This window comes from Kribbella speibonae, from assembly GCF_004331375.1.
Lineage (GTDB): Bacteria > Actinomycetota > Actinomycetes > Propionibacteriales > Kribbellaceae > Kribbella > Kribbella sindirgiensis.
The window spans coordinates 566,301-678,423 of sequence record NZ_SJKC01000003.1 but is presented as its reverse complement, the minus strand read 5'-3'; the positions used below and the strand labels follow the sequence as shown (position 1 = coordinate 678,423).

The 112,123-nt window shown below is 68.6% G+C and carries 111 protein-coding genes and 1 pseudogene (1 of these 112 running past the window's edge); 44 read left to right on the top strand and 68 right to left on the bottom strand.

The window, feature by feature from the left end:
- From smpB to E0H92_RS24525, 6 genes are all read right to left on the bottom strand, one after another.
- Nucleotides 1-452, bottom strand: partial view of an SsrA-binding protein SmpB gene (smpB, locus tag E0H92_RS24545; protein WP_131459981.1) — the 5' portion only. 22 nt of this gene lie to the left of the window's left edge; the window shows 452 of its 474 coding nt (coding positions 1-452); its start codon is at nt 450-452; its stop codon lies beyond the left edge, outside the window.
- 21 nt (nt 453-473) lie between these two features.
- Nucleotides 474-1,919, bottom strand: a complete 1,446-nt coding sequence (locus E0H92_RS24540) for a M23 family metallopeptidase (protein ID WP_131459982.1) — start codon at nt 1,917-1,919, stop codon at nt 474-476.
- A gap of 87 nt (nt 1,920-2,006) precedes the next feature.
- Nucleotides 2,007-2,918: a permease-like cell division protein FtsX gene (gene ftsX / locus E0H92_RS24535; RefSeq protein ID WP_131287179.1), complete on the bottom strand. Its 912-nt coding sequence runs from the start codon at nt 2,916-2,918 to the stop codon at nt 2,007-2,009.
- Nucleotides 2,919-2,937: 19 nt separating this feature from the next.
- Entirely contained in the window at nt 2,938-3,627 is a 690-nt protein-coding gene (ftsE, locus tag E0H92_RS24530) for a cell division ATP-binding protein FtsE (RefSeq protein WP_131287181.1), read from the bottom strand.
- A 188-nt stretch (nt 3,628-3,815) separates the two neighbouring features.
- Nucleotides 3,816-3,983, bottom strand: a complete 168-nt coding sequence (locus E0H92_RS44270; protein WP_165547081.1) for a hypothetical protein — start codon at nt 3,981-3,983, stop codon at nt 3,816-3,818.
- Entirely contained in the window at nt 3,976-4,356 is a 381-nt protein-coding gene (locus E0H92_RS24525; RefSeq protein ID WP_238152488.1) for a hypothetical protein, read from the bottom strand. Before E0H92_RS24525 ends, E0H92_RS44270 begins: the two co-directional genes overlap by 8 nt.
- Before the next feature lie 119 nt (nt 4,357-4,475).
- Between E0H92_RS24525 and E0H92_RS24520 the strand changes: the two genes are divergently transcribed.
- On the top strand, nt 4,476-5,525 hold the full coding sequence (locus tag E0H92_RS24520; protein ID WP_238152489.1) for a carbohydrate kinase family protein: 1,050 nt from the start codon (nt 4,476-4,478) through the stop codon (nt 5,523-5,525).
- A gap of 54 nt (nt 5,526-5,579) precedes the next feature.
- On the opposite strand, the pseudogene E0H92_RS45185 reads toward E0H92_RS24520, so the two are convergent.
- Nucleotides 5,580-6,014: pseudogene (locus E0H92_RS45185) on the bottom strand (MFS transporter); the annotation flags it as partial.
- Between the two features lie 829 nt (nt 6,015-6,843).
- On the opposite strand from E0H92_RS45185, the gene E0H92_RS24510 reads away from it, so the two are divergent.
- Complete coding sequence (locus E0H92_RS24510; RefSeq protein WP_131459985.1) at nt 6,844-8,112, top strand: ABC transporter substrate-binding protein; 1,269 nt, start codon at nt 6,844-6,846, stop codon at nt 8,110-8,112.
- A gap of 57 nt (nt 8,113-8,169) precedes the next feature.
- On the opposite strand, the gene E0H92_RS24505 is transcribed toward E0H92_RS24510, so the two are convergent.
- Complete coding sequence (locus E0H92_RS24505; RefSeq protein ID WP_130382162.1) at nt 8,170-8,373, bottom strand: cold-shock protein; 204 nt, start codon at nt 8,371-8,373, stop codon at nt 8,170-8,172.
- A gap of 195 nt (nt 8,374-8,568) precedes the next feature.
- Here E0H92_RS24505 and E0H92_RS24500 point away from each other — a divergent pair, with 195 nt between their 5' ends.
- Complete coding sequence (locus tag E0H92_RS24500) at nt 8,569-8,976, top strand: cytidine deaminase family protein (RefSeq protein ID WP_131497846.1); 408 nt, start codon at nt 8,569-8,571, stop codon at nt 8,974-8,976.
- On the opposite strand, the gene E0H92_RS24495 is transcribed toward E0H92_RS24500, so the two are convergent.
- Genes E0H92_RS24495 through E0H92_RS24485 form a run of 3 tightly spaced genes read right to left on the bottom strand, consistent with a single transcriptional unit; the run spans nt 8,973 to nt 12,270 of the window.
- Entirely contained in the window at nt 8,973-9,965 is a 993-nt protein-coding gene (locus E0H92_RS24495) for a TIGR03842 family LLM class F420-dependent oxidoreductase (protein WP_131497845.1), read from the bottom strand. The genes E0H92_RS24500 and E0H92_RS24495 overlap by 4 nt on opposite strands.
- A gap of 9 nt (nt 9,966-9,974) precedes the next feature.
- A complete protein-coding gene (hydA, locus tag E0H92_RS24490) occupies nt 9,975-11,381 on the bottom strand; it encodes a dihydropyrimidinase (RefSeq protein WP_131497844.1) in 1,407 nt (468 codons plus the stop codon).
- A gap of 13 nt (nt 11,382-11,394) precedes the next feature.
- Nucleotides 11,395-12,270 carry a nitrilase-related carbon-nitrogen hydrolase gene (locus E0H92_RS24485; protein WP_131497843.1) on the bottom strand — a complete coding sequence of 292 codons (876 nt, stop codon included), beginning with the start codon at nt 12,268-12,270 and terminating at the stop codon, nt 11,395-11,397.
- A gap of 50 nt (nt 12,271-12,320) precedes the next feature.
- On the opposite strand from E0H92_RS24485, the gene E0H92_RS24480 reads away from it, so the two are divergent.
- A complete protein-coding gene (locus tag E0H92_RS24480; protein ID WP_131497842.1) occupies nt 12,321-12,773 on the top strand; it encodes a hypothetical protein in 453 nt (150 codons plus the stop codon).
- Nucleotides 12,774-12,785: 12 nt separating this feature from the next.
- On the opposite strand, the gene E0H92_RS24475 is transcribed toward E0H92_RS24480, so the two are convergent.
- Together E0H92_RS24475 and E0H92_RS24470 are read right to left on the bottom strand one after the other, a co-directional pair.
- Nucleotides 12,786-13,460 carry a PhzF family phenazine biosynthesis protein gene (locus E0H92_RS24475; protein WP_131497841.1) on the bottom strand — a complete coding sequence of 225 codons (675 nt, stop codon included), beginning with the start codon at nt 13,458-13,460 and terminating at the stop codon, nt 12,786-12,788.
- Between the two features lies 1 nt (nt 13,461).
- Nucleotides 13,462-13,665: a hypothetical protein gene (locus E0H92_RS24470; RefSeq protein WP_131459991.1), complete on the bottom strand. Its 204-nt coding sequence runs from the start codon at nt 13,663-13,665 to the stop codon at nt 13,462-13,464.
- A gap of 84 nt (nt 13,666-13,749) precedes the next feature.
- On the opposite strand from E0H92_RS24470, the gene E0H92_RS24465 reads away from it, so the two are divergent.
- A complete protein-coding gene (locus E0H92_RS24465; protein WP_131497840.1) occupies nt 13,750-14,181 on the top strand; it encodes an SRPBCC family protein in 432 nt (143 codons plus the stop codon).
- Entirely contained in the window at nt 14,156-14,698 is a 543-nt protein-coding gene (locus tag E0H92_RS24460) for a TetR/AcrR family transcriptional regulator (RefSeq protein ID WP_131497839.1), read from the top strand. The genes E0H92_RS24465 and E0H92_RS24460 overlap by 26 nt, the downstream gene beginning before the upstream one ends.
- Here the strand turns inward: E0H92_RS24460 and E0H92_RS24455 are convergent.
- Nucleotides 14,679-15,818, bottom strand: coding sequence for a serpin family protein (locus E0H92_RS24455; RefSeq protein ID WP_131497838.1), 1,140 nt, complete (start codon nt 15,816-15,818; stop codon nt 14,679-14,681). The genes E0H92_RS24460 and E0H92_RS24455 overlap by 20 nt on opposite strands.
- A 110-nt stretch (nt 15,819-15,928) precedes the next feature.
- Here E0H92_RS24455 and E0H92_RS24450 point away from each other — a divergent pair, with 110 nt between their 5' ends.
- Complete coding sequence (locus E0H92_RS24450) at nt 15,929-16,939, top strand: permease (protein WP_238173572.1); 1,011 nt, start codon at nt 15,929-15,931, stop codon at nt 16,937-16,939.
- Nucleotides 16,936-17,610, top strand: coding sequence for a TIGR03943 family putative permease subunit (locus E0H92_RS24445; protein WP_238152492.1), 675 nt, complete (start codon nt 16,936-16,938; stop codon nt 17,608-17,610). Before E0H92_RS24450 ends, E0H92_RS24445 begins: the two co-directional genes overlap by 4 nt.
- Here the strand turns inward: E0H92_RS24445 and E0H92_RS24440 are convergent.
- On the bottom strand, nt 17,601-18,644 hold the full coding sequence (locus E0H92_RS24440) for a serpin family protein (RefSeq protein ID WP_202873792.1): 1,044 nt from the start codon (nt 18,642-18,644) through the stop codon (nt 17,601-17,603). The genes E0H92_RS24445 and E0H92_RS24440 overlap by 10 nt on opposite strands.
- A gap of 33 nt (nt 18,645-18,677) precedes the next feature.
- Between E0H92_RS24440 and E0H92_RS24435 the strand changes: the two genes are divergently transcribed.
- On the top strand, nt 18,678-19,352 hold the full coding sequence (locus tag E0H92_RS24435; RefSeq protein ID WP_131459996.1) for a flavin reductase family protein: 675 nt from the start codon (nt 18,678-18,680) through the stop codon (nt 19,350-19,352).
- Here E0H92_RS24435 and E0H92_RS24430 read toward each other — a convergent pair.
- The gene (locus E0H92_RS24430) at nt 19,294-20,193 is read right to left on the bottom strand and encodes an EamA family transporter (RefSeq protein WP_131497837.1); all 900 of its coding nucleotides are present in this window, start codon (nt 20,191-20,193) and stop codon (nt 19,294-19,296) included. The two genes, E0H92_RS24435 and E0H92_RS24430, sit on opposite strands and share 59 nt — an antisense overlap.
- Before the next feature lie 73 nt (nt 20,194-20,266).
- Between E0H92_RS24430 and E0H92_RS24425 the strand changes: the two genes are divergently transcribed.
- Both E0H92_RS24425 and E0H92_RS24420 read left to right on the top strand, forming a co-directional pair.
- Nucleotides 20,267-21,175 (top strand): LysR family transcriptional regulator, encoded by a 909-nt coding sequence (locus E0H92_RS24425; RefSeq protein WP_131497836.1) that lies wholly within the window; start codon nt 20,267-20,269, stop codon nt 21,173-21,175.
- Between the two features lie 116 nt (nt 21,176-21,291).
- The gene (locus E0H92_RS24420) at nt 21,292-23,169 is read left to right on the top strand and encodes a cellulase family glycosylhydrolase (RefSeq protein WP_131497835.1); all 1,878 of its coding nucleotides are present in this window, start codon (nt 21,292-21,294) and stop codon (nt 23,167-23,169) included.
- Here the strand turns inward: E0H92_RS24420 and E0H92_RS24415 are convergent.
- The gene (locus tag E0H92_RS24415; RefSeq protein ID WP_131497834.1) at nt 23,162-24,067 is read right to left on the bottom strand and encodes a helix-turn-helix transcriptional regulator; all 906 of its coding nucleotides are present in this window, start codon (nt 24,065-24,067) and stop codon (nt 23,162-23,164) included. The two genes, E0H92_RS24420 and E0H92_RS24415, sit on opposite strands and share 8 nt — an antisense overlap.
- Nucleotides 24,068-24,169: 102 nt before the next feature.
- Between E0H92_RS24415 and E0H92_RS24410 the strand changes: the two genes are divergently transcribed.
- Nucleotides 24,170-25,618, top strand: coding sequence for an MFS transporter (locus E0H92_RS24410; RefSeq protein ID WP_131497833.1), 1,449 nt, complete (start codon nt 24,170-24,172; stop codon nt 25,616-25,618).
- Here E0H92_RS24410 and E0H92_RS24405 read toward each other — a convergent pair.
- From E0H92_RS24405 to E0H92_RS24395, 3 genes are read right to left on the bottom strand one after another with little or no spacing between them, the layout of a single operon-like run.
- A complete protein-coding gene (locus E0H92_RS24405) occupies nt 25,581-26,333 on the bottom strand; it encodes a pentapeptide repeat-containing protein (RefSeq protein WP_131497832.1) in 753 nt (250 codons plus the stop codon). The genes E0H92_RS24410 and E0H92_RS24405 overlap by 38 nt on opposite strands.
- Nucleotides 26,317-27,438, bottom strand: a complete 1,122-nt coding sequence (gene prfB / locus E0H92_RS24400) for a peptide chain release factor 2 (RefSeq protein WP_131497831.1) — start codon at nt 27,436-27,438, stop codon at nt 26,317-26,319. The genes E0H92_RS24405 and prfB overlap by 17 nt, the downstream gene beginning before the upstream one ends.
- A 16-nt stretch (nt 27,439-27,454) precedes the next feature.
- Complete coding sequence (locus E0H92_RS24395) at nt 27,455-28,066, bottom strand: TetR/AcrR family transcriptional regulator (protein ID WP_131497830.1); 612 nt, start codon at nt 28,064-28,066, stop codon at nt 27,455-27,457.
- A gap of 70 nt (nt 28,067-28,136) precedes the next feature.
- Between E0H92_RS24395 and E0H92_RS24390 the strand changes: the two genes are divergently transcribed.
- Complete coding sequence (locus E0H92_RS24390; protein ID WP_131497829.1) at nt 28,137-28,937, top strand: Rossmann-fold NAD(P)-binding domain-containing protein; 801 nt, start codon at nt 28,137-28,139, stop codon at nt 28,935-28,937.
- Nucleotides 28,938-28,946: 9 nt separating this feature from the next.
- Here E0H92_RS24390 and E0H92_RS24385 read toward each other — a convergent pair whose 3' ends face one another.
- Genes E0H92_RS24385 through E0H92_RS24355 form a run of 7 tightly spaced genes read right to left on the bottom strand, consistent with a single transcriptional unit; the run spans nt 28,947 to nt 33,494 of the window.
- Nucleotides 28,947-29,345: a pilus assembly protein TadG-related protein gene (locus tag E0H92_RS24385; protein WP_131497828.1), complete on the bottom strand. Its 399-nt coding sequence runs from the start codon at nt 29,343-29,345 to the stop codon at nt 28,947-28,949.
- Between the two features lie 29 nt (nt 29,346-29,374).
- The gene (locus tag E0H92_RS24380; protein ID WP_131460007.1) at nt 29,375-29,824 is read right to left on the bottom strand and encodes a TadE/TadG family type IV pilus assembly protein; all 450 of its coding nucleotides are present in this window, start codon (nt 29,822-29,824) and stop codon (nt 29,375-29,377) included.
- A complete protein-coding gene (locus tag E0H92_RS24375; RefSeq protein ID WP_131497827.1) occupies nt 29,821-30,207 on the bottom strand; it encodes a TadE family protein in 387 nt (128 codons plus the stop codon). The genes E0H92_RS24380 and E0H92_RS24375 overlap by 4 nt, the downstream gene beginning before the upstream one ends.
- Nucleotides 30,207-30,404 carry a hypothetical protein gene (locus E0H92_RS24370; RefSeq protein ID WP_131497826.1) on the bottom strand — a complete coding sequence of 66 codons (198 nt, stop codon included), beginning with the start codon at nt 30,402-30,404 and terminating at the stop codon, nt 30,207-30,209. The genes E0H92_RS24375 and E0H92_RS24370 overlap by 1 nt, the downstream gene beginning before the upstream one ends.
- 14 nt (nt 30,405-30,418) lie before the next feature.
- Nucleotides 30,419-31,357: a type II secretion system F family protein gene (locus E0H92_RS24365; protein ID WP_131460010.1), complete on the bottom strand. Its 939-nt coding sequence runs from the start codon at nt 31,355-31,357 to the stop codon at nt 30,419-30,421.
- On the bottom strand, nt 31,354-32,214 hold the full coding sequence (locus E0H92_RS24360) for a type II secretion system F family protein (RefSeq protein WP_131460011.1): 861 nt from the start codon (nt 32,212-32,214) through the stop codon (nt 31,354-31,356). Before E0H92_RS24360 ends, E0H92_RS24365 begins: the two co-directional genes overlap by 4 nt.
- Nucleotides 32,214-33,494 carry a TadA family conjugal transfer-associated ATPase gene (locus tag E0H92_RS24355; RefSeq protein WP_131460012.1) on the bottom strand — a complete coding sequence of 427 codons (1,281 nt, stop codon included), beginning with the start codon at nt 33,492-33,494 and terminating at the stop codon, nt 32,214-32,216. Before E0H92_RS24355 ends, E0H92_RS24360 begins: the two co-directional genes overlap by 1 nt.
- A gap of 252 nt (nt 33,495-33,746) precedes the next feature.
- Between E0H92_RS24355 and E0H92_RS24350 the strand changes: the two genes are divergently transcribed.
- Together E0H92_RS24350 and E0H92_RS24345 are read left to right on the top strand one after the other, a co-directional pair.
- The gene (locus E0H92_RS24350; RefSeq protein WP_202873790.1) at nt 33,747-34,247 is read left to right on the top strand and encodes a SigE family RNA polymerase sigma factor; all 501 of its coding nucleotides are present in this window, start codon (nt 33,747-33,749) and stop codon (nt 34,245-34,247) included.
- Nucleotides 34,248-34,260: 13 nt separating this feature from the next.
- Nucleotides 34,261-35,007, top strand: a complete 747-nt coding sequence (locus tag E0H92_RS24345) for a hypothetical protein (protein ID WP_131497824.1) — start codon at nt 34,261-34,263, stop codon at nt 35,005-35,007.
- On the opposite strand, the gene E0H92_RS24340 is transcribed toward E0H92_RS24345, so the two are convergent.
- A complete protein-coding gene (locus E0H92_RS24340) occupies nt 35,004-35,747 on the bottom strand; it encodes a GntR family transcriptional regulator (RefSeq protein WP_131460015.1) in 744 nt (247 codons plus the stop codon). The genes E0H92_RS24345 and E0H92_RS24340 overlap by 4 nt on opposite strands.
- 285 nt (nt 35,748-36,032) lie before the next feature.
- Here E0H92_RS24340 and E0H92_RS24335 point away from each other — a divergent pair, with 285 nt between their 5' ends.
- Entirely contained in the window at nt 36,033-37,034 is a 1,002-nt protein-coding gene (locus tag E0H92_RS24335; RefSeq protein ID WP_131497823.1) for a Gfo/Idh/MocA family protein, read from the top strand.
- Here E0H92_RS24335 and E0H92_RS24330 read toward each other — a convergent pair.
- Nucleotides 36,989-37,732 carry a CTP synthase C-terminal region-related (seleno)protein gene (locus tag E0H92_RS24330; protein ID WP_131497822.1) on the bottom strand — a complete coding sequence of 248 codons (744 nt, stop codon included), beginning with the start codon at nt 37,730-37,732 and terminating at the stop codon, nt 36,989-36,991. The two genes, E0H92_RS24335 and E0H92_RS24330, sit on opposite strands and share 46 nt — an antisense overlap.
- Nucleotides 37,733-37,808: 76 nt before the next feature.
- Here E0H92_RS24330 and E0H92_RS24325 point away from each other — a divergent pair, with 76 nt between their 5' ends.
- Nucleotides 37,809-38,690 (top strand): LysR family transcriptional regulator, encoded by an 882-nt coding sequence (locus E0H92_RS24325; protein ID WP_131497821.1) that lies wholly within the window; start codon nt 37,809-37,811, stop codon nt 38,688-38,690.
- Here E0H92_RS24325 and E0H92_RS24320 read toward each other — a convergent pair.
- The 13 genes from E0H92_RS24320 to E0H92_RS24260 form a co-directional block, all read right to left on the bottom strand.
- Entirely contained in the window at nt 38,676-39,824 is a 1,149-nt protein-coding gene (locus E0H92_RS24320; protein WP_131497820.1) for an aminoglycoside phosphotransferase/kinase family protein, read from the bottom strand. The genes E0H92_RS24325 and E0H92_RS24320 overlap by 15 nt on opposite strands.
- A gap of 442 nt (nt 39,825-40,266) precedes the next feature.
- Nucleotides 40,267-41,769, bottom strand: coding sequence for a CoA-acylating methylmalonate-semialdehyde dehydrogenase (locus E0H92_RS24315; RefSeq protein WP_131497819.1), 1,503 nt, complete (start codon nt 41,767-41,769; stop codon nt 40,267-40,269).
- Between the two features lie 58 nt (nt 41,770-41,827).
- The gene (locus E0H92_RS24310; protein ID WP_131460021.1) at nt 41,828-42,901 is read right to left on the bottom strand and encodes a Gfo/Idh/MocA family protein; all 1,074 of its coding nucleotides are present in this window, start codon (nt 42,899-42,901) and stop codon (nt 41,828-41,830) included.
- A complete protein-coding gene (locus E0H92_RS24305) occupies nt 42,898-43,758 on the bottom strand; it encodes an ATP-binding cassette domain-containing protein (RefSeq protein WP_131460022.1) in 861 nt (286 codons plus the stop codon). Before E0H92_RS24305 ends, E0H92_RS24310 begins: the two co-directional genes overlap by 4 nt.
- Nucleotides 43,755-44,801, bottom strand: a complete 1,047-nt coding sequence (locus E0H92_RS24300) for an ABC transporter permease (protein WP_131460023.1) — start codon at nt 44,799-44,801, stop codon at nt 43,755-43,757. The genes E0H92_RS24305 and E0H92_RS24300 overlap by 4 nt, the downstream gene beginning before the upstream one ends.
- A gap of 9 nt (nt 44,802-44,810) precedes the next feature.
- Nucleotides 44,811-45,806 carry a sugar ABC transporter substrate-binding protein gene (locus E0H92_RS24295; protein ID WP_131460024.1) on the bottom strand — a complete coding sequence of 332 codons (996 nt, stop codon included), beginning with the start codon at nt 45,804-45,806 and terminating at the stop codon, nt 44,811-44,813.
- An 82-nt stretch (nt 45,807-45,888) separates the two neighbouring features.
- On the bottom strand, nt 45,889-46,782 hold the full coding sequence (locus tag E0H92_RS24290) for a TIM barrel protein (RefSeq protein WP_131460025.1): 894 nt from the start codon (nt 46,780-46,782) through the stop codon (nt 45,889-45,891).
- Nucleotides 46,782-48,695 (bottom strand): 3D-(3,5/4)-trihydroxycyclohexane-1,2-dione acylhydrolase (decyclizing), encoded by a 1,914-nt coding sequence (gene iolD, locus E0H92_RS24285; RefSeq protein ID WP_131497818.1) that lies wholly within the window; start codon nt 48,693-48,695, stop codon nt 46,782-46,784. Before iolD ends, E0H92_RS24290 begins: the two co-directional genes overlap by 1 nt.
- Entirely contained in the window at nt 48,692-49,591 is a 900-nt protein-coding gene (gene iolB / locus E0H92_RS24280) for a 5-deoxy-glucuronate isomerase (protein WP_131497817.1), read from the bottom strand. The genes iolD and iolB overlap by 4 nt, the downstream gene beginning before the upstream one ends.
- Before the next feature lie 36 nt (nt 49,592-49,627).
- Complete coding sequence (locus tag E0H92_RS24275; protein ID WP_131498357.1) at nt 49,628-50,506, bottom strand: Cgl0159 family (beta/alpha)8-fold protein; 879 nt, start codon at nt 50,504-50,506, stop codon at nt 49,628-49,630.
- A gap of 740 nt (nt 50,507-51,246) precedes the next feature.
- Nucleotides 51,247-52,188 (bottom strand): 5-dehydro-2-deoxygluconokinase, encoded by a 942-nt coding sequence (iolC, locus tag E0H92_RS24270; protein WP_131460029.1) that lies wholly within the window; start codon nt 52,186-52,188, stop codon nt 51,247-51,249.
- A gap of 34 nt (nt 52,189-52,222) precedes the next feature.
- Nucleotides 52,223-53,107, bottom strand: coding sequence for a sugar phosphate isomerase/epimerase family protein (locus E0H92_RS24265; protein ID WP_131497816.1), 885 nt, complete (start codon nt 53,105-53,107; stop codon nt 52,223-52,225).
- An 11-nt stretch (nt 53,108-53,118) separates the two neighbouring features.
- Complete coding sequence (locus E0H92_RS24260; RefSeq protein ID WP_131497815.1) at nt 53,119-54,105, bottom strand: Gfo/Idh/MocA family protein; 987 nt, start codon at nt 54,103-54,105, stop codon at nt 53,119-53,121.
- Nucleotides 54,106-54,248: 143 nt separating this feature from the next.
- Between E0H92_RS24260 and E0H92_RS24255 the strand changes: the two genes are divergently transcribed.
- Nucleotides 54,249-54,986 (top strand): GntR family transcriptional regulator, encoded by a 738-nt coding sequence (locus E0H92_RS24255; RefSeq protein ID WP_131497814.1) that lies wholly within the window; start codon nt 54,249-54,251, stop codon nt 54,984-54,986.
- Nucleotides 54,987-54,994: 8 nt separating this feature from the next.
- On the opposite strand, the gene E0H92_RS24250 is transcribed toward E0H92_RS24255, so the two are convergent.
- From E0H92_RS24250 to E0H92_RS24230, 5 genes are all read right to left on the bottom strand, one after another.
- A complete protein-coding gene (locus E0H92_RS24250) occupies nt 54,995-59,854 on the bottom strand; it encodes an NAD-glutamate dehydrogenase (protein WP_131497813.1) in 4,860 nt (1,619 codons plus the stop codon).
- Nucleotides 59,855-59,969: 115 nt separating this feature from the next.
- Nucleotides 59,970-60,167 (bottom strand): ferredoxin, encoded by a 198-nt coding sequence (locus E0H92_RS24245; RefSeq protein WP_131287291.1) that lies wholly within the window; start codon nt 60,165-60,167, stop codon nt 59,970-59,972.
- Entirely contained in the window at nt 60,164-61,354 is a 1,191-nt protein-coding gene (locus E0H92_RS24240) for an NADH-ubiquinone oxidoreductase-F iron-sulfur binding region domain-containing protein (RefSeq protein WP_131497812.1), read from the bottom strand. The genes E0H92_RS24245 and E0H92_RS24240 overlap by 4 nt, the downstream gene beginning before the upstream one ends.
- On the bottom strand, nt 61,351-61,896 hold the full coding sequence (locus E0H92_RS24235) for a hypothetical protein (protein WP_131497811.1): 546 nt from the start codon (nt 61,894-61,896) through the stop codon (nt 61,351-61,353). The genes E0H92_RS24240 and E0H92_RS24235 overlap by 4 nt, the downstream gene beginning before the upstream one ends.
- Nucleotides 61,896-62,804, bottom strand: coding sequence for an FAD:protein FMN transferase (locus tag E0H92_RS24230; RefSeq protein WP_131287297.1), 909 nt, complete (start codon nt 62,802-62,804; stop codon nt 61,896-61,898). The genes E0H92_RS24235 and E0H92_RS24230 overlap by 1 nt, the downstream gene beginning before the upstream one ends.
- A 6-nt stretch (nt 62,805-62,810) precedes the next feature.
- Here E0H92_RS24230 and E0H92_RS44265 point away from each other — a divergent pair, with 6 nt between their 5' ends.
- Complete coding sequence (locus E0H92_RS44265) at nt 62,811-63,089, top strand: hypothetical protein (protein ID WP_238173571.1); 279 nt, start codon at nt 62,811-62,813, stop codon at nt 63,087-63,089.
- 84 nt (nt 63,090-63,173) lie between these two features.
- Here E0H92_RS44265 and E0H92_RS24220 read toward each other — a convergent pair whose 3' ends face one another.
- A complete protein-coding gene (locus tag E0H92_RS24220) occupies nt 63,174-63,668 on the bottom strand; it encodes a MarR family winged helix-turn-helix transcriptional regulator (RefSeq protein WP_202873789.1) in 495 nt (164 codons plus the stop codon).
- Nucleotides 63,669-63,753: 85 nt separating this feature from the next.
- On the opposite strand from E0H92_RS24220, the gene E0H92_RS24215 reads away from it, so the two are divergent.
- A complete protein-coding gene (locus tag E0H92_RS24215; protein WP_131497810.1) occupies nt 63,754-64,725 on the top strand; it encodes an NmrA/HSCARG family protein in 972 nt (323 codons plus the stop codon).
- 69 nt (nt 64,726-64,794) lie between these two features.
- Here E0H92_RS24215 and E0H92_RS24210 read toward each other — a convergent pair whose 3' ends face one another.
- The gene (locus E0H92_RS24210; RefSeq protein WP_131497809.1) at nt 64,795-65,385 is read right to left on the bottom strand and encodes a DJ-1/PfpI family protein; all 591 of its coding nucleotides are present in this window, start codon (nt 65,383-65,385) and stop codon (nt 64,795-64,797) included.
- A gap of 170 nt (nt 65,386-65,555) precedes the next feature.
- Between E0H92_RS24210 and E0H92_RS24205 the strand changes: the two genes are divergently transcribed.
- Together E0H92_RS24205 and E0H92_RS24200 are read left to right on the top strand one after the other, a co-directional pair.
- Entirely contained in the window at nt 65,556-66,527 is a 972-nt protein-coding gene (locus E0H92_RS24205) for a GlxA family transcriptional regulator (RefSeq protein WP_131497808.1), read from the top strand.
- 69 nt (nt 66,528-66,596) lie between these two features.
- Nucleotides 66,597-67,505 (top strand): DMT family transporter, encoded by a 909-nt coding sequence (locus tag E0H92_RS24200; protein WP_131497807.1) that lies wholly within the window; start codon nt 66,597-66,599, stop codon nt 67,503-67,505.
- A gap of 76 nt (nt 67,506-67,581) precedes the next feature.
- Here E0H92_RS24200 and E0H92_RS44260 read toward each other — a convergent pair whose 3' ends face one another.
- Nucleotides 67,582-67,758, bottom strand: a complete 177-nt coding sequence (locus E0H92_RS44260) for a hypothetical protein (protein WP_165549947.1) — start codon at nt 67,756-67,758, stop codon at nt 67,582-67,584.
- Nucleotides 67,759-67,871: 113 nt separating this feature from the next.
- Here E0H92_RS44260 and E0H92_RS24195 point away from each other — a divergent pair, with 113 nt between their 5' ends.
- The 6 genes from E0H92_RS24195 (at nt 67,872) to E0H92_RS24170 (ending at nt 72,750) form a co-directional block, all read left to right on the top strand.
- Entirely contained in the window at nt 67,872-68,480 is a 609-nt protein-coding gene (locus E0H92_RS24195; protein WP_238173570.1) for a hypothetical protein, read from the top strand.
- Nucleotides 68,481-68,616: 136 nt separating this feature from the next.
- The gene (locus E0H92_RS24190; RefSeq protein ID WP_131460044.1) at nt 68,617-69,123 is read left to right on the top strand and encodes a DUF2975 domain-containing protein; all 507 of its coding nucleotides are present in this window, start codon (nt 68,617-68,619) and stop codon (nt 69,121-69,123) included.
- Nucleotides 69,123-69,368, top strand: coding sequence for a helix-turn-helix domain-containing protein (locus E0H92_RS24185; RefSeq protein WP_131460045.1), 246 nt, complete (start codon nt 69,123-69,125; stop codon nt 69,366-69,368). Before E0H92_RS24190 ends, E0H92_RS24185 begins: the two co-directional genes overlap by 1 nt.
- Nucleotides 69,365-70,282, top strand: coding sequence for an ABC transporter ATP-binding protein (locus tag E0H92_RS24180; protein WP_131497806.1), 918 nt, complete (start codon nt 69,365-69,367; stop codon nt 70,280-70,282). The genes E0H92_RS24185 and E0H92_RS24180 overlap by 4 nt, the downstream gene beginning before the upstream one ends.
- Entirely contained in the window at nt 70,279-71,043 is a 765-nt protein-coding gene (locus E0H92_RS24175; protein WP_131497805.1) for a hypothetical protein, read from the top strand. The genes E0H92_RS24180 and E0H92_RS24175 overlap by 4 nt, the downstream gene beginning before the upstream one ends.
- A gap of 138 nt (nt 71,044-71,181) precedes the next feature.
- Nucleotides 71,182-72,750 carry an FAD-dependent monooxygenase gene (locus E0H92_RS24170; protein ID WP_238173569.1) on the top strand — a complete coding sequence of 523 codons (1,569 nt, stop codon included), beginning with the start codon at nt 71,182-71,184 and terminating at the stop codon, nt 72,748-72,750.
- Here the strand turns inward: E0H92_RS24170 and E0H92_RS24165 are convergent.
- Nucleotides 72,707-73,690 (bottom strand): ArsR/SmtB family transcription factor, encoded by a 984-nt coding sequence (locus E0H92_RS24165; RefSeq protein ID WP_131497804.1) that lies wholly within the window; start codon nt 73,688-73,690, stop codon nt 72,707-72,709. The two genes, E0H92_RS24170 and E0H92_RS24165, sit on opposite strands and share 44 nt — an antisense overlap.
- Before the next feature lie 113 nt (nt 73,691-73,803).
- On the opposite strand from E0H92_RS24165, the gene E0H92_RS24160 reads away from it, so the two are divergent.
- Genes E0H92_RS24160 through E0H92_RS24150 form a run of 3 tightly spaced genes read left to right on the top strand, consistent with a single transcriptional unit; the run spans nt 73,804 to nt 77,957 of the window.
- Nucleotides 73,804-75,441 carry a type 2 periplasmic-binding domain-containing protein gene (locus E0H92_RS24160; RefSeq protein WP_165549945.1) on the top strand — a complete coding sequence of 546 codons (1,638 nt, stop codon included), beginning with the start codon at nt 73,804-73,806 and terminating at the stop codon, nt 75,439-75,441.
- 27 nt (nt 75,442-75,468) lie between these two features.
- Complete coding sequence (locus E0H92_RS24155) at nt 75,469-76,743, top strand: sulfatase family protein (protein WP_131497802.1); 1,275 nt, start codon at nt 75,469-75,471, stop codon at nt 76,741-76,743.
- A 26-nt stretch (nt 76,744-76,769) separates the two neighbouring features.
- The gene (locus tag E0H92_RS24150; protein WP_131497801.1) at nt 76,770-77,957 is read left to right on the top strand and encodes an ROK family protein; all 1,188 of its coding nucleotides are present in this window, start codon (nt 76,770-76,772) and stop codon (nt 77,955-77,957) included.
- A 3-nt stretch (nt 77,958-77,960) separates the two neighbouring features.
- Here E0H92_RS24150 and E0H92_RS24145 read toward each other — a convergent pair whose 3' ends face one another.
- The 3 genes from E0H92_RS24145 to E0H92_RS24140 all read right to left on the bottom strand — a co-directional run bounded on the left by E0H92_RS24145 (nt 77,961) and on the right by E0H92_RS24140 (nt 80,175).
- Entirely contained in the window at nt 77,961-78,728 is a 768-nt protein-coding gene (locus tag E0H92_RS24145) for a siderophore-interacting protein (RefSeq protein ID WP_131497800.1), read from the bottom strand.
- A gap of 71 nt (nt 78,729-78,799) precedes the next feature.
- The gene (locus E0H92_RS44255; RefSeq protein ID WP_165549943.1) at nt 78,800-79,684 is read right to left on the bottom strand and encodes a hypothetical protein; all 885 of its coding nucleotides are present in this window, start codon (nt 79,682-79,684) and stop codon (nt 78,800-78,802) included.
- Entirely contained in the window at nt 79,681-80,175 is a 495-nt protein-coding gene (locus E0H92_RS24140) for a SigE family RNA polymerase sigma factor (protein WP_131460050.1), read from the bottom strand. The genes E0H92_RS44255 and E0H92_RS24140 overlap by 4 nt, the downstream gene beginning before the upstream one ends.
- Nucleotides 80,176-80,286: 111 nt before the next feature.
- Here E0H92_RS24140 and E0H92_RS24135 point away from each other — a divergent pair, with 111 nt between their 5' ends.
- From E0H92_RS24135 to E0H92_RS24120, 4 genes are all read left to right on the top strand, one after another.
- Complete coding sequence (locus tag E0H92_RS24135) at nt 80,287-81,726, top strand: PASTA domain-containing protein (RefSeq protein WP_165549942.1); 1,440 nt, start codon at nt 80,287-80,289, stop codon at nt 81,724-81,726.
- Nucleotides 81,713-82,303, top strand: a complete 591-nt coding sequence (locus E0H92_RS24130; protein ID WP_131497798.1) for a hypothetical protein — start codon at nt 81,713-81,715, stop codon at nt 82,301-82,303. Before E0H92_RS24135 ends, E0H92_RS24130 begins: the two co-directional genes overlap by 14 nt.
- A 73-nt stretch (nt 82,304-82,376) precedes the next feature.
- Nucleotides 82,377-83,003: an RNA polymerase sigma factor gene (locus tag E0H92_RS24125; RefSeq protein WP_131460053.1), complete on the top strand. Its 627-nt coding sequence runs from the start codon at nt 82,377-82,379 to the stop codon at nt 83,001-83,003.
- Entirely contained in the window at nt 82,981-83,439 is a 459-nt protein-coding gene (locus tag E0H92_RS24120; RefSeq protein ID WP_131460054.1) for a hypothetical protein, read from the top strand. The genes E0H92_RS24125 and E0H92_RS24120 overlap by 23 nt, the downstream gene beginning before the upstream one ends.
- Nucleotide 83,440: 1 nt before the next feature.
- Here the strand turns inward: E0H92_RS24120 and E0H92_RS24115 are convergent, their stop codons facing one another.
- A complete protein-coding gene (locus E0H92_RS24115) occupies nt 83,441-86,023 on the bottom strand; it encodes a CHAT domain-containing protein (RefSeq protein ID WP_131497797.1) in 2,583 nt (860 codons plus the stop codon).
- Nucleotides 86,024-86,104: 81 nt separating this feature from the next.
- Between E0H92_RS24115 and E0H92_RS24110 the strand changes: the two genes are divergently transcribed.
- Together E0H92_RS24110 and E0H92_RS24105 are read left to right on the top strand one after the other, a co-directional pair.
- Nucleotides 86,105-87,568, top strand: a complete 1,464-nt coding sequence (locus tag E0H92_RS24110; RefSeq protein WP_131497796.1) for a S8 family peptidase — start codon at nt 86,105-86,107, stop codon at nt 87,566-87,568.
- A gap of 11 nt (nt 87,569-87,579) precedes the next feature.
- Nucleotides 87,580-88,368 carry an alpha/beta fold hydrolase gene (locus tag E0H92_RS24105; protein ID WP_131497795.1) on the top strand — a complete coding sequence of 263 codons (789 nt, stop codon included), beginning with the start codon at nt 87,580-87,582 and terminating at the stop codon, nt 88,366-88,368.
- Here E0H92_RS24105 and E0H92_RS24100 read toward each other — a convergent pair.
- Genes E0H92_RS24100 through E0H92_RS24090 form a run of 3 tightly spaced genes read right to left on the bottom strand, consistent with a single transcriptional unit; the run spans nt 88,365 to nt 90,199 of the window.
- Nucleotides 88,365-89,135 (bottom strand): SDR family NAD(P)-dependent oxidoreductase, encoded by a 771-nt coding sequence (locus E0H92_RS24100; protein WP_131460058.1) that lies wholly within the window; start codon nt 89,133-89,135, stop codon nt 88,365-88,367. The two genes, E0H92_RS24105 and E0H92_RS24100, sit on opposite strands and share 4 nt — an antisense overlap.
- A 33-nt stretch (nt 89,136-89,168) precedes the next feature.
- Nucleotides 89,169-89,675 (bottom strand): hypothetical protein, encoded by a 507-nt coding sequence (locus tag E0H92_RS24095; protein WP_131497794.1) that lies wholly within the window; start codon nt 89,673-89,675, stop codon nt 89,169-89,171.
- Complete coding sequence (locus E0H92_RS24090; RefSeq protein WP_165549940.1) at nt 89,672-90,199, bottom strand: superoxide dismutase family protein; 528 nt, start codon at nt 90,197-90,199, stop codon at nt 89,672-89,674. Before E0H92_RS24090 ends, E0H92_RS24095 begins: the two co-directional genes overlap by 4 nt.
- 143 nt (nt 90,200-90,342) lie before the next feature.
- Between E0H92_RS24090 and E0H92_RS24085 the strand changes: the two genes are divergently transcribed.
- Together E0H92_RS24085 and E0H92_RS24080 are read left to right on the top strand one after the other, a co-directional pair.
- The gene (locus E0H92_RS24085; RefSeq protein WP_131497792.1) at nt 90,343-90,873 is read left to right on the top strand and encodes an RNA polymerase sigma factor; all 531 of its coding nucleotides are present in this window, start codon (nt 90,343-90,345) and stop codon (nt 90,871-90,873) included.
- Complete coding sequence (locus E0H92_RS24080) at nt 90,870-91,499, top strand: hypothetical protein (protein ID WP_131497791.1); 630 nt, start codon at nt 90,870-90,872, stop codon at nt 91,497-91,499. The genes E0H92_RS24085 and E0H92_RS24080 overlap by 4 nt, the downstream gene beginning before the upstream one ends.
- A 13-nt stretch (nt 91,500-91,512) precedes the next feature.
- Here E0H92_RS24080 and E0H92_RS24075 read toward each other — a convergent pair whose 3' ends face one another.
- From E0H92_RS24075 to E0H92_RS24065, 3 genes are all read right to left on the bottom strand, one after another.
- Complete coding sequence (locus E0H92_RS24075) at nt 91,513-92,424, bottom strand: family 43 glycosylhydrolase (RefSeq protein ID WP_238173625.1); 912 nt, start codon at nt 92,422-92,424, stop codon at nt 91,513-91,515.
- Nucleotides 92,425-92,795: 371 nt separating this feature from the next.
- Entirely contained in the window at nt 92,796-94,208 is a 1,413-nt protein-coding gene (locus E0H92_RS24070; protein WP_131497789.1) for a glycoside hydrolase family 32 protein, read from the bottom strand.
- Entirely contained in the window at nt 94,205-95,263 is a 1,059-nt protein-coding gene (locus E0H92_RS24065; RefSeq protein ID WP_131497788.1) for a LacI family DNA-binding transcriptional regulator, read from the bottom strand. Before E0H92_RS24065 ends, E0H92_RS24070 begins: the two co-directional genes overlap by 4 nt.
- Before the next feature lie 128 nt (nt 95,264-95,391).
- On the opposite strand from E0H92_RS24065, the gene E0H92_RS24060 reads away from it, so the two are divergent.
- The 4 genes from E0H92_RS24060 to E0H92_RS24045 are packed head-to-tail and all read left to right on the top strand — an operon-like array spanning nt 95,392 to nt 99,885.
- On the top strand, nt 95,392-96,795 hold the full coding sequence (locus tag E0H92_RS24060) for an ABC transporter substrate-binding protein (protein WP_131497787.1): 1,404 nt from the start codon (nt 95,392-95,394) through the stop codon (nt 96,793-96,795).
- Nucleotides 96,795-97,730 carry a carbohydrate ABC transporter permease gene (locus E0H92_RS24055; protein WP_238173568.1) on the top strand — a complete coding sequence of 312 codons (936 nt, stop codon included), beginning with the start codon at nt 96,795-96,797 and terminating at the stop codon, nt 97,728-97,730. Before E0H92_RS24060 ends, E0H92_RS24055 begins: the two co-directional genes overlap by 1 nt.
- The gene (locus E0H92_RS24050) at nt 97,727-98,566 is read left to right on the top strand and encodes a carbohydrate ABC transporter permease (protein WP_131497786.1); all 840 of its coding nucleotides are present in this window, start codon (nt 97,727-97,729) and stop codon (nt 98,564-98,566) included. The genes E0H92_RS24055 and E0H92_RS24050 overlap by 4 nt, the downstream gene beginning before the upstream one ends.
- Nucleotides 98,563-99,885: a glycoside hydrolase family 32 protein gene (locus E0H92_RS24045; RefSeq protein ID WP_165549936.1), complete on the top strand. Its 1,323-nt coding sequence runs from the start codon at nt 98,563-98,565 to the stop codon at nt 99,883-99,885. Before E0H92_RS24050 ends, E0H92_RS24045 begins: the two co-directional genes overlap by 4 nt.
- 54 nt (nt 99,886-99,939) lie before the next feature.
- On the opposite strand, the gene E0H92_RS24035 is transcribed toward E0H92_RS24045, so the two are convergent.
- The 6 genes from E0H92_RS24035 to E0H92_RS24010 all read right to left on the bottom strand — a co-directional run bounded on the left by E0H92_RS24035 (nt 99,940) and on the right by E0H92_RS24010 (nt 110,297).
- A complete protein-coding gene (locus E0H92_RS24035) occupies nt 99,940-100,899 on the bottom strand; it encodes a hypothetical protein (protein WP_131497784.1) in 960 nt (319 codons plus the stop codon).
- A 109-nt stretch (nt 100,900-101,008) separates the two neighbouring features.
- Nucleotides 101,009-106,816 (bottom strand): DUF11 domain-containing protein, encoded by a 5,808-nt coding sequence (locus E0H92_RS24030; protein ID WP_131497783.1) that lies wholly within the window; start codon nt 106,814-106,816, stop codon nt 101,009-101,011.
- Between the two features lie 104 nt (nt 106,817-106,920).
- Nucleotides 106,921-107,550 carry a CoA transferase subunit B gene (locus E0H92_RS24025; protein WP_131460067.1) on the bottom strand — a complete coding sequence of 210 codons (630 nt, stop codon included), beginning with the start codon at nt 107,548-107,550 and terminating at the stop codon, nt 106,921-106,923.
- 1 nt (nt 107,551) lies between these two features.
- Nucleotides 107,552-108,340 carry a CoA transferase subunit A gene (locus E0H92_RS24020; protein WP_131497782.1) on the bottom strand — a complete coding sequence of 263 codons (789 nt, stop codon included), beginning with the start codon at nt 108,338-108,340 and terminating at the stop codon, nt 107,552-107,554.
- The gene (pcaD, locus tag E0H92_RS24015; protein ID WP_131497781.1) at nt 108,337-109,104 is read right to left on the bottom strand and encodes a 3-oxoadipate enol-lactonase; all 768 of its coding nucleotides are present in this window, start codon (nt 109,102-109,104) and stop codon (nt 108,337-108,339) included. The genes E0H92_RS24020 and pcaD overlap by 4 nt, the downstream gene beginning before the upstream one ends.
- Nucleotides 109,101-110,297: an acetyl-CoA C-acetyltransferase gene (locus tag E0H92_RS24010; RefSeq protein ID WP_131497780.1), complete on the bottom strand. Its 1,197-nt coding sequence runs from the start codon at nt 110,295-110,297 to the stop codon at nt 109,101-109,103. Before E0H92_RS24010 ends, pcaD begins: the two co-directional genes overlap by 4 nt.
- An 80-nt stretch (nt 110,298-110,377) precedes the next feature.
- Between E0H92_RS24010 and E0H92_RS24005 the strand changes: the two genes are divergently transcribed.
- On the top strand, nt 110,378-111,259 hold the full coding sequence (locus E0H92_RS24005; protein WP_131497779.1) for a LysR family transcriptional regulator: 882 nt from the start codon (nt 110,378-110,380) through the stop codon (nt 111,257-111,259).
- On the opposite strand, the gene E0H92_RS24000 is transcribed toward E0H92_RS24005, so the two are convergent.
- Nucleotides 111,253-112,056: an IclR family transcriptional regulator domain-containing protein gene (locus E0H92_RS24000; protein ID WP_238173567.1), complete on the bottom strand. Its 804-nt coding sequence runs from the start codon at nt 112,054-112,056 to the stop codon at nt 111,253-111,255. The genes E0H92_RS24005 and E0H92_RS24000 overlap by 7 nt on opposite strands.
- Between the last annotated feature and the right edge of the window lie 67 nt (nt 112,057-112,123).

The window sequence follows — 112,123 nt, the reverse complement described above, 5'->3', positions numbered from 1 at the left end:
AGGGCGCGCTGGGCCTCGCGGTTCGCCTGGCGTTCGGCGAGGGCGTGGCGCTTGTCGTAGTCCTTCTTGCCGCGCCCGGTGCCGAGCTCGACCTTCGCGTACCCGTCCTTGAAGTACAGCGACAACGGGATGATCGACACCCCTTGCTGCTCCACCTCGCGGATCAGCTTCTGTACTTCGTCCTTGTGCAGCAGCAACTTCCGCGTACGGCGGGGCTCGTGGTTCGTCCACGTGCCGTGTTTGTACTCCGGGATGTGCATGCCCTGCAGCCAGAGCTCGTTCCCGCGGACGGCGGCGAACGCGTCGACGAGGGAGGCCCGGCCCTGCCGGAGGGACTTGACCTCGGTCCCCGTCAGCACCAGCCCGGCCTCCACCACGTCCTCGATGTGGTAGTCGTGTCGCGCCTTACGGTTCTGCGCGATCGGCTTCTCCCGGCCGGTCTGTTTCACCATCCGACCAGTATCGCAGGTGGCTCACAACCACTTCATCGGATTAACCACGCGGCCGTCCTGGTAGACCATGAAGTGCAGGTGGCAACCGGTGGAGTAGCCGGTCGTCCCGGCGTACCCGATGATCTCGCCCTTCTGGACGCGCTCACCGACACGCGCCTTGTACCGCGACAGGTGGTTGTAGACGGTCGTGATGGACGACCCGTCGATCACACCATGTGACACGAACAGGCGGTTCCCGTAACCACCGTTGTAGTACTTGTCCGTCACCACCCCGGAGCCCGCCGCGCGGATCGGCGTACCGCACGGAGCGCGGAAGTCGGTGCCGTCGTGCAGCTTCCAGTAGTGCAGGACCGGGTGGAAACGCATTCCGTACGGCGACGTGATGTAGCTGCTGACCGGATAGCTCAGGCCCCCGCCGCCGGAGGACGGCGGATCGTCCGGGATGTCCCGCGGCTTCCGCTTCTCCTTGCGCGCCTTCTCCCGCTCGGCCTTCTCGGCTGCCGCCTTCCGGCGCGCGGCGGCTTCCTTCTCCGCCTTCGCCCGCGCGATCAGGAGCTGCTCGACGCGGTTCCGCTCCCGCAGCAGCGAGTTGTACTGCGCGAGCTCGGTGTTCTTCTCCTTCTCGGCGGCCTTGAACGCGGTCAGCTTGACCTTCGCGATCGCCGCGGCCTCGGCCCGGTCGGCCGCGACCTGCTTGGTCAGCTCGGTGACGCGCTTGACCGTCGCGGCGGCCTCGGCGCGCGCGGCCTCGGACTCCTTTTCGGCGGCCGCGACCTTGACCCGCTTGCTGGCCAGCTGCGCCTGCGCGTTGTTCAGGTTGGTGATCGCGTTGCTCTGGATACCGAAGACGTTCCGCTGGACCTGCATCCCGGTCGCGATGTCGGCCGGCGCCGCGCCGCGCAGCGCGATCGACAGGCCGACCAGACCGTTCTGCTGCTGGTACGCCGACCGGACGGCGCGCCCCGCGACAGCCCGCTTCTCCGCGATCAGCTTCTCGCCGGCCTCGACATCGGACACCGCCTTGCGCAACGCCGCCTCGGCCGCGGCAAGCTTGCCCGCGGCAACCGCGTCGGCGGCCTTCGCGGCGGCGAGCTGCCCCTGCGCGGCGGCGTACCGGACCTGGACGGCCTGGTACTTCACGACGGCTTGGTTGTACGCGGCAACGGACTTGCCGAGCTGGTCGGACGCGTCGTCGAGATCGGCCTTCTGCTGACCGAGCTGCGCGTCGAGTTGCTTCTTCTTGGCGACCGGATCCGGCGGTTTCGCCTCCGCGGACGGAGCGGACGGAACCGCCGCCAGGACACCGGCGGACAGGGACAGGACAAGGCAGCAAGCGGCAACCGCCGTCTGCCGGCCCGGCGGTCGCTTACGTGATCGCTGGTACGGCGCGGTGGAGGTGCCGGTGCTGTCGTCTCGCTTGATGCTCCCCCGCTCGCGCGGGTTCGCACCGGGGAAGTGCGGGACCACAGGTCGACCCCTTGCTCTGGGATGCAGTTGTGTGCGGTACAGGAGTGACTGCTGTTACTCCTGATACAGCACCATAGGTCACCCAGATCAGACTTTGAGGTATTTCCGCGTTGTCAGGAATGTCGGGATCACGGCCAGGATCAGGCCGACCACGACCATGATCAGCGTGGCCCGGAAGGTTTCGGTCGCGCCGACCCACTGCCAGACGCGGAACGTCTCCTGGGCCCGCTGCATGACCACGAAGTACACCCCGACCCACAAGGTGCCGCAGGCAAAGATCGCGCCCACCAAGGCGGCCAGCACCGCCTCCAGGAGGAACGGCAGCTGGATATAGAAGTTCGAGGCGCCCACCAGGCGCATGATGCCGATCTCCCGTCTCCGGGCGTACGCCGCCAGCCGGATCGTGTTGGAGATCTGCATCAGGGCCGCAACCAGCAGCAGACCGGCCGCGATCAGGGCCCCGACTTGTAGGCCGTTGAGGGCCTTGAACAGCGGATCGAGGTACTGGCGGAGGTCCTGGACGGTGTCGACGCCGGGAAGACCGGCGACGGCGCTGACCAGGTTCTGATAGCGGGTCGGATCTCGCAGCTTGACCCGGAAGGACTCCTGCATCTGGTCCTCGGTGACCGTGCTGACGATCGGCGAGTCCTTGTACAGCTTCTTGAACGACTCGAACGCTTCCTTCTTCGACTCCGAGAACACGCCGTCGGGCGCGGTGTCCGGGTTCGTCTGGATGACCTGCTGGATCCGGTTCTTCTGTTCCTGGGTCACCTCGGCGCCGGAGCAGCCGCGGCCGCCGGAGTCCTTGGTGCACAGGAACACCGAGATCTGGATCTTGTCGTACCAGTTCCCCTTCATCAGGTCGACCTGCTCGCGGGCGAGCAGCGCGCTGCCGAACAGCGACAGCGAGACCCAGATGGTGACGACGACCGCGATCGTCATCGAGAGGTTCCGCTTCAGGCCGATCCCGAGGTCGGAGAGGATGTAGTTCAAGCGCATCAGTCAGTCAGTCCCCTGGTCAGTGCTGGTAGCCGTAGACGCCGCGCGACTCGTCGCGGACGACATGGCCGTTCTCCAGCTCGATCACGCGCTTGCGCATCTGGTCGACGATCGAGACGTCGTGGGTGGCCATCACCACGGTCGTCCCGGTCCGGTTGATCCGGTCCAGCAGCTTCATGATGCCGACCGACGTACCGGGGTCGAGGTTTCCGGTGGGCTCGTCGGCGATCAGGATCATCGGCCGGTTCACGAACGCGCGGGCGATCGCGACGCGCTGCTGCTCACCGCCGGACAGCTCGTCCGGCATCCGGTCCTCCTTGCCGTCCAGACCGACCAGCTCGAGGACCTCGGGCACCGTCTTGCGGATGTGCGCGCGGGGCTTGCCGATCACCTGCAGCGCGAACGCCACGTTCTCCGCGACCGTCTTGTTCGGCAGCAGCCGGAAGTCCTGGAACACGGTGCCGATCTGGCGCCGCATCTGCGGGATCCGCCAGTTGGGCAGCCGGTTCAGGTCCTTGCCGGCCACCATGATGTGACCCTTGGACGTCCGGTGCTCGCGCAGGGTCAGACGAAGGAACGTCGACTTGCCGGACCCGGAGGTACCGACGAGGAAGACGAACTCGCCTTTCTCGATCTCGACGTTGACGTTCAGCAGAGCGGCCTTGGACTGGCCCTCGTACGTCTTGGACACATTCTCGAAGCGGATCACGGGTTCATCCGGCCGTGGTCGGGAACAGGGAGCGACGCGACGGTAACCACGAAGTGCACCGTACGCCACCGGAGCGGCCGGCGATCAGTCTAGGCGCTCCACGGCGTGCCGCCGACCAGACGTGCCGGTCCGTACACCCGCGTCCGATACCCGGCGCGTTTGAAACAGCCGTATGTCAGGCTCGTCCGTCAGGCCGGGGCCGGTGACGGGGTGCCGTTGCCGTTGTCGGGGCGGGCGTCGGCGATCCGGGCGACGCCGGCGTCGGGCTTGCGGCCGGCTCGGCGGGCGGCCTCGACGTGCAACCGGGCCAGCTCGACAGCCTGGCGGGAGACCTTCACGGTCTTCTTCTCAGCCATGGTCACTGTCTCCCTCGACGACCTCGATGTCGGTGTCCGCGATATCAGCGTACGCGGACGCGCCGATGCGGTCGATCGCTACGGCGGCGGTCAGCGCGGCGACCAGATCGTAGTCCTCGGGTTGTAACAGCTCGGATCTCATCAGTGAACGCAGCGTCACCACACCGGCGTCCGTCCCGGCGTCCTCGCCCTCGAGAATCTGCTCGACGGCCCACCGGACCATCCGCATCGTCTCCTCGCGGTGCCGCCAGACGTCGAGCTCGCGGTCGGACTTCCGCGTCAGGTACGCCCCGAGGAACACACCACCCAGCGCGAGCAGCGGACTCAGCACCGTCATCACGACCCCGACGATCGAGATCCAGGTAGGAATCACGGACACACCCCGGCGCTCATCTGCGTCCTCCCAATTCCATGGTCTTGACCGGTCGATGATGCTACGAAGGAGCATTCCACCCGCCACCGACAACCAGGATGACAAGGAGTCGTGTCACCGTGACGGACGAGCAGGACCGCTACGACGTGTTCGTGCAGGGGACGGTGTTTCTCGACATCGTGATGACCGGGCTGGCGTCCGCCCCGACCACCGGTACGGAGATCTTCGCCGAGGGGATGGGGTCGTGCCCGGGCGGTGTCGCGAACTTCGCGATCGCGGCCGCGCGGCTCGGGCTGCGGACCGGTCTGGCCTCGGTGTTCGGTGACGACGCGTACGCCGACTTCTGCTGGCGGACCCTCGCGGACCAGGAGGGCGTGGACCTGTCGCACTCGCGGCGGATCGGCCACTGGCACTCGCCGGTCACGGTGTCGATGTCGATCGACCGGGACCGGGCGATGGTCACGCACGCGCACGAGGCGCCCGGCGATCCGAGCAAGCTGGTGGGTCCGGGGCTGAAGACGCGGTCGGCGATCGTCCCGGTGGCCGAGGAACTGCCGGGCTGGACGGTCGAGGCGCGGCAGTCCGGTGCATTGCTGTTCGGCGACGTCGGCTGGGATCCGACCGACGAGTGGTCGCCGGCGGTGCTCGACGTCCTCGAAGGGTTCCACGCCTTCACGCCGAACGCGGGTGAGGCAATGGCCTACACCCGCACCGATACCCCGAAGGCCGCGCTGCACAAGCTGGCCGACCGGGTCCCGCTCGCAGTGGTGACGAACGGCGCGGACGGCGTACTGGCGATCGACTCGGCGACCGGTGAGGAGGAACAGGTGCCGGCGCTGCCGGTGCGCTCGTACGACCCGACCGGCGCCGGCGACGTGTTCCTCGCGTCACTCGTGCTGGGCACCCTCCGCGGCTGGCCGCTCGCGCACCGCCTGGCCTTCGGCAACCTGTGCGCGGGCCTCTCGGTCCAGCACTTCGGCGGCTCGCTCGCGGCGCCCGGCTGGGGCGACATCATCGACTGGGTCCGCGACCACAGCCGGCACCGCCCCGGCGACGTCGATCCCGCCGTACTCGAGCACTACGCCTTCATCGGGGACGTCCTCCCGGCCGGGCCGGTCCCGATCGTCCGGCGCGCCTCGGCCACGATCGCGCGCCTGTCGGACGCCTGACGCCCGCACCACCAGCGCGACCAGGACCAGCAGTACGCCGCCGCCCAGGAATCCCCAGGACGGCGCGGCCCGTTCGAGCACCAAACCGGCGGCTGCCGACCCCGCAGCGGAGCCGAGGTTGTTGGCGGTGTTGATCCAGGTGCTCGCCTCGGTCCGCTGGTGCGGCGGCGTGACGTCGTCGGCGGCCAGGTACGAGACCACGAACAGCGGGGCGACGGCGGCGCCGGCGATGCCCAGCACGGCCCCGAGCACGACCAGGTCGGTCACGAACGACGCCGCGAGCAGCCCGGCGGCCAGTACGGCGATCAGCCCGCCGAGGTGGGTCGACCAGGACCGGGTATGACGCCGGCGCGCCCAAAGCATCCCGCCGGCCACGCTGCCCGCCGCGATCGCCGCCTCGACGTACCCGGCCGCTCCGGGGCGTCCCGCGTGCTGCGCGACACCTGCCACGCAGACGTACGCCGCGCTGATCCCGGTCGCGGTGACCATGATGACGAACAGGATCCGCCGCAGACCGGGAATCACCAACGGCCCCATCGGATGCCGAGCCGGTACCGACGCCGACGTCGCGGTCGTCACCGGACTCGTCACCATCGCGAACGTGCCGACGACCATCAGAGCGGCCGAGCAGCCGAGCGCGGCCGGTGCGGACACCAGACCGATCAACGTGCCCGCGATCAGCGGTCCGCCGAGAAACAGCGACTCCTCGGACACCGCGTCGAGGGCGTACGCGCGTTCCTTCAGCGTCGTGCCCTCGGTGAGTTGCCGCCAGTTCGAGCGCATCGACGGACCCAACGGCGGCGCGAGCAGCCCGGTCGCGCCGACGAGCAGCAGTACGGCGGCATTCGACGTACCAAGTGTTGCGATGAAGACCAGGCCGACGGCTGCGCCTAGTGCGAGAGGCGGTAAGACGCGGCGCTGGCTGAAGCGGTCGACGAGCCGCGCTTTGTACGGCATCGACAACGACGCGAACCCGAACACCGCGACCGCGGCGCCGGCTGTGGCGAAGGAATGGGTGGATTGCTGGACGGTGAAGAGCAGAGACAACGGGAGCAGACCGTACGACAGCCGGCCGAGCAACGCAGGCACGAAGGTGCGCAGCGCCGACGGCAACAGCAGGACGTCGCGGTAGCTCCCGGCACGAGGTGTGCCGGACACGAGAACGCTCCTAGAGATTCACGACGGAATAGGGCTCGAACCACGCGAGGCGTGGGAGCCGTCTCTAGTCACGGGGCGAGAACATGCGGACCACTCTACATCGTAGGGTCTGAGATGGTGCGCGGGCTGTGGGACCGCGCTGGACGGAGAGGTGCGGGCGATGACGATCAGTCGGCGGCAGATACTCGGGCTCGGAACCGGACTGGCCGCGATGGCCGTGGCGGGATGCGGATCGAACTCCGGGCGGCCGTCGTCCGGTGGATCGGACGGGTCGAAGCCGGCGCTGCAGCAGTGGTACCACCAGTACGGCGAGGCGGGCACGCAGCAGGCGGTGGAGAAGTACGCGAAGGCGTACCCGGATGCGACCGTGACGATCCAGTGGTCGCCGGGCGACTACGAGAAGAAGGCCGCGACGGCGCTGCTCACCGACCAGGGCCCGGACGTGTTCGAGTACCCGAACGGGCCGACGATCGACATGATCAAGGGCAACCAGGTCGTCGAGCTGACCGATCTGCTCGGCGACGCGAAGAGTGACTTCAACGCGGGCCTGCTCGAGCGGATGTCGTACCAGGGCAAGCTGTACGCGATCCCGCAGGTGATCGACATGCAGCTGCTCGTGTACCGCAAGAGCCTGCTGAGCGCGGCCGGCGTACAGCCGCCGCAGACCGTCGACGAACTGCTGGCCGCCGCGAAGAAGCTCACCAACGCCAAGACCAAGGGCCTGTTCGTCGGCAACGACGGCGGTGTGGGTGTGCTCGGCGGACCGGCGCTCTGGTCGGCCGGTGTCGACTACCTGACCAAGGACAACCAGTTCGGTTTCGACGACCCGGCCGCGTTCGAGTCGCTGCGCAAACTGCGGGAGTTCTGGACCTCGAAGGTGTTGTTGCTCGGGGCACCGACCGACTGGTCCGACCCGGCCGCGTTCACCCAGGGCCTGACCGCGATGCAGTTCACCGGCCTGTGGACGCTCCCGGTGATCGAGAAGGCGCTCCCCGGCGATTACGGCGTACTCCCCTGGCCGAAGCTGAACGCCACCACCGGCGCGCCGAGTGTCCCGGTCGGCGGGTACGGCGCCTGTGTGAACGCCAAGTCGAAGAACCTCGACGCCGCGAAGAAGTACGTCAAGTGGCTGTGGGTGGACCAGACCGACGACCAGCTCGACTTCGCGCAGTCGTACGGCTTCCACGTCCCGGCCCGCAAGAGCCTGTCGGCGAAGGCGGACAAGCTGAAGTCCGGCCCGGCCGCGGACGCGGTCAAACTGCTGAACGAGAACGGCCGCCCGCAGAACCCGCTGCTCTGGTCGCCGAAGGCGAGCTCGGCGTACTCCGACGCGCTGAACAAGATCATCCGCAGCGGCGCCGACCCGGCCGCCGAGATCAAAACCGTCAAGTCGGTGACCGAGGCCGAACTCAAACGCATCACCGGCTGACGAACGGACGCGGCCCCTCACCGTCCGGTGAGGGGCCGCGTCCGTACTGACCTGGGATCAGACGACGTTGACGTTCTCCGCCTGCTGCCCCTTCGGGCCCTGGACGACGTCGAACTCGACGCGCTGGTTCTCGTCGAGGCTACGGAAGCCGTCGGTCTGGATGGTGGAGTAGTGGACGAACACGTCCGCTCCGCCGCCGTCGACGGTGATGAAGCCGAAGCCCTTTTCGGCGTTGAACCATTTCACAGTTCCCTGTGCCATGTTGTTGCTCCTCTGTGGAGATGGGGCACACCGCGGTCGCGGCAGACCCGGCCGTTGTCGCACCGGCGGCACACCATCTCTTTCAAGGAAAGATCGGGATAAACCACAGCTACTGAAAATCGACCTGGTCCATACAACCACGAATCCGCATAATTCATTCCCATCGGCCGCGCCGGGCGTGGCAGGGTAGGGCACATGCTGACCCTGCAACCGCTGACCGACGACGACCGCGAGCTGATCGAGCTGGCCCGCCGGACGGTCGACGCGAACACCGACGGACCCGACGGTGTCTACACGATGGGCGCCGCGGTGCGCGGGGCCGACGGCCGGATGTACGCCGGGATCAACCTGTACCACTTCACCGGCGGCCCGTGCGCCGAGCTGGTCGCCCTCGGCCGGGCCCGCGCCGAAGGGGCCCGCGAACTCACCACAATCGTGGCCGTAGGCAACGAGGGCCGCGGCGTCGTCGGCCCGTGCGGCCGCGACCGCCAGGTCCTCATCGACTACCACCCCACGATCCGCGTCATCCTCCCGACCGAGGACGGCCCGGCCTCGGTCCTGGCCACCGACCTGCTGCCCGGCGCCTACCGCTGGACGCCTTAGACGTTCGGGATGATGTCCTTCCCGTACGACGCCAGGGTCTCTTCCATGGCGTCGTGCTGGAGGTACAGGGCGAACTGGTCGACGCCGAGCTCCTTCAGTTCGGTCAGGCGGGCTAGGTGGTTCTCGACCGGGCCGAGGATGCAGAAGCGGTCCACGACCTCGTCCGGTACGAAGTCGGTGTGCGTGTTGCCGGCGCGCCCGTGCTTGGCGTAGTCGTACCCTTTGCGGCCCTCGATGTAGTCGGTCAGCGCCTGCGGTACGGCGCCCGACGTCCCGTACCGCGCGACGATGTCCGCGACATGGTTCCCGACCATCCCGCCGAACCAGCGCGTCTGTTCGCGCTGGTGATCCAGGTCGTCCCCGACGTACGCCGGGGCCGCGACGCAGAACTTGATCGCCATCGGATCCCGGCCGGCCTGCTCCGCGGAACGCCGTACCGCGGTGATCATCCACTCCGCGATATCCGGATCCGCCAACTGCAGGATGTACCCGTCGCCGACCTCCCCGGTCGCCTGCAGCGCGCGCGGACCGTACGCCGCGACCCACACGTCGAGCGCGCCGTTCTCGACCCAGGCGAACTTCAGCTGCTGACCGCGATACTCGACGGTCTCGCCGCGCGCGAGGGACCGGACGACCTCGACGCACTGCTTCATCTCCGCGATCGTGCCCGGCTGCGCGCCGAGCGTCCGCAACGCCGAGTCACCGCGCCCGATCCCGCAGATCGTCCGGTTCCCGAACATCTCGTTCAGCGTCGCGAACTGGGACGCGATCACCGTCCAGTCCCGGGTCCCCGGGTTCGTCACCATCGGCCCGACCACCACCCGGCGCGTGGCCGCGAGGATCTGGCTGTAGATCACGAACGGCTCCTGCCAGAGCAGGTGCGAGTCGAACGTCCACACGTACGAGAACCCGGCGTCCTCCGCCTTCCGGGCCAGCTCCACGATCGTGGACGCGGGCGGATCACACTGGAACACCACACCGAAGTCCACGTCAGCCCCCTACATCAGATAAGACGACAGGCCGCGCTTCAGGAACCTGCCCCGGCCCTTCCGGCCATGGTAGTTGCCGTCAGCCACGATCACTTCGCCGCGGGACACGACGGTGCCCACCCGGCCCTTGATCTCGACCCCTTCGTACGCCGAGTGGTCCATGTTCATGTGGTGCGTCGCGACCCCGATCCGGGTCGTGCCGTTCGGGTCGTAGATCACCAGGTCGGCGTCCGACCCGGGCTGCACGATCCCCTTCTGCGGATACAGCCCGAACATCCGGGCCGGCGTGGTCGCGATCGTCTCCACCCAGCGCTCCAGCGACAGCTTCCCGTCCACCACGCCCTGGAAGACCAGGTCGACGCGGTGCTCGACGCCGCCGATCCCGTTCGGGATCTTGGAGAAGTCGCCGAGACCGAGTTCCTTCTGGTCCTTCATACAGAACGGGCAGTGGTCGGTCGACACGATCGCCAACTCGTTGTTCCGCAGGCCCTTCCACAGGTCCCGCTGGTGCGACTCGTGCTTGCTGCGCAACGGTGTCGAGCAGACCCATTTCGCGCCCTCGAAGCCGGGTGCGCCGAGCTGGTCCTCGAGCGTCAGGTACAGGTACTGCGGGCACGTCTCCGCGAACACGTTCCGGCCCTCGTGCCGAGCCTCGGCGACCTTCTCGAGCGCCTGGCTCGCGGACAGGTGGACGATGTACAGCGGGCAGTCCTGCGCGACCTCGGCGAGCGCGATCGCGCGGTTCGTCGCCTCCGCCTCGAGCGCGGCCGGGCGGGTGATGCCGTGGTAGATCGGGTCGGTCTGGCCCTTGGCGATCGCCTGCTGGACCAGGACGTCGATCGCGATGCCGTTCTCCGCGTGCATCATGATCATCGCGCCGTTCTCGCGCGCGGTCTGCATCGCGCGGAGGATCTGCCCGTCGTCGGAGTAGAAGACGCCCGGGTAGGCCATGAACAGCTTGAAACTCGTGATGCCCTCGTCGGCGACCAGCTGGTCCATCGCCTTCAGCGCGTCGGCGTCGACACCGCCCAGGATCATGTGGAACGCGTAGTCGATGTGGCACTCGCCCTCGGCCTTCGCGTGCCACGCGGCGAGCCCGTCCTGCACGACCTCGCCGGTGCGCTGGACGGCGAAGTCGATGATCGTCGTGGTCCCGCCGTACGCCGCCGCGCGGGTGCCGGTGTCGAACGTGTCGCTGGCCGCGGTCCCGCCGAACGGGAGCTCCATATGCGTGTGCGCGTCGATCCCGCCCGGGATCACGTACTTGCCGGTGGCATCGATCACCTCGTCGACGGCGATCGTGGGCGTGAACGAAGGGTCGAGGACCGCGACGATCTTCTCGCCCTCGACCAGCACGTCCGCGACCCGGGTCCCGGTCGGTCCGACGACGGTTCCACCCTTGACCAGCAAAGACATCCCGGTTCCCCTTCTACGGTTTCGTCAGGTCTCCGTACGCGTCGGGCCGGCGGTCGCGGTAGAACTGCCAGCGGTCCCGGACCGTGTCCAGCAGGCTCAGGTCCAGGTCGCGGACGATCAGCTCCGGATCGTGGTCGTGCCCGACGTCGCCGACGAACTTCCCCTCCGGGTCGACGAAGTACGACGTACCGTAGAAGTCGTTGTCGCCGAACTCGGACTCGATCCCGACCCGGTTGATCGCGCCGATGAAGTACTCGTTCGCGACCGCGGAGGCCGGCTGCTCGAGCTTCCACAGGTACGCCGACAGTCCGCGGCTGGTCGCCGACGGGTTGAAGACGATCTTCGCGCCGGCCAGCCCGAGCGCCCGCCAGCCCTCCGGGAAGTGCCGGTCGTAGCAGATGTAGACGCCGATCCGGCCGACCGCGGTGTCGAAGATCGGGTACCCGAGGTTGCCCGGCCGGAAGTAGAACTTCTCCCAGAAGCCCTTCACCTGCGGGATGTGGTTCTTCCGGTACTTCCCGAGATAGGTGCCGTCGGCATCGACGACCGCCGCGGTGTTGTACAGCACGCCCGGCTGCTCCTGCTCGTACATCGGCAGCACCATCACCATCCCGAGCTCCCGCGCCAGCGCGGCGAACCGCTCGGTGGTCGGGCCCGGCACGGACTCGGCGTACTCGTAGTACTCGGCGTCCTGTTTCTGGCAGAAGTACGGCCCGTAGAACAGCTCCTGGAAACAGATCACCTTCGCACCCGCGGCCGCCGCCTGCCGCGCGTAGTCCTCGTGCGCCTTGATCATGGACTCCTTGTCACCCGTCCACGACGTCTGAACAAGTGCAGCCCTGACAACCTCCGCCACAAGACCTCCCCAAGTAGAGGTCCCATGCTCCATCCGCCCCGGGTCACCCGTCAACGGATGCGGCGCATCGGTAACCTCCGCACATGGCCGAGACCGCGGACCGAGCGCAACTGATCGCCGACGGCTTCCAGCAGGTGTACGTCGAGCTCGACTGGTGGGACGGTCCGCGCGCCGGGATCGTCGATCTCGACGGCGTCCCGCACTACTTCGAGCGCCATGAAGACGATGCTGCGGAGCGGTTGGACGAGTACTACCTGTGGCCCGCAGAGCAGCACTTGGTCGCGCTGGAGCGGGAATCATGGCTGATCTTCGTCCGGTGGAACCGGCAGTACGAAGCCGGGGAGGCTTCGGTCGAAGCCCATCCCGCGCACGGCGGCGTGGACCCTCGGTACGACGAGCTGACCGGGCTCCTCGCACCGCATCGGCGGGTGCCGTCGGACGCGCGGCGCCTGGTCGCCTCCTGGCGCTTCGACGGCGGAGAGCGCTACCGGTCGGACGGGACCGATTGCTGGGTCCGGTGGAGTCCATCCACCTGACAGTTCTCTTCGTCAGATCGTGTGGGTTCGCGGGTCGGCGGGCAGTACGCGGCCGCCGACGGTGGCGTGGCCGGGTGGGTGCCAGGTGGTTCGGAGGTGGGAGCCGGTGCCTTGGATGACCAGGAGGTCTCGGGTCAGCCGGGCGGTCAGTTGGGTGACGGCTGAGCCTGTGGCTTCGTCTTCTACTACGCCCATGGCGGGGGCGAAGGCTCGGGCCCGGATGATGCCGGCGGGCTCGTCCTGCCAGGACCAGAGGAAGGTGTGGCCGGCTGAGTACGACGAAGGGTCGGCTGCCAGGACGTCGTCGGGAGTTGCCAGCTGGCGCCAGTCCCAGGGGCTACCCCAGGTTGTGTCGGCTCGGACGGCGAAGAACTCGCCGGAGCGGGTGACCTGGATCGAGCCTGCGGGGACGTGCAGGGTGTCGACCGGGTGGCCGTGGGTGTGGAGCCAGGCGGCGGCGCCGACGGTGGGGTGGCCGGCGAACGCCATCTCGCCCGTGGCGGTGTAGATACGGAGCGTGCCGGTGGCGGCGTCGTCGACGTACACGGTCTCGCTGTAGCCGAGTTCGGCGGCCACGCGCTGCCGGTCGCTCTCGCCGACGAGGCGGCCGTCGACGATGCCCAGTGGGTTGCCGAACCGGCCGTCCGGGTCGGTGAAGACCCTGACGACCTCTACCGGGAGGTTCAAGTCAGAGAACGGCGATCGCGGCGATGATCGCGATCAGCAGCACCGCGCCGCCGACGATCGCGAGGATCCGCCCGTTGACCTTCGGTTCGCTGGCGGCCTCGGTGGCGCCTTCGTTGACGAAGGCGCGGAACATCTGGGTGTTCGCGCCCGGGTCCTGCTCGTTCTCCAGGTTCTGCATGTTCTGCGGGACGTTCTGGTCAGCCATGGCCCAAGACCCTACCTGCCGTCGGTGCCCGGTCCGCAGACCGCCCGCCGAAGCCTCACACACACCTGATGTACCATTTGGTACATGCGCTTCGATCATTCCAGCACGATCCAGGCCCCGGCCGACCGGGTCTGGGAGGTATTCAGCGACGTCGAGCGGTGGCCCGACTGGACCCCGACCGTCGATTCCGTCGAGCGGCTGGACGCGGGCCGGATCCACATCGGCGCCCGCACCCGGATCCGCCAGCCCAAGCTCCCGGTGGCCGTCTGGGAGGTGACCGAGCTCAAGGAAGGCGAGTACTTCGAATGGGTCTCGAAGGCCCCCGGCATCAAGACCACCGGCGGCCACCGCGTGATCAGCACGCCGGAAGGCACCGTCGCGACCGCGACGGTCATCCAGGAGGGCCCGCTCGGCTGGCTCTTCGGCAAGCTGTACGCCAAGCTCACTCGCGACTACATCGCCACCGAGACTACCAAACTGAAGGAGATCAGTGAGTCGAGCCAGCCTGCTGGCTGAGGCCGTCGAGCACTTCGCGAAGAACGGGATCGGGGACGCGAGCCTGCGCGGTATCGCGACCTCGATCGGCACCAGTCACCGGATGCTGATCTACCACTTCGGTTCCCGCGAGGGTCTGCTCGCCGAGGTGGTCCGCACGGTCGAGCAGCAGCAACGCGACCTCCTCGCCGCGTTGTCGGACCTCCCGGTCGAGGAGCAGGCGGAGGAATTCTGGCGCCGCGTCACTGAGGCTGCGCTCGTCTACGGCCCGCTGTTCTTCGAGCTCAGCGCCCACGCGATGCAGGACCTCCCGCACACCGACTCCCTCAAGGCCGACCTGATCAACGTCTGGCTGCCTCCGTTGATCGAGCTCTGTATCCGCGCCGGCCTCCCGCCGGAGGAGGCCCCGGCGTACGCGCGGCTCGGTCTGGCCGCCTCGCGGGGCCTGCTGTTCGACCTGCTCCTGACCGGCGATCGCGCGGGCGTCGACGAGGCGTCCGCGCTGCTCAACCGGCTGTTCACGCTCCCGGTTCGGTAGGCCGCTCGACCCGTCCCGCCACGATCGGCAACCGCGAGTCCCGCAGTACGGCGGTGAACGCGAACGGCCTGTCGAACGTGAGCTCCAGGCGACGCTCCTGCCGGGTGACCATCGCGGCCCGGGTCATCGCGATCGCGGTCACCGCCGCGGCCTCGAACCCGGTCGCGAAGAACCGCGCGAGCACCTTCTGCTTGGCCTGCCCGACCTGGAGCGGCGTCGGGCTGAGCGCGCTGAAGTGCCCGCGCGCCCCCGGATCCGAGGTGACCGCGGCCAGCCCGAACAGCTGAGGATCCGCGAGCAGATCGTGCTCGACCTCGATGCTGAACGACGGCAGCGACACCTTCAGATCCGGCCGCGACGCCGTGTTCCGCCCGATCGACAGCCCCGGCCCGGGCTCGTCCTCCGTAATGAGCTGACTTCCCGGTACGCCGTCGTTCGGCCGCGCGGCCGCGTCGAGCAGCGCCGGAAGGGCATCGTCGCCGATCCCCAGCAGTACGTCGACATCCTCGTCGCCGCGCACCGTGACCACGGTCAGGTCGTCGTACCGGCGGACCGTGTCCAGGTCGAAATCCGTGCGCTCGAGCCAGTGCCACGAACCCGCCCACGGGCCTTTGCCGACCCGACGGACCTGTTCGGTGAACGGCCGGACCCAGGTGGTTCGCAGGAGCAATGCCGACGCGAGGACCAGCATGACGTCGGCGTCGAGGTTGAGGGGCATCTCACGGATCAGGTCGTCGGTGTGTTCGGCGGCCCAGGCGTCGAGTTTCGCCTTGTCCACGGTGGGGTTGCCGGTCAGTAGGCCGACGAGCGGCGCGGGCATCACGCTGTCGAACGACTCGGCGAGCTTGAGCTGCTCGCTGACCCACACGCCGAGCGCGGCATTCAGATCGGCGGAGGCCTCGATCGCCTCGATCAGGCGGATCGCGTCGGTCGACCCGGTGGCCGGATCCACCCCGGCGGCCGCGGCGAGTTCGGCGCGTCCCGGCTCGTCCGCGCCGGTCGCGAGGATCGCCAGCAGCGGCCAGAGACCGAGCCCGGCGACCACCGTGTTCTCCGCGGGCAGCGTCCGGGCCCAGCGGGTGGTGAGGTCGTTGACTGCGCGCACCACGTCGGCATCCATACCCTCAACACTGCCACACACCGAGTATTTGCCGGAATGACGCTGATTTTCATTTCAAGGGCGCGGTGGGTGGTCGTCCGGACGCACTCCGTTGTGCCAGGATGCGCACCGTGAGTACGCCAACCGAGGTCGAGGAAGTGCCCGAGACGACGGAGAAAGAACCGTCCGGGTCCTCGATCGCGTTCACCGCGACGCTCGTGCTGCTGGTCGGACTCGCGCTGTTCGGACGGCGGCTGTTCAATGCGTGGTTCACCGACGACGGGATCCGGACGTGGGCGACGATGTTCGTCGGCGTGACCGTGCAGGCGCTGCCGTTCCTCGTGCTCGGCGTACTGCTCTCGGCCGCCCTCACCGCCTTCGTCCCGGCCTCCTTCTTCGCGAAGGCGCTCCCGAAACATCCCGCGCTCGCCGTACCGGTGGCCAGTGCGTCCGGTGTCGTGCTCCCGGGCTGCGAGTGCGCGTCGGTGCCGGTGTCGGCGGCGTTGATGAACCGCGGCGTCACCCCGGCCGCGGCGATCGCGTTCCTGCTGTCCGCGCCCGCGATCAACCCGGTCGTACTGGCGTCGACCGCGGTGGCGTTCCCCGGGCAGCCGAAGGTCGTGGTCGCTCGCGCGGTGACCTCGCTCGCGGTGTCGATGATCCTCGGCTGGTTGTGGTTGCTGACCGGCAAGGGCGGGTCGTGGCTGAAGATGCCGAAGAACCGGCACGCGCACGACGACGGCAAGTTCGAGGTGTTCCGGTCCGCGATGCTGCACGACTTCCTGCACGCCGGCGGGTTCCTGGTGGTCGGGGCGGCCGCCGCGGCCACGCTGAACGTCGTCGTCCCGCGGGCCTGGCTCGACCACGTCGCGGGGAACCTCCTGCTGTCGGTGCTGATTCTCGGGCTGCTCGCCGTACTGCTGGCGATCTGTTCCGAGGCGGACGCGTTCGTGGCGGCGAGCCTGACCCAGTTCTCGCTGACGGCGCGGCTCGCATTCATGGTGGTCGGCCCGATCGTCGACGTGAAACTGATCGCCCTGCAGACCGGAACCTTCGGCCCCAAGTTCGCCGTCCGTTTCGCCCCGGCCACCTTCGTGGTCGCCCTCCTGGCCAGTCTTCTCGTGGGGTGGTGGTTGTTGTGAAGCGCAACGTTGCCGGGCTGGTGATCGTGTTCGTCGGGGCTGCGATGGTGCAGCTCGCGACGTCCGGGACGTACTTGCGGTACGTGAAGCCCGGGATGCGGTGGATGCTGCTCGCGGCCGGTGTCGTACTGGTCGCGCTGGCGGTGACCGACGTACTCGTCAAGTCCCGGCAGGACCATGGGCACGGCTTGCCGCGGGCCGCCTGGCTGCTTCTGGTGCCGATCTTCGCGCTGCTCGTCGTGGACCCGCCCGCGCTCGGCGCGGATGCCGCGCAACGGCAGTCACCCGTCGCCGCGAAACCGGTCGCCCCACAGGGGAACACCTACTGGGACGAGTCGGCAGGCCCCAAACCCATCACGGTGCGCGACTACGCGGTCTGGGCGGTGTGGGAGAAGGACACGATGCAGGGCAAGTCGTTCCAGCTGACCGGCTTCGTCACCCCCGCGAAGAACGGCGTCTGGTACGTGACCCGCATCGGTCTGACCTGCTGCGTCGCGGACGGTACGGCGTTCATGGTCGAGGCCCGCGGTCAGGCCGCACCGCCGAAGAACCAATGGATCACGGTGACCGGCAAATGGGCCGAACCGACCAAACGCACCGACGGCGACGTCGCCGCACTCACCGTCGAGACCGTCAAGCCGGTGGCCGCGCCCGCCAACCCCTACGAGTAGTTGACCCAGCCCGCGATGACGGGCGTCCCGGTCGGTCGATGTACGGCGATGAAGCCGAACGACCGCTCGAGGTTCAGGTAGAGCGCCTTCGCACCCAACGCCGCGCCGGCAGCCATGGCCATCGCAGTGACCGCGGCCGCTTCGAACCCGGTCGCCGAGAACCGCGCCATCACGGCTTGCCGAGCCTGCCCGATCGCCAACGGCTGCGGGCTCAGCCCCGGGAAGTGCCCGCTGCTCGCGTCCGACGCGGACGTCAGCCCGAACACCTCGGGATGCTCCAGCAGGTCATGCTCCGCTTCGATCTCGAAGTACGGCATCGACAGCGCGACGGTCGGCTGCATGGACTCGATCACCTCTACACCGGGCGCCGACCGCTCCGCTGCGAGCAGCTCGGACCCGCTCACCCCGTCCCCGTCGAGCTCCAACGCAGCGGACAGCACGGCCGCACGACCACTGTCACCAACCACCAGCCGTACGTCGAACTCACCGGTCCCCCGCACCGTCACCACGGTCAACGGCCCCGCCGCGCTGTCGTACACCTGCAAGCTGTCGAGGTCGGTGTCCGCCCGGCTCAGCCACCGCCGATCGTTCCGCGGGTACTCCTCGAAGGGCAGCGCCCACTCCGTCTTCAGCACCAGCGCCGACGCGAGCACCAGCAACACCTCAGGCGTGAGCTGGACCGGCATCCGCTGCAGCAGTCCGTCCGTCTGCTCGACCACCCACGCGTCGAGCGCGGCGCGATCGGTCAACGTCCCACGGACCTCCGGCGGCAGGAAGCGATCCACGCCCGGCTGCAGCTCGATCTCCGGTCGCGTCCACAGCCCCAACGCCATCCGTAGCTCGGGCGCCTGCAGCAGGCCGCCGTACCGTCCGCCCGCGGCCTCGGCCAGCTCGGTGTGAGCGGGCTCGTCCGCGACCTCGGCCAGCATCGCGAGCAGCGGCTGTACGCCGAGACCGGAGATCACGGTGCTGTCCTCGCCGGGCAGTTCGGCGATCCATCGAGCAGTCAGCCGAGCGACTTGAGATGCGTCCACTCACACATCCTGTCGCATCTGCGTTTCATTCGCATGAAGCGCACAGTCGAGCCCAAGGTCCTGTACTTCGGTACGCCCGTCGTCCTGATCAGCTCCGTCAACCCCGACGGCACCACGAACCTCGCCCCGATGTCGTCCGCCTGGTGGCTCGGATACACCGCGATGCTCGGGATGGCGACGAGCTCGCAGACCGTGAAGAACCTCGTCGAGCGGCCGGAGCTCGTGCTGAACCTGGTCGAGCCGGACATGGTCGCGGCCCTCGACCGGATCGCACTGCTGACCGGGTCGGAGGAGATGTCGGAGTCGAAGCGGGCGCGCGGGTACCGGTACGTGCCGGACAAGTTCGCCGCCGGCGGCCTGACCCGCGAGCCGAGTGAACTGTCCGGCCCGGATTCGGTCCAGGAGAGCCCGATCAACCTCGAGGGCCGGATCGAGACGATCCGCGGGATCGGCGGGCCCGATTCGCATCTGTGCGCCTTGGAGATGACGGTCGAGCGGGTCCGGGTTCGCGAGGACCTGCTGATGAGCAACGACCGCTACATCGACCCGCTGCGCTGGGACCCGCTGATCATGAAGTTCACCGAGTACTTCGCGGGCGGCGCTCCGGCGTACCCCTCGTCGCTGGCGCGCGGGTGGCAGATGCCGCCGCTCACGCAGCTGCCTTCATCAGTTCACGGGTCTCCGTCGGTCGCGGGCTCCGGCGCCTGATGATCGTGCAGGCCATGCCGCCGATCACCAGCACCGCCGCGATCGCCTGCTGTGGGCCGACGGCCTCACCGCGCAGGACCCACGCGGCGGACATCCCGACGACCGGGACCAGCAGTGAGAACGGTGCGACCGTGCTGGCGTCGTACTGCCGGAGCAGGCAACCCCAGACGCCGAACCCGAACAGGGTCGCCCCGAAGGCGAGGTACGCGATCGCGCCGATGCCGCTCAGGTCGATCGCGCGGATCGCGTCGGCGTCCGCCGTCGGCCCCTCGGTGAGCAGCGAGAGGAACAGGAGGGGTACGACGGCGACCGCGCTGGCCCAGACCATGAAGCGCAGCGTGTCCGGCGGCTTCGCGTACCGGGTGATCATGTTGGCCACACCCCAGAACCCGGCCGCGACGATCACCAGCAGCAACGCGCCCAGCGGCGCCGACAGCTTGCGGTCGAGGACGATCAGCACGATCCCGACACATGCGATGACGATGCCGGCGAGCTGCGCGGGCCGCGGCCGCTCGCGCAGTACGGCGATCGCGAACAGGACTGTGAAGATCACCTGACTCTGCAGCACGAGCGACGACAGCCCGGCCGGTACGCCGTGATCCATCGCGATGAACAGCAGCCCGAACTTCGCAACCCCGAGTGCGAGTCCGACGCCGACGACGTACCGCCAGGCGACGCGTGGAGGGCCGAGCAGGAAGATCGCGGGGACGGCCGCGAAGAAGAACCGCAGCGCCGACAGCAGGAGTGGCGGCATCCCTTCGAGGCCGACCTCGATCACGACGAAGTTGATGCCCCAGACAACGACGACGGCGAGGGCGAGGAGCAGGTCACGAGGCTTCATACGGTCCAGTGTTGGCCGGAGTACACTTAAGGACCAGCACCGATTGCTACCGCTAACGATGTAGGAGTGCTTCATGATCGATCTCGGGCGACTCCGGGCACTGCACGCGGTGGCGCTGTACGGATCGGTCAATCGGGCGGCCGAGGTGCTCGGATACACGCCGTCCGCGGTGTCGCAGCAGCTGGCGAAACTGGAGCGGGAGACCAGGACGACACTGATCGAGCGGCAGGGCCGCGGGATCGTGCTGACCGACGCGGCCCAGCAGCTGGCGTCGACGGCAGCGCGGATTCTCGAGCTGGTCGAGGACGCCGAGCTGACGCTGGAGGAGCAACGCGGTCAGGCGATCGGGACGCTCAGCATCGCCGCGTTCCCGACCGCGGCACGAGGGCTGTTGCCGCCTGCCCTCGCGCGCTTGATCGACGAGCACGATCGACTGGACATCCGGGTCGTCGAGACGGATCCGTTCGAGGCGGTGGCCGCCGTCAACCGCGGCGAGATCGACATCGCGATCGTCCACGACTGGCACAACACCCCACTCGGGCTGCCCGAGGGATTGTCGCGGGTGAAGCTCGGCTCCGATCCCGCCGACGTACTGGTGCCGGCGACGCATCGCCTGGCAGGCAAGGAGTTCGTCCGCGCAGAGGATCTGGTCGGCGAGCGGTGGATCTGCCAGCCGGTCGGGTCGATCTGCCACGAGTGGCTGATCCGGACCATGCGCCGCGCCGGCGTCGAGCCGGAGGTCGCGTACTCCGTGGCGGAGTACCAGACCCAGCTCGCGATGCTCGCCCGCGGCCTCGGCATCGGACTGCTCCCCCGGCTCGGCCGCGGACCGGTCCCCGACGGCGTCGTCGTCGTACCGCTGCAACCTGCTCCGAGCCGCCGCCTGTACGCCGTCTGGCGCACGACAACGTCCCGCCGCCCGGCGATCACCGTCACGCTCGCGACGCTCAATGCCGCCTGGCCTGCCCGCGACACCGCCTGATCATTCATGATCACCTTGCGCGACCAATTGACAGCGTTCCGCGCCTGCCGTTAGGTTCGCTTGAACTATTAGGAAACCTTCCTAATGATTTCCCCGACGCCCCTCGGAGGAAGTTCATGATCCACACGCTCCTGGCCGGCGCACTGCTGGCCGCTTCCACCCTCCTACCCGTGAGCGCTCAGGCCGACGACACCCCGGTCGGCCGCAACGGGCAGTTGCATGTCTGCGGCACCAAGCTCTGCAACGAGCGCAACGAACCTGTCCAGTTGCGCGGCATGAGCACCCACGGCCTGCAGTGGTACGCCAACTGCGTCAAGACCGCGTCCCTGGACGCGCTCGCGAACGACTGGAAAGCCGACATCCTGCGCATCTCGATGTACGTGCAGGAGGACGGTTACGAGACCGACCCGGAGAAGTTCACCAACCTGGTGAACAACTACATCGAAGAGGCGACCCGGCGCGGTATGTACGCGCTGGTCGACTGGCACCAGCTCGACCCGGGCGACCCGAACGCGAACCTGGGCCTGGCGAAGACGTTCTTCACCGAGATCGCCGAACGGCACAAGGACAAGAAGAACATCATCTACGACATCGCCAACGAGCCGAACGGCGTCAGCTGGGCCGGCATCAAGTCGTACGCCGAGCAGATGGTGCCGGTGATCCGGGCCAAGGACCCCGACGGCGTGATCTTCGTCGGCACCCACGGCTGGGCGTCGCTCGGCGTCTCCGACGGCGGCAGCGAGGCCGACGTCATCAACAACCCCGTGAACGCGACGAACCTGATGTACACGTTCCACTTCTACGCCGCGTCGCACAAACAGGAGTACTTCGACGCGCTGTCCCGCGCCGCGGACCGGATCCCGTTGTTCGTCACGGAGTTCGGCACCCAGACGTACACCGGTGACGGCGGCAACGACTTCACCTGGTCGCAGAAGTACCTGGACTTCCTGGAGAGCAAGCAGATCGGCTGGACCAACTGGAACTTCTCCGACGACTTCCGTTCCGGCGCGGTCTTCAAGGAAGGCACCTGCGCCGGTAACGATTTCGCCGGTACGTCGGTACTCAAGCCGGCCGGTGTGTGGATCCGCGATCACATCCGCAACCGCACCGCCGCCACCGAAACCACCGATGTCAGCACGTCCGCGGAGCTCAAGGACGCGCTGACGAACGCCAAGCCCGGCGACACCATCAAGCTCGCCGACGGCACCTACACCGGCAACTTCAAGACCACGGTCGACGGCACATCCTCGGCGCCGATCACGCTGACCGGCTCCGCGAACGCCGTACTGAAGGCCGGTGGCGGGTACGGCCTGCACCTGAACGGCGCGTCGTACTGGAACGTCCGCGGGATCACCGTCACCGGCGGGCAGAAGGGCATCATGATCGACAGCGCCACCCGCGTCACGATCGACGGCGTGACCGTGCACGGGCTGGACATGGAGGGCGTGCACTTCCGGAACAGCTCGACGTACGGCGTGATCAAGAACTCGCGGATCTACGACACCGGCAACGACGGTCGCGGGATGGGCGAGGGCGTGTACGTCGGCAGCGCCGGCGGCACCTCGGACAAGTCCGACCACGTGCAGATCCTCGGCAACACGATCGGCCCGGACGTCGGCGGCGAGGCGGTCGACCTCAAGGAGGGCACGACCGGCGGGCTCGTGTCCGGTAACAGCTTCGACGGGCGCGGTCTCACCGGCGCGAACTACGACGACAGCTGGATCGATGTCAAAGGCAACAACTATGTGATCGAGAACAACACCGGCAAGAACACCACGAACAACGGGTACGAGACGCACACCCAGCAGTCCGGCTGGGGCTGCGGGACGGTGTTCCGCGGCAACAAGTCCGACCTGACCGGCGCGACCGGGAGCGGCCGGTACGCGTTCAACATCACCAACTACAACGCCTCCAGCTGCAAGGTGACGATCGACCGCAGCAACACGATGACCGGCGGGAAGGCCCTCACCAACCCAGGCATCCCGGTTACCTGAAACTCATGTGACCTTCGTGGTCCCGGCCCGGCTGACCCGCCCCGTCAGCCGGGCCGACCAACCTTCGAAGTTTGTCCTCGGTCTCGTCGTCCGCGGCGGTGTACACCGTAGCCCGGAGCGGCCCGAGCTGCGACAGCCACAGGTTGATCGGCTCGATCCGCAGCAGGCCGTAGCCGTCGATCTCGAGCATCTTCGTCCGGGTGCTCGGCGCCGCGACGTCGTACCGCTCCCAGAGCTCCGCGAAGTACGTCGAACTGCCGAGCAGGCCCTGGATCAGGTCCTGCCACAGCGCGTCCCCGAGGTGATCGGCCGACGCCGCGCGGAACGACGCAACCATGTGGTGCTTGGTCATCTCGGCGTCGACGAAACTGCACTTCCACCCGTCGGAGACGAAGTTCAGCCAGAGCATGTTCCGCTCCTCGACCGGCACCGTGTCGAGGTCGAGCACCACCCGGCAGTACGCCTCGTTGAAGGCGAGGATGTCGTACCGCTCGTTCAGGACGACCGCCGGGTACGGCGTGACCGCGTCGAGCGTCTTCTGCACCGACGGAGGCAGCGCCGAGCACACGCCCTGCGCCGGACCGAACCGCAGCCCGGCCAGCCGGAACAGGTGACTGCGCTCCTGCCGGTCGAACCGCAACGCCGACGCGATCGCGTCCAGCACCTGAGCGGACACGTTGATGTCACGGCCCTGCTCCAGCCACGTGTACCAGGTGACGCCCACTCCCGCGAGTAGCGCGACCTCCTCGCGCCGCAGCCCCGGCGTACGGCGCCGGCCGCCCGGAGCGAACCCGACCTCGTCCGGGCGGATGCGCTCGCGCCTGCTCCGCAGGAACACTCCGAGCTCGCGGCGCCGGGCCGTCGCCGTAGTGTCGGTGGCAGCTGGGACAGTGGTCATGGTTCCATCATGGACACCGGCGCAACCGGGTGCCAGGTGCTGCGAGTAATAGGATAAGCAGGCTCTCACCACCAGGCTCCGAGCGCGCGCAGGCTGGACCTCATGACAGACCAGCTCCAGGCTGCCACCACCCCGGTCACCGCTCGGCCGCAGGCCGCCGCGGTGCCGCTCAAGCCGGTGGCGCTCACGACTCTCATCTTCGGCGCCTTCCTGCCGATGCTCTCCTTCTTCGTCATCAACGTCGCCCTGCCCGCGATCGGCTCCGACCTGCGCGCCACCTCCGGCGAGCTCCAGCTCGTCGTCGGCAGCTACGGGATCGCCGTGGCGACCTTGCTGGTGGTCGGCGGTCGCCTCGGCGACACGTTCGGCCGCAAGCGCCTCTTCCTGATCGGCCTGATCGGCTTCACCGTGATGTCGCTCATCTGCGCCATCGCCCCGACCATCGGCGTACTACTCGTCGCCCGGGTCGTCCAAGGCGCTGCAGGTGCCGCCGTCACCCCACAGGTGCTGGCGACGATCACCAGCCTCCTGACGGGCCAGCACCGCGCCCGAGCGATGGCCATGTACGGCGTGGCCGGCGGAGCAGCTGCAGCGTTCGGCCAGATCCTCGGTGGCGTACTCGTCGAGGCGAACGTGTTCGACCTCGGCTGGCGCGCGGTGTTCCTCGTCAACGTACCGGTCGGCCTTTTGGGCGTGGCTGCGGCGATCCGGCTGATCCCGGAAACCAAGGCAGACAAGGCACAGCGCGTCGACCTCGTTGGAGCCGCTCTGCTCGCTCTGACGCTGGTCCTCCTGCTCCTGCCGCTCACGGAGGGCCGGCCACTCGGCTGGCCGCTTTGGACGTGGCTGTGCCTGGCAGCAACGATTCCGGCCGTGGTGCTGCTCGGTGTGCACCAGCACCGAGCTGAGCGGTCCGGTGCGGCTCCGCTGATTCCACCGACCGTGCTGCGGCTGAAGGCGATGCGCATCGGCCTCCTGCTCGCAGTGGCGTTCTTCACCACGTTCGGCGGCTTCATGTTCGTCTTCGCGCTCGCCACCCAGGGTGAGGCGCGCATGTCTCCGCTGGAAGGCGGTCTGAGCCTTCTGCCGATGGCCGTCGGCTTCTTGATCACCTCGATCTACGGCCCGCGGCTGCAGGTCCGGTACGGCGCGGGACTCATCGTCCGCGGCTGGATCATCCAGGGCGTCGGGTACGCCGTACTCGCGGCCGTCGCCCTCACCCTGTGGCCGGACGTGAGCCCGTTGAAGCTCGCCGTACCGATGTTGATCGCCGGCTTCGGCTCAGGCCTCGTCATGGTGCCGCTGATGGGCGTAGTGCTCAGCCAGGTCCCGCCTGCTCAAGCAGGTCTGGGCAGCGGCATCCTGCTCACCAGCCAGCAGACGTGCCTGGCGTTGGGGGCCGCCACGGTCGGTACGGCGTACCTGGCTCTGGCCGGTACCTCCTGGGACCAGGGCGGCGCACTAGCCGCCGTAGCGCTCGCGATCACCGCAATCTCGTTGCTGATGACGCCGGTCACGCACCAGTTGCGGACCAGTGGGAAGGGCGCGTAACCGCCTTCGGAAGCCTGGTGGCGTGGTCGCCCCGAGCGGCGTTGATCTGGGACTGGGTGAGGAACAGGGCGCCCGTCAGGTCAGCGCCGCTCAGGTCGGCGTCGCGGAGGTCGGCGCCGATCAGGTCCGCTTGGCGGAGGTCTGCGCCGGTGAGGTCGGCACCGATCAGGTAGGCGCCGCGCAGGTTGGCTTTCGCGAGGTCGGCCTGGTGCAGGCGCGCACCGATGAGGTCGGCGCCGCGGCGTTCCTTCTTCTTCGGTTGCTTGCCGCGGACGAGCTGGCTGGTCCGTAGTAGCAGCTCGTTGACGACGGCCCGCTCCGCCGCCACGTCGACGGTCGTGAGGTCCGCCGTACGGCTCACGACCTCCACTCGATCGATCGCCGGTTGCAGATCCTTGTTGTATTCAAGGGCTTCGGTGAGATACCAGAGCAGTTCGTGCAGCTGCCGGAGGATCGGGAGCGCGGCGAACATCTCCGGCCCGCGCTTCGACAGCTCCTGGCCGGCGCCGAAGCAGTCGTACACGGTGCAGCCCGGGAAGCCCTTGGAGCGGAGTTGGCTGTGGACCGTGCAGCGGTGATCGTCGCTCAGATTCGGGCAGGGTTCACCGGCAGGCTTGTCGATCGCGAAATCCGCCGACCGCGCGAACGTCAGGACGACACAGCAGAGGCCGACGCAGCTACCGCAGTCGGCCTGCAGGTCAGTTCTGTTCGGCAACCGTCTGGCCGGTGCGGCGCCAGCGGATGCCGGCCTCGATGAACTCGTCGATCTCACCGTCGAACACACCTGAGGTGTTCCCCGACTCGAACTGCGTCCGCAGGTCCTTCACCATCTGGTACGGGTGCAGGACGTACGAGCGCATCTGGTCGCCCCACGAGCCCTGCACGTCCCCGCGCAGCGCGTCGATCTGGGCCCGCTCCTCGGCCTTCTTCAGCGCGAGCAGCTTGGCCTTCAGGATGACCATCGCACTGGCCTTGTTCTGCAGCTGGGACTTCTCGTTCTGGCAGGAGACCACGGTGCCGGTCGGGATGTGCGTGATCCGGACGGCGGAGTCGGTCGTGTTGACGCTCTGGCCACCCGGACCGGACGACCGGTACACGTCGATCCGCAGCTCTTCTTCCGGTACGTCGATCTCGTCGGTCTGCTCGAGCACCGGAACCACCTCGACCGCGGCGAACGAGGTCTGCCGGCGGCCCTGGTTGTCGAACGGCGAGATCCGCACCAGCCGGTGCGTCCCGGACTCCACGCTCAGCGTGCCGTACGCGTACGGCGCCTTGACCGCGAACGTCGTCGACTTGATCCCGGCCTCTTCGGCGTACGACGTGTCGTAGACGTCGGTCGGGTACCCGTGCCGCTCGGCGTAGCGCAGGTACATCCGCTGGAGCATCTCGGCGAAGTCCGCGGCGTCCACACCGCCCGCGCCGGAGCGGATCGTCACCAGCGCCTCGCGCTCGTCGTACTCGCCGGACAGCAGCGTGCGGACCTCGAGGGACTGGATCGCCTTGGCGACCGACCCCAGCTCCTTCTCGGCCTCGGCCAGGCTGTCCGAGTCGTTCTCCTCGCGGCCCAGCTCGACCAGCGCGCCGACGTCGTCGAGGCGGCCGCGCAGGTTCGTCACCCGCTCGACATCGGCCTGCAGGCTGGACAGCCGCGACGTCACCTTCTGCGCGTTCGCCTGGTCGTCCCAGAGATCGGGCGCAGCGACCTGCTCGCCGAGCTCGTCGATCTCCTTGCGCATCGCAGGAAGATCGAGCACTTTCTCGATCGAGGTCATCGTCGCGTCGAGCTGCTTCAGCTCCGCGTCAAAATCCAGTCCAGCCACAACTAAGCAGCTTAGCTCAGGCGAGCCCGCGACGAAGAACGGCGAAGACCTGGCCGATCGCCTGCTCCAGCGCTGCCTGCGCGTTTTCGAGTTCGTCGGGTGATGCGTCGTCGGGCAGCGCGCTCATCAACTGCTCCTCGAGGACCTTCTGCGCGGCGGCGTACAAGGCTGCGATCAGGCGGTTCCGCAGGTGATCGGGCGATCGCTCGTCGAGTGCCTCGGTGAGGGATTTCTCGAGTTCGTCGGCGGTCAGCCGGCGCCGGGCGAGGAGCGCGGGACTGCTCTCGATCGTGCGCACGAACTGCTTCCAGGTCTTGAGGTGCCCGACTTCGAGCCTCTCCCGGGTCCCTTTGAGGTACTCCGCCTCCAGCACATCGACCGGATCCGCCTTGGGCGGCGCCTCACGGATCGCCCGCGCCGGCCCCGTCCACCACCCGGGCTCGTCGAAGAACAGGTCCTCCTTCGCCGGGAAGTGGTTGAACACCGTCTGTACGGCGACATCCGCCGCCCGCGCCACCTCGGCGACGGTGACCGCGTCGAAGCCGCGCTCGAGGAACAGCGTGGTGGCCACGTCCGAGATGGCCTGCCGCGTCTGCTGCTTCTTGCGTTCCCGCCGCCCGAGCTCCATTGCACCGACCCTAGCGGATCTGCTTTACTGATTCCATTGTTGTAGTCACTCTAATTTTGGAGCACATCCAATGACTGTTCTCGTCACCGGCGGTCGCGGCGCGATCGCCCGCGCCGTCACCGCCGGCCTGATCGCCGCCGGACAGGACGTCCGCGTCGCCAGCCGCGAACCCTCCGCCCTCCCGTCGGCCGTCGCGTACGACCCTTCGGACCCCGCACCGGCCTTGCGCGACATCAGCCAGGTGTTCCTGTACTCCGCCCCGTCGACAGCGTCCGCTTTCGTGGCCGCGGCCGAGGCCGCCGGCGTGAAGCAGGTCGTCCTGCTCTCGTCGCTGTCCGCACTGGGTGGTCCCGAGGATCCCCATGCGAAGACCGAGCACGTGGTCGCCGACGCGTCGTACGCAACGACCCGGCTGCAGCCCGGCGCGTTCATGAGCAACGCGAAGTACTGGGCCCACCAAGTCCGCGCGATCGGTCAGATCCGGCTGCCCTACCTGGAGGCCGAGGAAGCGCCGATCCACGAGCAGGACATCGCAGACGCGGCCGTGCGGGTGCTGCTCGACGGTCCGGGCAACGGGCACGACGGTCGCGGGTACCCGCTGACCGGACCGGAGTCGATGACGCGCCGGCACCAGATCGGGCTGATCACCGAGGTCACCGGCGTACCGATCGAGGCCGTCGACCTCACTCCCGACCAGGCCCGCGCCGAGATGGGGATGCGCGACGAAGGGCAGCGCGAGACCCTGCTGGCCTACTGGGCGTCGCGCGTCGGTACGCCGGCCGCCATCGAGCCCGGCGTCGAACTCCTCACCGGCCACACCGCCCGAACCTTCACCACCTGGCTCACCGACAATCCCGGCCTCTTCACCTGACGATGCCAGTCAGCGGATCGGGACGATGGCGGCGGCCTCGGAGGCGACGTCGGCCGTGCCCGGGAAGCCGGGCGGCTGGAACGGGAGGTCGGCGGTGGAGCTGAGCCGCACCGTCACCGTCGTACCCTCGACATCCACCGACCAGTCGAGGTTGTCGAACCTGTTGCCCGCGGCAACATCGTCGAGATAGTCCGCGGTCAGCCGCCGCGCCTGGTCGGGATCGATCACCGCGTTGCCGCCTGCGCCGGGCTGGGCGTACACCGCGGCGAGACCGTTCGCGGCCGCGAGGACAGCGCCGTCCGCGGTCGCGTCGAGATCACGGCGGACCAGGAACGCCTTCGAGATATCGGTGACCACGACAACCATCAGCAGGATCACCACGGTGAACCCGACGATCAGCACGGTCATCTGCCCCTCTTCGCCCCGCCTCCGCCGGGTCATCCGGTGCCCTTCGCCTGGCGGTAGTCGCCGAACGCCTCGGTGTGCGCGGAACTGATCCGGATCGCCGGCGGCTCGCCACCGAGCGCGTCCGGGATCAGGGGCAGCCGGACCTTCGTCTCCAAGGTGACCGTGACCGTCGACCCCGGCTGCAGACAGGCCGGATCGCAACTGATCGTGAGCTCGTCCGGGCTGAGCTCCATCCCCTGGTCCTTCATCGCCAGCTCCGCGGCCTCGAACGCGCGCGCCCGCGCCTCGTCCTCGGACACCCCGTCCGGCACGATCACGAACGCCCTCCCGGCCGCCCGGGTCGCCGCGGTCGCGCCGTACGACGCTCGCTGGACGTCGAACACGCCCAGCATCATGTACACCAACGGAACCATCAGCAGGATCGCCAGCCAGGAGAACTCGACGACCGCGCTCCCGCGTTCGTCCCGGCGGCGCCTCACTCGCCGGTCTCCTTCACCGCATGTCCCTCGACGGTGAACGCGATCCCCGGTCCCCACAGCCCGAGCGGCGGCATGTGCGCGTGCACGGCCACCTCGACGCCGGGCTGCCCGTCGACGTCGATCTCCTCCGCCGACACGGAGTCGATGAGGCCGTCCGTCACGGCGCCGCTGATCAGCTCCCGCGTGCGTGCCGCACCGTCGGCCGGCTCCCGGTTGAGCACCGCCGCGTAGTGCGCACCTTCGGAGGCCGCGGCCGTCACCGTGTTGCGCACGTACAGGAACAGGCCGACCTGGAGGATGCCGAGGAACAACGGCACCAGGATCGTCGAGACCAGCACGAAGTCGACGACCGCCGACCCCCGCTCGCCGCGGGACCGGCGCATTACTTGTTGGTGACCGACGACAACGCGTTCTTCAGCATGATCGCGAGCTGGTCGCCGGCCAGCTGCCAGATCGCGACGACCAGGCCGGCCGTCATCACGGTGATCAGCACCCAGCCGGGTACGTCGCCGCGTTCCTTCCGCGCCGGACGTGGCTTCAGCAGCAACATCAGGAACAGCCTCGTCAGGTATAGGGACATGACCTCTCCTCGATTCATCCGGCGATCAGCCGGATTCCGACAGCGCCCGGGTAGAAGGCGAACGCGATGGTCACCGGAAGGACCAGGAAGATCACCGGGACCATCATCGCGACCTCGCGCCGGGCGCCGGACTCGATCAGTTCGCGGCGTCCGGCTTCCCGGATGTCGCCAGCCTGCGCCCGCAGTACGTCGGCCAGCGGCGTTCCGCGCTCGAGCGCAACCGCCAGCCCGTCCGCGAAGCGCGAGAGCGCCAGCAACCCGGTGCGGTCCGCGAGCGCGTCGAGCGCGCGGACCAATGTCTCTCCTGCCCTGGTCTCCGCCAGGACGCGTTTCAGTTCGTTGGCCAGCTCGCCGCGGGACGACCGCGCGACACGGTCGAGGGCAGCGGCCGGACCTTCACCGGCCGCGACCGACAACGCGAGCAGCTCGGCAACGGTCGGGAGCTCCGCCAGCAGGCGCCGCTCACGTCGCCGTACCTGCGCCGTGAGGTACGTGTCGCGACCGAGGAGCGCGGTGATCCCGAGCACCAGACAGAACACCAGCAGCGCCACCGGGTCCCCGAGGCCGACCGCGACGGCGACGACCGAGATCACGATCCCCGCGCCGAAGCCGATCGCTCCCCAGAGCAGCTGCTCGATCCGGAACTCCTCGACCGACCGGTCCAGCCCGGCCCGCTGCAGACGCCGGCGGATCGTGTTCGCGCCGCCGAGGATCCGCTCCAGCCGAAGTGCGGCGGACCGCAGCGACGGACCGAACAACCGCAGGATCGCGTAGAACGGCGACCGCGAGTCGATCACGCCGACGAACACGTCCGGCGCACCGAGATCCCGCAGGTACGGCGAGATCCGCTCGTCCACCGTCGGCTTGCGCAGGAACGGCAACCGCAGGACGACGATCAGCAGCCCGGCGCCGAGCACCCCGCCGAGGAAACCACCGAGCAGCATCGGGCTCATCGCAGCACCCGCTCGGGCTCGGGCAGCCGGCCGATCCGCAGCATCACCCGGTACGCGATCACGCAGATCACGGCGCCCACGGCGATGATCAGCGCGCCGACCGGCGTGTTGTACCGCTGGATGACGTCGCCCTGGAAGGACAGCATCAGCAGCACCAGCCACGGCGCCGCGACCGCGACCCGGGCACCGTTGACCGACCACGACTGCCGGGACTCGAGCTCGGACCGGGTGCGCGCGTCGTCGCGCAGGAACGACGACAGCGACCGGAGCAACCGGCCGAGGTCGCCGCCGCCGACCTCGCGCGCGATCCGCAGCGCTTCGACGACGCGATCGCCGACCGGGTCGGCCAGCCGCGCCTTCAGGCGGTCGAGCGACTCGGCGAACCGGCCGGTCGATGCGTAGTCCGCACCGAAGCGCCGGAACGGCTCACGCAACGGCAACGGCCCGCGCTCGCCCACCTGAGCCAGCGCCTCCGACAACGACAGCCCCGCGCGGACCGCCGAGGCGATGTTGTCCACCACGTCCGGCCACAGCTCACGGAACTCGGCCAGCCGCTTCCGGGCCCGCGACCGCACCAGCGCGATCGGCAGCCAGCCGGCCATCAGCGCGAACACCACACCGATCGGCAACGTCCTGGACACCGCGAACATCAGCAGGAACGTGACCAGCGCCATGATCACGCAGGCGCCGATGAACGCCCCCGGCGTCAGCCCTTCGATCCCCGCGCTCGCGAGCAGGTCCCGGCTCTTGCCGCGCAGCCGCCCGTCCGCGCCGGGCACGGCCTCCGCCGGCGCCACGAACGCCGCGATGACGAGCAACAGGCCGACACCGAAGAACAGCCCGATCACGAGCCCCATCAGCTCGCCGCCCCGCGCGGCAACTCGGTGAGCAGCCCGGCCACGTTGTACCCGGCCTGCTGGAACCGCTCCGGATGCGGCAGCTGTCCCTCGGCGCGCCGCAGGTACCCGTCGTGGGTGCTGAACAGAGTCTCGGTCTCGATCGCCTGCTCCTCCAGCCGCCCGGTCACGGCAACGATCTCGCGCACCCGCCGGCGCCCGTCCGCCGCGATCCCGAGATGGATGACGAGATCGACACAGCCGGCCACCGTCGGCAGCACGAACCGGGAGCCGATGTTCTCACCGGCCAGCAGCGGCAGCGTGCACATCTTGGTCAGCGCCTCACGCGCCGAGTTCGCATGGATCGTGCACATACCGGGCAGGCCGCTGTTCAGCGCGAGCAGCAGGTCGAGGCATTCCTCGCCGCGGACCTCGCCGACGATCACCCGGGACGGCCGCATCCGCAGCGACTCCTTCACCAGGTCGCGCAGCCGCACCTCACCGGTGCCTTCGAGACCGGCCTGCCGGGTCTGCATCGACACCCAGTCGGGGATCGGGAGCTTGATCTCGAAGACCTCTTCGCAGCTGATCACGCGCTCGCTGCCCGGGATCGAACCGGCCAGCGCGTTCAGCATCGTGGTCTTGCCGGCCTGCGTGCCGCCGGAGACCAGCACATTGAGGCCGACGGCAACGGACGCCTCGAGCACCGCGGCCGCGTGCGGCGTCAGCGAGCCGAGCTGCACCAGGTCGGTCAGCCGGGTCGCGCGGACGGTGAACTTGCGGATGTTGATCGCCGCATACCGTTGGGTGATGCCGCCGAGGACGATGTGGACGCGGCTTCCGTCGGGCAGCCGGGCATCGGTGAACGGCTGCGACACGTCGATCCGGCGGCCGGTGGTCTTCAGCATCCGCTCGACCAGGTCGCTGACCTCTTCCTCGGTCAGCACGGTTGTGGTCAGCTCGTGCCGGCCCTCGCGGGCGATGAACACCCGGCTCGGCTCGTTGATCCAGATCTCCTCGACGGACGGGTCGTCCAGGTACCGCTGCAGCGGCCCGAACCCGGCGACCCGGTCGTGGACCTCGCGGCTGACCGCCTCCAGGTCGCCGATCGGCGGCACCACACCGCTCAGACTGCGCTCGTCGTACTCCCGGACGACGGTGGCGACGATCGAGTTCACGGCGCCCGGGTCCCGGAGCGGGTCGATACCTTCGCGGCGTACCACGTCGCGGACCTGCGCGTCGATCAGCTCGATGGCACCGCCCCAGCCCGAGCGGTGCGCGTCGAGCCTGTCCGCAGTCATCGATCTCCCCGTGTGAGTCCCGTCCGGCGACCACGCTCGGTCACCATGCGGGACCATCCTTTCAACCGTGGGGCATCCGGCGCCACCTGCGTCTGCTGCCCTGTGGACAACCGTGACATGCCGTTGGCTCACTCACCGTATCGATCGGGTCACGGCCGGGTCCAGAAAACTGCAGCTTGTTGCAATTCCGTAGGTAACAGAACCGCCACTCACGGCGTCGAACCGGGTGACAGGGACCTCGGGAGGGTGGCTTTGACACGGGCGACGGAGGATTTCGAGGAGTTCGCGAAAGCGCGGACGCCGCAGCTGTACCGGTCGGCATGGCTGCTGGCCGGTGAGCACCACCTGGCCGAAGACCTGGTCCAGGAGACGCTGGCCAAGCTGTACCGGGCGTGGCGGCGGGTGGAGCAGACCGACAACCCGGCGGCGTACGCGCAGACCGTCCTGGCGCGGACGTACATCTCCCAGCGGCGTCGGCGCAGCTCGACGGAGCGACCTGTGGAGCGCACACCCGACCGAGCCGACCAGACCGGTGACCACGAGCTCCGCCTGTCCTTGCTGCAGGCAATGGCCGAGTTGTCCCCACTCGACCGAGCAGTCCTGGTACTGCGGTATTTCGAGGATCGCAGTGCGGAGCAGGTCGCGGACGACCTCGGCAAGAACACCGGTGCGATCCGGACCCGCACGTCACGCGCGCTGAGCCGTCTCCGGGCAGTCCTGGGCGACGAAGCCGTTCATCTGGCCGCACTATGACCTGGGAGCCCCGATGACCAACCTGCACGACAGCCTCCCGGACCTGATGCGCCGGGCGACCGAGGACCTGCAGCCCGCCACCCCCGAGCTGGTTGCCCGCGGCATCCGTCGCGGGAAGGTGCTGCGACGGCGCCGGACCGCGCTAGCAGGTCTGTCCGGCGCAACCGCCGTACTGGCCACCCTTGGAGTCGTCATCGGCAGCAGTCAGGTACTGCGCACCGATGCCCAGGTAGAGCCGGCCAGCACGACAGTTCTGACTCCCAAGCCGACCGTTTCGCAACCAGTGACGCCGGCGGAGACCTTGGCGACGCTGACGAGCCTCCTGCCGAACGGACTCACCCCGATCACCTCCACGAAGTCCGGTGGTTATGGCCTCGGCACCAACGAGGCCAGCGTGCTGCTCGACGACGGTGCCGGGGCCTCGCTGCTCACGCTGAGCATCACCACTGCGGACGCCATCACCGACTGCAACCCGTTTCCACCCGGAACGTGCACGATCCACGCAGACCGCAGCGTGCACGTCGTGTACGACAACCAGCCGCTGTACCCGGACCGACCGACCCCCGGTGGCGTCCGGGAGACCATCGTGGAGCTCTTCCGGCCCAACGGCACTCAGATCAGCCTGACCAACTTCAACGCCCCCAAGGAGAAGAGCGAGCACACCCGGACCAGTCCGCTGCTGACAGCGGCCCAACTGGCAGAGATCGCTCGCAGCACGCAGTGGGTCTTCCCACCCCGCCAGGCGACTACGGGGTCTTAGCGGTGCACGAGCGTGTGCTCGAAGGAGTACCGGCTCGCGCGGTACAGGTGGGAGCCGTACTCGACCGGCTGGCCGTGGTCGTCGTACGTGATCCGCGTGGTCGCCAGAAGCGGTGAGCCCGGCTCCTCCGACAGCAGCTTCGCCTGCTCGGGTGTTGCCGGTATGGCGGAGATGGTCTGGTGCGCCACCTTCAACCGGACCCCCTCAGCGCGCAGCAGCTGGTAGAGACCACGCTCGGCCAGCGTGGCCGGGTCGGTCTCCAGGATCTCCGGCGGCAGCCAGTTGCGCATCAGAGCGAGCGGCTCGCCGTCTGCTCGCCGCAGTCGCTCCAGCCGCAGCACCCGGTCGCCCAGCTCGCATTGCAGTGCAGTGGCGACCTCTGCCGTCGCGGGTGAGATTCCGAAGCGCAGTACGTCGGTTTCGGGCTTACGGTGCGCCGAGGTGAGGTCGTCGTACAGGCTGGTCAGTTCGAGCGAACGACGTACCTGTCCGGAGTTGCCGACCACCTGGGTCCCGACGCCGCGTTTGCGGACCAGGAGGCCCTGGTCGACCAGACGGGCGATCGCCTGGCGAACGGTCGGCCGGCTCAGTCCATAGGCCTCGGCCAGGTCCACCTCGTTGCTCAGCCGGGACCCGACGGGCAGTTCGCCGCCCTGGATGGCCGCCTCCAGCTGCTGCGCCAGCTGCACGTGCAACGGCGTACGGCTGTTCCGATCGACCTGGACCTGGACGGTACTCATGGGCTCATCCTGAAGGCTGGACCGGAATCCGTCGAGCCACCACCCGAATTTGATCAGACCTGGCGCCGCCCGCTGCCGGAGCCGAAACCCGCTGAACGCCGGGTGAACTTTCCGGCCGCCACGGTCCGGATCGCGGGCACCGGGTTTGGCACCTGGGCATGCTGGGGCAGGATGACGGCTTCGCCTGCTCGGAGAGCCTATGTCGTGAGGAACTAGGCTTACCGGGTTCGCCGCTCTCGAGGACTCGCCCCCGCCGCCCGGATCGCTGTCAGCAAGGGAGAACGCATGGAACCGCTTCGCATCGGCATCCTCGGTGCCGCCCGGATCGCCGGCCGGGCCATCGTCGAGCCGGCCAAGCTGACCGGCGCGCGGCTGGTCGCGGTCGCCGCGCGCGACACCGGCCGCGCCGAAGCCTTCGCCGCCGAGCACGGTGTCGAACGGGTCCACGCGTCGTACCAGCAATTGCTGGACGATCCGGAGATCGAAGCCGTCTACAACCCGCTGGCGAACGGACTGCACGGTCCGTGGAACCTGCGGGCTCTTGCCGCAGGCAAACATGTGCTGACCGAGAAGCCGTCGACCAGCAACGCCGCCGAGGCGCTGGAGGTCCGGGATGCCGTCCGCGCCTCCGGTCTGGTGTTCATGGAGGCGTTCCACTACGCGTACCACCCGGTGATGCGGCGGCTGCAGGAGCTGGTCTCCAAGGGCGAGCTCGGCGACCTGCAGCAGGTCGAGGCGACGATGGTGATGCCCCCGCCGCCGGACGCCGACCCGCGCTGGTCGCTGCCGCTCGCCGGCGGCGCCGTGATGGACGTCGGCTGCTACGCGCTGCACGCGCAGCGGATGTTCGGGCAGTACGCCGGTGGCGCGCCGACGCTCGTCAGCGCCCGCGCCGGTGAGCGCAAGCGGCTGCCTGGTGTGGACGAGTGGCTGAACGCCGACCTCGAGTTCCCGAACGGCGCGACCGGCGTAGTGCGGACCAGCATGGCGGCCGACGACGTCGAGTTCAGTCTCAAGGTCGTCGGCAGCCGTGGTGAGGCGTTCGCCCCGTTCTACGTGCTCCCGCAGAAGGACGACCGGGTGATCGTGACGACCAAGGAAGACACGTGGGTCGAGCACCTCGGCACGCGCACGTCGTACACGTATCAGTTGGAGGCGTTCGCGGGGGCTGTCCGCAACGGGGCTCCGCTGCTCACCGACGCCGACGACGCGCTGGCCACGATGGAGCTCATCGACGCCTGCTACCTCGCCGCGGGGATGGCTCCGCGACCGGTCTCCGCGATCTGATCGCCGCGGCCGGCGACCGCGTGCGCAAACGCCTGGATGAACGGGTGCGGGCGCCTGCCGTCACCGGCCAGCTCCGGCTGGAACAGGCTGGCCAGGTAGAACGGGTGCTCCGGCAGCTCCGCGATGCGCGGTTCCCCCGCGTCGTCGTACCCACTGAAGACCATCCCGTGCTCGCGTAGTGGTCCTAGCTTGCTGCTGTCCAGGCCATACGCGCAGTGGTAGCGCTCCATCGAACGCTCTACACCTAGTAGCTCCGCCGCGCGGCTCCCCGGCCGTACCTGCACCGCGCCCTCATGCCCCTCGAGCGAGCACTGCATGGGCACGATCAGAAGGTCGTCGGCGTCCGGCGTGCTCTCCGCGTGCTGTGCACCGGTGGCGCCGCAGACGTTGCGCGCGAACTCGAGCATCGCGTGCTGGAGCCCGGCACAGGTGCCGAGGAACGGTATGCCGTTCTCGCGGGCGATCCGGACCGCGGTGATCGCGCCGGCCTCGCTGCGGTACGGGCTGCCGGGCAGCAGCCAGATCCCGTCGAAGGCCTCCAGCGCATCGTCCACCTCGTCGGTCGGGACCCAGTACACGTCGAGGTCCAGGTGTTCACGCTCCTCGAGCGCTTGGAGCAATCCAGGAATCCGGGAGTGTGAGCGGACATGCGGCGAGCGGTCACCGACCAGGGCAAGGCGTCCGGAGTAAGCGTGCATGGCTCCATCCTCAGGCTGGGGCGAGCATCAGCGCCAACGATGATCTCTGCATGGTCGATCAGAGATACTGATACCCGTGGATCCTCATCTGCTGCGGACGTTCGTCACGGTCGCCGAGTGCGGCTCGTTCTCCGCCGCGGCCTCGCGACTCGGCTACACCCAGTCCGCGGTGTCCCAGCACATCGCCGCCCTGGAGAGCGACCTCGGTACGCCGTTGCTCCGCCGACGACCCGTCGTACCGACACCGGCGGGCGAGCGCCTGCTCGAACACGCCGGCCCGATCCTGCTCCGCCTGGACGCGGCCCGCGCCGACGTACGCCGTACCGTCGCGGACCCGCCCAGCACCCTCACCCTCGCCGCGTCTCCCCTGGCGACCCGGTCACTCGCGACCGCGCTGGCCGAGGTACGACGCGCCTATCCCGGCACCGACACGTCGCTGACCGTCTGTGGGCGTGATCAGGTCGTCGCGGGTATCGCCGCCGGCACGTTCACCCTCGGACTAGTCGACGGTATCGCCACCCCCACCGACCCCCTCAACCTGACCAACGCCGTACAGCTACGCACCACCTCCGTCGCCCACGACGCCCTGGTCGTAGCCCTTCCCACGACCCACCCACTGGCGCGGTCCGGCCGTGGTCTCTCACTCGGCGATCTCGCTGACGCGCGGTGGATCGACGCCCCCGACATCGCCGCCCCGCTTGCGACGTTGCGCGCCGCAGCCGGCTCCGACGCGCTCCGCCCGGCGTTCACCTACAACGGCACCGACCTCCACACGCTGCTCACTCTGATCAGCTCCGGCCATGGCTTGGCGGTGCTCCCGCGGGCAGCGGTCACACCAGACGTCGCCGCCGTTTCACTCACCACGCCACGCCTGGTCCACCGCACCGAGCTCCTGCACGGCCACCTCTCCGAGCCAGCTGCAGAGGCCGTGGCCGCCGCCCTCTCAGACCACGAGTAGTTGCTCCAGGCCACCACGTGTCATCGGCCGGTCCAGCACCTCGACAGCCTCCCGCTCGGCGAAGACCGCGCGCTCGGCGTCCTCCGGGTCGATCGCCTCGCAGATCGCGTTGTACGTCCAGTTCAGCCAGCCGGAGATCGCCACCGCGAACGAGTCCAGCCCAAGCTTCGGCCACTCCCGCACTTCGCCGTACCCGTCCCGGAACGCCGACAGCCCACGCTGGTTGACGTGCGGCCGCATCAGCCACTGCGTCAGCGCGGAGCCGAGCTCGAGCTCGGGGCTGAGCGATCCGGCGAAGTCCCACTCCATGACGGTGAGCTCTCCGTCGCGTCCCTGGCGAACGTTCTCCGGGTTCAGGTTCCGGTTGCAGAGCATGAGTTCGTCCGGTGCCTCGAGCTCGATCGCCTGCAACTCGCGGAACACCGGCAAGCGTGCCTCGAGTTGCTCGGCCCATGGTTTGCCGGCCGCCCGCGCACGACCGAGGAGGTGCTGCCACTCGGCCTCTGAGCGACGGTAGGTCAGGTAGCCGTGGATCGGCTCGTCGCTCGGGATGGCCAACGCGTGCAACGTCCCGAACAAGGCACCCGCTCGACGAGCCATCGCCGTCGACACCGGCAGGACCGGCTCCGGTCCGACTTCGAGCCACTCGTGCACACGCCAGTTCCCGCCGCGCACCTTCTCGATCAGGCGGCCGTGCGGACTGATCGCCGCGGCCGGCGCGGCGACTCCCGCCGCGACAGCCGCGTCACGGAGCCGGGCGCCGAGTTTGGCTTGCTCATCCGTGATCCAGTCGTAGACCGTGACGGCCAGCCAACGCCCGCGATCGGTCCGGAACTCCCAGCAGCGCCCCATCGCGGTGAACAGCACGGGTTTGGCCGGCTCGGTCAACGTCCCCAGGTCGAACGCTTCGGCGAGGTCCTCGGCCAGACCTTCAGGCGCGGTGGGCGTGTCCGCGGCCCGGCGCTCGACCTCGGCCTTCAACGCCGGCCAGTCGCGGACGCCGTACTCCGCGGCCAGCGCACGTTGCGCGTCCGCGAGCGAGGCGCCCGGCGTGGACTCCCGGAGTACCGCGAGGAGATCCTTCGCTTCCTTGCGCAGGTACTCGATGCTGGGCCGATCGGGCAGCAGTTTCATGATGCGTCCTCTCGCACCCGGACTCGCACGGGTCTCAAGAGAGCGTCATCGATCGCACTCGGCTCCGGGAATCGAGGTGGCTTCCAGCCTTCCGGCGAGTCTCGGTGCGCCCTCGAACGCACCAGCGAGGCTACCCAGCCCGAGCCCGCCGGTCAACGGTCACGCGCGCCGGCCCGCCCGGGACCGCAGTCCCCGGGGAACTGCGGTCCGGACGGCTACTTCCGCCCTTGTTTGGTGGGCGGGATGATCGAGCTGTCGCTCGGGTTCGGTTTCGGCCGTTTGGGTTGCTTGGGTTTGCGGACTTCACGCCCGCCTTTGTTCTTGGACATGACGCACTCCGGAGCTTGCAGATCGCGACTGAGGACGGGCCGACGGCCCTGCGTACGCCGCGGTACTCCTCATGCCCCGGGGGTCACCTTCGACGCTACACCCAAAGCGCCGTTCAGTCGTGGGTTGGGAAGCCGAGGTTGATGCCGCCGTGGGACGGGTCCAGCCAGCGCGAGGTGACCACCTTGCCGCGGGTGAAGAAATGCACGCCTTCGGCCCCGTGCGCGTGGGTGTCGCCGAACAGCGAGTTCTTCCAGCCGCCGAACGAGTAGTACGCCATCGGCACCGGGATCGGGACGTTGATCCCGACCATCCCGACCTCCACCTCGTTCTGGAACCGGCGCGCCGCCCCGCCGTCGTTGGTGAAGATCGCCGTCCCGTTCCCGTACGGGTTCGAGTTCACCAGCTCGAGCGCATCGTCGTACGACGACGTACGCACCACGGACAGCACCGGGCCGAAGATCTCGTCGGTGTAGATCGACATCTCCGGCGTCACCTTGTCGAACAGCGTCGGACCGAGCCAGAACCCGTCGTCCGCGCCGTCGAAGTCACCCGCGCGCCCGTCGACCACCAGCTCGGCGCCGGCCTCGACCCCGGCCGCGACGTACCCGGCGACCTTGTCGCGGTGCTCGCCGGTCACCAACGGGCCCATGTCGCAGCCGCGGGTCCCGTCGCCGGTCGTCAGCTTGCCCATCCGCTCCTTGATCTTGCCGATCAGCTCGTCGGCGATCGGCTCGACCGCCACCAGCGCGGAGATCGCCATGCACCGCTCGCCCGCCGACCCGAACCCGGCGTTCACGGCCGCGTCCGCGGCGAGGTCCAGGTCCGCGTCCGGCAGCACGATCATGTGGTTCTTCGCGCCGCCGAGCGCCTGCACGCGCTTGCCGTTGCGGGTGCCGTTCTCGTAGACGTACTTCGCGATCGGCGTCGACCCGACGAACGACACCGACTTGATGTCCGGGTGTTCGAGCAGCCGGTCGACCGCCTCCTTGTCACCGTGCACGACGTTCACGACGCCGTCCGGCAGGCCGGCCTCCTTCCACAGCCCGGCCATCGCGTTCGCCGCGGACGGGTCCTTCTCGGACGGCTTGATCACCACACTGTTGCCACAGGCAACAGCGATCGGGACGAACCACATCGGCACCATGGCCGGGAAGTTGAACGGCGAGATCACGGCGCTGACGCCGAGCGGCTGCCGGATCGAGTACACGTCGACCTTGGTCGAGACGCCCTCGCTGTACCCGCCCTTGAGCAGGTGCGGGATCCCGCAGGCGAACTCGATCACCTCGAGGCCGCGGGTCACCTCGCCGAGCGCGTCGGACAGCACCTTGCCGTGCTCGGCGGTGATCAGCTGCGCGATCCGGTCCTTGTCACGGTTCACCAGCTCGCGGTACGCGAACAGAACCTGCGCGCGCTTCGTGAGCGAGGTCTGGGCCCAGGTCTTCGACGCCTCGTGAGCGACCTTGACGACCTCGTCGACCGTGGCCGCCGACGCCAGGTCCAGCTCACCCGTGACCTGACCGGTCGCGGGGTTGTAGACCTTGCTGGTCCGCTCGGCCACGCCGGTCCACGAGCTGCCGCCGACGAGGTGGGTGATGCGCTTGCTGTCAGTACTCACGATGTTTCCTCACTGCCGGTGGTGTTTCCGAAACGCTGTCCGTCCTGCTGCCCGCGGCTCATCCCAGAACCTTGCTCCGATCGGCCAGGGCGACGTCGACGGGCTTGCCGGTGCTCAACGACTCCAGCCCGGCCTCGCAGACGGCCGCCGCCGCGTAGCCGTCCCAGGCACTCGGCCCGTCGATCGCACCGCGCACGGTGGCGTCGACCCAGCGTTGCACCTCGATGTCGTACGCCTGCTCGAACCGGATCCGGAAGTCGGCCGGCATCGTGCCGCCCCACCGCTCGCCGGCCCGGGTGAAGACACCGGACCCGAGACCGATCGTGGCGCTCCCCCGCTCGGCGACCGCCTCACACCGGACCTCGTACCCGACCTGGAAGTTCACGAACACCTCGACGTCGGCCATCGCCCCGTTCGCCAGCTCGAACACGGCCAGCTGCGGATCGAGTACGCCGTCCCCGACCAGACTCGTCGGCGCCGGGGTGTGCACGGTGATCCGGGTGATCTCCTCGCCGAACAACCAGCGGGCGACGTCGACCTCGTGCACCATCGAGTCGCGGACGATCATCTCGCTCCGGAACGTCGGCGCGGCCGACTTGTTCCGGTGCACGTTGTGCAGCAGCAGCGTCCGCCCGAGGTCACCCGAGTCGAGCAGTTGCTTCAAGGCGGCGTACTCCGGGTCGAAACGCCGCATGAACCCGACCTGGATCAGCTGCCGTCCGAGCTTGTGTTCGGCCTCGACCACGCGCAACGCCGACGCCGCGTCCATCGTCAGCGGTTTCTCGCACAGCACCGGCTTCCCGTGCTCCAAGCAGGCGAACAGCTGCTCCGCGTGCGCGAACCCCGGCGACGCCAGGATCACCGCGTCGACGTCATCGGCCGCGATCAGATCCATCGGATCCTCGACCACGCGAACGGTCTCCGCGTACGCCGAACCGCCCGAATGCCTCGCCGTACTGGCGGGCTCACCGGCCGACCGTGGCGAGAGCCTGCCGGCGAGCGCCTCGGCCCGGCCCGCATCCGCGTCGGAGACCGCGACCAGGCGTGCGCCCGCGGTCTTCCGGACAACGCGTTCGGCATGGTCGGCGCCCATCACTCCGACGCCGACGATCCCGACCCGCAGATCGGTCATGTCCCCTCCTGCCCCTTCTGTCCATCATCCACGACCACCTCGGGGTTGATCTCCCGCAGCTCGTGGCTCAGCGCTTCCAGCTCGGAACCGCCGGCCATCTCGGTGGTCAGCTGTTCCAGCGTGATGTCGGCCCGATGCGTGTCGAGCGCCACCCGGCCGAGTTTCAGCACGACGAAGTGGTTGCCGACCAGGTACGCGTGGTGCGGGTTGTGGGTGATGAAGATGACCCCGATCCCGGCGTCCCGCGCCTTCACGACGTACTTCAGCACCACCCCCGACTGGTTCACGCCGAGCGCCGCGGTCGGCTCGTCCAGGATGAGCACCTTGGCGCCGAAGTGGATCGCCCGCGCGATCGCCACACACTGCCGCTGACCGCCCGACAGCTTGCCGACCGGCTGCTCGAGATCGGGGATCGAGATCCCCATCTTGGTCAGCTCCTCCTGCGCGATCCGCTTCATCTTCGCCGCGTCCAGCTGCCGGAACGGCCCCTTGGTGAGCTCGTTACCGAGGAAGAAGTTCCGCCAGACCGACATCAACGGCGCCAGCGCCAGGTCCTGGTAGACGGTCGCGATACCGCTGTCGAGCGACTCGCGCGGCGAGCCGAAGTGCCGCTCCTCGCCGTTCACCGACATCCGGCCGGACGTGTAGTCGTGCAGTCCGGCGATGATCTTGATCAGCGTCGACTTCCCCGCGCCGTTGTCACCGAGCACGCAGGTGATCTCGCCCTGCCGGACCGACAGCGACACCCCGCGCAGCGCCTGGATGTTGCCGTAGCTCTTACCGACGTCCTCGAGCAGCACGATCGGCGTGTTCGGGCTGGTCGACGCCTCGTCCGCGAACGACTCCGTGGTGGTCATCGTGCCTCCGCCCGGTTCTTGACGACGAGATTGACGATGGTCGCCAGCAGCAGCATCGCGCCGAGGAACGCCTTGAACCAGTCCGGGTTCCAGCCGGCGTACACGACGCCCAGCTGGACCATTCCGAAGATCAGCGCACCGACCGCGCCGCCCACGACCGACCCGTAGCCGCCGGTGAGCAGGCAGCCGCCGACGACCGCCGCGATGATGTAGAGGAACTCCTTGCCGACGCCTTCACCGGACTGCACCACGCCGTTCTGCACGAACAGCAGGAACATGCCCGTGAACCAGGCGAAGAACCCGACCGCCATGAACAGGCCGATCTTGACCTTCTTCACCGGCACGCCGACGGCCCGTGCCGCCGCCGCGTCACCGCCGACCGCGAAGATCCAGTTGCCGATCTGCGTCTTCAGCAGCACCCAGGCGGCGATCGCGACGAACACGATCCACCAGACGATCAGGATCTTGATCGTCACGCCGCCGATCTTGAACTCCGACGCGAAGATCGCCTTCGCCGCGCCGAACCCGTCCATGTCACTGATCGAGTTCGACGCGACGGCGCCGGAAGCGAGCCTGGTGACCGCGATGTTCAGGCCCTGCAGGATGAAGAAGGTGCCCAGTGTCACCAGGAAGCTGGGCAGGCCCGTCCGCATCAGCAGCCAGCCGTTGAACGCGCCGATCGCCAGCGAGAGCACCAGGGCGACGGCCGCGCCGACCCAGACGTTCACGCTGAACTGGTAGGCGAACAGGCCCGCGGTCAGGCCGGAGGTCGTCACCGCGACCCCGGCCGACAGGTCGAACTCGCCGCCGACCATCAGCAGCGACACCGGCACGGCCATCACACCGATCAATGCGGCCTGGTACAGGATCGTGCCGGTGTTGTTGATGTCGCGGAACGGCGGCGCGGCGATCACGAAGAACACCAGGATCACGGCCGCGCCGACGAGCGACCCGATCTCGGGCCGGCTGAGCAGCCGGGCTCCGATGGACCGGGCCGAGACCCGGTCGTCCGCCGCGGCGGGTGAGGTGATGGTCGATGCCATGGCGCTACCTCAGCGCGTCCCGGCTTCGGCGTACTTCTGGACCGCCGCGATGTTCGACTTGTCGATGAACGCGGGCCCGGTCAGGGTCGCCTCGCCGCCGCCGATGGTGTCGCCGTTGGTCCGGTAGAGCCAGATCGCGTCGACCGCGAGGTAGCCCTGCAGGTACGGCTGCTGGTCGACGGCGAACTGCACGGTGCCGTCGGCGACCGCCTTGGCCATCTCCTTGCTCATGTCGAAGCTGCCGACCTTCGCCGACGAGCCCGCGTCCTTGGCCGCCTGAACCGCGGTCAGCGCGATGCCCGCGTTCAGCGCGACGACATAGTCGGCGGTCTTGTCCGCCTGCAGCTTCGAGGTCAGGGTCGCCTGCGTGCCCGGCTGGTCGGTGCCGTTGACGTTGACGTTCTCGACGTTGCCGAACTTGTCCTTGATGCCCTGGCAGCGCGCCTCCAGGCTGACGTTGCCCTGCTCGTGGATGACGCAGATGACCTTCTTCGCGCCGAGCTGCTTCAGCTTCTCGCCGGTCGCCTGGCCGGCGATCCGCTCGTCCTGGCCGAAGTACCCGAGCGCGCCGGTGGTCTTCCACTGGTCGAGTCCGCCGTTGAGGATCGTCACCGGGATACCGGCGGCGATCGCCTTCTTGACGTTCGGGATCACCGCGTCCGGCTTGTTCAGCGTGACCGCGATGCCGTCGACCTTGGAGTCGATCGCGGTCTGCACGAGGTTCGCCTGGGCCGCGCCGTCCGGGTCGGCGGAGTACTGCAGCTCGATGTTGTCCTTCTTCGCGGCCGCCTCGGCCCCGCGCCGCACGATGTCCCAGAAGGTGTCGCCGGGACCCGAGTGGGTGATCATGGCAACCTTCATCCGCGGCGTGTCCGCGACGTTGCCGCCGCTGTCGCCGGAGCTCTGCTCCTTCTGCTTGCCGCCGGAGGAACTGCACGCGGCCAGAGCCGCGGCGAGCACGACAGCCGCGACCGCGGCCCCCGTCTTCTTCTGCCACCGAACCATGACTTGCTACCAGCCTTTCGTGAACCGCGCGACGTTGCGCGGACGTGCTTGGGGACCCGAGAGTGTCACACTCCCGCGGCCGTCATCTCGATCCGCCACCCCCACATCCAGTGAGATACGCCAACGTCCGCTGCGCGATCGGCAGCGGTACGTCGGGCGCACACGGGTACATGTCCTGCTCCACGATCGCGAACACGTCGGCGCCGAGCGCGGCCAGCGCGTCGAGGACCGGCGGGAGCTCGGGTACGCCGTTGGGCGGCTCGCACATCACGCCCCGCCGTACCGCCTCGTCCATGCTCAGGCCCTCGGCCTCGACCTCCGCGAGGATCTTCGGGGCGACCTGCTTGAGGTGGACGTAGCCGATCCGCTCCGGGTACTTCCGGATCAGCTCGAGGTTGTCGCCGCCGCAATAGCTGATGTGGCCGGTGTCGAGGCACAGGTTCACGAAGGCGCTGTCGGTCTCCTCGAGGAAGCGCTCGACCGTGTCCTGCGTGTCGACATGCCCGTCCGCGTGCGGGTGGTACTGCGTCTGGAGACCGAACTCCTCCTTGAGGCGTCGGCCCAGCTCGGTCACTGCCTTCCCGTGCCTGGCCTGTCCCTCGTGGTCCAGTCGGTCCTCGACGACCTCGCCGTTGTCACCGCGCCACATCGACGGCATCACGACCAGATGCTTCGCACCCATCGCGGCCGTCAGCTCGGCCGTCTTGACGACATCGCGCCAGGTCGCGTCCCACCCGTCGGGGCGATGCAGCTGCTCGAACGTCGTACCGGCGGTCATCGTCAGACCGCGCTGATCGAGCTCGTCCTGCAACCTGACCGGGTCGGTCGGAAGGTACCCGTACGGGCCGAGCTCGATCCGCGTGTACCCGGCCGCGGCGACCTCGTCGAGGAACCGCGTCCACGGTGTCTGCCGCGGGTCGTCGGCGAACCACACTCCCCACGAGTCCGGCGCCGTACCAATGTCGACTCTGCCCATCAGGCGTCCCCCTCGGCCGGAGTCAGGTACGGACGCTGGGCCTTCTTGCTCTCCTCGTACGTCGCCGCGGCGGCCTGCGTGGACTGCAGCTCCGACACCTCGCTGACCGGGACGTCCCACCAGGAGTCGCTGTCCGGACCGCCGACCAACGGGTCGGTCGTGACGTGGATCGCGATCGGCCCGGTGGCCGCCTTTGCGGTCTGGATCGCCTTCTCCAGCTCGGGCCGGCTGTGGACGTCGATCACGTCGACACCGAAACTGCGCACGTTCGCCGCGAGGTCGACGGGCAGGTAGTCCCCGTCGAGCCGGCCGTCACCGGTCCGCTTGCGGTACGCCGTCCCGAAGCGCTGCGAACCGAGTGACTCCGAAAGCGCACCGATCGACGCGAAGCCGTGGTTCTGCACCAGGACCACGATGATCTTGAGGTTCTCCTGGACCGCGGTGGCCAGCTCGCTGGACATCATCAGGTACGACCCGTCGCCGACCAGGACGAACACGTCGCGATCCGGCGCGCCGAGCCGGACACCGAGGCCGCCGGCGATCTCGTATCCCATGCAGGAGAAGCCATATTCGACGTGGTATCCCTTCGGGTCGCGCGGCCGCCACAGTTTGTGGAGGTCACCCGGCATCGAACCGGCCGCGCAGACAACCACATCAGACGCCGCCGACAATTCGTTGACGGCGCCGATCACCTCGCCCTGGGTGAGCAGTCCTTCGGCCAGCTTCGCGGTCACGTCGGCGGAGGGCCGGAAAACTGCGTCCACAGTTCCGTTCCAGTTCCTGGTGAGTTCCTGGGCCTCTGCTGTGTACTTGTCGTCCACGGACCACTCGCCGAGCGCGGATCCCAACGAAACAAGGGCTTCCCGTGCATCGGCCACCACCGGGAGGCCGGCATGCTTGCCACTGTCGAACCGCGCCACGTTGATGTTCAGGAACCGGACCCGCGGATTCTGGAAGGCGGTCCGCGATGCCGTCGTGAAGTCGCTGTAGCGGGTGCCGATCCCGATCACCAGGTCCGCGTCACGGGCCAGCGCATTGGCTGCCGTGGTCCCGGTCGAGCCGACCGCGCCCACCGCCTGCGGGTGATCGTAAGCCAGAGATCCCTTACCTGCTTGGGTTTCCGACACCGGTACGCCGGTGCGCTCGGCGAACTCGCGCAGCGCGTCCTCTGCGCCCGAGTAGTGGACGCCGCCGCCCGCGACGATCAGCGGTCGCTGCGCGGACCGTAGGAGATCTGCCGCCTTGTCGACAATTGATGCCTCCGGCAAGGGGCGTGCGACGTACCAGGTGCGCTCGACGAAGAGCTCTTCCGGCCAGTCGTAGGCCTCGGCCTGGACGTCTTGCGGCAAGGCCAGGGTCACCGCGCCGGTCTCAACCGGGTCGGTCAGCACGCGCATCGCGTTCATCAGTGCCGAGGGCAACTGTTCGGGCCGCCAGACGCGGTCGAAGTACTTCGACACCGGGCGGAACGCGTCGTTGACCGACACGTCACCGGCGCCGAAGCTCTCCAGCTCCTGCAGCACGGGTGTCGCCACCCGGGTCGCGAAGACATCCGAAGGGAGGATCAGCACCGGCAACCGGTTGATCGTCGCGAGGGCCGCACCGGTCACCATGTTGGTCGAGCCAGGGCCCACACTCGCCGTACAGGCGTAGGTCTGCAGCCGGTCACGGGTCCGGGTGAAGGCCGCCGCGGTGTGCACCATGGCCTGCTCGTTGCGGGCCAGGATGTACGGCAAGGCCTTCGGGTCCTCGAGTTCGGACTGCAGCAACGCCTGGCCGAGCCCGGCCACGTTGCCGTGGCCGAAGATGCCCAGTGACCCGGCGATCAGCCGCTGCCTGAGCCCGTCGCGCTCCGAGTACTGGACGCTCAGGAATCGCACCAGCGCCTGCGCGACCGTGAGACGCACCGTCATGACTCATCTCCTGTTTGTCCGAAAGGTAGGCGCGGATCAAGATGTTGGGAGTTCCACAGTTCGCGGACCCAGGCATGCTGCGGGTCGTCAGTGATCAGCCACTGGCGCTCGGTGCCGGGTCCGGCCATCACATTGAGGTAGTACATGTCGTAGCCGGGCGGTGCCATCGCCGGTCCGTGCCAGCCGTGCGGGACCAGCACCACGTCACCGCTCCGGACCTCCGCCAGGACGTCGATCGGGCGCTCCTCGGTGCCGTAGACCCGCTGGTAGCCGATCGGATCGTTGCCCTTGACACCTTCCGGGACGTCGTCGGACAGCTGCAGCTCGAAGTAGTAGATCTCCTCGAGCTCGCTCTCCTTCCCCGGCTTGTGCTCGTCGTGCTTGTGCGGCGGGTACGACGACCAGTTGCCGGCCGGCGTGATCACCTCGCACGCAATGATCGAGTCCGCCTCGAGGACGCCCGGCGTACCGAAGTTGCGGACCTGGCGGGAGGCGACCCCGGCGCCACGGAGCTCGGTCTCGACCTCGTCGGCGCCGATCCGCCGGAACGGATGGTCCGTCGCCGCCTTGGCATGCGGGAACGCGATCCGCGCGCCACCGGCACTGACCACGGCGAAGGTCGTGTTTCGCGGCACGTACGCCAGGTCGGTGGCGCCCGCGAACACGTCCGCGCGTCCCCCCAGCGGGACCGCGTCGCCGTCCACGATCACCTCGGCCGATCCGCTCAACGGAAGGACGATGTACTCACAGTCGCCCGAATCGATCTCCACCGACTGCCCAGGAAGCAGCGTGCGAACCAGCAACCCCGTGTGATGCCACTCCGCCTCGCCCGGCCGCACCGCGAGCTCGAACCCGTCGCTCGCAGCGGTCCCGGCCGGCCGAACCCATTCAGTCATTCCAACTGTCCTTCCTCAGCACCTCAGCGGTCCGGGTCATGCGGTGACACCGTGAACGAGAGCGGCTGCGTGGTCGACGGCCGCTGCCACGTCGCCGTCCGGTGGGAACAGCAGCGCCCGTCCGACCACGAGTCCGCGGACCGAGGGCAGCTCGAGCGCCTTACCCCACGAGGCATAGGTCGCTTCCGGCTCCGCGGTCGGATCGCCGCCCAGCAGCAGCGTCGGCAGAGTCGTTGCCTCCATCACCCGATCGAGCTCGTCGACGACCGGCAGCTTGAGCCAGGTGTACGCACTCGTCGCGCCGAGACCGGACGCGATCTGGATCGACTTGATGACCGAGTCGGGGTCGAGCAGGTTCGCGACTCGGCCGTCCTCGCCGCGCGTCGACCAGAACGGCTCCACCATCGCCATCAGCTTGTGCTCCGCCAGCCCGGTCACGGCCGCGGCGCTGCTCTCCAGCGTCGCCACGGTCCCCGGATCATCGAGGTCGATCCGGGTCAGCATCTTCCCGCCGTCGAGCCGCCGCGCGGCGATCTCGTCAGCGGTCCGGTACGCCGTGAACCGGTCGTCCAGCTCGAACGCCGACCCTTGCAACCCGCCCCGGTTCATCGACCCGATGACGACCTTGCCTTCCAACGCACCGAGCAGCAGCAGGTCCTCCAGCACGTCGGGCGTCGCGAGTACGCCGTCCACGCCCGGCCGCTGCAGCGCGATCAGCAACCGGGCAATCAGATCGGCCCGGCTCCCCATCGCCATCCGATCGCCCCGCACCCCCAACGCACCCCGCGCCGGATGATCAGCAGCCACGATCAGCAACCGCCCGTCATCCCCCACCAACGCCCGAGTACGCCGCTGCAGCCACCCCTCAGCCACCCGCTCCGGATGCCGAACCCGAATCTCCGTCAACTCCCCCAACCGCTCCCCAACGCCCCGAACCAACCCAACCCGCGCAACCCCACCCAGACCGGCGTCGGTCGAGTGAGTCGGGTCGATCGCGGCTTCCGTCAGGCTTGCCTGGTCTTCGAGGACCTGTCCGGTGTCTTCCTCCAACTCCGGAACACTCGCTTCCTGCACGTCCTCCGACATCCCGGGGTCGAACACCACGGTCGGCTGCAGGTCAGCTGGCGATTGCTGGTCAGCGGGCGGCTCCTCCGCCGGCGGGGTAGGCGGGGTCGCGGGTGGTGTGGTCGCGGCTGGTTGGCTCGCGGTGGGTGCGGGCAGCGTTGCTCGCTGCTCTCCACGGACTGTTTGACCACTCACCTGATGCCCCGGGGAAGCCTCCACCCTGGCCACCTGTTCCTCAGCCCCGGCCTCCGCACTCCCAGCCTGTTCGTCCGCTGGCTTCTGCTGGGTGGGGGGTTCGGGGGTGAGGTTCAGGTTGCCGATCACGGTTGTCTGGCCGTCGGGTGATGCGGGACGCGTGTCCATCATCACCGTCACGTCGTCAGGACCAGGTACGTCCGACCGAGGCACAACAACCGTCGGGTCGTTCACACCAGCGGTCGGCGTTTGCGAACCCGGCGGCGTAGGCCGGTTGGCCACGATTGTTGGGTCGTTGGGGCCCGGCGTGAGCGTGGTGGCGTCTGGGTCCTCGTGTGGGCGCTGGATCGGAAGCGGGCGGGCGTGTTCGGAGTACTGGTCTTCCTCGTGGGAGCTCATGATTCGGCCCCCAGATGGGCGAGGACCTCGTCGGTCGTGGGCATGGCGGTGGAGCATTCGAGGCGGGAGGCGACGATCGCGCCGGCGGTGTTCGCGAACCGGATGATCTTCTCGAGCGGCCAACCGGACAACAGCCCATGGCAGAGCGCCCCACCGAACCCATCCCCGGCACCGAGGCCGTTGACCACCTCGACCGGGTACGGCGGAACCTCGACACGCTCGTCCCGGGTCCGGGCAAGCGTGCCGCGCGGACCCTGCTTCACGACAGCCAGGTCGAGGCCGCGGTCGAGCAGCGCCTGCGCGGCCTTGTCGGGATCGGTCTCGCCGACGGCCACCTCGCACTCCTCACGGTTGCCGACAGCAACCGTGCAGTACTCGAGCGCGCGCGACACCTGCTCGTGCGCCTCCGTCGGGTCCGCCCAGAACATCGGCCGGTAGTCGAGGTCGAGCACCGTGATCGGGCGCCGCCCGCGGGCTTCCCAGGCGGCGAAGTGCGCGGATCGCGACGGCTCGGCGGACAGACCGGTCACCGTGGACCAGTAGATGCGCGCGTCCCGGATCGCGTCCAGGTCGAGCTCCGACGGGTTGATGACCAGGTCGGGCGCCTTCGGGAAGCGGTAGAAGTAGAGCGGGAAGCTGTCCGGCGGGAAGATCTCGCAGAACGTGATCGGCGTCGGCAGGCCGTCGACTCCGGAGACGAAGCGGTCGTCGACCCCGAGTTCGCCGAGCGTGCGGTGGATGAACACGCCGAACGGGTCGTTCCCGGTCCGGCTGATCACCGCCGACTTGCGCCCGTGCCGCGCCGCCGCCACCGCTACGTTCGTCGCGCTCCCACCGAGGAACTTGCCGAACGAGGTGACATCCTCCAGATGCGTCCCGATCTGCAGCGGATACAGGTCAACCCCGATGCGCCCGATCGTCAGTACGTCGTCCACCATCAGACCATCCCATCCACGCGGGTCCCGGCGGCGGTCATTCGAGCCCCGCCGCGATCGACCGCAGGTGCGCGATACTCGCCCGTACGTCGGCCAGCGGCCCGTCGTCGACCGGGCGCGCACGCAGGATCGTGTCCTGTTCGAGGACGTACCACCCGTCGTACCCGGACTTCTCGAGCGTGCTGACGATCGTGGTGATGTCGATGTCGCCGGCTCCGAGCGGGCGGTACATCCCGGCGCGTACGGCGTCCGTGTACGAGACCTCACCGGCCTGCACCCGCGCGGCCCAGGCGGCGTCGACGTCCTTGAGGTGGGTGTGGCGGATTCGCGACGTGTGCTCGACTGCCAGCGCCACGGGGTCGACCCCGCCGATCAGCAGGTGGCCGGTGTCGAGCGTAAGGCCGATCGACGAACCGTTCAGCACGTGCTCGACGTCGTCGGCGTTCTCGACCATGGTCCCCACATGCGGGTGAATGGTCGCCAGTACGCCCCGGGAGCCGGCGAGCGACGACAGCCGGTCCAGGTTCGCGAGCAGCACCTCCCAGCCGGGCGAATCCAGGACAGGCCGGTCGTCGTACCCGTCCTGGCCGGTCGCCGCGGCGAGAACCAGAGTCCCGGCGCCGGCCGCGACGAAGCCTTCGAGCGCGGCGGCAACCTCGGGCGCGGGATCGTGCGACGGGTCGTGGAGTACGACCGGCACGAAGCCGCCGACGGCCCGAAGACCGACGTCTGCCAGGGTTTTCGCCTTCTCCTCCGGTTTGTCCGGCAGGAACCCGTCCGGTCCGAACTCGGTCGCCGCCAGCCCGACCGCGCGCATTTCGGCGAGTACCGTCACGGCGTCGTACTGCCAGCCCCAGTCCGGCACCTCGCACACGCCCCACGAGATCGGGGCACCGGCGATCCGGGCAGCAAGTTCAGTCATCTCGAAACCCTTCACAGCGTGACGACGCGGTTCTCGTGGTGGGACAGTTCGCAGGCGTCGGCGATCCGGAACGCGGCGAGCGCGTCCCGGACCGTGCACGGCACCTCGCGGGTCCCGGCGACGACCTCGGTGAAGGCGGTCAGCTCCGCGACGTACGCGGGCTGGAAGCGGTCCATGAACGTCATGTGCGGCGGCCCCTCGGGGAAGCTGACCCCCGGCTCCGCCGACCGCAGCGCGGTGTGCGAGTCCAGTCCGACCGCGATCGACCCGAGGCTGCCGTGCAACTCCATCCGTACGTCGTGCCCGGCGCCGTTGTACCGCGTCCCGCTGACCGCGACGAACGTACCGTCGTCGAGCGTCAGCAGCGCGGCCGCCGAGTCCACGTCGCCGTACTCGCCGAAGAACGTCTCGCCGCGGTTCGCGCCGGTGGCGTAGACGCTGACGACCTCGCGGCCGGTGACGTAGCGGATGATGTCGAAGTCGTGCACCGTGCAGTCGCGGAAGAAGCCGCCGCTCTGCGGGATGTACTCGCGGTGCGGCGGGAACGCGTCGTTCGTGTTCGCCCGGATGTGGTGCACGAACCCGAGCTCGCCGGTCTGCACGGCGGCCCGCGCCGCCTGGTACCCGGCGTCGAACCGGCGCTGGAAACCGATGTGTACCGGCACCGAGGACGCCTCGACGAGCTCGACCACCCGCGAGGTCTCCGCCAGGTCGAGCGCGACCGGCTTCTCACAGAACGTCGGCACGCCGGCCGCCAAACCCGACGAGATCAACGAAGCGTGCGCGGACGTCGCCGCCGCGATCACGAACCCGTCCAGGCCGGACGCGAGCAGCGCCGGTACGTCGGGAACCGACTCGACGCCCAGCTCCTTCGCGACCGCCTGGGCCCGGGCGGGGTCCGCGTCGGCGACGACCACCTGATCCACCGCCGGCAACTCCTTCAGCGTCGCGGCGTGGAACGCCCCGATCCGCCCGACCCCGACCAACCCGATCCGCATCCGCGCTGCCCCTCTCGAAGAACAGGCGCGCCACAGCCCCTGCGGCGCGCTGGTTGCCGTTCAGCTTTCCGGCCCGTGCCGGGGAGTGTCAATACTTTGTTAACACATTCTCACGTACGGACATGACCGGGTAGCATCCGCTTATGAATGCCCTGCCGATCCAGCTCGATCGGACCAGCCCGGTGCCGCTGTACCACCAGCTGGCCGAGCAGCTGACGGCCGCGATCACGGACGGCCGGTTGCGGCCGGGCGACCCGTTCGAGAACGAGATCGGCATGTCCGACCGGCTGAACCTGTCCCGTCCGACGGTCCGGCGGGCGATCTCCGAGCTGGTCAACCAGGGCCTGCTGGTCCGTCGCCGCGGCATCGGCACCACGGTCGCGAACCAGATGGTGCACCGCAAGGCCGAGCTGACCAGCCTGTACGACGACCTCGCCCGCGAGGGCCGGACGCCGCGGACCGAGGTGCTCGCGCTGGACTGCGCGGCGCAGGACGACCGTGCCGCCGCCGTACTCGAGGTCCCGCCCGGCACCCCGCTGGTCGCGATCGTCCGGCTCCGGTACGCCGACGACCTACCGCTCGCGATCATGCGCAACTGGCTCCCGCCAACCCTCGACGACCTCACGTTGGAGGAGCTCACGAAGGACGGTCTGTACGCCGTCCTCCGGGCTCGCGGGATCCGCCCGACGGTCGCACGGCAACGCATCGGCGCCCGCAACGCAACCGCCGAGGAACGCCGTACCTTGCACATGTCGAAGGCGGAGCCGCTCATCACCATGACCCGCTCCGCCTACGCCGCCGACGGAACCCCAGTCGAATACGGCAGCCACTGCTACCGAGCCGACCAGTACTCCGTCGACGTACTCGTCTCCGAACGTTAGGACACGCCCTAAGCCTGGTTGGCGATCAGGGTTCGGACCAGGCGGAGGCCTACGGAGAGGTGGGCTAGTTCGGGGCCTTCGGTTTCGACGATTTCTTCGAGCATGGTGGCGGCTCGGGCCAGGGCGGTGGCGTTCTGGTCCTGCCAGGTGATGACGCGGTCCTCGGGGTCGGCCGACGGGTCGGTCGTGGCGAGGACTTGCTGGGTGAGACGGGCGTGCACGGCGTGCAGGTCGTCGCGGAGCGCGGCGCGGGCCATCGTCTGCCAGCGGTCGGTGCGCGGCAGGCCGATGATCCGCTCCAGGAAGCGGCCGAGCTGCAGGCGCTCGCCGAGGGCGAAGTGGACCTTGGCGACCTCGAGGATGTCGATGTCCTCGCGCGACGCGGTCTCGACGATCCCGAGCCCGGCGTAGGCCGGCGGCAGCACCGCGATCCGGGTCGCGAAGTCGTCCGCAACCCCCTTCTGCACCAGGGCTTCGCGCCGCTGCTCGAACAGCGCCAGCTCACGACCCCGCAGTACGTCGGGCAACGCCGCGGTCAGCTTCGCGATCCCCGGACCGAAGAACTCGATCAGTTCCTCGATGTCGACCGGAGGCCGCCGGTTGCTGACCAGCCAGCGAGTGGCGCGCTCGACCAGCGTCCGCGTCTCGAGCCGCATGTGGGTCTGCGTCCCGGCGTCGACCACGTTGTCGAGTTCGGCGTTGCGGGACAGCAGTTCGGGCTGCGCGAAGATCCGCGAGGCGGCGAGGTTCGCCCGGACGACGTCCTCGACGGTGCCGCCGGTCTCCAGCGAGAGCCGGTGGTACGCCGTGACGCCAGACGTGTTCACGAACTCGTTGACCACCTGCGTCGTGATGATCTCGCGCCGCAGCTGGTGCCCCTGGATCTGGTCGGCGAACCGCTCCTGGATCGCCTTCGGGAAGTAGCTGGCGAGCTTGTGCTTCAGGAACGGGTCGTCGGGCAACGAGGTCTTGAGCAGCTCGGCTTCCAGCACGATCTTGGTGTACGCGATCAGCACCGAGAGCTCCGGCGACGTGAGTCCCTTGCCGTCGGCCTTGCGCTTCTTGAACTCGGTGACGCTCGGCAGGAACTCCAGCTGCCGGTCCAGCAGGCCTTCCTTCTCGAGCCGCCGGACCCAGTCCTGGTGGACGTGCATCAGCGCCGGCGCCTGCTCGGCCGCGTTCGCCAGGGCGATGTTCTGCCGGTAGTTGCTCTTCAGCACCAGCGCCCCGACCTCGTCGGTCATCGACGCGATGATGTCGTTGCGCTGCTTCTCGGTCAGGTCGCCGTCGGCCACGACCGTGTCCAGCAGGATCTTGATGTTCACCTCGTGGTCGGAGGTGTCCACACCGGCCACGTTGTCGATGAAGTCGGTGTTGATCCGGCCGCCGGCCGCGGCGTACTCGATCCGGCCGAGCTGGGTGAAGCCGAGGTTGCCGCCCTCGCCGACCGCGCGGGCGCGCAGCTCGGACCCGTCGATCCGGATCGCGTCGTTGGCCTTGTCGCCGACGTCGGCGTTCGACTCGCCGGCCGACTTCACGTAGGTTCCGATGCCGCCGTTCCAGAACAGGTCGACCGGCGCTTTCAGGATCGCGTTCATCAGCTCGGCCGGTGTCAGCGTCGGCGCAGCGCTCTCAATGCCGAGCGCGGAACGGACCTCGGCGGAGATCGGGATCGCCTTGTCGGTCCGCGGGAACACCCCGCCGCCGGCGGAGATCAGGGACCTGTCGTAGTCCGCCCACGAGGACCGCGGCAGGTCGAACAGCCGCCGCCGTTCCGCGAACGACGGGGCCGCGTCGGGCGTCGGGTCGAGGAAGATGTGCCGGTGGTCGAACGCGGCCACGAGCCGGATGTGCTCGGACAGCAGCATCCCGTTGCCGAACACGTCACCGGACATGTCGCCGACGCCGACGACGGTGAAGTCCTCGCTCTGGCAGTCGTGCCCGAGCTCGCGGAAGTGCCGCTTGACCGACTCCCACGCGCCGCGGGCCGTGATGCCCATCGCCTTGTGGTCGTAGCCGACCGAGCCGCCGGACGCGAACGCGTCACCGAGCCAGAACCCGTACTCCTTGGCGACGCCGTTCGCGATGTCCGAGAACGTCGCCGTACCCTTGTCGGCCGCGACGACGAGATAGGCGTCGTCACCGTCGTACCGGACCACGGAGGCGGGCGGAACGATGTCACCGGCAACGATGTTGTCGGTGATGTCCAGCAGCCCGGAGATGAACGTCTTGTACGACGCGATGCCCTCGGCCAGCCACGCGTCCCGGTCAGAGGAATCGGGCAGCTGCTTGGCGTAGAACCCGCCCTTCGCGCCGACCGGCACGATCACCGAGTTCTTCACCATCTGCGCCTTCACCAGGCCGAGGACCTCGGTGCGGAAGTCCTCGCGGCGGTCCGACCAGCGCAGGCCGCCGCGCGCGACCGCGCCGAACCGCAGGTGCACACCTTCGACCCGCGGCGAGTACACGAAGATCTCGTACGCCGGCCGCGGCTGCGGCAGGTCCGGGATGGCCTTCGGCTCGAGCTTCAGCGAGATGTACGACCGCGGCTTCCCGTCGGCGCCCGGCTGGAAGTAGTTGGTCCGCAGGGTCGCCTTCATGACGGTCAGGTACGAGCGCAGGATCCGGTCCTCGTCCAGGCTCTGCACCGTGTCCAACGCGGCCAGGATCTCCTTCTCCAGCTGGTCGGTCCGCATCGTCCGGTCCGGGTCGTCGGCCGGTCCGCGCGCCGGGTCGAAGCTGGTCTCGAACAGCTGCACCAGCAGGCCCGCGACGTCGACGTGGTTCAGGAAGGTGTTCTCGATGTAGTCCTGGCTGAACGGCGTACCGCCCTGACGGATGTAGCGCTGGTACGCGCGCAGGATCGACACCTGCCGCCAGCTGAGGCTGCCGCGCAGCACCAGTGCGTTCAGCTTGTCTGACTCGGCCCGGCCCTCCCAGACCGCCTGGAACGTGTCGGAGAACAGGGTGCGCAGTTCCTCGCGCTCCTCGGTGTCCTCCGGCGCCCGCAGCCCGAAGTCGTAGATGTAGGCCATGGCGCCGTCGTCACAGCGGATCTCGTACGGGCGCTCGTCGACGACCTCCACGCCCATCGCGCTCAGGTGCGGCAGCACCTGCGACAGCGACAGCGACGACCCGGTGCGGAACACCTTGAACCGCCGTTCGCCCTCCCACTCCTCGTCGAGCGGGGTGTAGAGCGACATCGCCAGCCCGTTCTCGGACGGCAGCCCCTCCAGGACGTGTACGTCGTTGACCGCGACGCGTGCGTCGAAGTCCTCCTTGTACGCCTCCGGGAACGCGTTGGCGTACCGGCGTGACAGCTTGGTGACCGCCCCGTCGCCGCCCTTCGCGTGCAGCGCCGCGGTGAAGTCGTCCTGCCACGCCCGGGTCGCCTCGATGACCTGCTGCTCCAGCAGCTCCGCGTCGTACTCGCCGACCGTCTCGCCCTGCTTCATCCGCACCACGAAGTGCACGCGGGCCAGCACGGACTCGGTGACGTAGGCGGCGTACGTGACGGTCTCGGCGCCGATCGCGTCCTTCAGGATCTGCTGCATCTTCAGCCGGACCGCGGTGGTGTAGCGGTCACGCGGCAGGTACACCAGGCAGGACAGGTACCGGTTGTAGACGTCACGCCGTACGAACAGCTTGACCGCGCGCCGCTCCTGCAGGTGCAGCACCGACTGCACGATCGGCAGCAGGTCCTCCACAGGCGCCTGCAGCAGCTCGTCGCGCGGGTAGGTCTCCAGTACGTCGAGCAAACCCTTGCCGCTGTGGCTGTTCGGGTCGAAGCCGGTCAGGCGGAACAGCTCCAGCGCCTTGCGCCGCAGCACCGGCACCTGCATGACGCTCTCGGTGTACGCCGTCGACGACAGCAGGCCGATGAACCGGCACTCGCGGACCGGGTTGCCGTTCTCGTCGAACTGCTTGATGCCGACGTAGTCCAGGAAGGTCGACCGGTGCACCGTGGAGCGGGAGTTGGCCTTGGTGAGGATCAGCAGCTTCCGCTCCTGCGCCTTGGCGCTCACCTCCGGCGGCAGCTTGCCGGAGCCCGGCTTCGGGTCCGGCCGGAGGATGCCCAGCCCGGTCCCGGGGCTGCCGCGCAGGATGCCCTGCTCGCCCTCCATGGTGAAGTCGTACTCGCGGTAGCCCAGGAACGTGAAGTGCTCGTCGGCCAGCCACTCGAGCAGCTCGCGGGCCTCCTCCACCTCGCTCTCGGAGACCGGCAGGTCGGCGGCGTTCAGCCCGGCGGCGATGGTGACCGCCTTCTCGTGCATCTTCGGCCAGTCCTCGACCGACTCGCGGACGTCGTTCAGCACCTTCTGCAGGTCCTGCTCGAGCGCGCGGTGCTCGGCGACGTCCGCGATCCGCTCGATCTCCAGGTGCATCCAGCTCTCGCGGACCAGGTCGTGCCCGTCCGCGGTCGCGCTGTCGTCGAGGACCTCCTGCAGCGTGCCGGCGACGTCGCGGCGGACCACGAACTGCGGGTGGATCAGCAGCTGCAGCTCGAGGTTGCGTTCGGTGATCGCCATCGAGGCGCTGTCCACCAGGAACGGCATGTCGTCGATGACGATCTCGACCACGGTCCGGCCGCTCGCGGACCAGCCGTGCTCCTCGAGCGTCGGCGTGAAGACGTGCACCTTCGCCGTACCCTGCGGGCGGGACATCGCGGACTTGTAGTGGTGCCGCGCGGCGCCCAGGCAGTCGTTCGGCTGGCGCTCGGCGACGTCCTCGGCGGCGACGTGCCGGTAGTACTGCTCGAGGAACGTCTTCAGCTTGCCCGGGTCGGCCGACTTGTCGTGCCCATGTGTTCCCGCGGCCACCGCCTTGGCGAGCACATCCGCCTTCTGGACGTCCAGCTTGCTCTGCATTCCCCACCGTCTCCACACGTGACTTCGGCGTCGCTCGCGCCGGACCGCACGACATTGTGCGGTCACTCAGAGATTAGTCCACCTTTGTCACTGGTGTGGTGTCGGGACGGGCCTGTCACCGACTACTGAGGCGTAGTGCAAGAGCTGGACAGGCGAGGACTGCGCGGCGCGCGTCCGGGAGCTCACCGGCGGTGATTTCGCGGCCCCGGAGCACCGGGAACCCCCATTCGTCGAGGAGGACCTCGTCAGGCGCCAGACCGGCGCACAGGCCGTGCCCGTCGCACCGGGTCCAGTCGATCTCCAGCTTGTTCATCGGGTACCTCCGAGGACTCCCAGAACCGGTCGGCCACATCCACGCCCGGTGAGGTGCAGCTGTACGTCGTCGTCGAACACCTCGAGCGCCGACGTGAGGAATCTCGCGGTCCCGTCCGGATGCGCGCAGGCTCCCCGCCCCGGGATCAGACCGAGGTGCCGGTGGGCGTCATGCCATCCCTGCGGGTCGCCTATCGTCAGCCGGGCGAAGTCGTCGACGAGTGAGGCGAGGCCGAAGACACATGGCCCGCACTGGCCGGCCGATTGACCTCTCAGCCATTCGGCGACCCTGGTGACCTCACCGAGCGGACAGGTGCTGGAGCCGAGCGCCAGGACGATCCCGGCGGACACCTCGGGTCGCTGCAGCAGCACGCCGTCGGTCTGCGCCAGCCAGCGCCCGTGGTACCCACCCAGCAGGACAGGTCCCGGTTCCGCACCGGCGTACTCCAGGACTGTGGTCAGTGGGACACCTGTCGGTGTCTCGATCACACCGGGGCGTTGGACCGCCCCGTCGACCGTCAGCAGCTGCGTACCCGGCTCGCTGATCAGACCGGTGCTGCTGAACCCGCGGGACCTGAGCCGCGCGAGTACGGCGAGCTGTGCGAACGTCTCGACGTTCGACAGGAACGTCGGCCGCTGGTGGTAGCCCTTCCGCGTCGGCAGCACCCGCCGGCCCGGTGGGACCGCAGCACCGCCTTCGAGGGCACTCAGCACCGCACGGGCCTCACCTGCGACGAACCGGCCCGGCGTGTCGAGCACCTCGATCGCCAGCCGGTCGTCACGCTCCATCAGCGCCTGCCGGAGAGAGGTGGCCGCGGCCGTGTCGTGTACGGCGATCAGCACGTGCGGGGCCCGCAGTGCGTGCGCGAGACCGACTGCGCCGTCCAGAACGAGGTGTGGCGCCCGGGTGAGGAGCAGACGGTCCTTTCGGCTCACCGGCTCGCTCTCCGAGCCGTTGACCACGACAGCCTCCACACCGCGAGCTGGCAGATCCTGCAGCTTCAAAGCAACCGGAAACGCCGCCCCGCCGCGCCCCCTGAGTCCTACAGCCTCACAGAGCCGCACGTAGTCCTCACGGCTCAGCTCAGGCAGCGGCCCGTGCGTCAGAAGGTGCTGCTGGAGGTTCTGGTCGAGCCCGGCCAGCACTCTTGCCTCGCCGATCACCCTGGTGTCGTCGAGCGTGATCATTGGGTCCTCCAGACTCTCGAAGCGTTTGTATTCAGGCGGTACGCGCCAGCGGTGGCTACCGCGGCGAGGCAGCCGAGTGTGATGCCGAGCATCCACGGCGTACTGCGGTCCGTACCTGCGAGCAGGGCGTGGCCGATGGACAGGAGCCAGCCAACCGACGCGGCGATGTGCAGCTTGCGCCAGTGCTTCGCGAACGACTCGGACACGGCCAGACGGCCACGTGCCGCTCCGACGAAGGCCGCGAGCACCAGGCTGTAGAGAGCCAGCGCACCGACGACCATCGCGAACGGCCGGTAGCCCGAGCCGAACGGCCACACCAGAACGGTCGGACTGATGTCCACATAGCTGTCGGCGATCACCGCCACCACATGTGTCGCCAGCAGGACCAGCCCGGTCACAGCGGCCGAGCGGTGCACGTACTGGAGCCAGAACCGCCGCTCCGGTCGACGTACACCCGGCATGACCATTCCGAGGACTGCAGAGAGCGTGAACATGATCATGGTGACCACACCGGCCGCACGAGCCAGGTACCACAAGGTCATCAGGCGGCCCTGCTCGCTGCCGGCCACCCGCACAGCTCGGTGACCTCACCGTCGTCGGCGATCAGCCGCGCCGGGTGCCCGGACAGCTTCAGCCGCCCGACAGCCGCATCGCCGGTCGCGATGAGCGCAGTGCTGAAGGTGTTCGCCCGTACGGCGGTCGGCGCCCAGACGGACGCGGTCCGGTACGGACCCTCCGCGGGACGCCCCGTGCGCGGGTCGATGACGTGGTGCCCATAGCCGGTCGGTGTCTGCCAACGCCGTACGGTCCGGGTCGACGTGGTCAGACCGCCGTGGGCGAGCGTCACGAGGACACCCTGGTCGCCGGCGCGCTCCGCGACGGTGATGACCCACGGCTTCTTCGGCGTACCGGCTGCCCGCAGGTCACCGCCGATCTCGACGAGGACCGCGCAGCCGTAGCGCTTGCTGATCACGTTGGCCGCCCGGTCCGCGGTCCAGGCCTTGGCGGTGGCGCCGAGGTCGAGTGCACAGTCCTTCGGTACCCCTAGCAGCGCTAGCTTCCGGTTGAGGCGGACCTCCTGCCAGCCGGCGATCTGCGTCGGGTCCTCGGGGGCCTGCGGGAAGCGCCGACGTACCGCTTCGATGTCCGCGTCGTACCCGGCCGCGATCACCGCCGGGCCGACGGTCGGGTCGACCGCCCCGCCGCTCAGCTGGGCCGCGACCAGACTGACGTCGACCAGGTCGACGAGCAGCCGGGAGACCGGTACGAGCGCGCCGGCCCTGGTGTTGACGATCGACAGCTCGGAGTCCGGGCGGAACCGGCTCGCGGCCTTGTCGACGCGGTCCATCAGCGCCTTGAGCTCACCGCACGCCGCCCCCAGTACGGCGGGGTCGTCGACGGTCAGCCGGACCGTGCAACTCCACGCGTTCCACGTGCGGGAGGCGGTCATGACCCGTTGCTCCCGCCCTGCGACGTGGAGCCGGAGTCGGCCGACCCGACCCCGCTCGAGCTGCTGCTGTCGTCCGAGCTGGAGCTCGAACTGGACGAGGAGCCCGAGCTGGTGGACGTCGTCGTACCCGTGCTGGTGCTGTCCGAGTGCTTCGACGACACGACCGCGACCGAGATCCCGGTCGCGCCGACACCGAGGACGGCTGTGGTTATCGCGGCCGCGGACGCTCGGTGCAGCCAGCGCCGGCGGTTGGGTTGGGATTCGTCTGTGGTGACCATGCCGTAAGCCTCGTTCGAGGCCCGTCAGCCGCACTCCAAGAGAAGATCAAGCCACCGTCAAGTTCTGCTGAGAGCTCTCTGAGAGCAGTTCTCAGGAGCGGGTCTCCAGCGGGCAGTCGTCGTCGCAGTGCTTGCCGATCGTGCCGACGATCTCGTCGGCGACCTCACCGAGAACGGCCAGGCGGTCGGGGCCGAACACGTCGACGAAGAACTCCCGCACCCGCGCGGCGTGCACCGGCGCGCACTCCTTGATCGCGGCCAGCCCCTCCTCGGTGATCACGATCTCCGGGTACCGCGAGTCGCAGGCCTCCTTGCGGATCAGGCCGCGTTTCTCCATCCGGGTCAGGTGGTGCGACAGCCGGCTCTTCTCCCACTGGGTGGAACGGCTCAGCTCGAACGCGCGCATCCGGCCGGACTCCGACTCGGACAGGTTCACCAGGATCTCGAAGTCCGACTTGGACAGGCCGAAGTCCCGCTGGAGGTGCCGCTCCAGGTGCGTCTCCAGCGTCCGGTTCATCAGCAGGTAGCTGCGCCACGCCTTCTGCTCGTCGTCGTCGAGCCACGGTCCCTTGCTCACATCGACCATCCTACCCGCTTGGGTTGACACATCAACCAAGCGCGCTACGATCGATCGAGTTGACACATCAACCTGACTCTTGGGAGTGAACGTTATGAGCAAGCTGATCGCCGTCGTCGGAGCGACCGGAGCCCAGGGCGGCGGGCTGGCCCGCGCGATCCTGGCGGATCCGTCCGGCGAGTTCACCGTCCGCGCACTGACCCGGAACCCGGACTCCGCCGCGGCGAAGGACCTCGCCGCCGCGGGCGCCGAGGTGGTCGCCGCCGACCTCGACGACGAGGCGAGCATCCGGGCCGCGTTCGACGGCGCGTACGGCGCGTTCGTGGTGACGAACTACTGGGCGCCGCTGACCGCGGACGAGGAGGCGGCGCGGACGCGGGCCGAGATGGAGCTCGAGCAGGCCGAGATCGCCGCGCGGGCGGCCCGCGACGCCGGCGTACAGCACCTGGTCTGGTCGACGCTCGAGGACACCCGCCCGTTCTTCGCGGGACGCGACGACGTACCGAGCCTGGACGACGGGCGCTACAAGGTCCCGCACTTCGACGCGAAGGGCGAGGCGGACGAGCTGTTCACGAAGTACGGCGTACCGACGACGTTCCTGCGGACCACGTTCTACTTCGACGCGTTCGCCACGGCGATGACGCCGACCCGTACCGCCGACGGCACGCTGACCATCACGTTGCCGATGGGCGATCAGCGCCTGTCCGGCATCGCCGTCGACGACATCGGCCGCAGCGCGCTCGCGATCCTCAAGCGCCCCGACCTGATCGGCGCCACCATCAGCATCGCCGGCGACCACCTCACCGGCCACCAGTACGCCGAAGCCCTCACCGAAGCCCTCGGCGAAAAGGTCGTCTACCACGCCCCGTCCCTCGAGGAGTACCGCGAGTACCCCTTCCCGATGGCGGTCGAGATGGCCAACATGTTCCAGTTCTACGCCGAGAACCACGACGAGTTCACCGGCAACCGCGACCTGACTGCGGTCCGCGACCTGAACCCAACCCTCGAATCCTTCAAGAAGTGGCTCGACCTGCACAAACACGACCTACAGGCCGCCATCAAGTAACCCCCGACCTACCCAAGATTTCGCGATCCTGCCCCGTTGCTGACCGGAGCCCCGTCCTGGGGCGCCGGATCAGACCGGCGGGGCTGGGTCGTACTGGATGCCACGGCGCACCTGACGGGCCCGTTCGACCCCGGCCAGCCTGGACACGAGGTGAATGGCCATGTCGATGCCGGCGGAGACGCCGGCGGCCGTGATCAGGTCGCCGTCGTCCACGAACCTGTCGTCGGGGCGCACTTCAATCGTGGGGTCGAGTTCGGCCAGCCTGTCGAGCTGCCTCCAGTAGGTCGTTGCCGGACGGTTGCGTAGCAGTCCGGCGGCGGCGAACACCAGGGAGCCGCTGCACACGCTGGTCAGCAGCGGAACGTCCTTACGCATCCTGCGGAGCCAGTCGAGATGTGCCTCGTCGTTCCGCAAGACCCCAGTGCCATCGCCACCGGGATGCACGAGTACGTCGAACGTCGGCGCGTCGTCCAAGCCGTGGTCGGCGATCACGGTCAGGCCCTTCGCGCACTGGATCGGTCCGGCTTCGCGGGCGAGGCAGGTGACGGCGTACCCGTCCTCCGGAAACTTCTTGGTCCACCACGCCAGGACCTCCCAGGGCCCAATCGCATCGAGTTCCTCGACGTCGGGGAACAACAGGATGCCGATGTGCTTTGTCATGCGTGCTCCTTCCGAATGAGCAACAGCCGATCGCTATGCCTTCACACTGGGGCAAGGCCTGGCTGTCGTCCACGACGACCACCCCACAGATCACGCCACCGTCCCGGACGGCACTATCTGTGGGGCACGCGTCGTTGATGCCGGACGGCGGATCGGTCCACGATGGGCGCATGACTCCGGGCACAGTGACCTTCGTCGTCTTCGAGAACTTCGACACCCTCGATCTCGCCGGGCCGGTCGAGGTCTTCGGAGAGGCCGGTTACAGCCTCCGCACCGTCGCGCCGGCCAAGGGGCCGGTCACCTCCGACGCCGGGTTGTCCGTCAACCCCGACCGCTCCGTGCGGACTGCGGACCCGCACGACGTCGACACCCTGCTGGTCGTCGGCGGCGCGGGCGTCCACGTCGCGCAACAGGACAAGAGTTTGGTGCGATGGGTGGCCGACGCGGCGACCTCCGCCAGCAGAGTGGCCTCGGTCTGCACTGGGGCGTTCCTTCTCGCTGAGGCCGGGATCCTCGACGGGCACCGCGTCACCACGCACTGGCGCAAGGCGGACAGGCTGGCCGCGGAGTACCCCTCGCTCACCGTTGACTGCGACCCGATCTTCGTCCAGGAAGGGCCGATCTGGACCTCCGCAGGGGTCTCTGCGGGGATGGACCTGGCCCTGGCGATGGTCGAGGACGACCTCGGCCCGCAGGCGTCGCTCGCGGCCGCCCGGGAGCTGAATCTGTTCCTCCGCCGTCCCGGGAGCCAGTCCCAATTCAGTGTGCCGCTCTGGTCCACCCCGCCGCGCGACGACATCATGCGCCGGGTCGTCGACGCGATCCATGCCGACCCCGGCGGTCCGCACGGGATCGCGGATCTCGCGAACGTGGCCGGCCTCAGCCCCCGCCACCTGCAACGCAGGTTCACCCACGAGGTCGGGATGACACCCGCGGCGTACGTCGAGCGCGTCCGCGTGGAGGCGGCACAACGCGACCTTTCCGAACGCGACGATCCGGTGGAGACGATCGCCCACCGCCACGGATTCGGCACCGCCGAGACGCTCCGACGGACCTTCCACCGGGTCGTCGGCGCCTCGCCGGCGGACTACCGCGCCAGGTTCACCACCACCCGGCCGCCGTCGACGCCGACATACCGCTGATCTGACGGGAGCACCCAGGATGACCGGATCGAGAGTTCGGGACCGCGCCGCGCACAGGGCCCGTTGCTCATGGTCGGCAGCGCCTTCGCCTGGGCTGCCGGTCTGGTCGCCACGAAGTGGGTGCTCAACCAGACCCGAGCTACACCCACCGCGGTACTCACGGTCCAGCTGGCCGGGTCTCTCCTCGTCCTCGTCGCTGCTGCGGCGGTGGCGCGTACGCCGGTGCGTGGCGGACTCAGCAAGGGATGGGTCGGACTCCTCGAACCGGGCCTTTCCTACTACCTGGCGCTCGCCGGGCTCGCCCTCACCAGCGCTGTCAACGCGAGCATCCTCGGCACCCTGGAACCCGTGCTCGTGCCGATCCTGGCGCTTCTGCTGTTCCGAGAGCGTCCGGCACCGCGCCTTGCCGTCATCGTCGTGGCAGCGACCATCGGTTCGCTCCTGGTCTCCGCCTCGGGGACCACCGCCGGGTCCGATTGGCGCGGCGATTTGCTGATCCTGGCAAGCGTCGCAGCGGCGGCCTTGTACGTCGTCCTCGCCTCGACCCAGGTCGTCGACCTGTCACCCCTGGCCGCCGCGATCGGCCAGCAGTTGTGGGCGCTGGCGCTGGTCTTGGCGTTCCTCCTCGCGACCTTCGTCGTCACGGGAAGGACGGGCTGGACCGAGCCCCAGGTCACCGACCTGTTACTTGCGGCCGGGTCCGGGATCCTGAACTACGCGCTTCCGTTCTGGCTGTACCTGGTCGCACTGACGAAGATGCCCGTCAGCCGTGCCGCGGCCTACTTGACACTGATACCCCTGTTCGGCGTTGCCCTCGCCGCGGTGGTGCTCGGCGAGGACGTCTCCCCTCTCCACCTTGCGGGTGGAGTGCTCGTCGTCGGAAGCCTCATCTGGGACGCACTGGGCCACTCCGGCCCGCCAGGACGCTCCGAGCAACGTCGCCGGACGAGCACGACAGACAAGTCTCCCAGCGCCTAGAACCCTCGACCGACCGGCCGTCTGCGCCTGTCGGCGTCACTTCATCAGGCCCGCGTGCAGGTGTCTGGTGCGCCATTCAGTCCCAGCGGATGCTGGGAGCGTCGGCGCAGGTGGTGTGCGGGTCCAGGTCCGCGGCGATGTCGAGCGCGATGATGGCGCAGTCCAGGGCGTCGTACGACGGCTGTTCTGTCGTCGCCGGTCCGTAGATGCACACGGCTTGGCGCCCGTCGCGGGTCCGGCCGGCCGATTCCACCGCGCCCGGTCCTGCGGAGTACGTCGGACATCCTGCGGCCGGCGTGGCGGGAGATACCTGCGAGCGTCGAAGGCCCGCACCTGATCTACAGGAACGACTACTTCGGAGCTCCGGTGCGGAACGATTCCGACACGGTGTGGATGAGGGAGCGGCAGATAGATGCCACGTACCGTGCTCGGTTCGAGGAGCGTCGGCATGCGAGCGAGGCGTTGGACGTACTGTTCGACGAGGCGTCCGCCGGCCAGGGCTCCGGCAAGCGCGCCTGGCTGATCGCGGTCGCTCACCCTCGCATCGCTCGGCTTCGTGATCGGCTGACTCGCGAGGAAGCCCGCGACGTACTGACAAAGACCACCGGACTCGCCTTGACGTACGCCGGACGCGGAGGCATCCATCCGCTGGAGTGCGCCATTGCCGACCTCATGGCGCTCGTACGCACGATGGCGGAGACGACCGGCAACGACGAGTACGACGTACGAGTCGGAATCGAGTGGAACGGCGAGCAGCCGTTGACGATCACGACCAAGGACAACCACGGCCACACGTACGAAGGCGCCACGATCCCACTGCACCGCTACACGCGGGTCGAGACGACGGTGAACGCGGCCGAGCCCGCGCTGGACTACTACTGGCACGTCCACGATCTCGCCCAGGACTGCGTGAACCAGGGCGGCATCTCGAATGTCCGGATGATCCAACCCCCGCGGCGCGACGGCGAAGAGTAGCCGGGAGGGATCACCCGACGGGTGAGGAGCGCGCTTGCCCGACGATCCCGAGATGGACGCTCCGTTGTCGACCGTTATACGATGTATCATTATCGTAATTCGATAACTATGCACTGATCAACGGAGGATCCGTCGGATGGGACGAAAAGTTGTGCTCGCCCTGCGCGTGGTGATCGCGCTGGCCATGGCGGGGGCGGTGGCCGTGCAGGTCGGGATGGTCGCGTTGCTGCCGTTTGATCAGGACACGACCACCGGGACCGGCGTGTCGCTTGCCGTGCTCGGTGTTCTGGGGATCGCGTGCCTGCAAGTGGTCGGCGTGTGTGTCTGGCGGCTGCTCACGATGGTCCGTCGAGGATCAGTGTTCTCGGACCGCGCCTTCCCCTTCGTTGATGGCGTCATCGTGGCTCTCGCCGTCGAAGCACTCGCAGTCGTAGCGGTGGCAGTCGTCGTGTGGATCGAGCAGCGCAGCACCCCGCCAGGCGGCGAGGACGCGCCCGGTCTCGCCGTCCTGATTGCTCTGCTGTCGCTCGTCTTCGCCGGAGTCGCCCTGGTCGTGTACGTCCTACGGGCTCTCTTGGCCCAGGCGGTTGCGCTGGACACGCAGGCCAGGCACTTGCAGTCCGAACTCGATGAGGTCATCTGATGGCGATCGTGGTCGACATCGACGTGATGCTGGCCCGCCGCAAGATGGCTGTGGGCACCCTGGCCAACCAGATCGGCATCACTTCCGCCAATTTGGCTGTGCTCAAGAACGGACGCGCGAAGGCCGTACGGTTCTCCACACTCGAAGCGTTGTGCCAGGCGCTCGACTGTCAGCCGGGAGACCTCCTGCGGTGGGAGCCCGATGAAGCCGATCAGCCCGCGGCGGCGGACGAGGCCCGCGCATGATCAGCGTGCGCGAGCTGACCAAGGTCTACGGCGAGGTACGTGCTGTGTCCGGACTTTCGTTCGACGTCGAGCCGGGAACCGTGACCGGTTTCCTCGGACCCAACGGCGCCGGCAAGTCGACCACGATGCGGGTGTTGCTGGGGCTTGATCGGCCGACGTCCGGGACCGTCTTGGTTGACGGTCACAGTTATGCCCGCATGGCAGCCCCACTGCATCTGGTTGGCGCCCTGTTGGATGCGGCCGCAATGCATCCAGGGCGAACGGGCCGTGCGCACCTGCGGATCGCTGCTCTCACGAACGGGATCTCGGATGCCCGGGTCGCGGAGGTCATCGAGCAGGTGGGGCTGGAAGCCGCGGCCGGCCGCCGGATCAAGGGTTACTCGCTCGGGATGCGTCAGCGGCTCGGGATTGCGGCGGCGCTCCTCGGGGACCCGAGCGTCCTGGTCTTCGACGAGCCGTTCAACGGCATGGACCTGGACGGGGTCCGTTGGCTCCGGTCTCATCTACGTGAGTGGGCGCAGGAGGGCAGAACCGTGCTCATTTCCAGTCACCTGATGAGTGAGATCCAGACAGTCGCCGATCGTGTGGTGGTGATCGGGCGTGGTCAGCTGGTCGCGGACGTGACGGTCGATGAGATGATCCGCGGCCTGGGCGGCTCACGGGTCCGCGTGCGGACACCCGCGGCAGAGGTGCTTGCTGGGGCGTTGGTCGGCAAGGCCGTCCTGACGCGTGTCGGTCCCGCCGAGTTAGAGGTCAAGGGGCTCACCTGCGCGGAAGTCGGCGAACGGGCGGGGGCCCTCGGCATTGCACTGCATCACCTCAGTGAGATTGAGCAGTCCCTCGAAGAGGCCTACCTGAGCCTCACCACCGACGAAGTCGAGTTCCGCGGCGCGACGAAGGGTGGCTCCGCATGAGCCTCGTAGAGACGCCCGGGCCGATCCTGTTGACCCGGACCATCCGCGCCGAGTTCGCTCGGCTGTGCACGCTTCGGTCCATGTGGGTGATGGCACTGCTGACGACCATTGCCGTTGTCGGGATCTCCATGTTGTCGGCGGCCAACGCGTCGGCTGAGCTCGGGCAGCCCGTATGGATGTCGATCAGACGGCTGGGCATGCTCGCGATGGCGGTGTTGCTATCGATGGCCACCGCCGCGGCGACCGCCGACCATGGCACCGGCGGGATCGTGCCGACTCTCCAGTGGACGCCGCGGCGCCCGTTCCTGCTCACTGGCCGCGCCATCGTGATCGTGGTGGCCGTCACTGCCACCGGGCTGATACCGGCTTTCGTGGGCGGGATGCTCGCGATCGGGCTCGCTCCTGAGCTGTCGTGGTCGTGGGGACAGGCGACCGAAGCCCTGGCTGCGCTGGGCTTCGCCTTTGCCCTCGGTGCCCTGCTGGCCGTGGGCGTCGGCTTGCTGTTGCGCAGCACCGCAGCCTCGATCTGCGCCGTCTTCGCGCTGGTTCTCGTATTGCCGCTGCTGATGGGGAACCTCCCGTTCGACTGGACCAAGGACGCCGCGGCCTTGCTGCCGGGGACAGGCATGCGCCAGCTCCTCATCGGCGAGGGACTGCCAGGGCTCACCGACACCGGAGCCAAGTCGACGCTCGCAGCCTGGGCCCTCGGCGCGTTCGTCGTGGGCGGGTGGCGACTCGTTCGCAGCGACGCCAACGGCTAGAGCCCTAACCGACGAGCTCAAAACCTCGAAAAACTGAGGAAACTCGCGGGGCGGTCAGTTCGGGTTGGGCCGAAATGTTGTTCCGGCGGGTCGGTGGCGCGCCACACTCGTGGCCGAGATGGTCATGGGAGGAGCAACGTGGCAGTTTTCGATGTGGTCGTCGTTGGCGCCGGGCCGAACGGTCTGATGCTCGCCTGTGAGCTGAGCCTGGCCGGCGTGCGTCCCGTCGTACTGGAGTGTCTGCCTGAGCCTCGTCGGGAGAATCGCGCCAACGGGCTGGTGGGTCAGGTGGTCCGGATGCTCGATCGCCGCGGTCTGTATCAGCCGTTGGCCGGGACGTCCGGACCGCCGCAACCGTTGCCGGGGTTCTTTTTCGGCGCCATGCCCATGGACCTTCGCACGCTCGACGACAACCCGTTCTACCTACTGCCCGTACCGCAGACCCAGATCGAGCGGGTGCTGGCTGAACGGGCTGCCGAGCTCGGTGTCGAGGTACGCCGCGGACACGAGCTGACCGGACTGACACAGGACGCCGACAGCGTGACCGCCGCGGTCGCCGGACCGAGCGGGCGCTACGAGATCAACAGCCGCTATGTGATCGGGGCAGACGGGGCACACAGCACGACCCGCAAACTCGCCGGCATCGGATTCCCCGGTGCGGCCACCGAGGACCTCGTCCTCCGTATCGCCGAGGTCGCCGTACCGGACGAGTTCGTCGACCCGGCCACCGGTGGGCTGAACGTGCCTGGCTATGGGTACATCGCGCCGATGTACCACCGCACCGAACGAGGTGTCTTCGTCTACGGAAGGACTCCGCCCCGACCGGACATGGTGGCCACGTTCGAGTGGACCGATGACTCGTTCGACAACGAGGTGCCGGTGACGCTCGAGGAAGTGCACGACAGCATCTGCCGGGTCATGGGTGCGGACCTGCCACTCCGACCGCCCGACACACCAGGGCCACATCGACTCGACCGGTCGATCGGCGTCAATACCCGATTGGCCGACCGATACCGTGACGGCCGGGTGCTCCTGGTCGGCGACGCCGCGCACGTGCATTTCGTGATCGGCGGACCGGGACTCAATCTCGGCCTGCAGGACGCGGTCAATCTTGGCTGGAAACTGGCGGCCGTTGTTCGCGGCTGGGCGCCGCCCGGACTGCTGGACACCTACGCCACCGAACGGCGGCCCGTCGGTGAGCGAGTATCGATGCAGAGCCAGGCCCAGCTTGCACTCGTTGCTCCTGGCACCGAAGTCACGGCACTACGCGAACTGTTCATGGAGCTCATGCAGGACAAGCAGACCGTGGCGCACATCGCGAACATGATGGCGGGCGCGGACATCTGCTACGAAATGAGAGCCAGCGATCCACACCCGTTGGTGGGCCGCTGGGCACCCGACTTGGTACTGGAGATCGATCGCGGCCCCGTCCCACTCGCCGAGGTCACCACAACCGCGCGGCCGCTGGTACTCGACTTGACCGACAACGCTTCACTGGCAACAGCAGCGGACGGGTGGCGCGACCGAGTCGACGTCGTCACTGCCCGCACCAAGGACACCTCGGCAACAGGCCTGCTCCTGCGCCCGGATTGCTATGTCGCGTGGGCCACCGACGTACCTCGCCCGGATCACCGCGACCTGGAATCTCTGCGAGCCGCTCTCGCTACGTGGTTCGGGCGGAGCTCGGCGGCGGCGTGTTCAGCCTGACGAGGTCCGAGCCCAGGACGGTGACTCGGTGTATGACCGCCTTGCCGTCGCGGCGGCTGGTGATCAGGCGGGCCGCCCGCAGCGCCGCGGTGTGCTCCGACGCCGACGCCGCGCTGATGCCGAGTTGCCGTGCGACGTCACCGCTGGAGTGTTCAGCAGCCAGCAGACGCAGTACCGCCGCCCTAGTCGTCCCGAGGATCGCCGCAAGAGCGTCGGACTCGGCACCGACCCGGATGCTCAGCTCGGCCGGGGTCGGGTACGCCAGCAGGACAGGTTGATCAGGCAACTCCCCCACCAGCGGCGGTCCCGTCCAGAACGCCGTCGGCGTGATCGTCAGTCCGCGCCCGCCCAACCGGATCGTGCGGTCCTGCGGGCTGTCGATCAGCAGGCAGTCTCGACGCCAACTCGCCCCGGGGACAGTGGTGCTCAAAGCAGCCCCGACACCGCTGCGCGCCAGCAGCCGCCCGTGCTGCGCCAGTTCGCCGTGGTGATTGGCCCGAATGTCGGCCCAGTACGGCCGCATCGCCGCTACGAACGCCGTCTTCGTCATGCGCGCCAGCACGCGGCCGGCCTCACGGTTCCCCTCGAACGCGTTCCACAACGGAGCGCCCGAGTTGGGGGCACTGGAATACAGCGCCATCTCCCCGCGCAACTGCTCCGTGCCAAGACCTAGAAACGTCTCTATCGCTTCGTCAAGGTCCGCGCTCACGGCAAAGGTAGGCGACACCGTCCAGGAGAAGTGTCCGCCAAGCTGACGCACCGTCGGCCGCGCAGCCACCGGAACCGCCGCCAGCGCACTGTGCCGCCACCGCTCCCCCCACGACGCCCGAATCCCCCGACGCAGCCCCACAGCCGCGAACTTCAGCTCCAACATCGGAGCCGGCTCAGGCAGAAACCGCGTCGCCGCGAGGTCCTCGGCTGTGAACAGGATCCGCAACATGCCTTCCTCCTGACAGTCACTCGCCACTGTCAGTACCCAGGAACAATTTTTCAAGTGCTAATTAAAAATAGCCCCTTGACAAATTATTCGACGCGATGCGAATCTCAACGGCCATGGAGGACACACCGAAGTTCGAATCCCTGCCGTTGTCCCGGAGGTCCCTGCTTAGTGCCGGCGCGGCGCTCGGGTTGTCAGCGGCCGTGCCCGGGTGCTCCAACGCCGGCCGCGGCGGAACGTCCGGATCCAACGACTCCGCCGCGAAGGCGAAGGTTCGGCCCGCGTACGTGCGGTACGACGGCGTCAAGGCCGACCTGCCCGGCGCGCGGTACGGCATCCCCGACGGTTTCCTGCGCTACCCCGCCGATCCGGTACAGGCGATCACCGAACCGCCAGGGGACGGCAAGCCGATCGAGGTGATGACCAGCACGAACACCCCGATCCCTCCGGCCGTTGCCCAGAACGCGTTCTGGCAGCAGTTCAACGAGCGGGTCGGATCGCCGGTGCAGCTGAATCTCACGCCGTCGGTGAGCTATGACGAGAAGTTCGCGACCTCTGTTGCCGGCGGCACCCTCGGCGACATCTTCTCGATCGGCAACGTGCCGCAGAAACCGCAGATGCTCGCGGCCAAGGCCGTCGACCTGACACCGCACCTCGCCGGCGACAAGATCACGAAGTACCCGTACCTGGCCAACCTGCCCGAGACCAGCTGGAACGCCACGATCTTCGACGGCAAGATCTACGGCATCCCGATCCCGCGGGGCGCCATCAGCTCCGAGGTGCTGTACGCGCGCAAGGACATCCTGGACGACCAGGGTCTCCCGGCCGAGCTGAAGAGCGCCGACGACTTCGTGCGGCTCTGCAAGGCGCTGACCGACAAACGCAAGAACCGTTTCGCGCTGGCCGACCTGCCGACCGGGTACGTACGGAACATGTTCGGTATCCCGAACAGCTGGAAAGAGGCCGACGGCAAGCTGGTCAGCGGTTTCGAGCACCCGGCCCAGGAGGAAGCGCTCGCGCTGGTGCAGCAGCTCTGGAAGTCGGGCTACATCCACCCCGACGCGTTCACCAGCCAGAACCAGGACCGCAAGACGCGGTTCGGCAACGGCACCGGCCCGTTGGTCCAGGCGACGTTCAGCGGCTGGCCGACGTACCTGCAGACGATGGACCAGGACGCCGAGATCGCGATCATTCCCCCACCGGCGCACGACGGTTCCGGCGTCGGCCACACCTGGTTGGGTGCACCAACGCTGTCGGTCACGGCCATCAGCAAGGCCGCCGAGGCCCGGGTGGAGACGATGCTCGCGTACCTGAACTATCTGGCCGCTCCGTTCGGCACCAGCGAATATCTGTTCCGGAAGTACGGCATCAAGGGCATCGACCACCAGGTGCAGGACGGCGACCCGGTACTGACGAAGAAGGGCTTCAGCGAGACGCAGCTCGCCCTGCAGTACCAGGCCGACGGCCCGTGGGCGATCTTCCTGCCCGAACGCAAGGGCAGCACCGAGTCCTGCTTCAACGCGATGAAGGAGATCTGCCCGCAGGCAGTTGCCAACCCTGTCGACGGCATGTACTCCGAGACGGCCAGCCGCAAGGGCGGACAGCTCAACCGCGACATCAACGCGGTGTCCGACGACATCATCCAGGGCCGGGCGCCGGTGTCCGCGTGGGGGCAGGCCGTCAAGAAGTGGAAGAGCGCCGGCGGCGACAAGATCGCCGAAGAACTGTACGCGCAGTACAAGACGTCCCGCTGATCATTCCCGCCAGGAGGAACCTTCGCCATGCGGCGACCGAACATCGTCTACTTCCACACGCACGACACCGGGAGATACATCGAGCCCTACGGTGCGCCGATCCGTACGCCGCGGTTGCAGGCGTTCGCCGAGGAATCGGTGGTGTTCCGGAACGCGCACTCGGTCGCGCCAACCTGCTCGCCGAGCCGGGCCGGGCTTCTCACCGGGCAGTGGGCGCACAGCGCGGGGATGCTGGGTCTCGCACATCGCGGACACAGCCTGCGCAACTACGACCAGCACCTGGTCCACACCTTGCACCGGCACGGTTACACCTCCGCGCTGGTCGGCGTACAGCACGAGGCCAGCGGCGCCGGCGCGTCGACGAAGACGATCGGGTACCACGAAGAGGTGCCGACCGCCGATGTGTTGGCGCCGGCCCGCCGTGAAGCCGCAGTGAGCTATCTACGACGCCGCCACGAACAGCCGTTCTTCCTCTCGGTCGGTCTGCTGGAAACGCACACCATGAAGTCCGCGGACTGGCTCTTCGGACACGCCGGGGGCGACGAACGGTGGACCGCGCCGGCACCGACCATGCCGGACGCGGCCGTCACGCGTCGGGACATGGCGTCGTTCCATGCGGCCGCGGCACAGGTCGACCAGGCTCTGGGAGCTGTGCTCGACACGTTGCGAGAGGAGGGGTTGTCCGACAACACCGTCGTACTAGTCACCACCGACCACGGCCTGGCGATGCCAGGGATGAAGTGCACCCTCGGTGCGACCGGGACCGGCGTGATGATGATGCTGCGCGCACCCGGACTCCCGGGCGGCCTCGCGGTCGACTCGCTGGTCAGTCAGGTCGACGTGTTCCCGACCCTGTGCGCGCTGCTCGGTATCGACGAGCCGGACTGGTTGCAGGGCCAGTCCTTGCTGCCGACGATCGAAGGGCGATCGGTACGGGACGAGACGTTTGCCGAGGTCACCTATCACGCCGCGTATCAACCACAGCGGGCGATCCGCACCGAGCAGTGGCTGTACATCCGGTCGTTCGACGACCAGAACCGGCCGAACCTCAGCAACGTGGACGCCTCGGAGAGCAAAACGCTCTGGGTGAACGCCGGCTGGGCGGACCAGCCGGTGCCGCGCGTCCGGTTGCACGACCTGACGTTCGACCCGCACGAACGGAACAACCTGGCCGGCGATCCGGCCACGGCGACGATTCAGGCCGGTCTGGCGCGGCGCCTCGACCGGTGGATGATCGACACCGACGACCCGCTGCTGCAGGGTCCGGTGCCACCTCCCGCACGGGCCGAGCAGCCTGCGTGAAGCGGCCCTTGTCCTAGTATTGAACAGTGGCTTCTGGCGCGGCACGGACCGAGCTCATGGTGCGTCAGCGGAACGCGACGGCCTCAGCGATCATGCGCGCGATCGTCCGCCAAGGCCCGCTCGGCCGCAAAGGACTCGCGGCCGCGACCGGCGTCACGTTCACCACGATCACGAAGGCCGTGACCGAGCTGATCGAGCTCGGAGCCCTGACCGAGTCGGCGCGGCTGCGGCCCCAGGGCGCCGGGCGCCCCGTCGTACCGCTCGACCTGCCCGACAAGCAACGGCTGGTGGTCGGCGCCCATCTGCACCCGGAAAGTACCTCCTGCGGGGCCTTCACTCTCCGCGGCGAGCGGACTGCGTGGCGGACGGCACCGGCCAAGGGGCGCAACCAGCACGAGCGGATCGAGGAGGCGGCTCGACTGGTCGACGACGTCGTGACCGAAGCGGGTGCCGCCGCCGTACTCGGTATCGGGGTGACGACGCCGTGGGCCGAGGTCCACCACGGACAGCCGCCCCCACTGGTGGCGGACGTCGATCGCGACGAACTGCGGGCCGGTCTTCGTGAACGACTGCAGCTCCCGGTGCACCTGGAGCCCAACGTTCGAGCGCTGGCCGTCGAGCACTATTGGTGGGACGGCGCCGGTGATGACGTACTGACGGTGCTCGTCGGACGATCGATCCGGGTGGCGCAGATGCGCGGCGGCGAACTGGTCTGGGACGGTCCAGATGCCGGCGGGCTCGTGTCCCACCTCGTCGTACCGGGATCGGAGTACCGCTGTGATTGCGGACAGGTCGGCTGCGTCAAGGCGACCTGCACGGACGATGCGTTGCTCCGGCGGGCCGTCGAGGCCGGCCTGCTCCCGTCCGGCGCCTTGCAGCGCGACCTCTATCCGGACGAGGACACCGAGGCGTTGCGGCAACTCCGGCAGGCCCGGGCGCGGGATCTCGGCCGGGTCATCCCCTTGATCATGAGCCTGGTCGCGCCGGCCGAGACCATCATCCGGGGCAGGCTGGGCACTCCCGACGAGATCGAGGCCTGCATCGACGCGATCCGCGGGCGGCACCGCGAGCTGGTCGGGCGCGAAGCGAGCGTCCGGTACTACGAAGGCAGCCGCGCCTTCAACTGGCCGCATGCCTCGGCGGCACTCGCCCTGGATCGGTACCTCGCAGCACCCCTGGAACACGAACTGGACAGGGCATCCCGAGACACGTAGAGATCACGAGGGGGCCTCGCGCCAGTAGCCGCAGAAGTAGATGCGGTCTTTGGGGATGCCTCGTTGTTTGACCAGGTGGCGGCGGGTGGTGGTGGCGAGGGTGGATTCGCCGGCTGCCCAGATGTATGGCGTGCCTTCTGGGAGGTCTAGTTCGTGGAGGGCTGCTAGGACTGGCTTGTTGCGGGGGCCGGTGCCGCGGTGGATCCAGCGGACTGTGATGTCCGGCGAGGTGGGCAGTGGGAGTTCGTCTGTTTCGTCGGTTACTTCCAGTAGGGCGATGATGTGCTGACCGGTCGGGGCCTGGTCGAGGATCGCGGCGACCGCGGGGAGTGCTGATTCGTCGGCGATCAGCAGCTGCCACGTGGTGTCGGGGGGCGGCTGGTAGTCGGCGCCGTCGCTGAGTACGCCGATCTTGTCGCCGACCTGCGCGTTCTCGGCCCACGACGAACCGGGCCCCGCATGCTCCCCCGATCCGTGCAGTACGAAGTCGAGGTCGAGCTCGGCCGCCTCCGGATCGAGGCGGCGGACCGTGTAGTTGCGCAGAACCGGGCGGACCGCCTCCGGCATCGCACACATCTCGGGCCACCACGAGTCGGTGACCGGAAGCGTGAGTTCGCCGGAGGCGTTCGGCAGGAAGAGCCGGGCGAGTTGATCGGGGCCGACGTACTGGAATCCCCGCAGTTCGTCGCCGGCCACGGTGACGCGAGCCATCCGCGGCGTCAGTCTGCGTACCCCGGCCACGGTCACCATCATCGGGATCTGCTTCGGCATCGCGTCACTCCTCCGGGCACGGTCCGGCGATTCTGATTAGGTTAGCCTAACCACACCGTGCCCGCAGGATGTCAGCTGCTGATCTTGAACTTCGGGGAGATCACCTGTTCGGCCAGTTGGCGGGCGGTGAAGATCGGTTGGGTCAGCGGCGGCCGGTCGGTGCGGTCGGCCTTCTTGGCTTGGGCGACGTGTACGACGGTGCCGTCGTCGTAGCGGTACGTCGCCCACTGGTCGTAGCTGCTGCCATTCTTGGCGGTCACTACGCCGACCTTCTTGCCGTTGACGTCCACTACGGCGCAGGTGCCCGTCCCGCCCCAGAAACCCTTCGCCAGGGTGCAGGGATCCGCCGCCGGTTTTCCGTTGGGCGTGGTCGACAGCACCAGCAGCTGGCCGAACCGGTTGTCCTTCTGCACCGGGATGGTGGCCATGTACTCCCAGTAGTCCGGCTCCCCGTCGTTGGAGGCGTACTGGGTCTGCGGCCACCTCAACGAGTGACCGTCGGAGTCCTTCAGGTTCGGCGTGGTGAATCCCGCCGGCACTGACGAGCTCAGGTCGTTCATCAGCTTCACGGACCGGTCCGCGCGCGGACCTGCGGACGCCGTACGGTCCACCTGGCCCTCCGGCCACGGGTCACCGGTCTTCCGGGTCTTCGGCGCGGTCGTCGGCGCCATGGTGGAGACCGGCGGGGTGGATGCCGACGGGGATGCCGACGGCGTACCCGGGCCGCCTGCCACCATCTGGCCGACCGATCGGGGACCGGTGATGTTCGCGACCAGTGCGGGACCGGCCCCGACGCCAACCACCAGCACTCCGGCCGCGACCCCGCCCCACGCCGCCCTGCGCCGCTTGCGCGCCCGGCGCGCCCGGTCGAGGGTGTGCGCGGGATCCATCGACGGAGGTGGAGTGCTGCGCACGATCACGTCACGCAGTGCCTCGTTGAGATCCTCTTCCTTCATCGAACCTTCTCCTCTTCCAGCAGACCGCGCAGCGTCGCCAACCCGCGCGAGGCCTGGCTCTTGACATTTCCGGCCGAGCAGTCGAGGAGCGCAGCCGTCTGCTCGACGGACTGGTCCTCCCAGTACCGAAGGACCAGGACGGCGCGTTGCCTCGGCGGCACCTTGACCAGGGCCTCCAGCAACATGAGCCGTTCGTCGGCCAGGTCGGCCCCGGGCGCTGCCCGGTCGGCCGTCGGGGCCTCGACCGACTCGTGCCGGAACCACCCCCGGCGCCGCTCGGACAGGAACGTCCGGATGAGTGTCTGCCTGGTGTAGTTGTCCATCGCCTCTTGCCGCTGGATCCGGCGCCACGCCAGGTAGAGCTTGGTGAAGGTCTGCTGCACCAGGTCTTCCGCACGATGCCAGTCGCCGCACAGCAGGTACGCCGTGCCGCGCATGGCGTCGGAACGTGCCGCGAAGTACGCCTCGAACGCCGCGTCCCGATCACTCATCTGATCTCCCCTTCTCGATACCGGGTTAGACACGCCTCCGAGAGCGAAGTTGGTTGCATCCACGTGAAGGGAATCGGGTATCAACCGGGCGGACGGCCCGGTCAGACCAGTGTGAGCACCTATCGGGCCAAGTATCTGATCGCCGCCGCAGCCCTTGCGGCCGCGACGCTGCTGTCCGGCGGAATCACCGCCGCCGGCGTCTCGCAGGCGACCTGCACCGACGACTGGGCCCTCACGCCGTCGGACCCTGCTCCCGCCGTACGCGGCCAGTCATTGGCGATGGCAGCAGCAACTCTGCAAGCCGCCGGCTACAACTGCACGGTTGCGAACGTCAAAACCGCCGGCGTCGATGAACAAGCCGTCGTCGTCGCCGCGCAGCAGACCCGCACCGAAAGCGACCCCGACGGTGGCATATCGCTGGTCGCGCTCTCGCTCGGCGTGGTGATGCCTGATCTCACCAGGAAGACGTTGCGCGTCGCCGAGGAGACCGTGACGCAACTGGGCCTCTTGGTCCGTACGTCGCCTTCCGACGCAGCTGCCGACTGGACCGTCCGCCAGCAGCGACCTGGCGCCGGCGGCTACGTGGTGTTCGGCCGAGCGGTCACGGTGATCCTCGCCGAGCCCGTCCAGCCGGATCTCGTGCCGGTACCGAATCTGATCGAGCACACCGAGACCGACGCCGCGGCGATGGTCAAGGCAGCCGGGCTCGTCTACGCGCAACGGATCCTCAAGGACGGCAAGCGCCCCGGGCGTGTGGTCAGCCAGCAACCGCAACCAGGTGAGCTGGTCGACCGCGGTACGAAGGTGACAGCCGACATCCGCCGGGCGCCCATCACAACACCAACAACAACGCCAACAACAACACCGCCGCCAACACCACCGCCCGTCGTGGTCCGCACCGTGGTGCCGGACGTCGTCGGTCGTCTCGAATCCACCGCCCAGCAGGCGATCGGGGCCGCCCGGCTGAAGTTCCGATCTCGGGTCGTCCGCCCAGGGAACGCTCCAGGGATCGTCCTGAACCAGAGTCCGCGGGCCGGTACCGAGGCCGACGTCGGCACCGTCGTCACCGTCGACGTCACCCGCGCGCCGAAGCCGAAACTCGTACCGGTTCCCGACCTGCTCGACCGCAGCGAGCCCGAGGCCCGCGGCGCGATCGAGGACGTCGAGCTGATCCTCGAGCTGATCCGTGGAAGTGATGCGTCGGGCGGCGAGCGTCACGTCGTCAGCCAGCAGCCGCGCGCCGGGGAGCTCGTCCCAACAGGTACGACGGTCACGGTGCGGCTCGCAGCGGACGAATGGACCTGGCCGTCGTGGCTGGTGCCGCTGCTGCTCGTGACGGCCGCCGTGGCGGTCGGGGCGGCCGGCGCCTTCCAGCACCGACGTGGACCGAAACCGCGCATCGATCCGATGCCTCAAGTTCGTGCGGAAGGGCGGCTGACTCCGGGCGCGTCGCGGATCCACGAGTCCGGCCCCGCACACCGGATCCGCGTCGAGGCTCGCCTCGATCGCGGGCGCCAGTACCTGCAGGAGAAGACCGATGAACACCAGTAGCCACCGAGTCACCATCGCCTCGCACTTCGGCCAGACCGGCCGGGACACCTCTGTCGAGCTGAACGGCCTGCTCGCCAGGAGCAACGTGCTCGAACTGGTGCCGCATCTTGGTTCGGCCGGCCGACTGGTGTCGGCTCCGGTGGCCCACGCCCTGACAGCGACCTTCGATCACGACCTGGGTGATTCGATCCTGTGGGCCTGGCGGACGCATCGCGACCTCCAGGAGGCAGCGAGCGCCACCCTCACAGGCACCGGGCCGCCGGAGTACGTCACCTTGGCCGACCACGAGATCTCGTCCGTCCATCACCCAGAGGTGGACGTCATCGTCGACGGGCAGGCTCCGTACACGATCACCTTCGACCTCACCGTGCTCTTCACGCTCGAAAGCGTTCTGCTGACCGTCCAGCGCGGCCTGCTGATCGGGCTGAGTCCAGGCGCTTGCTCCGTCGAGGTGTCCCTCGGTGCGCACGGCTTCGATTTCAGGCGCTCCGCGCGGTACGCGCTCCAGGAGTTGGTGACTCTGCACACCGGCCTGAGGCTGCTGCCTGCCTCGGCCTACGCAGAGCTACCGGTCTGACGCGGGATTGGCATGTATCTGCAGGCCCTCCGCCGCGGTCCGTTCAGTAGGACTCGGCATCGAGGGGGCCGGAATGGAAGAGGAAGTCTCACCGGTCGCCGCCCTGGTGGCCGCCGCGGCCGATGGCGATCAGCAGGCGTGGAGCGAACTCGTGAGCAGATACGCACCGTTGCTCGTCTCCGTCATCCGGCAGTTCCGGCTGACGCAGAGCGAGACCGAGGACGTCGCGCAGACCGTGTGGCTGCGGCTCGTCGGGCACCTGGACAGCCTGCAGGAACCGCGGGCGATGCCGGGCTGGATCATCACGACCGCCCGCCGCGAGGCGCTCCGGTACCTGTCGTCCGGCCGCCGACTGCGCCCCGACGACCCGCTGGATCCCGCGTTCCAGGCGATCGCGGCGGACCTCGAGGAACCCGAGGAAGGTCTGTTCCGGGCCGAGCGGCACGAGGCGCTGCTGGCCGGGCTGGCCGAGCTGCCGCACCGGCAGCGCGATCTGCTGTTGCTGCTGCTCGAGGATCCGCGGCCGTCGTACGCCGAGATCACCGAGCGCACCGGGATCCCGGCGGGCAGCATCGGCCCCACCCGCTCACGCGCGCTCGAACGGCTCCGCAGGTCTCCGCGGGTCCGGGCGTACGTCGAATCCGCCGAGCGATCCGAGCCGTCAGGAGGTGATCACCATGACGCGGCGACGCTGGGATGACGACGATCGCCTCTTCGAGGATCTCGCCGAGGCCGTCCGTGCCACGCGACCGTTGGCGGAGGCGATCGCCGCGCAGGCCGAGGGCGTGCTGTCCTGGCGGACGATCGACGAGGACCTCCTGCAGGCGAGTCTGACCTTCGACTCCTCGCTCGATGCGACGGCCGCGACCCGGGCCGAACCCGGGCAGACGCGCTTGCTGGTGTTCACCTCCACTCCGCTGTCGATGGAGCTGGAGGTGAACCAGGACGAAGTGGTCGGCCAGATCCTGCCGCCCGGCCCGGGCGAGATCCACGTCGAGAACCCGGACGGCACGGAGTACACCGTCAGCGCCGACGAGTCCGGCTTCTTCGAGCTGCCGTCGCTGCCTGCCGACTCGGTCCGGTTGCGCTGCGACACGGCGACCGGCCGGGTGGTCACCGACTGGGTCCGGCTATGAGTCAAGCCCCGAGCGCGATGAAGGACTGTCCGGCCGTGCGCGCCGGCCGGTCGTCTCCGGCCGACACCCGTGCCTGGGCAAGTGCTTCGGCGAGATCATCACCGGCCCGCAGCCTCCCGTGCAGTCCGAGCATCAGCGGCACCGTCGCCGGATCGTTGACCGGTACGACGCTGGCCACCACGCCGGACGACCCGAGTGCCACCAGCGCACTGACCAGGCCCAGCAACTCGTCCGCGCCACTGGGGCCGCCGAGCGCGGAGCTGCAACTCGACAGCACGACTCGGTGCGGCGCGCGATCCAGCCGTTCGAGGTCGTACACCGTGAGCGGCCCGTCATCCACTTGCAGCGAGGAGAACAGCGGACTGTCCGCGCGGAACGTTCCGTGCGCCGCGACATGCACCAACGAAGCCCCGTCCATCGCTTCCAGGACTGCTTCCGCCGTCGCATCGCCCTCGGTGAGCACCACCGCGTCCGGGTACAGCTCGGACAGTCGTCGCACCTCCTCCGGTCCGGTCGACAGCTGCGGGCCACCGATCAGCACGACCCGCTCGGTCGCCGGCGGTACGGCGCTCCGGGCGCGCAGCCACGCGGCCGCCGACGGGGCCACCGAAGTCGGCCGATGCCGCAACGACGGCAGCAGACTCCACGGGACCGCATGCAGCCGACCGGTCGGTACGACGACCACCGGGCCGTCGGCCAGATGCTTGCCGACGTCGCCCAGGAGTGCCGTCTCCAGCCGGGCTCCGATGGCGTCCAGGTCGAGCCGGTCCTCGCCACGTCCGGTCGCTTCACGCCGCAGCGCGAACAACGCGTGCGACAGCCGGCGCGTCGCCTCCTGGGTCGGGCCGATCGACTCGAGGTGGACCCGGCCGCGCGCCGCCGTGATCGCGTACAGCTGGTCGTCGACGTCGGCGAGCTCGATCAGGCTGCGGTCCCCGAGATGAGCCAGCAGGTCTGCGCTGCGGAATTGGTCGGGCCGGTCGCCGATGGTGCCGGGTGTCACCAGAACTCTGCGGCGTACGGCGGCTTCCAGGCGTCGGCGTTCGCGATGCAACGGGGTGGGTCCGCGCCGATGGTCGTAGCTGGTCTCCAGCCGGTAGGTCAGGCTGCGCAGCGCCGTGAGGTCCGCGACCAGGCCGTCGTCCTCCTGCGGCCGGACCGGCGGGATCGCGAGCACTGTGGAGCGCCAGCGTTCGCTCCACTCGAGGACTTGGCGGGCGTTGCCCCGCTGGACGGCGTACCGCAGCGCGATCGCGGCGAGTTCGGCGCCCTGGGCGGTGGCGAGGACGCGAAGTTCCGTGGCGCCGAGGGTGTGCACGTAGACCTCGATGAGGCTCAGGCCCTGCCGGCAGGCGGCCAGCATCGCGCGCGCCCGGCCGTCGCTGTGATGGAGCGTGGCCTGGGCGAGCCAGCCGGCGCCGCGCGCTCGCAGGCCGCGGTTCCGGGCGGCCGCCGCGATGCTCAGGTGGCGTCGCGCCTCGGCGGACTCGGAACGGGCGAGAGCGAGCCTGCCAGTCAGCAGATGCGCCTCGGTCGCGAGGTCCGCGTCGAGTCCGTCGAGCTCGGCGCTGAGTCGTTGGCCGGCGTGCAGCAACCGCGCCGTACGTTCACCAGCCGCGTAGCGCGACTGCAGCAACACGAGCTCAGCACGCGCCGCCCACCACGGACGCTGCTGGCGGCGGAACAGCTTCATGGCGGCGCGACTACGGCTCTCGGCCAGCTCCAGAGCACCTGCGGCGTGGGCTGCCAGTCCGGCGCAGTACAGCAACTCCGCGCGTCGTGCTGTCGAGCCGCGCTGGTGCTCGAACCGCTCCAGCGCACTGTTGATCTCCGTGAGTGCGTCACGGGTCAGGCCGGCCGCCAGCAACACCACGCACTTGTTGGCGAACAGGTCCGGCTCCAGGACCCCGAGCTCGTCGACCACCCGTTGCGCGTCGTCGAGGTACAGCAACGCCGTCGGCAGGTCACCGCGAGCGAAGGCCGCGGCACCACGCGCCTGCCGGGTATCGGCGTACTCGACCTGTTGACCGCACTTCGCGAACAGCTCCTCGCTGCGGGCGTAGTCGACGTCGGCGCGCTCGATCGCGCCCATCGCGAGCAGCACCATCGCCCGATGGGTCAGCGCCCGCGCCTCCCACATCAGGTCACCGGTGTCGGTCAGCAACTCGACCGCCTGTTCGGCGTCGGCGAGCGCTTCGGCGTACCGGCCGAGCAGCGCTCCACGCACCCAGATCCGGCGGATCAGGATGCGGCCCGCGAGCGCCCCGGTCCGGCCCGGGACGATCGAGTCGAGCACGGACAGGCCACGTCGTGTCTGGCCGGCCATCACCAGCGCCACGCCGAGACTCGCCAGGATGTCCGCCTCGCCGTCGGGATCCGCGGCCTTGCGCGCATGCCGGTACGCCGCCTTGAGTTCGATCACCGCCTCGTCGATGTCACCGAAGTCGCGATGGACGACTCCCGCCGCTTTGTGGGCGGCCGCGGCGTCAGCGTCGGACGGGGAGTTCGCGAGGACCTGGCGGGCGATCCTCAGGGCGTCGGCAGGCCGCGACAGTGCGAGCGCATGCAACTCGTCGGCATCCAAGACTGCCCCCTCCCCTCTCCCGATCGTAATACGCCGTACCACCTTGTTTTTGGAAGGTTTCTGACCAACTAGGGGGACGAAATGCCAGCAGACCAACGCCTCAGGGACGCACTGCGCCTGATCCTGGAGGACGGGGGCGAACGCGGGCCGGAGCAGTGGCACGGCACGACGGCCGTGTATCCGGACAACTGGGAAGAAGTGGGGTACGTCGACTACTTCTACCGCCGGGACACGATCCTCGTCCGCGCGGACGACGCGGACCTGGTCTACAACACGCTCCGGGACGACGCGACACCGGAGGAGACGCGCAGCCCGATCATTCCCGAACCCGTCGCCATCGACGTACTGCCGGTGATCGACGGCGTCACCGCCCTGGTCTGGCGCTACGGCCGGGACTTCCGCCGGGTGAGCGAGGGACGGCCCGGGATGCTCGGCGGCTCCGAGTTCGGCGGCGAGTACGACGGGCGGTACAAGGACGACGATCCGCTGTCGGTGCCGAGCGTTCTGGCCGAGCTGGATCGGCGGGTCGGCCCCAACAAAGGGTCACCGGACCATGGGCTCGCGTACTGCGGCAACGGCCACCCCTGTCCCGCCACCGAGCCGGACTGCGTACCAGGCAACGCGGCGAGCCCGGAACCGCCAGTGAGCACCGGGATCTGTTGCGGAACGCGCGGATGGGACGGTCGCGACGTGTTCGTCGGTGTCGTCGACGGGGGCCTGGTCGACGGTGTGCAGGTGTGGCCGTGGATGGCGGGGGTCACCGGCGAGACCGAGGACCCGTTCATGGCGGGCACTGGACGCATCAAGCCGTACGCGTGCCACGGGACGTTCGTCGCCGGGTGTGTGCGCGTCGTGGCGCCGAAGGCGATGGTTCACGTCAAGAAGGCGGAGTACATCGACAACCGGCCGTACGCCGGGATGGCGTACGAGCACGAGATCATCCAGAAGATGAACGAGTTGATGGACTGCGGCGCGGAGGTCATCGTCTGCGAGTTCGACGGTTTCACGCGCTTCCATCGGCCGCTGCTCACCTTCAACACCTTCTACGACAGGCGTTTGCGGCACCTGAACGTCGTCATCGTCGCGCCGGCCGGCAACGACACGACGTACAAGCCGACGTTCCCCGCGGCGTACTCGTGGGTGGTAGGCGTCGGTGCGCTCTCCGCGGACGGCAACAGCCGCGCCTGGTTCTCCAACTACGGCGGTTGGGTCGACGTCTACGCGCCGGGCGTGGATCTGGTGAACGCCTTCGCTGTCGGCGACTACGAGTGTTTCGAGGATCCCGTTCCGCACAAGGTTCTGCATTTCGAAGGGCTGGCCAGCTGGAGCGGTACGTCGTTCTCCGCACCTCTCGTCGCCGGGATGATCGCCGCACGGATGTCCGCGACCGGCGAGAACGCCCGCCTCGCCGCGGAATCCTTGCTGCGCCTGGCCCGCAGTCAGGCGGCGCCAGGCGTCGGCCCGGTCCTCCATCCGCACCAGGTCTGCGCCACGCCCCGCAAGCCCTGCCACCCGGCGTGCGATTGCGGCTGTAGCGCGCGCTAGGGTCCGGAACCATGTTCAGTGTGCGAGGCAGGACCGCTCATCTGGCGTGGTACCGGACCGATGAGGCGGAGGCCGAGGTCGCGTTCCTGCACGGCTTTTCGGACTCCGCGCAGTGCTGGGAGCCACTGATCCGTGAGATGCCCGGGGTTCGGGCGCTCGCGATCGATGCCCGCGGGCACGGGGAGTCGGGGCTTCCGGACGAACCGATCCGCTATGAAGCTCACCGCGACGATGCCGCCCTCGTGCTGTCGGACCAGCCCCGGGACGGCGGCGTCGTCGTGGTCGGTCACTCGATGGGTGCGATGGCGGCCGCCCATCTGGCCGCATCGCGCCCGGACCTGGTCCGTGCGGTCGTACTGGAAGACCCGCCGCCCGGATCGCCTGGCGACCGGCTCGACGAACCGTGGTCCGAGCCGAGCTGGCTCGCGGATCTCCGCGGACTCGATCTGCCTGCACGGATCGCCCAAGGCCGATCCAACGACCCCGGCTGGGCCGACGACGAACTCGAACCCTGGGGCGTGTCGAAGGCACAGGTCAACCCGCGGCTGTTCGATCTGACGTTCCGCGACGCCGGCCCGCTGACCGGCCTGCTGGCCGAGATCACGTGCCCGGTCCTGCTGATCCACGGGGACACCGACCGCGGCTCACTGATCTCCGCCGAGTACGCCGAACGCTGCGCCGAAGCGGCCGCCGGTGAGTTCCGCGCGGCGCAGATCGCCGGCGCCGGACACTCGGTACGCCGGGACAACCGCACGGCGTACCTCGCGGAACTCACCGCATTCCTCGACCGATACCGCTAGTGGAGGGTGTAGCCGCCGTCGATCACCACCACTGAACCGGTCATGAAACTCGAGGCCGGTGAGGCGAGAAAGACGACGGTCGGCGCGATCTCTTCCGGTACGGCGTAGCGCTGCATCGGAGCGTCGTCGATCCAGCGCGCCTTGAACTGGGGCTCGTCGACCGGCGCCATCTCGGTCTTCACGTAACCTGGCGCGACGGCGTTCACGCGAATGTTCAACGGCGCCCACTCCGCGGCCAGGGACTTGGTCAGCTGATGGACCGCGGCCTTGGAGGCGTTGTACGCCGGCTGCCACTGGGGACGGTTCACGATCTGTGCGGAGATCGACCCGATGTTGACGATGGTGCCGCCGCCGACCGTCGTGAAGTGCCGCGCCGCCTCCTGACTGAGCTTCCACAGGCCGTCGACGTTCGTCGCGAAGACGCTGTCCCATTCGTCGTCGGGCACGTCGAGCGCCGGCCGGTGAACGCACGCCCCGGCGTTGTTGACCAGGATGTCGAACCGCCCGGTCGCGTCCACCGCCGCCTGGATCGCAGCCCTGCCGGACTCCCGGTCGTTCACGTCGAGGCCGACACCGACAACCGTCCGCCCGGTCTCCTCCGCCAGCCCTTCGGCCACCTGCCGCGAAGCCACGACGTCACGAGCCCCGATCACCACATCGGCCCCAGCCTCGGCCAACCCAGCCGCAAACGCACGCCCGAGCCCGCGATACCCACCCGTCACGAGCGCCGTCCGCCCCGCCAACGAGAACTTGTCGAGAACCCCCATCACACAACCGCTTCGATAGTCATCACACCATTGTCAGCTCACCGCGAACTGAGGTTGCTTCGGGATGCTGCGGATCGTGCGGGGGCGGTAGAGCTCCGCAGCGCCTGCGGCGAGGGTCAGGGACAGGACGAGGAAGCCGCCGTAGTGGTACCAGGGGTTGATCGGCTGGCCGCCGTCCAGGAGCCACAGTCCGAGTTCGCCGAGTCCGATGCCGGCCAGGCCGGTGACACGCGCCCATGGGTGGTGGAGATAGAGCAGACCACCGAGAGCGAACGCGGGCAGCAGGACGAGGCCCGGTCCGGCGAAAGTGACCAGGCAGAGTACGGCGAGCACACGCCACCAGCGTGATCGGCCGGCGCGACGTACGCCGTACAGGATTCCGAGGACAAGACCGGAGGTGCCGGTCAGCGCGAGGATGAAGCCGGTACCGGACCAGCTGAATCCCGGATCGGTCGAGATCAGCCGCATCCAGACCCGGGCCGCGGCTCCCCACACGACCCCGAGCCCGAAGCCGGCCGCGGCTGATCGCAGCAGGCTCACCATGACACCGGCAAGCAGGCCAGCCGCGGGCCGGCTGCACCGTGGTCGTCGGTCGGGTTCTGGTGGATCACGATCGCGCGCTCGCCCGGCGCGGGCACGAACGGAACCCCGGCGTACGCGTGACCGGTTCCGCCTGCCGTGACGGTGAAGTCGAGCCAGACCTCGGTCGTCTCGTCCACGCGCGGTGGTACCCGCCCGGCCAGGGCGTCGGTGTTGTAGTGCGGTCCGGCCGCCGCGCCGTCACCGGCGACACAGGGACCCACGTGCAGGTGAGCACCGAACGTCCGGCCCGCCTCCGAGCGGTCGATCCCTTGCACCTGCAGTCGTACGTCGGTGTGCCCGTCGCCGGCCACCATCACGAGCACAGCCCGGGCACCGTCGAGCGGACCCGCCGCGGCCGGGGCCAGGTCACTGAGCGCGCCGTACGCCGTCACCACCTCGGAGTGCGCTACCGCCGCGGGCGCGGTGGCGATTGCGGAGACCGCGAGAACTGCCGTCGTGATGAAAACCCTGAGACCTGTCATGACTCCCCCTCGATGGCCGATGCTGAATGCACGGATCACAACGACAGACGGCGAAGCGCCGCGGAACGGGTGACAGCGGAAGAACATTCCTTGCCTTGTCACCCGGTTCGCCCGCTCACCCGTCCGTAGAGGTGATGGGGGCTATGGGTGCGGCTGCGGACCTACCGGTCGGCGGCGTCCGGCGGGACGCCGACGCGCTCGTGGTCGCGCTGTTCCAGGCGGAAGCGGCACGCCTGGTGCAACTGGCGCGCTGGTTCGTCGACGACCGGACCGCGGCCGAGGACCTGGTCCAGGAAGCGTTCCTCCGGCTGGCCCGGAGCCAGCACCGGATCAACGATCCCGACCGCGCTGCGGCGTACCTGCGCTCGATCGTCATCAACCTCGCCCGGGACCACAACCGTCGCGGTCTGGTGTCGCTCCGGCACCGCCTGCCGGCCGACCCCGACGACCGGTCGGCCGAGGACCACGCGGCTGCCGACGAGAGTCGCCGTGAGGTCATCGCGGCCCTCCGCGCGCTACCCCGCCGGCAACGCGACTGCGTCGTACTGCGGTACTACCTCGAACTCTCCGTCGGCGACATCGCCGGGACGCTCGGCCTGTCGCCCAACTCGGTGAAGACCCACCTACAACGCGGCCTGCGGTCGCTGAAGACTGTTCTGGAGGTCAAGGGATGACACGACGCCCCGAAACTCCCGGCGAGCCCTCCGAGGTCGAACGCCGGCTGTACGACGCGCTGGATCCGGCGGCCGCGCGACCACCGGCACCGGACCTGTTCGACCGGGTGCTCGGCAGCATCGCCGACGACCGGATCCGCCGGCGCCGGATCGTCCGCAGCACCGCCACCCTGACCCTCGCCGTCTTGTTGCTGACAGCAACCGTCCTGATCTTCACGCCGCGGACGGGAACCGGAGACCTGCTGCTGGACTGGTGGGTCCTGGAGCTGTTCACCGACGTACTGCTGATCGGCCTGGCGCTGTGGCTCGGCCCGTTCATCAAACGGTTCGGCCGCGCGTACGCCGCCGACGTGTTCCACGACAACCCGCAGACCGGTAAGAGCTACATCGTGCTGACCGACATCGTGTACTACCTGATCTTCACCGCGTACATCCTGTTCACCGTCAGCTTCCAGCCCCGGGAGACGTGGAGCATCGTCGTCACGGCCTCACAGGCCGGCTTCGAGGCCGGCCGGATCGGCGGGATCCTGCTGATCATCGCGGTCCTGCACGGCCTGAACATCGTCCTGATGCCCGTCCTGGGTCGGCTGTTCTCCCTCAACCGGAAGATCTCCGGCCGATCGTGAGAACGCCGTGGCGTCAGGCGAGGTAAGGGATCCCCTTCGAGGTCCACTTGACTACGCCGGTGTAGGCCTGGCGCTTGTTCGAGTCCTTCACGCCGTTGTGGTTCGCGTCGACGTACGCGTGGAACGCGATGCGCGTCGTACCGCCGACGTTGATGACGGTGGCGCCGCCCGGTCCGCAGAGGCGGGTGGACCTGGTGGTCATCAGGGTCTTGACGCGGGTGAACCGGCCGCCCCAGAAGGTGTTCGCGGACCACACGTCGGTGTTGTAGGAGCAGTTGATGTAGTCGCCCCGGGAGGCGAACAGCCACACCTTGCCGCCGTGCGCGATCACCGACGGGCCCTCGATCCGGGTCGAGCTGACGATCTTGGCGATGCTCTTGCCGACCACGCGGGTCCCTGTCTGCGTGTCCATCTGGACCGCGCGGATCTGGAAGCCGGACGCGTTGCGGTAGTCGCTCTTGTAGATCAGGTACCGCTTGCCGTCCTTGGCCCGGTACGCCGCCGGGTCGATCGCCTCGTACCCGCGCGAGACCCACGGCGAACAGACGACCGGCTTGGAACCCGGCGTGTAGTTCCCGGCCGGATGGCGCGAGGTCGCGACGCCGATGCAGTGCACGTGCCGGGACGCGGACTCGCCGGTGAAGTACATGACGTACAACGCGCCACGACTGTCCGAGCTCTGGAACACCTCGGGCGCCCAGAGCAGCGGCTTACTGTGATCGACCCACGCCGGGATCGCCGCCATCGACTTGTGCACCGCCGACCAACCACCGCTCGTCGTCCAGCGCGCGCCGTACCCCGCGCCGGTCCGGAACAGGTAGTACTTCGACCCGAAGTGCGCGAACCCGGGGTCGGCAAAGTCCTCGACCCCGACCCGCCGCACACTACTCGGCCCAGCAGCAGCCTGCGCACTCCCCGGCTGCACAACAGCCAACCCCACAAGAGCAAGAACACAAACCCCAACAGACAAACGACGCACAAGAACCTCCACAAACCCGGGCGGACGAGGCCCCCGCAACCTAACCCACCCACCGGGCCAACAGAGGTATCGAGTAGGTCGGCAAGGAGTAGAACAAAGAAGAAGAACAGAGAAAGAAGAGATCTTGGAGTGGCGGCTGGCTTCAGCGATCAACTGGAAGTTTGACTGACCTCGGCAGCCGGAGCGGGGCAGGCGAGGTTGGGGAGGATCTTCTACCCGATTCGGCGCATAACTCTCCCCAAGTCCGGCGCCCAGTCAAGCCTCCGCCCGACCGGTGAAGCCGGCCACCACTCTGAATCTCTTTCCTTGTCTTTTCTCTACAGCGTTGGGCGTGAGGCTGTGAGTTCTACGAGGTTTGCGGTGCCGTCGGTGACGAAGAGGCCTAGGTGGCCTGGGCCCAGGTTGTAGCGGCGGAAGGTTAGGGCGACTTGGTTGTTGACGACTGCGTGGGCGGTGGTGCCGTTGAGTAGGACTTGGATGGTGTGGCGGCCGGGTGGGAGGGGGCAGGGGCGTTCGAGTTCTACGGCGTGCGGGACGTCGCCGTCGACTTGCCATTGGGCGGGGCCGGTTCGGCCGCGGGGCCAGGTGTCGAGGACTATGCGGTGGCGTTGCGGTTCGAGGCGTACGGCGGTGGCGTGCTCGCCGTCCGCGCTGGCGTGTAACAGCAAGCCGAACGCCTGCGTTCCTGCGTCGACGTCGACGGTCAGGGTGATCAGGCAGTCCTCGGGAACGGCGTCACCGATCCAAGCGGCGTACCGGTCGACCGCCGGCTCGACGTCGAGCTTCACCTGCTGTACGTCGGAATACGCCGCCACAACCTCCGCGGGGAGACCGAACGCCAGCGTCCCGTCGTCCTCCTGATGTGCTTCGAGTACGGCGAGATCACCCGCCCACTGCCACCGCCCGGCATCGGAATCCCCTTGTTTCGTGGGGATCCAGCCGATGAAGAACCGGCGCCCCTGGAACGACACCGACTTCGCCGCGTAGAACGCCCGCCCGTCAACGGTGTCCCGCCCCGGCGCCAACCACGGACCAGAAGGCCCGCGCGCGATCCGGTAGCGCGTCTGGAACGCGTCAGTGAACTCGGAGTACACCAAGTACCACCAGTCGCCCCACTGAAACACGTCCGGGCATTCCTGCGTGACGAACCGGTGCGGCTCCCACAACGGCTCCGCGAGAGTCCACTGCTCCAGGTCGGTCGACGTCAAGCGCGCGACGACACCACACCGGCGATCGGGCGCATCGACGTACCGTGCGGCCAGGACCATCTGCCACGGCTGATCGGCTCCGGTCCGGTAGACGAACGGATCCCGCCAGTCCTGCGGCACAAAACCGGCGGGCGCGCCGAAAGTGAGTGAGGGTTGCTTGGTCCACTGCGTCGGATCGCCGTCACTGACCGCGTGACAGACCACCTGAAACGAGCCGTCCTCATCGCCAAGCCGCGGATTGTGGCCGGTGTAGAACAGGTGCAACCGAGACCCATCGGCAACCACACTGCCCGTGTAGCAGTCGAAATCGGCCGCATCCCGATCCCCGGCCGGCAGTACGACGCCGTGGTCCGTGTATTCCACGAAGTCCGTGGTGGACACCAACGCCCACGGCATCCCGCTCGCTCCCGCGGTCGGGTCCTCGGGACGCTCGTCCAGCAAGTAGAACAACCAGATCCGCCCGGCATGACTGAACGGGATCACATCACCGACGAAGCCCGATGACGGCCGCCAGTGAATCATTTCGCGGTCCCCCGTCGGCGCCGGCGTGGCGGATCGCCGACCGATTCCCGCTCGATCAGCTCGCAGTCGACGATCACCCGCTCGGGCGCGCCGTCCGGACCGGCCAGCAGGAGCTCGCCGGCCCGTCGGCCCAGCATCAGGTGCGGCAGCGCGGCGGTGGTCAGACCCGGCCGGACCTGATCCGCGACATCGGGCTGGTCGTCGAAACCGACGATGCTGAGGTCTCGCGGGCATTCGAGCCCGAGCGCATGCAGGGCGAGCAGCGCGCCGATCGCCATCCGGTCGTTCCCGCAGACCAGAGCCGTCGGGGCATGCTCGGTGATCACCTCGGTCGCCAGGTCGTACCCGTTCCCGATCTGGTAGGTGCCGTACCGGTGCACGAGGTCGGCCGGACGTAGCCCCGCCGCTCGTGCCGCGTCGTCGAATCCGCGCCGGCGCTCCTTGCAGGCGTAGTCGTTGCGCATACCGCCGAGGAACGCTACGTCGCGATGCCCGCGGTCGAAGACGGACGCCGCCGCGGCGCGCCCACCGGCATACTCGTCGGCCAGCAGGATCGTTTCCGCGGGCCCCTCCTCGGGCCAGCAGTTGACGAAGATCGTCCGGATCCCGTCGAGCCGCGGGCTGCGGTGCAGCGGCTTGGGCGCGAGCGACGCGTACACGATCGCGGCGACCCCTTGGCCGACCAGGCTGGCCACCGCGTCGTCACCCTGCCCCGGGTCGTCGGTCGTGTCGACGACCATGCACACGTAGCCCGCCGGCTGGACGACCTGTTGCAGGCCGAGCACGATCAGACCGGCGTACGGCTGGGAGACGATCCCGCTGGTCACGACGCCGACGGTGAACGACTTGTTCGACCGCAACAGCTGGGCTGCCCGGTTCGGGACGAAGTCGAGCTCGGCCGCGGCCTGGAGCACGCGCCGCCTGGTTTCCTCGGCGACCGCGACGTCTCGGCGGTCGTTGAGCACGAACGAGACGGTCGGCTGGGACACCCCCGCACGCCGCGCGACATCGGTCATCGTGACGCGCTTCGGCCCGTCGGCCGGCTTCCTCGGCATCGGTCCCCCTCCACGGTGAGCACTGCCGCCAACAACTATCACAGATTCGGCCAATACGTATTGACCCCACTCTAAGCCACTGCTACGGTCCCGAGTCAATACGTATTGGGTGCAAGGAGGAAACCCCCATGACAGGTATTCATCCGCCCGGTGGCTCGCTCGCCCGCCGTACGCTCCTGAAGGCCGGAGCCGGTGGTCTCAGCCTGGCCGCGCTGGCCGACCTGGCCGCCTGCAGCAAGGACGGCGGCGGCTCGTCGAAGTCGCTGAAGATGCTGTACTTCGGCGAGCAGGCGCAGGCGACCCAGCTGCAGAACCGGTTGCAGCCGCAGATCGCCAAACTCGACGCGACCATCAAGTTCGAGATCTCCGCGATCAACGGCACCGACTGGAACGACTTCCTGGCCAAGGTGCTGACCCAGATCGCCGCCGGCACCCCGCCGGACATCATCAGCGTCGCCACCGAAGGCCTCCAGCTGATGGCGTCGAAGGAACTGGCGGTCCCGCTCGACGACTACGTCACCAAGGACCTGGACGCGCTGAAGGAGTACTTCGCCGACATCCACCCGGCCCTCGTCGAGTCGATGATGTACCAGGGCCACCTGTGGGAGCTCCCGGACAGCTTCAACGCCGGGAACATGTTCTACAGCACGGAGCTCTTCCAGCGCGCCGGCGTCGTACCGCCGAGCGCGGACTGGACCCTCGACGACTTCGAGACCGCGGCCACCAAGATCGCCAAGTTCAAGGGCATCAACGCCTTCGGCTGGGTGGTCCGACTGTGGGGCAGCTGGACGTCGTTCATGTACGCGAACAACGCCAACCTGCTCGAGGAGGGCAAGTACGACGGCGGCGACTGGCTGTGGAACAAGGCGTACGCCGGTGACGCTGCTGCCGCCGGCCGCAAGGGCGGCTGGAAATGGGGCGCACCGACCGCGAACTCCGATGCCACCGTCGAGGCGCTGAACTACATGATCGAGCTGACCAAGAAGGGGCTCTCGCCGTCGCCCGACGTCGGCGGTGGCGGCACGCTGCAGGGGCTGTTCGCGTCGAACCGGATCGGGATGTCGATCGGCGGCGGGTTCTGGGCCGGCGGCCTGACCAACGCCGGGATGAAGAACGGCAGCTTCGACGTCACGATGTTCCCGAAGTGGAAGAGCCAGCGGCACCTGTTCGGCGCCGGCGGGTACGCGATCTTCAAGTCGTCGAAGAAGAAGGACCTGGCCTGGGAGGTCCTGAAACTGCTGGTGAAGCCGGAGACGTTCGACCTGGTCTTCCCGGGCAACGTGACGACGCCCGGCCGCAAGTCCCTGGTGACGGCCGCGCGGTACGCGAAGACCGGCCCGAAGCACTGGTCGGTCTTCTACGACACGCTGACCAAGCATCCGGACACGGCCCCGATCCCGGCCCCGCCGTACTACAACGCGCTCGCGACCGCGCTGAACCAGCGCACCACCCAGGCGATCTCGTCCGGGAACGCGAAGGCGGCGCTGGACGGGTTGCAGTCCGACCTCGAGAAGGCGGCAGGAGCGAGCTGATGTCCGCTGTCACCGCGGAGGTGCGGGAAGCCGTCGTGAAGAAGCGGCGCGGTCACCCGTCGTCGCACGGCGAGGCGCGGTTCGGGTTCGCGATGATCGGCCTGTCGGTGCTGTTCGTCGCGGTCTTCACCGCGATCCCGATCGTCGCCTCGCTGGGGCTGTCGTTCTTCTCCTGGGACGTCATCTCGACACCGGAGTACGTCGGGCTGGAGAACTACCGGCGGCTGTTCACCGACGGGCCGGTGCTGAAGTCGTTCGGCGTCACGCTGGGGATGGCGCTCGCGATCGTCGTGCTGCAGCTGACCATCGGTCTCGGGCTCGCCGTCCTGGTCAACCAGCGCAAGCTGGTCTGGGTACGGACGCTGTTCCGCACGGCGTTCTACCTGCCGCTGCTCGCGTCGACGGCGGCCGTGTCGATCTTCATGGGCTATCTGTTCGACTACAAGTTCGGGGTCGTGAACTACTACCTCGGCCTGCTCGGCATCCCGAACGTGCCGTGGCTGACCAGCGGGTTCGGGGCGGCCGCGACGATCGTGCTGATCGCGGTGTGGCAGCAGATCGGGTTCACGTTCGTGCTGTTCGTCGCCTCGCTGATGTCGGTCCCCACCGACGTCCTGGAGGCCGCGCAGATCGACGGCGCCGGTGCGTTCCGGACGCTGTTCCGGATCAAGATCCCGTTGATCAGCCCGACGATCCTGTTCGCCGCGGTGGTGGCCCTGATCAACGCGATGCAGCTGTTCGACCAGCCGTACATCATGACCAAGGGCGGCCCGGGATCGGCGACCACGACGGTGACGATCTCGATGTACCAGAAGGGCTTCCAGAACCTGCAGTTCGGGTACGGCTCGGCGATCGCGATCGTCTTGCTGGCGGCGATCTTGGTCATCACCGGGCTGCAGTTCCTCGCGGCACGAAAGCTGGTGTTCTACCAATGACAGAATCCACCGGAACGCTGGCCCGGATCGGCCGGATCAGCGGCGTCGCCGTACTGGTGATCGCCGCGATGATTGCCCTCGGCCCGTTGTTGTGGACCGTCACGACCTCGCTGCGGACACCGGCCGAGGCGTTCAGCAACCCGCCGCAGTGGTTCCCGCTGCACCCCGATTTCTCCAACTACAGCGCGGTCTTCGACCGGATCCCGATCGGCCGGTTCTTCGTCAACAGCGTCGTCGTCACCGGGCTGATCGTGGTCGGCCAGACCATCACCTGCACGCTGTCCGGGTACGCGTTCGCGATGATCAGCTTCCCGGGGCGCTCGGTGATCTTCGGGATCTTCCTGGCCACCATGATGGTGCCGCTGCAGACGATCATCATCCCGGTGTTCGTGATCATCCGGTACCTCGGACTCTCCGACAGCCCGTTGTCACTGGTGGTCTCGGCCCTCGGCAGCGCGTTCGGGACGTTCCTGATGCGCCAGTACTTCATGCAGATGCCTCGCGAACTGGGCGAGGCGGCAAGAATCGACGGCGCCAGTCACTTCCAGACGTTCCTGATGATCTACGCCAAGATGGCCGGTCCGGCGATCGCGACGCTCGCGATCCTGAACTTCTCCGGTTTCTGGGCGGAGTTCTACCGGCCGCTGATCTTCCTGCAGTCGCAGGACAACTTCACCCTGCCGCTCGGACTCGTCGGTCTGCAGGGGAACCTCGGCACCGGATCGATCTCGGTCGTGCTGGCCGGCGTCGTCCTGGCGATCCTGCCGAGCGTCGTGCTGTTCATCTTCGCCCAGAGGTACTTCATCGCAGGCATCACGGCAGGAGCATCCCGTTGACCCAGGTCCAGGCCCATACCCACACGACCGCACACCTCCGCCCCGCGTTCCACGTCCGGCCGCCGCGCGGTTACCTCAACGATCCGAACGGGCCGATCGAGGTGGGCGACGACGTACACCTGTACTTCCAATCGCGGCCCGTCCTGGACATGCACGTGCCGGTCGAATGGGGGCACGCGACCTCGACCGACTATGTGCGCTGGACCCTGCACCGGCCCGCGATGGCGCCGCGGCCGGGCGGGCCGGACACCGACGGCTGCTGGTCCGGCAACACGGTCCTCGACAACGGACGGGTCCGCGCGTTCTATTCGGGCAACATCGAGGGACGCCCGTACCAGTCGGTGCTGACCGCCGTGTCCGATGACGGCGGTACGTCGTTCGGGCCGCCCCACCAGGTGGTTCCGGATCCGTCCGACCCCGCGATCATGTTCCGCGATCCCTTTGTCTGGTGGGAGAACGGCACCTGGTGGATGGTCGTCGGCGCCGGGTACGTCGACCGCGGGGCGAGTATCCCGTCGTACCGCTCGACCGACCTCGAGAACTGGACGTACGCCGGTCCGCTGGCCGAACTGCCCCGCGGCGTCCTGGACGGCCACGACACCGGTGCCGCGTGGGAGTGTCCGCAGATGCTCACGATCGACGGCCGCCGGATCGCGGTGGTCGCGTCGTGGTCGCCGGAGGGCGGCCCCGCCGAGGTGCTGTCGTTCGACGTCGACGCCCCTGTGGTCCCGCGGCGCGTCGATCACGGGACCAACTTCTACGCGGCCTCCGCCTTGCGAGACAGCCGGTTCGGGCCGCTGCTCTTCGGCTGGCTGACCGAGGGACGCGACCCTGCGGGCTGGACCGACTGGGCGGGAGTCATCTCGCTGCCGCGCGTCGTGTGGCTCGGCCCGGACTCATCACTCCGCAGCGCCCCCGTGCCGACGGTCGACACGCTGCGCGGCGGCGCCGGCTCACCCGCCGACGGCGCGTCGACCGGCGCTCAGTGCGAAATCGTCGTACCAGAAGGCTCCGGGCAGGTCGTCATCCACTTCAGCGAACAGGAACGTGTGGTGATCGAACTGGACGCCGACACCCTGACGATCGACCGCAGCCAGGCGAGCCGCGACGACCACGCGCAGGGCGGACGCATGCAGGTCACGGATGCTTTCGACCCCGCATCGGACCGCCCAGCCGCGCGCATCATCCTCGACGGCTCGATCCTGGAACTCTTCACCAGCGCAGGCCGCGTCCTCAGCACCCGCATCTACCCGACCACCCCACCCGCCTGGCAGATCCAAGCCCCGGCCGCCGCCCGGTACTGGCCGCTCGCCCGCTGACAAACGAAAGCTGGCCGAGGCACAAGGCCTCGGCCAGCTCGAATTGCTAGGTGATTACTCGCCGACCAGCTGGAAGTAATGCGAGGTGAGCGACACGTGATCGACGCCGTTGAAGACGGCGCCGGGGATCGGACCGTAGTTCGTGACCGCGGTCGCGGTGCCGTTCGCGTGGCTCATGGCGTACTGGTTGCCGGTGTCCGTGTCGTGGTCGACCGCGACGAGCAGCGTGCCGCCACGGGTGCCGCAGCTCTGCGCGATCAGGGACTCGTACTGCCCGAAGCCCGAGGAACGGATCAGCTTCATCACCGGCTTGGCCCCGGCCGCGATCGGGATGTGCGCCGTCCAGAGCGCACCGGCGGCCGTTGTCATCAGCAACGTGTCGTACGTCGCGGACTCGCTGATCACCGTCATCGTCTTGAAACCGCGGAAGCCCGGGATCGGGCCGAGCGCCTTGAAGCCGGCGCCGACGATCTGGTACCGGTACAGGCTGTTGTTGGTGTTCAGGCCGTAGAGGTACGCGTGCCGCGGCGTCGCGACGCTGTAGTTCGACGTGGCGATCGACTTGAAGCTGCCCCAGCCCGACCCGACCCTCTTGAAGGTCGGCACCGGCGGCTGGGTCGAGTCGGCCGGCAGGTACGTCGTGTGCCGGTAGAGGCTCGTGCCCTGGATCAGCAGGCCGTAGTAGTAGAACTGGGTCTGCGAGGCGTTGGTCGCGAAGTACCAGGTCGCGTCCAGCCGGGTGCCGACGAACGGGAACGTCTCGTAAATGTCCGCCCGCGGCGGCGTCGGCGGTGTCGACGGGGTCGCGTCGATCTCCTGCATGGTGCCCGCGGCGGTCGGCACGCCCACTGCGCTGATGCAGGGGCCGGCGGCCTTCGCCGACAGCGGTCCGGACTGCTTCGAGAGATACGGCTTCGGGTCGGCCTGGCCGGAAGCGGCCGCCGGGGTCGAAGCCACCGCGGCGCCGAGCAGGCCGACCGAGGCCAACGCGAGCGCACAACGCTGTAATTTCATAGGAGTTCCCCCTCCAAGATTTGTCTCGTAGACCTCGAGATCGGCTGACTATAGCTGAGCCCGCAGACATCTGACGAGATCGTTTGCAACTACCTGCAGCAGTCGAAACTCAACCGTTGGAACGCCGGGAGCGGGTCGCCGCGAGAACGCCGATGCCTGCCGCGATCAGCGCCAGGGCGGCGAGCAGCACACCCGGACCGACCGGACTTCCGGTATTCGGCAGTTCCGTACCAGGCTTCTGCGGGGTCGGAGGCGGGGTCGGGCGGCCGGGCTGACGCGGTGCGACCGCCACCGTGACCGAGCTCGTGTTGTCGGTCGGGTCCGGATCCGGTGTGGTCGCCTCGGCCGTCGCTGCGTTGGTCACGGAGGTTCCGCCGTACTGCGCGTCGACCAGGACGTCCAGCGAGACCTTGGCCGTCGTACCGGGGTCGATTCGGCCTACTGCACAAGAGATCTTCTGGCCGTCCGCGGTGCAGTGCTCGGGAGTTCTGGTGAGCTTGAGACCGTTCGCGAGGACGTCGGTGACCGTCACGCCGACCGCTGACGACGGGCCGGTGTTGTGGACGGCGATGACGTAGCGCAGTGTGTTTCCGGCGATCACCTTCTGTGTTGACGCGGTCTTGTGGACGCTCAGGTTCGCCGACTGGGTGGTGTGGCCAATGACCTTGGCCTCGTTGTTGGCGATCACCGGGTCCGGAGTGGACGATCCGACGCGGGCGATGTTCTCCAAGGTGCCGGTGAAACCGGGGACCACGGTCGCGGTGATCGTGATCGAGATAGTTGCCCCTTCGGGCAGCAAAGCTGTACCGCACTGGACCGTCCCGGCCTCGGGAGCGTCCAGCGCACCGGCCGCGACCGGCGGCAGCAGCGTGCAGGAGCCGCCCGTGGCGCTCACCTTGGTCAGGCCGCGCGGTAGCTCGTCGGCGATCGTCACCAGCCGGGCGTCGGACGGGCCGTTGTTCTTGACGGTCAGCACGTACTTCACGGTTTGCCCGGACACCGGGGCGGCCGGCGACATCGTCTTCGTGATCGCCAGGTCCGCCAGGGCAGTCACCGGCGACTCCACCGAGCCCGAGTTGTTCTCCGGGTGCGGATCAGTCGTCGGCGACGTCGCGGTAGCGGTGTTGGTGACGCTCGCCCCGTCGTACCCGGACGCCAGCCGCACGCGCAACGAGACGATCGCCTGTCCGATCGGCAGGTCACCGAGCTCGCAGCGCACCGCCCGTCCCTCGACCGTGCAGCCCCTCGACGCGGAGCTGACCGTGAGCCCGGCAGGCACGGTGTCGGACAGTACGACTGCGCGTGCGGTCGACGGGCCGGCGTTGGTGACGACGATCGTGTAGTCGAACGTGCTGCCCGGCGTTACACCCGCGGGGTCGGAGGTCTTCGTAACGCTGAGGTCCGCGCGGGTCTCGACCGGGGTGGTCACCGTGGAGCCGTTGTTGCTCTCGTCCGGGTCAGTTACGGGGGAGGTAGCCGTGGCGGTGTTGGCCAGCGACGTCCCCTGGTACGCCGGATCGAGCGCGGCCGTGATCAGCACGGTCGCTGTCTTGCTAGCGGCGATCGTGCCGAACGCACAGCGCACCGTCTGACCAGCCATCGTACATGTGCCTTGGCTCGGATCCGCCTTCACCAGCGACAAGCTGGTCGACAGACTGTCCACTGCACTGACAGCGATAGCGTCCGACGGGCCGTGGTTCACCACCGTGAGGCGATAGGTGACTCCGCCACCGGCAACCGCGGTGGACTCGTCGCTGGTCTTGATGACCTCGACGTCGGCGACCTGCTCCACGTCGGTCGTCACCGAGCCCTCGTTGTTCGACGGGTCCGGGTCAGTCGTCGTACTGGTCACTGAGCCGGTGTTGGTGATCGCCGTGGTCTGTGCAGCCGCGACCGCGACCCGCAGTACGACGACCGCGTTGCCACCTGCTGCGACTGTTCCGAGCGCACAGGTCACCGTGGAGTCGGCCGTCGTACACGTGCCGTCCGCACTGGTTGCCTCCAGCACCGACAGGCCGGCCGGCACGGTGTCGGAGACAGACACGTTCTGCGCCGTAGACGCACCGTCGTTGTGCACGGTCAGTGTGTAGACCGCCTCGCCACCGGCCACGAGCGGAGCCGGCTGCACGGTCTTAGCGATCGACAGGTCCGCGGCCGTGGTCACCTTGGTCTCGGCCGAGTCCTTGTTGTTCTGGTCGTTCGGGTCCGGAGTCTGCGAGCTCACCGACGCACTGTTGACCAGCGTCCCGGCCGGGTGGTCCGGCGAGACCTTCACGACGACAGTGATCTCGGCGTCGTCCTCCGGCGCCATCTTGCCGACAGGGCAGCTGACGACAGGCTCTGACAGCGCAGAGTCCTGAGTACACGCGCCTCCGGGGCCGGTCCCGCTGACGAACGTCGTACCCGCCGGAAGCGTGTCTGTGACCACCGCACCGACGGCGTCCGACGGACCGGCGTTGTGCACGGCCAGCGTGTAGGTCAGCTCGTTGCCCGCGACAACCGTTGCCGCAGCAGTCTTGGCGACGGACAGGTCGGCCAGGGCCTTGACCGCCGGGGTGGTAGTCGACGTGTTGTTGGACGTGGTCGGGTCGGCCGGTGTCCGCGAGTCCGCCGTTGCCGAGTTGACGATCTCGCCGGGTGCAGTACTGGGTACGACGGTTCCCTTGATGGTGACCACGAAGCTGTCCCCGGCCGCCAGCGTCGCCGCACGGCAGCGCACGGAGCCGTTGACCGCCGTACAGGTCGCTCCACCCGTCGCCGTGGCCGACACACCGGTCACGGCGTCAGGTACGTCGTCCTCCACGGTGACGCCCTGTGCGTCGGACGGACCGGCGTTGTGGACCGTCAGGTTGAAGGTGATCGCGTTGCCGGCCACCACCGGATCCGGCGAGGCGGTCTTGGTGATCGAGATATCCGCCTGTGCGCCGGTCATGAGTGTGTACGTCGCTGAGTTGTTGTCGTCGACCGGGTCCGGTGTGGGCGAGGAGACGGTCGCCGTGTTGCCGAGCTGGTTCGGCGGAGTGCCGGACGGGACGTTCGCCACCACCGTCACGGTCACCACATCACCGGGTGCCACAGTGCCGACGGCGCAGGTGACTGTGCCATCAGCCTCGGTGCAGCTGCCACTGGAGGTCTTTGACGACACGTACTTCAGTGGCGCAGGCACCGGGTCGGTCACCTTCACCGACTGCGCCGCGGACGGCCCGTTGTTCGTCACCGTCAGCGTGTAGGTCACTGGACGACCAGCGTGCACAGGGACCGGCTGAGCGGTCTTCGTGATCGCAAGGTCGGCTCTCGCGGTCAGGTCGTCCGTCGTACGGCCCGTGTTGTTGCTGGTGTCCGGGTCCGGCGTGGAACTGCTTGCGGTAGCGGAGTTCGTGAGCTGCCCGATTGCCTTGGCAGACACGGTTCCTGTCACTGTGACGGTCGCAGTGGATCCAGCGGTCAACGTACCCAAGGCGCACTGCACCTGTGCCGAGTCAACCGTGCAGGACCCGGCGGAGCTGTCCGCGGCGACACCTGTCAGCGCACTGGGGACGGCGTCCGTCAGTACAACCTTCTGCGAGTCGGACGGGCCGTCGTTGTGCACCGTGATCCGGTAGGTGATCGGCTCCCCCGCTACGACCGGCTTGGTCAGTGTCTCCTTGGCGACGACCAGGTCAGCCTTGGCCGCACCCGGTGTAACCGTCACGGAGCCGGTGTTGTTGGAGTCCTCCGGGTCCGGGGTGTCGCTGCTGACCTTCGCGGTATTGGTGAGCGCACCGCCTTGGTACCCGGCGTCCAGAGTCGCCGCGATCCGGACGGCGACGCTCGAATCGGCCGCCAGCTTGGGCAACGTGCAGTGGACGTCCTGACCAGCCGTCGTGCAGGTGGCCGCGGACTGTACGCCCGTGATCGTGAACCCGGCCGGTACCGAGTCGGCGACGCGGACCTGCTCCGCGTCGGACGGTCCGTTGTTCCTGATCGCCAGTGTGAACACAACGGACTCACCCGGTGCCGGTTGAGTCGGCGCCACGGACTTGACGAGCGCGAGGTCCGCCGTACGGGTCACGTCGGTGGTGACCGAGGACGTGTTGTTGTCCGGGTTCGGGTCGGAGGTGGAGGTGGAGGTGGTGACCGTGGCGACGTTGGTGAGGCTGGTCGCGGCGCTCGACGACGAAACCCGGACTACCACCGTGATCGTCGCCGTCGAGCCGGAACTGATGGTTCCGACCAGGCACGTTGTCGAGGTGCAGGAGCCTTGCGTGGGCGTAGCCGATACGAGTTCGACGCCGTCGGGAAGCGTGTCGGTGACTGTCACCTCCCGTGCGGCGCTGGGGCCGTTGTTGCGGGCAACCAAGGTGTAGGTCAGCTCGCCGCCTGCGGACACCGGGTCCGGCTTCGCGGTCTTGGTGATCGACACGTCGGCCGATGCCGCGACCGGGGTGTGCACCTCGTCGGTCCGGTACGTGTACTGCTTGTTCAGCGTCTCGGCCGTGTAGTCGAGCAGGCCGACGTTGTCCAGCGTCGTACCGGCCGCGGCCTGGTCGACGGTCACCCGGAACCGGACCGTGCTGCTCTGGTTCTTCTTCAGCCGGCCGCCGTTCGTGGCGTTCGCGCCGGTGCCGATCCGGAACCGGACCGTGCGCGACGTGTAGTCCGCCTGGTCGTCCCCGGCTTGGTCGGTCTTGGCGCCGGCCCCGGCGCCCGACACCACACTGAGCGATCCGGGCACGTACGTCGTGTTGGGCGGCAGCTCGTCGCGAACGGTCGACCGGAGTGCGTCGTCGTCGCCGGTGTTGCTGAAGCTCAGCGTGTACTCGAGGGTGTCGCCAACCTTCGCCGGGTCGTTGCCGGCCAGGTTGCGGACCGTCTTCGTACCGAGGATGGTCGGCGCGTACAGGTCGATCTGCGTGGTCAGAGCGGCCGGGTAGTACACGTCGCCGGTGCTCGCGAAGGTCAGCTCTGCGCTGGTCGAGTTGTTCGCCAGGATCCCGGCCGCGTCCACGACCTTGGCGTCCATGCCCAGGTTGTTCATGCTCGCGGGTGTGCGGTCGGTGAGGTTGGTGCCGCCGTCGGTGATGCGGCTGCCGTAGAAGTTCGAGGACGGGCTCTGCGCGTCGGCGAGCCGGGTGCCGTTGACCGCGAAGTAGTCGCCGGTGATACCGCCGTCGCCCTCGTACGTGACACTGCCGAACCGCGCGTTGACCGCACCGCTCGGTGGCGCGAGGAACCCCGAGATGCTGGTCCGCACCGGCTCGCCGCTACTCACCTTGGCGTACCCGTTGAAGACGCTCAGGTCGCGCAGCGGCTCCTCCGCGGACTGGTATGCGATCACCAGACTCCACCCGGCGTACCGGTCGCCGCCGGTCCCGGTCGGCACGTCGGCGCCCCAGTACTCGCCGTTGCCGCCCGCCCGCACCAGGTCAGTCACATCGAGGTACGACGAGTAGTCGTTCTTCGACCCGGTGTTCAGGTAGTCGGTCCGGCTCGCGTTCACCGTCTGGTACGCCGCATTGCCGGGCAACCGCAGGCGCATCGTCTTACCGTCGTCGCTGGTCCCCGTACCGCCGCTGCCGGCGCCACGGGCGGCACCCCAGAACAGGCCGGCGTACAGCACCTGAGCACCGTCCGGGAGGGCGACCGTCGCACCCGAGGAGGACTTGGTGGACGTGTCGGAGTCCAGGTCCACGGGCTCCATCGTCCAGTTGTTGTTGTTCGCGTTCGCACTGCCGCCGGCCAGGGCCGCACGACACGTCGGGGAGGTCCGGTCGCAGCTCAGCAGGGTGTTGCCGGTGATCCGGACGGCGCCGTTCGTCTGCGCCCCGAAGACCTTCCCGAAGTCCCGCACGGTATCCGCCCTGGCCGTTGCCGCCAGCACCGTTCCGGAAACCACCACGAGCACCAGCGCCAGCACCATCCGCACCCGAGCGGCCATCAAGAGTCCCCGTCCTGTCAGCAGTCTCCCCCCACAGTAATCAACCAACTACCCAATGTCACCGCAATCCGTTGCCAACGGCCCCAGAAAGAAGCACGCGGGGTCTACCAGGTGATGGGGGCTGCGGTGGCTTCTTGGAGGGCGGTGGGGGTGACGCCGGGGGCCAGTTCGGCCAGGGTGAAGGTGCCGTTGGCAACGTCCAGGACGGCCAGGTCGGTGATTACTCGTTGGACTACCCCGCGGCCGGTCAGCGGCAGCGTGCAGGAAGCGAGGAGTTTGGGAACGCCCTGGCGGGTGCGGTGTTCCATCAGGACGATGACGCGGCGGGCGCCGTTGACCAGGTCCATGGCGCCGCCCATGCCTTTCACCATCGCGCCGGGGACTAGCCAGTTCGCGAGGTCGCCGTGCGCGGAGACCTGCATGCCGCCGAGGACGGCGACGTCGATGTGGCCGCCGCGGATCATCGCGAAGCTGGTGGCGGAGTCGAAGTACGACGCTCCGGGGACGACGGTGACGGTTTGTTTGCCGGCGTCGATCAGGTCCGGGTCGACCTCGTCGTCGTACGGGAACGGGCCGACGCCGAGGATCCCGTTCTCCGCCTGCAGGGTGACGGACGACCCGGCCGGCAGGTGGTTGGGGACGAGCGTCGGCAACCCGATCCCGAGGTTCACGTACTCCCCGTCCTGCAACTCCGCCGCCGCCCGCGCAGCCATCTCGTCCCGGGTCCACGGCATGTCAGACCTTCCCGGAGGGAGGGGTCGGGTGTGGGCGGGTGGTGCGCTTCTCGACCGACTTGCGGGCGGCCTCCTCGGGGGTCAGCGGTACGACGCGCTGTACGAAGACTCCCGGGAGATGGATCGCGTCGGGCGCGAGTTCGCCGACCTCGACGACCCGTTCGGCCTCGACGATCGTCAGTCGGCCGGCCATCGCGGCGACCGGGTTGAAGTTCCGGGCGGCCGCGTGGAACACGCAGTTGCCCGCCCGGTCGGCGACCGCGGCGCGGACCAGCGCGACATCGGTGACGATCGCCTCCTCCAGCACCATGTCCCGGCCCTGGATCGTCCGCACCTCCTTCGCCGGCGACGCGACCGCGACCGTGCCGTCCAGCGCGTACCGCCACGGCAGCCCGCCTTCGGAGACCAGCGTGCCGACACCGGTCGGCGTGAAGAACGCCCCGATCCCGGCACCGCCCGCCCGCAGCCGCTCCGCGAGCGTGCCCTGCGGCGTGAGCTCGACCGTCAACTCCCCCGCGAGGTACTGCCGCGCGAACTCCTTGTTCTCCCCCACGTACGACGCGATCACCCGGCTGATACGCCCACTTTCGAGCAGCAGACCGAGCCCCGCGCCGTCCACACCGCAGTTGTTCGACACGACGGTCAGATCGCCGGCGCCCTGCTCCAACAGCGCCTCGATCAGGAACCACGGGATCCCGGCCAGCCCGAACCCGCCGACCGCGAGACTCGCACCGTCCGCGATGTCGGCGACCGCCGCGGCCGAGGTGGGAACGACCTTGTCGAGACTCATGAACCGTCCCCTTGCAGGTGGGCGATGACGGCCGGCGTCACCAGGTCGGGCCGTTCGGCGGACGCGAGGTGCGCGGCCTCCGGTACGACGAGAAGCTTGCCATCGGCAACCGTGGTGGCGATGCGTTCCAGCTGCCACGGCGGGGTGGCCGGATCGTCCGCGCCGGCGATCGCCAGCGTGGGCGCGGTGATACTCGGCAGGTCGTCGAGCAGATCCATCGCGGCGATCACCTCGCAGCAGGCGGCGTACCCGTCGGGCGGCGTCGAGGCGACCATCTCCTCGGATTCCTTCCGGATCCGCGGATGCCGGTCGAGCCAGGGCGCCGTGTACCAGCGTTGTACGACGGCCTCCGCAACTGCCGCCGTACCGCGCGCACGGACGAGTGCGGCGCGGTCGGTCCAGGCTGACGACGGGTCGAGCCGGGCGCCGGCGCAGAGGACGACCAGGCGGTCGACGCGCTCAGGTTCGCGCGCGGCGAGACGCAGCCCGGCCATGCCGCCGAGGGACAACCCGACCAAATGCGCGCGCTCCAACTCCAGGGAGTCGAGGAGCTCGACCACGTCGTCTGTGAGATCGTCGATCGTGTACGGGCCGGGCGGGACCGGCGAGCGACCATGACCGCGGGTGTCGAAGCGCACCACCCGGAAATGCCGCTCCAGCGAGGCAAGGTTGGCGTCCCACATCTCCCACGTGGACCCGAGCGAGTTCGCGAGGACGACCGTCGGCGCGTCGGACCGGCCGCTGATCGTGGAAGCGACCTTCATCGGACCGCCTCGAAGATCGCGGCGATGCCCTGGCCTCCGCCGATGCAGAGGGTTTCCAGGGCGTAGCGGCCGTCGCGGCGGTGGAGTTCGCGGGACAGGGTGGCCAGGATCCGCGCGCCGGTCGCGCCGACCGGGTGGCCGAGGGAGATGCCGGAGCCGTTCGGGTTCAAACGGTCGTCGAGAGGGTCGACCTTCCATTCGCGCAGGCAGGCCAGGACCTGGGACGCGAACGCCTCGTTGAGCTCGATCAGGTCGAGGTCGTCGAGGGTCAGCTCGGCGCGGGCGAGTGCGGCGGCGACGGCCGGGACCGGGCCGATCCCCATCACCTCGGGTCCGACCCCGGCGACGGCCCAGGACTTCAACGCGACCAGCGGCCGCAGCCCGCGACGCTCCGCCTCGGAGCGGGTGGTGACGACGCAGACCGCGGCGCCGTCGTTCTGGCCGCTCGCGTTGCCGGCGGTCACGGTTGCTTCCGGGTCGGCCTTGACCATTACCGGGCGGAGCGCGGCGAGCCCGTCGAGGGAGGTGTCCGGACGGGGGTGCTCGTCGGCGGTGATGAGGCCGCGCTTGGGGACCTCCACCGGAACCAGTTCGTCGGCGAAGCGGCCCGCGGATTGCGCAGCAACAGCACGCTGGTGGGAGCGCAGGGCGAACTCGTCCTGCTCCGCGCGCGTGATTCCGTACTCCCGGCGTACGTTCTCCGCGGTCTCGAGCATGCCGCCCGGCACCGGGTGATACTTCCCGCCGGCGGTCTCGCGAGCGCGGACGAGACGATCGTTCAGCTCCACGTTGCCGCGGACGCCGGTGCGCAGACCGAGGGCGTAGTGCTCGACCTGCGACATCGATTCGGTGCCTCCGGCAACCACCACACGGGCGGCGCCGGTGGCGACCATGCCCGCGGCGTACAGCACGGCCTGCAGACCCGAGCCGCAGCGGCGGTCCACCTGGACACCCGGTACGCCGACGCCGAGGCCCGCGTCCAGAGCGGCGATCCGGCCGACCGCGGGCGCTTCGCCGTTCGGGTTGCACTGGCCGAGCACGACGTCGTCGACATCACCTTCGCCCAGACCGGTCCGGCGTACCAGCTCGGTGAGAGCGACAGTCGCGAGGTCGGCGGCGGACAGCGCGGATAACGCGCCGCCGAACCGGCCCACCGGCGTACGGATCGGTTCGCAGATCACCACATCGCTCATGCCCTCGACGGTAGGCCGCCACGACCGATATGGAGAAATACTCATTTACGCTCGATCGAGACTCTGCCAATATCAATCGCGTGGAGCTCCGTCACCTGCGGTACTTCGTCGCCGTCGCCGAGGAACGGCACTTCGGCCGCGCCGCGGCCCGCCTGCACATGGCGCAGCCGCCGTTGTCGCAGCAGATCCGTCAGCTGGAGAGCGAGCTTGGCCTGCAGTTGCTGCGCCGTACGACGCGACGCGTGGAGCTCACGCCCGCGGGCGAGTCATACCTGGTGCGGGCGCGGCAGATCATCGCGGCGGTCTCGTCCGCGGCAGGTGAGGCGCAGCGGGTGGCGGCCGGGCTTCAGGGACGGTTGGTGATCGGGTGCGTCGGCTCGGCGACGTACAGCCTGCTGCCGCAGCTGGTCCGGACGTTGCGGGAGGAGCTTCCGGACGTCGAGGTCGCCGTGCAAGGCGAGATGCTCGCACCCGACCAGGCGCAGGCGCTCGCGGACGGGCGGATCGATCTCGGGCTGCTGCGGCCGCCGGTCGAGGACGAGTCGCTGCGAGTGGAAGTACTGCGGGCCGATCCACTGATCGTCGCCGTACCGGACGGGCATCGGCTGGCCGGAAGGCGGCGGGTGCGGCTGGAGGAGCTGGCCGACGAAGACTTCGTCGTCCACGCGGGCGGCGGGCGGTCGGTCATGCACAACACCGTGCTCGCGCGCTGCCGGGAGGCCGGGTTCGAGCCGCGGGTGCGGCACGAGGTGGCGGAGACGTCGACGTTGGTGACGTTCGTCGCGGCAGGGCTCGGGATCGCGATCGTGCCGGCGCCCGTTGCCGAGCTGCTGATTCCGGGCGTCTCCTACCGCGCACTCACCGGGTCAGCGACCGTCGAACTGGCGGCCGCCACGCGAGCGGACGACGAAGCGCCGCATCTGGAGCGCGCGCTGGCCGTCGTCAAGGGGCTGATTCAGTAGAACCCGTCGCGGGCCTGCGTATCGAGGCGGCGGGTGCCACTGAGCAGGCGGAGGTCCGACGCGATCGCTTCCGCGGTCTCCAGCATCAACGGGACAACCTTGTCGACGACCTGCTCCGCGGTACGGCGACCGACGGTCGTCGAATAGGCAAGAGCCGCGAGTACGGCGCCGTCCGGCGTGCGGACCGGCACTGAGGCCGACAGCAGCCCGTCCTCGAGCTCGGACTCGACGAGGGCGTACCCGTCCTGGCGGACCTGGTGCAGCGCGTCGCGGAACGCCGTCGGGTCGGTGATCGTCCGCTGCGCGAGCCGCGGCAGGCCGGCCGCCAGCACCGCGTCGACGACCGCCGCGTCCGCCCAAGCCGCCAGCACGCGGCCCATCGAGGTGGCATGCGCCGGCACTCGGCTCCCCACGTCGACGGAGATCGCCATGATCCGGCGTACCTGGACGCGAGCGACGTACACGACGTCGGTCCCGTCGAGCTGTGCGAGGGAGGCCGACTCCTGCGTCTCCTCGGCGAGGCGCAGGAGATGGGGCTGCGCGGTCTCCACGAAGTTGTGCGTGGCCGCGTAGTGCTGACCGATCGTGAGCACCCGCGGCGTCAGGGTCCACCGGGTGCCCTGCGCGGCGACGTACCCGAGCTTCTGCAGGGTCAGCAGGATCCGCCGCACCGCGGGACGCGAGAGCCCGGTCGCGGTGGCGACCTCGGCCAGCGTCGGAGTGGGCCGATCGGCGTCGAACGCGAGCAGGACGGCGAACCCGCGCTCGATGCTCTGCACGTAGTCCCGCTCGCTCATGGCGGTCATCCTTCCACCCCACAAATCTAGTTGAGCCCTTGACAGTCGATCGCGAGCCCACCATGGT

Bases quoted from the DNA above. Each gene is read 5' to 3' on its own strand.
- iolD (WP_131497818.1), bottom strand. From the start codon at position 48,695: ATGACGGTGCGTCTCACGGTCGCGCAGGCGCTGGTGCGATTCCTGAGC.
- E0H92_RS24420 (WP_131497835.1), top strand. From the start codon at position 21,292: ATGATCCACACGCTCCTGGCCGGCGCACTGCTGGCCGCTTCCACCCTC.
- E0H92_RS24470 (WP_131459991.1), bottom strand. From the start codon at position 13,665: ATGGCTGACCAGAACGTCCCGCAGAACATGCAGAACCTGGAGAACGAG.
- E0H92_RS24035 (WP_131497784.1), bottom strand. From the start codon at position 100,899: ATGAAATTACAGCGTTGTGCGCTCGCGTTGGCCTCGGTCGGCCTGCTC.
- E0H92_RS24485 (WP_131497843.1), bottom strand. From the start codon at position 12,270: ATGGAGCATGGGACCTCTACTTGGGGAGGTCTTGTGGCGGAGGTTGTC.
- E0H92_RS24240 (WP_131497812.1), bottom strand. From the start codon at position 61,354: ATGATCACGCTCGACGACACCAGGGTGATCGGCGAGGCAAGAGTGCTG.
- E0H92_RS24430 (WP_131497837.1), bottom strand. From the start codon at position 20,193: ATGAAGCCTCGTGACCTGCTCCTCGCCCTCGCCGTCGTCGTTGTCTGG.
- E0H92_RS24505 (WP_130382162.1), bottom strand. From the start codon at position 8,373: ATGGCACAGGGAACTGTGAAATGGTTCAACGCCGAAAAGGGCTTCGGC.
- E0H92_RS24295 (WP_131460024.1), bottom strand. From the start codon at position 45,806: ATGGTTCGGTGGCAGAAGAAGACGGGGGCCGCGGTCGCGGCTGTCGTG.
- E0H92_RS24000 (WP_238173567.1), bottom strand. From the start codon at position 112,056: ATGAGCGAGCGGGACTACGTGCAGAGCATCGAGCGCGGGTTCGCCGTC.
- E0H92_RS24080 (WP_131497791.1), top strand. From the start codon at position 90,870: ATGACACGACGCCCCGAAACTCCCGGCGAGCCCTCCGAGGTCGAACGC.
- E0H92_RS24455 (WP_131497838.1), bottom strand. From the start codon at position 15,818: ATGGATGCCGACGTGGTGCGCGCAGTCAACGACCTCACCACCCGCTGG.
- E0H92_RS24090 (WP_165549940.1), bottom strand. From the start codon at position 90,199: ATGACAGGTCTCAGGGTTTTCATCACGACGGCAGTTCTCGCGGTCTCC.
- E0H92_RS24160 (WP_165549945.1), top strand. From the start codon at position 73,804: ATGGAGGACACACCGAAGTTCGAATCCCTGCCGTTGTCCCGGAGGTCC.
- E0H92_RS24245 (WP_131287291.1), bottom strand. From the start codon at position 60,167: ATGAACAAGCTGGAGATCGACTGGACCCGGTGCGACGGGCACGGCCTG.
- E0H92_RS24100 (WP_131460058.1), bottom strand. From the start codon at position 89,135: ATGGGGGTTCTCGACAAGTTCTCGTTGGCGGGGCGGACGGCGCTCGTG.
- E0H92_RS24360 (WP_131460011.1), bottom strand. From the start codon at position 32,214: ATGGGGCTCGTGATCGGGCTGTTCTTCGGTGTCGGCCTGTTGCTCGTC.
- E0H92_RS24370 (WP_131497826.1), bottom strand. From the start codon at position 30,404: ATGTCCCTATACCTGACGAGGCTGTTCCTGATGTTGCTGCTGAAGCCA.
- E0H92_RS24060 (WP_131497787.1), top strand. From the start codon at position 95,392: ATGACAGGTATTCATCCGCCCGGTGGCTCGCTCGCCCGCCGTACGCTC.
- E0H92_RS24435 (WP_131459996.1), top strand. From the start codon at position 18,678: ATGAAGCGCACAGTCGAGCCCAAGGTCCTGTACTTCGGTACGCCCGTC.
- E0H92_RS24230 (WP_131287297.1), bottom strand. From the start codon at position 62,804: ATGACCGCCTCCCGCACGTGGAACGCGTGGAGTTGCACGGTCCGGCTG.
- E0H92_RS24210 (WP_131497809.1), bottom strand. From the start codon at position 65,385: ATGACAAAGCACATCGGCATCCTGTTGTTCCCCGACGTCGAGGAACTC.
- E0H92_RS24340 (WP_131460015.1), bottom strand. From the start codon at position 35,747: ATGAGTACCGTCCAGGTCCAGGTCGATCGGAACAGCCGTACGCCGTTG.
- pcaD (WP_131497781.1), bottom strand. From the start codon at position 109,104: ATGAAGGTCGCTTCCACGATCAGCGGCCGGTCCGACGCGCCGACGGTC.
- E0H92_RS24415 (WP_131497834.1), bottom strand. From the start codon at position 24,067: ATGACCACTGTCCCAGCTGCCACCGACACTACGGCGACGGCCCGGCGC.
- E0H92_RS24255 (WP_131497814.1), top strand. From the start codon at position 54,249: ATGAATGCCCTGCCGATCCAGCTCGATCGGACCAGCCCGGTGCCGCTG.
- E0H92_RS24200 (WP_131497807.1), top strand. From the start codon at position 66,597: ATGGTCGGCAGCGCCTTCGCCTGGGCTGCCGGTCTGGTCGCCACGAAG.
- iolB (WP_131497817.1), bottom strand. From the start codon at position 49,591: ATGACTGAATGGGTTCGGCCGGCCGGGACCGCTGCGAGCGACGGGTTC.
- E0H92_RS24365 (WP_131460010.1), bottom strand. From the start codon at position 31,357: ATGAGCCCGATGCTGCTCGGTGGTTTCCTCGGCGGGGTGCTCGGCGCC.
- E0H92_RS24130 (WP_131497798.1), top strand. From the start codon at position 81,713: ATGAACACCAGTAGCCACCGAGTCACCATCGCCTCGCACTTCGGCCAG.
- E0H92_RS24395 (WP_131497830.1), bottom strand. From the start codon at position 28,066: ATGGAGCTCGGGCGGCGGGAACGCAAGAAGCAGCAGACGCGGCAGGCC.
- E0H92_RS24140 (WP_131460050.1), bottom strand. From the start codon at position 80,175: ATGAGTGATCGGGACGCGGCGTTCGAGGCGTACTTCGCGGCACGTTCC.
- E0H92_RS44270 (WP_165547081.1), bottom strand. From the start codon at position 3,983: ATGGCTGAGAAGAAGACCGTGAAGGTCTCCCGCCAGGCTGTCGAGCTG.
- E0H92_RS24425 (WP_131497836.1), top strand. From the start codon at position 20,267: ATGATCGATCTCGGGCGACTCCGGGCACTGCACGCGGTGGCGCTGTAC.
- E0H92_RS24320 (WP_131497820.1), bottom strand. From the start codon at position 39,824: ATGAAACTGCTGCCCGATCGGCCCAGCATCGAGTACCTGCGCAAGGAA.
- E0H92_RS24120 (WP_131460054.1), top strand. From the start codon at position 82,981: ATGACGCGGCGACGCTGGGATGACGACGATCGCCTCTTCGAGGATCTC.
- E0H92_RS24300 (WP_131460023.1), bottom strand. From the start codon at position 44,801: ATGGCATCGACCATCACCTCACCCGCCGCGGCGGACGACCGGGTCTCG.
- E0H92_RS24105 (WP_131497795.1), top strand. From the start codon at position 87,580: ATGTTCAGTGTGCGAGGCAGGACCGCTCATCTGGCGTGGTACCGGACC.
- E0H92_RS24260 (WP_131497815.1), bottom strand. From the start codon at position 54,105: ATGCGGATCGGGTTGGTCGGGGTCGGGCGGATCGGGGCGTTCCACGCC.
- E0H92_RS24510 (WP_131459985.1), top strand. From the start codon at position 6,844: ATGACGATCAGTCGGCGGCAGATACTCGGGCTCGGAACCGGACTGGCC.
- E0H92_RS24125 (WP_131460053.1), top strand. From the start codon at position 82,377: ATGGAAGAGGAAGTCTCACCGGTCGCCGCCCTGGTGGCCGCCGCGGCC.
- E0H92_RS24330 (WP_131497822.1), bottom strand. From the start codon at position 37,732: ATGCACGCTTACTCCGGACGCCTTGCCCTGGTCGGTGACCGCTCGCCG.
- E0H92_RS24290 (WP_131460025.1), bottom strand. From the start codon at position 46,782: ATGGGCAGAGTCGACATTGGTACGGCGCCGGACTCGTGGGGAGTGTGG.
- E0H92_RS24145 (WP_131497800.1), bottom strand. From the start codon at position 78,728: ATGCCGAAGCAGATCCCGATGATGGTGACCGTGGCCGGGGTACGCAGA.
- E0H92_RS24010 (WP_131497780.1), bottom strand. From the start codon at position 110,297: ATGAGCGATGTGGTGATCTGCGAACCGATCCGTACGCCGGTGGGCCGG.
- E0H92_RS24235 (WP_131497811.1), bottom strand. From the start codon at position 61,896: ATGACCTTGTGGTACCTGGCTCGTGCGGCCGGTGTGGTCACCATGATC.
- E0H92_RS24175 (WP_131497805.1), top strand. From the start codon at position 70,279: ATGAGCCTCGTAGAGACGCCCGGGCCGATCCTGTTGACCCGGACCATC.
- E0H92_RS24155 (WP_131497802.1), top strand. From the start codon at position 75,469: ATGCGGCGACCGAACATCGTCTACTTCCACACGCACGACACCGGGAGA.
- E0H92_RS24190 (WP_131460044.1), top strand. From the start codon at position 68,617: ATGGGACGAAAAGTTGTGCTCGCCCTGCGCGTGGTGATCGCGCTGGCC.
- E0H92_RS24050 (WP_131497786.1), top strand. From the start codon at position 97,727: ATGACAGAATCCACCGGAACGCTGGCCCGGATCGGCCGGATCAGCGGC.
- E0H92_RS24465 (WP_131497840.1), top strand. From the start codon at position 13,750: ATGCGCTTCGATCATTCCAGCACGATCCAGGCCCCGGCCGACCGGGTC.
- E0H92_RS24185 (WP_131460045.1), top strand. From the start codon at position 69,123: ATGGCGATCGTGGTCGACATCGACGTGATGCTGGCCCGCCGCAAGATG.
- E0H92_RS24305 (WP_131460022.1), bottom strand. From the start codon at position 43,758: ATGACCACCACGGAGTCGTTCGCGGACGAGGCGTCGACCAGCCCGAAC.
- E0H92_RS24385 (WP_131497828.1), bottom strand. From the start codon at position 29,345: ATGACCGTGCTGATCGTCGGGTTCACCGTGGTGATCCTGCTGATGGTT.
- E0H92_RS24410 (WP_131497833.1), top strand. From the start codon at position 24,170: ATGACAGACCAGCTCCAGGCTGCCACCACCCCGGTCACCGCTCGGCCG.
- iolC (WP_131460029.1), bottom strand. From the start codon at position 52,188: ATGGTGGACGACGTACTGACGATCGGGCGCATCGGGGTTGACCTGTAT.
- E0H92_RS24355 (WP_131460012.1), bottom strand. From the start codon at position 33,494: ATGACTGCGGACAGGCTCGACGCGCACCGCTCGGGCTGGGGCGGTGCC.
- E0H92_RS24110 (WP_131497796.1), top strand. From the start codon at position 86,105: ATGCCAGCAGACCAACGCCTCAGGGACGCACTGCGCCTGATCCTGGAG.
- E0H92_RS24390 (WP_131497829.1), top strand. From the start codon at position 28,137: ATGACTGTTCTCGTCACCGGCGGTCGCGGCGCGATCGCCCGCGCCGTC.
- E0H92_RS24020 (WP_131497782.1), bottom strand. From the start codon at position 108,340: ATGAGTCTCGACAAGGTCGTTCCCACCTCGGCCGCGGCGGTCGCCGAC.
- E0H92_RS24180 (WP_131497806.1), top strand. From the start codon at position 69,365: ATGATCAGCGTGCGCGAGCTGACCAAGGTCTACGGCGAGGTACGTGCT.
- E0H92_RS24215 (WP_131497810.1), top strand. From the start codon at position 63,754: ATGAGCAAGCTGATCGCCGTCGTCGGAGCGACCGGAGCCCAGGGCGGC.
- E0H92_RS24345 (WP_131497824.1), top strand. From the start codon at position 34,261: ATGACCAACCTGCACGACAGCCTCCCGGACCTGATGCGCCGGGCGACC.
- E0H92_RS24480 (WP_131497842.1), top strand. From the start codon at position 12,321: ATGGCCGAGACCGCGGACCGAGCGCAACTGATCGCCGACGGCTTCCAG.
- E0H92_RS24030 (WP_131497783.1), bottom strand. From the start codon at position 106,816: ATGGCCGCTCGGGTGCGGATGGTGCTGGCGCTGGTGCTCGTGGTGGTT.
- E0H92_RS24500 (WP_131497846.1), top strand. From the start codon at position 8,569: ATGCTGACCCTGCAACCGCTGACCGACGACGACCGCGAGCTGATCGAG.
- E0H92_RS24055 (WP_238173568.1), top strand. From the start codon at position 96,795: ATGTCCGCTGTCACCGCGGAGGTGCGGGAAGCCGTCGTGAAGAAGCGG.
- E0H92_RS24310 (WP_131460021.1), bottom strand. From the start codon at position 42,901: ATGACCGATCTGCGGGTCGGGATCGTCGGCGTCGGAGTGATGGGCGCC.
- ftsX (WP_131287179.1), bottom strand. From the start codon at position 2,918: ATGCGCTTGAACTACATCCTCTCCGACCTCGGGATCGGCCTGAAGCGG.
- E0H92_RS24265 (WP_131497816.1), bottom strand. From the start codon at position 53,107: ATGACTGAACTTGCTGCCCGGATCGCCGGTGCCCCGATCTCGTGGGGC.
- E0H92_RS24070 (WP_131497789.1), bottom strand. From the start codon at position 94,208: ATGATTCACTGGCGGCCGTCATCGGGCTTCGTCGGTGATGTGATCCCG.
- E0H92_RS24205 (WP_131497808.1), top strand. From the start codon at position 65,556: ATGACTCCGGGCACAGTGACCTTCGTCGTCTTCGAGAACTTCGACACC.
- E0H92_RS24250 (WP_131497813.1), bottom strand. From the start codon at position 59,854: ATGCAGAGCAAGCTGGACGTCCAGAAGGCGGATGTGCTCGCCAAGGCG.
- E0H92_RS24220 (WP_202873789.1), bottom strand. From the start codon at position 63,668: ATGGTCGATGTGAGCAAGGGACCGTGGCTCGACGACGACGAGCAGAAG.
- E0H92_RS24065 (WP_131497788.1), bottom strand. From the start codon at position 95,263: ATGCCGAGGAAGCCGGCCGACGGGCCGAAGCGCGTCACGATGACCGAT.
- E0H92_RS44255 (WP_165549943.1), bottom strand. From the start codon at position 79,684: ATGAAGGAAGAGGATCTCAACGAGGCACTGCGTGACGTGATCGTGCGC.
- E0H92_RS24335 (WP_131497823.1), top strand. From the start codon at position 36,033: ATGGAACCGCTTCGCATCGGCATCCTCGGTGCCGCCCGGATCGCCGGC.
- E0H92_RS24375 (WP_131497827.1), bottom strand. From the start codon at position 30,207: ATGCGCCGGTCCCGCGGCGAGCGGGGGTCGGCGGTCGTCGACTTCGTG.
- hydA (WP_131497844.1), bottom strand. From the start codon at position 11,381: ATGTCTTTGCTGGTCAAGGGTGGAACCGTCGTCGGACCGACCGGGACC.
- E0H92_RS24025 (WP_131460067.1), bottom strand. From the start codon at position 107,550: ATGCCGTGGACCCGGGACGAGATGGCTGCGCGGGCGGCGGCGGAGTTG.
- E0H92_RS24165 (WP_131497804.1), bottom strand. From the start codon at position 73,690: ATGTTGCGGATCCTGTTCACAGCCGAGGACCTCGCGGCGACGCGGTTT.
- E0H92_RS24085 (WP_131497792.1), top strand. From the start codon at position 90,343: ATGGGTGCGGCTGCGGACCTACCGGTCGGCGGCGTCCGGCGGGACGCC.